This window comes from Halobacillus sp. GSS1 (genome assembly GCF_017307035.1).
GTDB classification, from domain to species: Bacteria; Bacillota; Bacilli; order Bacillales; family Halobacillaceae; genus Halobacillus; species Halobacillus litoralis.
Genome location: NZ_JAFLHE010000001.1, coordinates 402,691 through 516,868, shown reverse-complemented (window position 1 = coordinate 516,868; position 114,178 = coordinate 402,691). Strand labels below are relative to the sequence as shown.

General features: G+C 42.9%; 124 protein-coding genes, 1 other RNA gene, 1 pseudogene and 1 riboswitch (2 of these 127 running past the window's edge). Of the genes and pseudogenes, 114 read left to right on the top strand and 12 right to left on the bottom strand.

Translation table 11 applies throughout. The features are described from left to right. From xerD to J0K78_RS02550, 20 genes are all read left to right on the top strand, one after another. Window positions 1-797, top strand: the 3' portion of a protein-coding gene (xerD, locus tag J0K78_RS02645; protein ID WP_206945258.1) for a site-specific tyrosine recombinase XerD. It extends 91 nt beyond the left edge of the window; the window shows 797 of its 888 coding nt (coding positions 92-888); its start codon lies off the left edge, out of view; the stop codon is at window positions 795-797. Between the two features lie 97 nt (window positions 798-894). Then, window positions 895-2,073, top strand: coding sequence for a phosphopentomutase (deoB, locus tag J0K78_RS02640; protein ID WP_206945257.1), 1,179 nt, complete (start codon window positions 895-897; stop codon window positions 2,071-2,073). A gap of 16 nt (window positions 2,074-2,089) precedes the next feature. Further along, window positions 2,090-2,911 carry a purine-nucleoside phosphorylase gene (locus J0K78_RS02635; protein WP_206945256.1) on the top strand — a complete coding sequence of 274 codons (822 nt, stop codon included), beginning with the start codon at window positions 2,090-2,092 and terminating at the stop codon, window positions 2,909-2,911. Between the two features lie 58 nt (window positions 2,912-2,969). Then, on the top strand, window positions 2,970-4,271 hold the full coding sequence (locus tag J0K78_RS02630; RefSeq protein ID WP_206945255.1) for a pyrimidine-nucleoside phosphorylase: 1,302 nt from the start codon (window positions 2,970-2,972) through the stop codon (window positions 4,269-4,271). A 172-nt stretch (window positions 4,272-4,443) separates the two neighbouring features. Then, window positions 4,444-4,680, top strand: a complete 237-nt coding sequence (locus tag J0K78_RS02625; RefSeq protein ID WP_206945254.1) for a hypothetical protein — start codon at window positions 4,444-4,446, stop codon at window positions 4,678-4,680. A 10-nt stretch (window positions 4,681-4,690) separates the two neighbouring features. Then, window positions 4,691-5,077, top strand: coding sequence for an HIT family protein (locus J0K78_RS02620; RefSeq protein ID WP_206945253.1), 387 nt, complete (start codon window positions 4,691-4,693; stop codon window positions 5,075-5,077). A gap of 267 nt (window positions 5,078-5,344) precedes the next feature. Then, complete coding sequence (locus J0K78_RS02615; protein WP_206945252.1) at window positions 5,345-6,520, top strand: D-alanyl-D-alanine carboxypeptidase family protein; 1,176 nt, start codon at window positions 5,345-5,347, stop codon at window positions 6,518-6,520. A gap of 94 nt (window positions 6,521-6,614) precedes the next feature. Beyond that, complete coding sequence (gene spoIIAA / locus J0K78_RS02610) at window positions 6,615-6,980, top strand: anti-sigma F factor antagonist (protein WP_206945251.1); 366 nt, start codon at window positions 6,615-6,617, stop codon at window positions 6,978-6,980. After that, a complete protein-coding gene (gene spoIIAB, locus J0K78_RS02605; protein ID WP_160911906.1) occupies window positions 6,965-7,405 on the top strand; it encodes an anti-sigma F factor in 441 nt (146 codons plus the stop codon). Before spoIIAA ends, spoIIAB begins: the two co-directional genes overlap by 16 nt. 10 nt (window positions 7,406-7,415) lie before the next feature. Then, a complete protein-coding gene (gene sigF, locus J0K78_RS02600; RefSeq protein WP_160913670.1) occupies window positions 7,416-8,162 on the top strand; it encodes an RNA polymerase sporulation sigma factor SigF in 747 nt (248 codons plus the stop codon). A 63-nt stretch (window positions 8,163-8,225) separates the two neighbouring features. Further along, window positions 8,226-8,960, top strand: coding sequence for a stage V sporulation protein AA (locus tag J0K78_RS02595; RefSeq protein WP_370550912.1), 735 nt, complete (start codon window positions 8,226-8,228; stop codon window positions 8,958-8,960). Then, window positions 8,947-9,357: a stage V sporulation protein AB gene (locus J0K78_RS02590; protein WP_160913667.1), complete on the top strand. Its 411-nt coding sequence runs from the start codon at window positions 8,947-8,949 to the stop codon at window positions 9,355-9,357. The genes J0K78_RS02595 and J0K78_RS02590 overlap by 14 nt, the downstream gene beginning before the upstream one ends. Before the next feature lie 26 nt (window positions 9,358-9,383). Next, window positions 9,384-9,842: a stage V sporulation protein AC gene (gene spoVAC / locus J0K78_RS02585; protein ID WP_146817817.1), complete on the top strand. Its 459-nt coding sequence runs from the start codon at window positions 9,384-9,386 to the stop codon at window positions 9,840-9,842. A gap of 12 nt (window positions 9,843-9,854) precedes the next feature. Continuing rightward, window positions 9,855-10,871 (top strand): stage V sporulation protein AD, encoded by a 1,017-nt coding sequence (gene spoVAD / locus J0K78_RS02580; RefSeq protein WP_206945249.1) that lies wholly within the window; start codon window positions 9,855-9,857, stop codon window positions 10,869-10,871. Next, window positions 10,868-11,218, top strand: coding sequence for a stage V sporulation protein AE (gene spoVAE, locus J0K78_RS02575; protein ID WP_206945248.1), 351 nt, complete (start codon window positions 10,868-10,870; stop codon window positions 11,216-11,218). Before spoVAD ends, spoVAE begins: the two co-directional genes overlap by 4 nt. 24 nt (window positions 11,219-11,242) lie before the next feature. Beyond that, complete coding sequence (locus J0K78_RS02570; RefSeq protein WP_206945247.1) at window positions 11,243-12,712, top strand: spore germination protein; 1,470 nt, start codon at window positions 11,243-11,245, stop codon at window positions 12,710-12,712. Between the two features lie 115 nt (window positions 12,713-12,827). Then, on the top strand, window positions 12,828-14,123 hold the full coding sequence (lysA, locus tag J0K78_RS02565) for a diaminopimelate decarboxylase (protein WP_206945246.1): 1,296 nt from the start codon (window positions 12,828-12,830) through the stop codon (window positions 14,121-14,123). 15 nt (window positions 14,124-14,138) lie between these two features. Continuing rightward, window positions 14,139-14,573, top strand: coding sequence for a peptidylprolyl isomerase (locus J0K78_RS02560; RefSeq protein ID WP_160913655.1), 435 nt, complete (start codon window positions 14,139-14,141; stop codon window positions 14,571-14,573). A gap of 18 nt (window positions 14,574-14,591) precedes the next feature. Continuing rightward, entirely contained in the window at window positions 14,592-15,056 is a 465-nt protein-coding gene (locus J0K78_RS02555; RefSeq protein ID WP_206945245.1) for a site-2 protease family protein, read from the top strand. 269 nt (window positions 15,057-15,325) lie between these two features. Further along, complete coding sequence (locus tag J0K78_RS02550) at window positions 15,326-15,691, top strand: GNAT family N-acetyltransferase (RefSeq protein ID WP_206945244.1); 366 nt, start codon at window positions 15,326-15,328, stop codon at window positions 15,689-15,691. Window positions 15,692-15,745: 54 nt separating this feature from the next. Here the strand turns inward: J0K78_RS02550 and J0K78_RS02545 are convergent, their stop codons facing one another. Then, window positions 15,746-16,219, bottom strand: a complete 474-nt coding sequence (locus J0K78_RS02545; protein WP_206945243.1) for a DUF309 domain-containing protein — start codon at window positions 16,217-16,219, stop codon at window positions 15,746-15,748. Between the two features lie 190 nt (window positions 16,220-16,409). On the opposite strand from J0K78_RS02545, the gene J0K78_RS02540 reads away from it, so the two are divergent. The 16 genes from J0K78_RS02540 (at window position 16,410) to J0K78_RS02465 (ending at window position 32,198) form a co-directional block, all read left to right on the top strand. Continuing rightward, window positions 16,410-17,165, top strand: coding sequence for a segregation/condensation protein A (locus J0K78_RS02540; protein ID WP_115823737.1), 756 nt, complete (start codon window positions 16,410-16,412; stop codon window positions 17,163-17,165). Beyond that, window positions 17,156-17,749 carry an SMC-Scp complex subunit ScpB gene (gene scpB, locus J0K78_RS02535; protein ID WP_206945242.1) on the top strand — a complete coding sequence of 198 codons (594 nt, stop codon included), beginning with the start codon at window positions 17,156-17,158 and terminating at the stop codon, window positions 17,747-17,749. The genes J0K78_RS02540 and scpB overlap by 10 nt, the downstream gene beginning before the upstream one ends. A gap of 599 nt (window positions 17,750-18,348) precedes the next feature. Then, window positions 18,349-19,410, top strand: a complete 1,062-nt coding sequence (locus J0K78_RS02530) for a D-alanyl-D-alanine carboxypeptidase family protein (RefSeq protein WP_206945888.1) — start codon at window positions 18,349-18,351, stop codon at window positions 19,408-19,410. Continuing rightward, a complete protein-coding gene (locus J0K78_RS02525; protein WP_206945241.1) occupies window positions 19,398-19,988 on the top strand; it encodes a nucleoside recognition domain-containing protein in 591 nt (196 codons plus the stop codon). The genes J0K78_RS02530 and J0K78_RS02525 overlap by 13 nt, the downstream gene beginning before the upstream one ends. Continuing rightward, on the top strand, window positions 19,985-20,500 hold the full coding sequence (locus tag J0K78_RS02520; protein ID WP_160913641.1) for a spore maturation protein: 516 nt from the start codon (window positions 19,985-19,987) through the stop codon (window positions 20,498-20,500). Before J0K78_RS02525 ends, J0K78_RS02520 begins: the two co-directional genes overlap by 4 nt. Before the next feature lie 136 nt (window positions 20,501-20,636). Beyond that, a complete protein-coding gene (locus J0K78_RS02515) occupies window positions 20,637-21,365 on the top strand; it encodes a pseudouridine synthase (RefSeq protein WP_206945887.1) in 729 nt (242 codons plus the stop codon). A gap of 54 nt (window positions 21,366-21,419) precedes the next feature. Continuing rightward, the gene (resA, locus tag J0K78_RS02510; RefSeq protein WP_206945240.1) at window positions 21,420-21,971 is read left to right on the top strand and encodes a thiol-disulfide oxidoreductase ResA; all 552 of its coding nucleotides are present in this window, start codon (window positions 21,420-21,422) and stop codon (window positions 21,969-21,971) included. A gap of 28 nt (window positions 21,972-21,999) precedes the next feature. Then, on the top strand, window positions 22,000-23,631 hold the full coding sequence (gene resB, locus J0K78_RS02505; RefSeq protein WP_206945239.1) for a cytochrome c biogenesis protein ResB: 1,632 nt from the start codon (window positions 22,000-22,002) through the stop codon (window positions 23,629-23,631). 18 nt (window positions 23,632-23,649) lie between these two features. Beyond that, the gene (gene ccsB, locus J0K78_RS02500; RefSeq protein WP_206945238.1) at window positions 23,650-24,840 is read left to right on the top strand and encodes a c-type cytochrome biogenesis protein CcsB; all 1,191 of its coding nucleotides are present in this window, start codon (window positions 23,650-23,652) and stop codon (window positions 24,838-24,840) included. A gap of 106 nt (window positions 24,841-24,946) precedes the next feature. Beyond that, window positions 24,947-25,663 carry a response regulator transcription factor gene (locus J0K78_RS02495; RefSeq protein ID WP_160913634.1) on the top strand — a complete coding sequence of 239 codons (717 nt, stop codon included), beginning with the start codon at window positions 24,947-24,949 and terminating at the stop codon, window positions 25,661-25,663. Then, window positions 25,663-27,447, top strand: coding sequence for an ATP-binding protein (locus J0K78_RS02490; RefSeq protein ID WP_206945237.1), 1,785 nt, complete (start codon window positions 25,663-25,665; stop codon window positions 27,445-27,447). Before J0K78_RS02495 ends, J0K78_RS02490 begins: the two co-directional genes overlap by 1 nt. Before the next feature lie 45 nt (window positions 27,448-27,492). Then, window positions 27,493-27,674: riboswitch (cobalamin riboswitch) on the top strand. Window positions 27,675-27,881: 207 nt separating this feature from the next. Then, window positions 27,882-28,283: a DUF4430 domain-containing protein gene (locus tag J0K78_RS02485; RefSeq protein WP_206945236.1), complete on the top strand. Its 402-nt coding sequence runs from the start codon at window positions 27,882-27,884 to the stop codon at window positions 28,281-28,283. Between the two features lie 6 nt (window positions 28,284-28,289). Beyond that, window positions 28,290-28,802, top strand: a complete 513-nt coding sequence (locus tag J0K78_RS02480) for an ECF transporter S component (protein ID WP_206945235.1) — start codon at window positions 28,290-28,292, stop codon at window positions 28,800-28,802. A gap of 980 nt (window positions 28,803-29,782) precedes the next feature. Beyond that, window positions 29,783-30,319, top strand: a complete 537-nt coding sequence (sigX, locus tag J0K78_RS02475; protein ID WP_206945234.1) for an RNA polymerase sigma factor SigX — start codon at window positions 29,783-29,785, stop codon at window positions 30,317-30,319. Then, window positions 30,306-31,535, top strand: a complete 1,230-nt coding sequence (locus J0K78_RS02470) for a hypothetical protein (RefSeq protein WP_206945233.1) — start codon at window positions 30,306-30,308, stop codon at window positions 31,533-31,535. Before sigX ends, J0K78_RS02470 begins: the two co-directional genes overlap by 14 nt. Window positions 31,536-31,748: 213 nt before the next feature. Further along, window positions 31,749-32,198 (top strand): helix-turn-helix transcriptional regulator, encoded by a 450-nt coding sequence (locus tag J0K78_RS02465; protein WP_206945232.1) that lies wholly within the window; start codon window positions 31,749-31,751, stop codon window positions 32,196-32,198. Between the two features lie 44 nt (window positions 32,199-32,242). Here J0K78_RS02465 and J0K78_RS02460 read toward each other — a convergent pair whose 3' ends face one another. After that, window positions 32,243-32,494 (bottom strand): ferredoxin, encoded by a 252-nt coding sequence (locus J0K78_RS02460; protein ID WP_206945231.1) that lies wholly within the window; start codon window positions 32,492-32,494, stop codon window positions 32,243-32,245. Between the two features lie 130 nt (window positions 32,495-32,624). Between J0K78_RS02460 and J0K78_RS02455 the strand changes: the two genes are divergently transcribed. From J0K78_RS02455 to J0K78_RS02440, 4 genes are read left to right on the top strand one after another with little or no spacing between them, the layout of a single operon-like run. Continuing rightward, window positions 32,625-33,695, top strand: a complete 1,071-nt coding sequence (locus tag J0K78_RS02455; protein ID WP_206945230.1) for a YpbB family protein — start codon at window positions 32,625-32,627, stop codon at window positions 33,693-33,695. Further along, entirely contained in the window at window positions 33,685-35,196 is a 1,512-nt protein-coding gene (locus J0K78_RS02450; protein ID WP_206945229.1) for a RecQ family ATP-dependent DNA helicase, read from the top strand. Before J0K78_RS02455 ends, J0K78_RS02450 begins: the two co-directional genes overlap by 11 nt. Beyond that, the gene (locus J0K78_RS02445; RefSeq protein WP_206945228.1) at window positions 35,193-35,789 is read left to right on the top strand and encodes a CPBP family intramembrane glutamic endopeptidase; all 597 of its coding nucleotides are present in this window, start codon (window positions 35,193-35,195) and stop codon (window positions 35,787-35,789) included. Before J0K78_RS02450 ends, J0K78_RS02445 begins: the two co-directional genes overlap by 4 nt. After that, window positions 35,782-36,093: a hypothetical protein gene (locus J0K78_RS02440; protein WP_206945227.1), complete on the top strand. Its 312-nt coding sequence runs from the start codon at window positions 35,782-35,784 to the stop codon at window positions 36,091-36,093. The genes J0K78_RS02445 and J0K78_RS02440 overlap by 8 nt, the downstream gene beginning before the upstream one ends. Window positions 36,094-36,096: 3 nt before the next feature. Here the strand turns inward: J0K78_RS02440 and J0K78_RS02435 are convergent, their stop codons facing one another. From J0K78_RS02435 to J0K78_RS02425, 3 genes are read right to left on the bottom strand one after another with little or no spacing between them, the layout of a single operon-like run. Beyond that, complete coding sequence (locus tag J0K78_RS02435) at window positions 36,097-36,666, bottom strand: manganese catalase family protein (protein ID WP_146815984.1); 570 nt, start codon at window positions 36,664-36,666, stop codon at window positions 36,097-36,099. A gap of 33 nt (window positions 36,667-36,699) precedes the next feature. Then, the gene (locus J0K78_RS02430; protein ID WP_206945226.1) at window positions 36,700-36,969 is read right to left on the bottom strand and encodes a spore coat protein CotJB; all 270 of its coding nucleotides are present in this window, start codon (window positions 36,967-36,969) and stop codon (window positions 36,700-36,702) included. Next, complete coding sequence (locus tag J0K78_RS02425; RefSeq protein WP_206945225.1) at window positions 36,966-37,187, bottom strand: spore coat associated protein CotJA; 222 nt, start codon at window positions 37,185-37,187, stop codon at window positions 36,966-36,968. The genes J0K78_RS02430 and J0K78_RS02425 overlap by 4 nt, the downstream gene beginning before the upstream one ends. Window positions 37,188-37,312: 125 nt before the next feature. On the opposite strand from J0K78_RS02425, the gene J0K78_RS02420 reads away from it, so the two are divergent. The 7 genes from J0K78_RS02420 to J0K78_RS02390 all read left to right on the top strand — a co-directional run bounded on the left by J0K78_RS02420 (window position 37,313) and on the right by J0K78_RS02390 (window position 44,768). After that, a complete protein-coding gene (locus J0K78_RS02420) occupies window positions 37,313-37,951 on the top strand; it encodes a CBS domain-containing protein (protein ID WP_206945224.1) in 639 nt (212 codons plus the stop codon). A 227-nt stretch (window positions 37,952-38,178) separates the two neighbouring features. Next, the gene (locus J0K78_RS02415; protein WP_206945223.1) at window positions 38,179-38,946 is read left to right on the top strand and encodes a metallophosphoesterase; all 768 of its coding nucleotides are present in this window, start codon (window positions 38,179-38,181) and stop codon (window positions 38,944-38,946) included. A gap of 96 nt (window positions 38,947-39,042) precedes the next feature. Further along, window positions 39,043-39,945, top strand: coding sequence for a MerR family transcriptional regulator (locus tag J0K78_RS02410; protein ID WP_206945222.1), 903 nt, complete (start codon window positions 39,043-39,045; stop codon window positions 39,943-39,945). Between the two features lie 337 nt (window positions 39,946-40,282). Next, on the top strand, window positions 40,283-40,864 hold the full coding sequence (locus tag J0K78_RS02405; RefSeq protein WP_160913603.1) for a genetic competence negative regulator: 582 nt from the start codon (window positions 40,283-40,285) through the stop codon (window positions 40,862-40,864). A gap of 339 nt (window positions 40,865-41,203) precedes the next feature. After that, complete coding sequence (locus J0K78_RS02400; RefSeq protein WP_206945221.1) at window positions 41,204-42,124, top strand: D-alanine--D-alanine ligase; 921 nt, start codon at window positions 41,204-41,206, stop codon at window positions 42,122-42,124. Window positions 42,125-42,277: 153 nt separating this feature from the next. Beyond that, window positions 42,278-43,558: a Glu/Leu/Phe/Val family dehydrogenase gene (locus tag J0K78_RS02395; protein WP_206945220.1), complete on the top strand. Its 1,281-nt coding sequence runs from the start codon at window positions 42,278-42,280 to the stop codon at window positions 43,556-43,558. A gap of 235 nt (window positions 43,559-43,793) precedes the next feature. Continuing rightward, window positions 43,794-44,768, top strand: coding sequence for a YpdA family putative bacillithiol disulfide reductase (locus tag J0K78_RS02390; protein WP_206945219.1), 975 nt, complete (start codon window positions 43,794-43,796; stop codon window positions 44,766-44,768). A 74-nt stretch (window positions 44,769-44,842) separates the two neighbouring features. On the opposite strand, the gene J0K78_RS02385 is transcribed toward J0K78_RS02390, so the two are convergent. Continuing rightward, window positions 44,843-45,811 carry an asparaginase gene (locus J0K78_RS02385; protein ID WP_206945218.1) on the bottom strand — a complete coding sequence of 323 codons (969 nt, stop codon included), beginning with the start codon at window positions 45,809-45,811 and terminating at the stop codon, window positions 44,843-44,845. 91 nt (window positions 45,812-45,902) lie between these two features. On the opposite strand from J0K78_RS02385, the gene prsW reads away from it, so the two are divergent. The 40 genes and pseudogenes from prsW to J0K78_RS02185 all read left to right on the top strand — a co-directional run bounded on the left by prsW (window position 45,903) and on the right by J0K78_RS02185 (window position 81,467). Then, the gene (gene prsW / locus J0K78_RS02380; RefSeq protein ID WP_206945217.1) at window positions 45,903-46,562 is read left to right on the top strand and encodes a glutamic-type intramembrane protease PrsW; all 660 of its coding nucleotides are present in this window, start codon (window positions 45,903-45,905) and stop codon (window positions 46,560-46,562) included. A gap of 154 nt (window positions 46,563-46,716) precedes the next feature. Then, window positions 46,717-47,568 carry a spore cortex-lytic enzyme gene (gene sleB / locus J0K78_RS02375; protein ID WP_206945216.1) on the top strand — a complete coding sequence of 284 codons (852 nt, stop codon included), beginning with the start codon at window positions 46,717-46,719 and terminating at the stop codon, window positions 47,566-47,568. An 11-nt stretch (window positions 47,569-47,579) separates the two neighbouring features. Then, window positions 47,580-48,920 carry a germination protein YpeB gene (gene ypeB, locus J0K78_RS02370; protein ID WP_206945215.1) on the top strand — a complete coding sequence of 447 codons (1,341 nt, stop codon included), beginning with the start codon at window positions 47,580-47,582 and terminating at the stop codon, window positions 48,918-48,920. Window positions 48,921-49,027: 107 nt separating this feature from the next. Further along, window positions 49,028-49,690 (top strand): flagellar brake protein, encoded by a 663-nt coding sequence (locus J0K78_RS02365; RefSeq protein ID WP_206945214.1) that lies wholly within the window; start codon window positions 49,028-49,030, stop codon window positions 49,688-49,690. A 122-nt stretch (window positions 49,691-49,812) separates the two neighbouring features. Then, a complete protein-coding gene (gene cmk / locus J0K78_RS02360) occupies window positions 49,813-50,499 on the top strand; it encodes a (d)CMP kinase (RefSeq protein ID WP_206945213.1) in 687 nt (228 codons plus the stop codon). Next, window positions 50,496-51,077, top strand: coding sequence for a lysophospholipid acyltransferase family protein (locus tag J0K78_RS02355; RefSeq protein WP_206945212.1), 582 nt, complete (start codon window positions 50,496-50,498; stop codon window positions 51,075-51,077). Before cmk ends, J0K78_RS02355 begins: the two co-directional genes overlap by 4 nt. 103 nt (window positions 51,078-51,180) lie before the next feature. Continuing rightward, window positions 51,181-52,323, top strand: a complete 1,143-nt coding sequence (gene rpsA / locus J0K78_RS02350; RefSeq protein WP_089652592.1) for a 30S ribosomal protein S1 — start codon at window positions 51,181-51,183, stop codon at window positions 52,321-52,323. A 75-nt stretch (window positions 52,324-52,398) separates the two neighbouring features. Next, on the top strand, window positions 52,399-53,421 hold the full coding sequence (fni, locus tag J0K78_RS02345; protein WP_206945211.1) for a type 2 isopentenyl-diphosphate Delta-isomerase: 1,023 nt from the start codon (window positions 52,399-52,401) through the stop codon (window positions 53,419-53,421). 587 nt (window positions 53,422-54,008) lie between these two features. Next, window positions 54,009-54,602 carry a YphA family membrane protein gene (locus J0K78_RS02340; RefSeq protein ID WP_206945210.1) on the top strand — a complete coding sequence of 198 codons (594 nt, stop codon included), beginning with the start codon at window positions 54,009-54,011 and terminating at the stop codon, window positions 54,600-54,602. Continuing rightward, on the top strand, window positions 54,599-55,483 hold the full coding sequence (locus J0K78_RS02335) for a YIEGIA family protein (RefSeq protein ID WP_160913583.1): 885 nt from the start codon (window positions 54,599-54,601) through the stop codon (window positions 55,481-55,483). The genes J0K78_RS02340 and J0K78_RS02335 overlap by 4 nt, the downstream gene beginning before the upstream one ends. Then, entirely contained in the window at window positions 55,480-55,665 is a 186-nt protein-coding gene (locus tag J0K78_RS02330) for a capping complex subunit for YIEGIA (RefSeq protein WP_206945209.1), read from the top strand. The genes J0K78_RS02335 and J0K78_RS02330 overlap by 4 nt, the downstream gene beginning before the upstream one ends. Before the next feature lie 177 nt (window positions 55,666-55,842). Then, window positions 55,843-57,153 (top strand): ribosome biogenesis GTPase Der, encoded by a 1,311-nt coding sequence (gene der, locus J0K78_RS02325; protein ID WP_160913582.1) that lies wholly within the window; start codon window positions 55,843-55,845, stop codon window positions 57,151-57,153. 25 nt (window positions 57,154-57,178) lie between these two features. Next, window positions 57,179-58,219 (top strand): NAD(P)H-dependent glycerol-3-phosphate dehydrogenase, encoded by a 1,041-nt coding sequence (locus J0K78_RS02320; protein WP_206945208.1) that lies wholly within the window; start codon window positions 57,179-57,181, stop codon window positions 58,217-58,219. 61 nt (window positions 58,220-58,280) lie between these two features. Further along, window positions 58,281-58,538 (top strand): stage VI sporulation protein F, encoded by a 258-nt coding sequence (locus J0K78_RS02315; RefSeq protein ID WP_089652586.1) that lies wholly within the window; start codon window positions 58,281-58,283, stop codon window positions 58,536-58,538. Window positions 58,539-59,222: 684 nt separating this feature from the next. After that, a complete protein-coding gene (locus J0K78_RS02310) occupies window positions 59,223-59,420 on the top strand; it encodes a DUF2768 family protein (protein WP_160913580.1) in 198 nt (65 codons plus the stop codon). Between the two features lie 17 nt (window positions 59,421-59,437). Further along, window positions 59,438-60,166: a YajG family lipoprotein gene (locus J0K78_RS02305; RefSeq protein ID WP_206945207.1), complete on the top strand. Its 729-nt coding sequence runs from the start codon at window positions 59,438-59,440 to the stop codon at window positions 60,164-60,166. 244 nt (window positions 60,167-60,410) lie between these two features. Beyond that, window positions 60,411-61,889, top strand: coding sequence for a stage IV sporulation protein A (gene spoIVA, locus J0K78_RS02300; protein WP_206945206.1), 1,479 nt, complete (start codon window positions 60,411-60,413; stop codon window positions 61,887-61,889). Between the two features lie 527 nt (window positions 61,890-62,416). Next, on the top strand, window positions 62,417-62,689 hold the full coding sequence (locus J0K78_RS02295) for an HU family DNA-binding protein (protein ID WP_008638574.1): 273 nt from the start codon (window positions 62,417-62,419) through the stop codon (window positions 62,687-62,689). A 184-nt stretch (window positions 62,690-62,873) separates the two neighbouring features. Continuing rightward, window positions 62,874-63,098 carry a trp RNA-binding attenuation protein MtrB gene (gene mtrB, locus J0K78_RS02290; protein WP_160913574.1) on the top strand — a complete coding sequence of 75 codons (225 nt, stop codon included), beginning with the start codon at window positions 62,874-62,876 and terminating at the stop codon, window positions 63,096-63,098. Window positions 63,099-63,188: 90 nt separating this feature from the next. Next, the gene (locus J0K78_RS02285) at window positions 63,189-63,992 is read left to right on the top strand and encodes a heptaprenyl diphosphate synthase component 1 (RefSeq protein WP_160913572.1); all 804 of its coding nucleotides are present in this window, start codon (window positions 63,189-63,191) and stop codon (window positions 63,990-63,992) included. A gap of 2 nt (window positions 63,993-63,994) precedes the next feature. After that, on the top strand, window positions 63,995-64,702 hold the full coding sequence (gene menG / locus J0K78_RS02280; protein ID WP_206945205.1) for a demethylmenaquinone methyltransferase: 708 nt from the start codon (window positions 63,995-63,997) through the stop codon (window positions 64,700-64,702). Window positions 64,703-64,718: 16 nt separating this feature from the next. Continuing rightward, the gene (gene hepT / locus J0K78_RS02275; protein WP_206945204.1) at window positions 64,719-65,690 is read left to right on the top strand and encodes a heptaprenyl diphosphate synthase component II; all 972 of its coding nucleotides are present in this window, start codon (window positions 64,719-64,721) and stop codon (window positions 65,688-65,690) included. A 91-nt stretch (window positions 65,691-65,781) separates the two neighbouring features. Continuing rightward, window positions 65,782-66,228 carry a nucleoside-diphosphate kinase gene (gene ndk, locus J0K78_RS02270; protein ID WP_206945203.1) on the top strand — a complete coding sequence of 149 codons (447 nt, stop codon included), beginning with the start codon at window positions 65,782-65,784 and terminating at the stop codon, window positions 66,226-66,228. Between the two features lie 328 nt (window positions 66,229-66,556). Next, window positions 66,557-67,336, top strand: a complete 780-nt coding sequence (locus J0K78_RS02265) for a CheR family methyltransferase (protein WP_206945202.1) — start codon at window positions 66,557-66,559, stop codon at window positions 67,334-67,336. Between the two features lie 137 nt (window positions 67,337-67,473). After that, window positions 67,474-68,643 (top strand): chorismate synthase, encoded by a 1,170-nt coding sequence (aroC, locus tag J0K78_RS02260; RefSeq protein ID WP_206945201.1) that lies wholly within the window; start codon window positions 67,474-67,476, stop codon window positions 68,641-68,643. Further along, complete coding sequence (aroB, locus tag J0K78_RS02255) at window positions 68,643-69,722, top strand: 3-dehydroquinate synthase (protein ID WP_206945200.1); 1,080 nt, start codon at window positions 68,643-68,645, stop codon at window positions 69,720-69,722. Before aroC ends, aroB begins: the two co-directional genes overlap by 1 nt. Next, window positions 69,722-70,084, top strand: coding sequence for a chorismate mutase (gene aroH, locus J0K78_RS02250; RefSeq protein WP_206945886.1), 363 nt, complete (start codon window positions 69,722-69,724; stop codon window positions 70,082-70,084). Before aroB ends, aroH begins: the two co-directional genes overlap by 1 nt. A gap of 13 nt (window positions 70,085-70,097) precedes the next feature. Then, entirely contained in the window at window positions 70,098-71,195 is a 1,098-nt protein-coding gene (hisC, locus tag J0K78_RS02245; protein WP_206945199.1) for a histidinol-phosphate transaminase, read from the top strand. Beyond that, window positions 71,192-72,292, top strand: a complete 1,101-nt coding sequence (locus J0K78_RS02240; RefSeq protein WP_206945198.1) for a prephenate dehydrogenase — start codon at window positions 71,192-71,194, stop codon at window positions 72,290-72,292. The genes hisC and J0K78_RS02240 overlap by 4 nt, the downstream gene beginning before the upstream one ends. Window positions 72,293-72,304: 12 nt before the next feature. Beyond that, window positions 72,305-73,594, top strand: a complete 1,290-nt coding sequence (aroA, locus tag J0K78_RS02235) for a 3-phosphoshikimate 1-carboxyvinyltransferase (protein WP_206945197.1) — start codon at window positions 72,305-72,307, stop codon at window positions 73,592-73,594. A gap of 65 nt (window positions 73,595-73,659) precedes the next feature. Next, window positions 73,660-74,532 carry a hypothetical protein gene (locus J0K78_RS02230; protein WP_206945196.1) on the top strand — a complete coding sequence of 291 codons (873 nt, stop codon included), beginning with the start codon at window positions 73,660-73,662 and terminating at the stop codon, window positions 74,530-74,532. A gap of 17 nt (window positions 74,533-74,549) precedes the next feature. Then, complete coding sequence (locus J0K78_RS02225) at window positions 74,550-75,803, top strand: tetratricopeptide repeat protein (protein ID WP_160913552.1); 1,254 nt, start codon at window positions 74,550-74,552, stop codon at window positions 75,801-75,803. A 32-nt stretch (window positions 75,804-75,835) separates the two neighbouring features. Further along, complete coding sequence (locus J0K78_RS02220) at window positions 75,836-76,396, top strand: ReoY family proteolytic degradation factor (RefSeq protein WP_160913550.1); 561 nt, start codon at window positions 75,836-75,838, stop codon at window positions 76,394-76,396. A 105-nt stretch (window positions 76,397-76,501) separates the two neighbouring features. After that, window positions 76,502-76,957 (top strand): YpiF family protein, encoded by a 456-nt coding sequence (locus J0K78_RS02215; protein ID WP_206945195.1) that lies wholly within the window; start codon window positions 76,502-76,504, stop codon window positions 76,955-76,957. Window positions 76,958-77,090: 133 nt separating this feature from the next. Then, window positions 77,091-77,600, top strand: coding sequence for a QcrA and Rieske domain-containing protein (locus J0K78_RS02210; RefSeq protein ID WP_206945194.1), 510 nt, complete (start codon window positions 77,091-77,093; stop codon window positions 77,598-77,600). A 3-nt stretch (window positions 77,601-77,603) separates the two neighbouring features. Further along, window positions 77,604-78,278, top strand: coding sequence for a menaquinol-cytochrome c reductase cytochrome b subunit (qcrB, locus tag J0K78_RS02205; protein WP_206945193.1), 675 nt, complete (start codon window positions 77,604-77,606; stop codon window positions 78,276-78,278). 28 nt (window positions 78,279-78,306) lie between these two features. Continuing rightward, window positions 78,307-79,077: pseudogene (locus tag J0K78_RS02200) on the top strand (c-type cytochrome); the annotation flags it as partial. Window positions 79,078-79,397: 320 nt separating this feature from the next. Next, a complete protein-coding gene (gene lhaT, locus J0K78_RS02195; protein WP_206945885.1) occupies window positions 79,398-79,973 on the top strand; it encodes a lipoprotein heptaprenylglyceryl N-acetyltransferase LhaT in 576 nt (191 codons plus the stop codon). A gap of 54 nt (window positions 79,974-80,027) precedes the next feature. After that, window positions 80,028-80,729, top strand: coding sequence for a hypothetical protein (locus tag J0K78_RS02190; RefSeq protein WP_206945191.1), 702 nt, complete (start codon window positions 80,028-80,030; stop codon window positions 80,727-80,729). 63 nt (window positions 80,730-80,792) lie between these two features. Beyond that, entirely contained in the window at window positions 80,793-81,467 is a 675-nt protein-coding gene (locus tag J0K78_RS02185) for a zinc metallopeptidase (RefSeq protein ID WP_160913537.1), read from the top strand. Between the two features lie 49 nt (window positions 81,468-81,516). Here J0K78_RS02185 and J0K78_RS02180 read toward each other — a convergent pair whose 3' ends face one another. Further along, window positions 81,517-82,389: a YitT family protein gene (locus J0K78_RS02180; protein ID WP_206945190.1), complete on the bottom strand. Its 873-nt coding sequence runs from the start codon at window positions 82,387-82,389 to the stop codon at window positions 81,517-81,519. 784 nt (window positions 82,390-83,173) lie between these two features. Between J0K78_RS02180 and J0K78_RS02175 the strand changes: the two genes are divergently transcribed. The 16 genes from J0K78_RS02175 (at window position 83,174) to nth (ending at window position 97,719) form a co-directional block, all read left to right on the top strand. Further along, window positions 83,174-83,515, top strand: coding sequence for a nucleotide pyrophosphohydrolase (locus J0K78_RS02175; protein ID WP_160913533.1), 342 nt, complete (start codon window positions 83,174-83,176; stop codon window positions 83,513-83,515). Beyond that, window positions 83,508-84,308: a 4-hydroxy-tetrahydrodipicolinate reductase gene (gene dapB / locus J0K78_RS02170; RefSeq protein WP_206945189.1), complete on the top strand. Its 801-nt coding sequence runs from the start codon at window positions 83,508-83,510 to the stop codon at window positions 84,306-84,308. The genes J0K78_RS02175 and dapB overlap by 8 nt, the downstream gene beginning before the upstream one ends. Window positions 84,309-84,323: 15 nt before the next feature. After that, window positions 84,324-84,728 carry a methylglyoxal synthase gene (locus J0K78_RS02165; RefSeq protein WP_160913530.1) on the top strand — a complete coding sequence of 135 codons (405 nt, stop codon included), beginning with the start codon at window positions 84,324-84,326 and terminating at the stop codon, window positions 84,726-84,728. Window positions 84,729-84,743: 15 nt separating this feature from the next. After that, entirely contained in the window at window positions 84,744-85,871 is a 1,128-nt protein-coding gene (bshA, locus tag J0K78_RS02160) for an N-acetyl-alpha-D-glucosaminyl L-malate synthase BshA (protein WP_206945188.1), read from the top strand. Further along, a complete protein-coding gene (locus J0K78_RS02155) occupies window positions 85,864-87,066 on the top strand; it encodes a CCA tRNA nucleotidyltransferase (protein WP_206945187.1) in 1,203 nt (400 codons plus the stop codon). The genes bshA and J0K78_RS02155 overlap by 8 nt, the downstream gene beginning before the upstream one ends. After that, the gene (locus J0K78_RS02150; RefSeq protein ID WP_206945186.1) at window positions 87,042-88,034 is read left to right on the top strand and encodes a biotin--[acetyl-CoA-carboxylase] ligase; all 993 of its coding nucleotides are present in this window, start codon (window positions 87,042-87,044) and stop codon (window positions 88,032-88,034) included. The genes J0K78_RS02155 and J0K78_RS02150 overlap by 25 nt, the downstream gene beginning before the upstream one ends. Next, on the top strand, window positions 88,027-88,848 hold the full coding sequence (panB, locus tag J0K78_RS02145; protein ID WP_206945185.1) for a 3-methyl-2-oxobutanoate hydroxymethyltransferase: 822 nt from the start codon (window positions 88,027-88,029) through the stop codon (window positions 88,846-88,848). Before J0K78_RS02150 ends, panB begins: the two co-directional genes overlap by 8 nt. Before the next feature lie 8 nt (window positions 88,849-88,856). Next, on the top strand, window positions 88,857-89,723 hold the full coding sequence (gene panC / locus J0K78_RS02140; protein ID WP_206945184.1) for a pantoate--beta-alanine ligase: 867 nt from the start codon (window positions 88,857-88,859) through the stop codon (window positions 89,721-89,723). A 21-nt stretch (window positions 89,724-89,744) separates the two neighbouring features. Further along, window positions 89,745-90,134 (top strand): aspartate 1-decarboxylase, encoded by a 390-nt coding sequence (gene panD, locus J0K78_RS02135; RefSeq protein ID WP_206945183.1) that lies wholly within the window; start codon window positions 89,745-89,747, stop codon window positions 90,132-90,134. An 83-nt stretch (window positions 90,135-90,217) separates the two neighbouring features. Then, window positions 90,218-93,019 carry an ATP-dependent DNA helicase DinG gene (dinG, locus tag J0K78_RS02130; protein WP_206945182.1) on the top strand — a complete coding sequence of 934 codons (2,802 nt, stop codon included), beginning with the start codon at window positions 90,218-90,220 and terminating at the stop codon, window positions 93,017-93,019. A gap of 71 nt (window positions 93,020-93,090) precedes the next feature. After that, window positions 93,091-93,261 carry a YpmA family protein gene (locus J0K78_RS02125; RefSeq protein WP_089652552.1) on the top strand — a complete coding sequence of 57 codons (171 nt, stop codon included), beginning with the start codon at window positions 93,091-93,093 and terminating at the stop codon, window positions 93,259-93,261. Then, window positions 93,215-93,751: a cell wall elongation regulator TseB-like domain-containing protein gene (locus J0K78_RS02120; RefSeq protein WP_206945181.1), complete on the top strand. Its 537-nt coding sequence runs from the start codon at window positions 93,215-93,217 to the stop codon at window positions 93,749-93,751. The genes J0K78_RS02125 and J0K78_RS02120 overlap by 47 nt, the downstream gene beginning before the upstream one ends. 15 nt (window positions 93,752-93,766) lie before the next feature. After that, on the top strand, window positions 93,767-94,951 hold the full coding sequence (locus tag J0K78_RS02115; RefSeq protein ID WP_206945180.1) for a pyridoxal phosphate-dependent aminotransferase: 1,185 nt from the start codon (window positions 93,767-93,769) through the stop codon (window positions 94,949-94,951). A gap of 19 nt (window positions 94,952-94,970) precedes the next feature. Continuing rightward, on the top strand, window positions 94,971-96,263 hold the full coding sequence (gene asnS / locus J0K78_RS02110; RefSeq protein WP_160913513.1) for an asparagine--tRNA ligase: 1,293 nt from the start codon (window positions 94,971-94,973) through the stop codon (window positions 96,261-96,263). A gap of 92 nt (window positions 96,264-96,355) precedes the next feature. Next, window positions 96,356-97,051 (top strand): DnaD domain-containing protein, encoded by a 696-nt coding sequence (locus tag J0K78_RS02105; protein WP_160913511.1) that lies wholly within the window; start codon window positions 96,356-96,358, stop codon window positions 97,049-97,051. An 8-nt stretch (window positions 97,052-97,059) separates the two neighbouring features. Then, the gene (gene nth / locus J0K78_RS02100) at window positions 97,060-97,719 is read left to right on the top strand and encodes an endonuclease III (RefSeq protein ID WP_206945179.1); all 660 of its coding nucleotides are present in this window, start codon (window positions 97,060-97,062) and stop codon (window positions 97,717-97,719) included. 34 nt (window positions 97,720-97,753) lie between these two features. Here the strand turns inward: nth and J0K78_RS02095 are convergent, their stop codons facing one another. Next, complete coding sequence (locus J0K78_RS02095; protein ID WP_206945178.1) at window positions 97,754-100,408, bottom strand: PBP1A family penicillin-binding protein; 2,655 nt, start codon at window positions 100,406-100,408, stop codon at window positions 97,754-97,756. 16 nt (window positions 100,409-100,424) lie between these two features. Then, entirely contained in the window at window positions 100,425-101,015 is a 591-nt protein-coding gene (gene recU / locus J0K78_RS02090) for a Holliday junction resolvase RecU (RefSeq protein WP_370550882.1), read from the bottom strand. Between the two features lie 556 nt (window positions 101,016-101,571). Between recU and J0K78_RS02085 the strand changes: the two genes are divergently transcribed. Together J0K78_RS02085 and J0K78_RS02080 are read left to right on the top strand one after the other, a co-directional pair. Continuing rightward, window positions 101,572-101,838, top strand: a complete 267-nt coding sequence (locus tag J0K78_RS02085; protein WP_206945176.1) for a hypothetical protein — start codon at window positions 101,572-101,574, stop codon at window positions 101,836-101,838. Window positions 101,839-101,894: 56 nt separating this feature from the next. Further along, the gene (locus J0K78_RS02080) at window positions 101,895-102,266 is read left to right on the top strand and encodes a YppE family protein (RefSeq protein ID WP_206945175.1); all 372 of its coding nucleotides are present in this window, start codon (window positions 101,895-101,897) and stop codon (window positions 102,264-102,266) included. A gap of 48 nt (window positions 102,267-102,314) precedes the next feature. Here the strand turns inward: J0K78_RS02080 and J0K78_RS02075 are convergent, their stop codons facing one another. After that, entirely contained in the window at window positions 102,315-105,362 is a 3,048-nt protein-coding gene (locus J0K78_RS02075) for an efflux RND transporter permease subunit (protein ID WP_206945174.1), read from the bottom strand. 174 nt (window positions 105,363-105,536) lie between these two features. Here J0K78_RS02075 and J0K78_RS02070 point away from each other — a divergent pair, with 174 nt between their 5' ends. From J0K78_RS02070 to J0K78_RS02040, 7 genes are all read left to right on the top strand, one after another. Continuing rightward, window positions 105,537-105,947, top strand: coding sequence for a cytidine deaminase (locus J0K78_RS02070; RefSeq protein WP_206945173.1), 411 nt, complete (start codon window positions 105,537-105,539; stop codon window positions 105,945-105,947). Window positions 105,948-106,241: 294 nt separating this feature from the next. Next, on the top strand, window positions 106,242-106,811 hold the full coding sequence (locus J0K78_RS02065; RefSeq protein ID WP_206945172.1) for a CotD family spore coat protein: 570 nt from the start codon (window positions 106,242-106,244) through the stop codon (window positions 106,809-106,811). Between the two features lie 82 nt (window positions 106,812-106,893). After that, entirely contained in the window at window positions 106,894-107,457 is a 564-nt protein-coding gene (locus tag J0K78_RS02060; RefSeq protein ID WP_206945171.1) for an SLOG family protein, read from the top strand. 77 nt (window positions 107,458-107,534) lie between these two features. Then, window positions 107,535-107,843: a cell division regulator GpsB gene (gene gpsB / locus J0K78_RS02055; RefSeq protein WP_089652604.1), complete on the top strand. Its 309-nt coding sequence runs from the start codon at window positions 107,535-107,537 to the stop codon at window positions 107,841-107,843. Window positions 107,844-107,938: 95 nt separating this feature from the next. Continuing rightward, an RNA gene (gene rnpB, locus J0K78_RS02050) (RNase P RNA component class B) lies at window positions 107,939-108,313 on the top strand. Window positions 108,314-108,454: 141 nt separating this feature from the next. After that, a complete protein-coding gene (locus tag J0K78_RS02045; protein ID WP_206945170.1) occupies window positions 108,455-109,624 on the top strand; it encodes a THUMP domain-containing class I SAM-dependent RNA methyltransferase in 1,170 nt (389 codons plus the stop codon). 72 nt (window positions 109,625-109,696) lie between these two features. Beyond that, window positions 109,697-111,163 (top strand): carboxypeptidase M32, encoded by a 1,467-nt coding sequence (locus J0K78_RS02040; RefSeq protein ID WP_206945884.1) that lies wholly within the window; start codon window positions 109,697-109,699, stop codon window positions 111,161-111,163. Window positions 111,164-111,204: 41 nt separating this feature from the next. Here J0K78_RS02040 and J0K78_RS02035 read toward each other — a convergent pair whose 3' ends face one another. Continuing rightward, window positions 111,205-111,759: a hypothetical protein gene (locus J0K78_RS02035; protein WP_206945169.1), complete on the bottom strand. Its 555-nt coding sequence runs from the start codon at window positions 111,757-111,759 to the stop codon at window positions 111,205-111,207. A gap of 123 nt (window positions 111,760-111,882) precedes the next feature. Here J0K78_RS02035 and J0K78_RS02030 point away from each other — a divergent pair, with 123 nt between their 5' ends. Next, window positions 111,883-112,650, top strand: coding sequence for an SDR family NAD(P)-dependent oxidoreductase (locus J0K78_RS02030; RefSeq protein ID WP_206945168.1), 768 nt, complete (start codon window positions 111,883-111,885; stop codon window positions 112,648-112,650). A 171-nt stretch (window positions 112,651-112,821) separates the two neighbouring features. On the opposite strand, the gene J0K78_RS02025 is transcribed toward J0K78_RS02030, so the two are convergent. After that, window positions 112,822-113,061, bottom strand: a complete 240-nt coding sequence (locus J0K78_RS02025) for a hypothetical protein (RefSeq protein WP_206945167.1) — start codon at window positions 113,059-113,061, stop codon at window positions 112,822-112,824. 251 nt (window positions 113,062-113,312) lie between these two features. Between J0K78_RS02025 and J0K78_RS02020 the strand changes: the two genes are divergently transcribed. Beyond that, a protein-coding gene (locus tag J0K78_RS02020) for a type III polyketide synthase (RefSeq protein WP_206945166.1) crosses the window boundary here: on the top strand, window positions 113,313-114,178 show its 5' portion. Its footprint extends 217 nt past the window's final position; the window shows 866 of its 1,083 coding nt (coding positions 1-866); its start codon is at window positions 113,313-113,315; its stop codon lies beyond the right edge, outside the window.

The following is a 114,178-nucleotide window of genomic DNA, read 5'->3' as shown; positions in this document are numbered from 1 at the left end:
CTCAGTACGATCGCTTCCTACAGCAGGAATTAGGCGTGAAAAGTTGGGATGAAATGACTCGTTCGCATATTATGAAGTATTTGCATCACCTCAATGACCAGGGGCGTTCATCAGCAACCATTGCCCGGTTATTGTCATCCATTCGTCTTTTTCACCAGTTCCTGATCCGGGAGAAGGTGACAGAGCAGGATCCGAGCTTACATATCGAGACTCCGAAGAAAGAAAGAAAGCTTCCGAAAGTGCTCTCTTCAGACGATGTGGACAAGCTTTTGAACATTCATGCCAAAGACCCGCTTTCAGCGAGGAATAAAGCGATGTTTGAAATGCTGTATGCCACCGGCCTGAGGGTAACGGAGCTTGTCTCTCTTAAAGTGACGGATCTGCATTTGACGATGGGCTTTGTCCGTTGTCTGGGAAAAGGGTCAAAAGAGAGGATCATTCCTCTTGGTGACATGGCCAAAGATGCGGTTGAAAATTATTTACAAGTCGGTCGCGAGGCACTCGTCAAGCAAAAGCAGACCGAAGAGCTTTTCGTTAATCATCACGGGAATGCCCTATCACGGCAGGGTTTTTGGAAGATATTGAAAGCGGTTGCTCGGGACATGGGTGTCAATAAAGAACTGACCCCTCATACCCTGCGCCATTCATTTGCTACACATCTTCTTGAAAATGGAGCCGATCTCAGGGCTGTCCAGGAAATGCTTGGACATGCAGACATCTCAACAACTCAAATTTATACCCATGTCTCGAAGACAAGGTTGAAAGACGTTTATCGCTCGTATCATCCACGGGCATAAACTCTTTTGTGTTTTTAGTTGTCTGACATCCTACATCTTAAGAATGTAGGGTAGTTTTTCACGAATTTGGGAAATTAAACATTAGGAGGGATCTTTGATGAATTCATTCAAACGTGTATTTTTAGTAGTTATGGACTCTGTAGGAATAGGTGAAGCTCCAGATGCGGAAAAATTCGATGACAAAGGGGCTGACACCCTGGGGCACATTGCCGAACATATGAACGGTTTGGACATGCCTCATATGGGATCGCTAGGACTCAGCAATATTCGTCAGATTCAGGGCATTGATAAAGCTGACAATCCGAAAGCGCACTACACAACGATGGTGGAAGCTTCGAACGGAAAAGATACGATGACCGGCCACTGGGAAATCATGGGTCTTTATATCGACCAGCCTTTCCGTACATTCCCGGACGGTTTTCCCGATGAGCTGCTGGATCAGATTAAAGAAAAGACCGGCCGCGGCATTGTCGGAAATAAGCCGGCATCAGGGACGGAAATCCTGAAGGAACTTGGAGAGCATCATATGGAAACGGGGGACTTGATCATTTACACGTCTGCCGATTCTGTTCTGCAGATTGCTGCCCATGAAGATGTGATTCCACCAGAAGAGCTTTATGAAATCTGTGAGTTCTGCCGTGAAATCACGAAGGATGAGAAATATATGGTCGGACGTGTCATTGCCCGCCCATTCATCGGGGAGCCGGGAGCTTTTGAACGCACATCCAATCGTCATGATTATGCGTTGAAGCCATTCGGACGCACAGTCATGAACGAGATGGCGGATGAAGGACTCGATGTGGTCGCCATCGGTAAAATTTCTGATATCTATGACGGAGAAGGCGTGACAGAAGCCATCCGTACGAAAGACAACATGGATGGGATGGACCAATTGGTGAACTCATTGGATAAAGACTTTACCGGTATGAGCTTCTTGAACCTTGTCGATTTCGATGCGAAATTCGGTCACCGACGTGACCCTCAAGGGTATGGGGAAGCCTTACAGGAATACGACGCGCGTCTGCCAGAAGTGTTGGAAAAAATGAACGATGACGATTTATTGATCATCACAGCAGACCACGGTAATGATCCTGTGCATCACGGGACCGATCACACACGGGAACTCGTTCCATTGATTGTCTATCATAATGGCATAAAAGAAGGACAGGAGTTGGATCAGCGCCAAACGTTTGCGGATATCGGTGCGACCGTTTCTGAAAACTTCTCAATTCAAATGCCTGAACACGGCAAAAGCTTTTTAAAAGATATTCGATAAGGGAGGAGAAACAATCATGAACCAAACTCAAGTGAAAGAAGCAGCTCAATTTATCCAAGGAAAATTAACGCATGAACCAAGTGTTGGACTAATTCTAGGATCAGGTCTCGGAGTACTTGCTGAGGAGATTCAAAATCCGACAACCATTCCATATACGGAAATTCCTCACTTCCCTGAATCAACGGTTTCCGGCCATAAAGGGCAGCTGGTCGTTGGTGAATTAGAGGGGCGGCAAGTGATCGCGATGCAAGGGCGTTTCCACTATTATGAAGGCTATGATATGAAACAGGTGACTTTCCCGGTCCGCGTCATGAAAGCGCTGGGTGTAGAAACCCTATTCGTTACAAACGCTGCGGGCGGCATCAATGAAACCTTCAAGCCAGGCAACTTGATGATCATTACCGACCATATCAACAATATGGGAGACAGCCCGCTGATTGGCCCGAATGATGAGGACCTTGGACCACGCTTCCCGGACATGTCTGAAGCGTATGATCGAGCTTTGATTGATCACGCGAAACAGTCTGCCGAGCGTTTGGACCTTCAGGTGCAAGAAGGGGTTTATGTAGGAAACACAGGACCTGCCTATGAGACAGGTGCAGAAGTACGTATGCTTCGTACACTCGGTGGAGATGCTGTCGGAATGTCCACAGTCCCAGAGGTGATGGTAGCGAACCATGCAGGCATCCGAGTACTTGGGATTTCTTGTATTTCCAATATGGCCGCAGGAATTCTAGACCAGCCGCTTACGCATGATGAAGTCATCGAAACGACTGCTCAAGTGCGTGAAGATTTCCTAGGATTTGTTAAAGAGCTACTAAAAACATTACCAGCATAAATAAGGGAGCGTCTCGTGGGACGCTTTCTCTCTTAAACTTAAGTAAAGGGTGATCGAGATGAGAATGTATGACATTATTGTAAAAAAACGTGATGGCGGGGAATTGACGAAGGAAGAAATCGAATTCTTCGTTGAAGGTTACACAAAAGGTGAGATTCCTGACTACCAGGCCTCTGCTTTTACGATGGCGATTTATTTTCAGGGCATGACAGCTGAAGAAACAGCGACGTTGACTCAAGCGATGGTTGACTCTGGTGAAACCATCGACCTCTCAGCGATTGAAGGGAAGAAAGTCGATAAGCACTCCACAGGCGGTGTCGGCGATAAAGTAACATTCATCGTAGGACCATTGGTCGCTTCTGTCGGCATCCCTGTCGCGAAAATGTCAGGACGTGGACTTGGACATACAGGCGGAACGCTTGATAAATTAGAGTCCATCAAAGGTCTTGAAATCGAGATGACGAAAGAAAAATTCATCGAGAATGTCAATACTCATAAACTTGCGGTTGCAGGCCAAACCGGAAACCTTGCACCTGCAGATAAAAAGCTTTACGCACTTAGAGACGTTACGGGTACCGTGAACTCCTTGCCATTGATCGCTGGTTCCATTATGAGTAAAAAGATTGCATCCGGAGCAGACAGTATTGTCCTTGATGTGAAAACAGGTTCTGGTGCCTTTATGAAAACGCTTGAAGACTCTGAAGCACTTGCTCGTGAGATGGTGAACATCGGAAACAACCTGGGACGTAACACCGTGGCTGTCATTAGTGACATGAATCAGCCGCTTGGTTACGAGGTCGGAAATGCCAATGAAATTAAAGAAGCAGCGGAAATCCTTCAAGGAAAGAACGTCGAAGACCTGCGTTTGCTTTCTCTTGAAATCGCTTCACATATGGCTGTTCTAGCTGAGAAGTTCTCTTCTTATGAAGAAGCGTACAAAGCCATTGAAGCGAATATCGAAAACGGAAAAGCCTTCCAGTCCCTGCGCACGTTGATTGAAGCACAAGGTGGAGACGTTTCTATGATTGATGACCTTGATCGTCTACCTAGAGCGGCTCATGAGATTGAAGTCACGGCGGATCAGGATGGCTATGTATCTGCGATCGACGCAGAATCCATCGGCATAGCGGCCATGTATCTTGGAGCCGGCCGTGCGACGAAAGAGGATGAAATCAACCACGGCGTAGGAATCAGTCTGAAGAAGAAAATCGGTGATCCTGTCAAAGCAGGTGAAGCTCTAGTCGTATTGATCAGTGATGACGAGCAGCCGAACGACTCTATCCTGAAAGTGAAAGAAGCGTACACGATTTCTGGTGAAAAAGTCGAAAAACCAACATTGATCCACAACATCATTAAATAAAGTTTTCTATTTAGGTTAAAAAGCGAACCGACCACATTCCGTGGACGGTTCGCTTTTTTATTTCAAATCAGCGAGTTATGTTGAGGGGATCAGAGGAAATTAAGGGTGTTTTAGATTGGATATTCATATGAGAATTGGTTCATGGTATCATTCTTGTAGAAGGAGGAAAAGGATGTTCTGGATTATAGAAATCATGGTCGCGTCAGTTGCTCTTATTCTTTTATTTTCCCATTGGATTTTCTCTTTCCATGTAAACTTTGATCTCATAGCACTCGTGTCTGCTTTTTTGTATGTATTCATAGGCGTTCGTTTTTTAAAAGAGGATCGCGTTATCAGAGGAACGATCATTCTTGTGCTCTCCTCCATGATGGCGTTTATCTTTATTGAAAGTTTCATTCCGATTACATAGGAGGGAAAGCATGGACCCATGCATTTTGTGCTCACCAGAAACGGATGAAGAACAGAAAATCATTTTTGAGAACGGCTCCTGCTACTTTGTTCAGAAAGACCAGCGGATCTTAAAAGGATCGGGCTTAATCGTTCCCAAATCGCACCGGACAACGGTGTTCGACCTTTCCAAGGAGGAATGGATCGATACACAGGAAATGATTCAGCAAGTTAAAAGCTGGCTCGATGAAACGCTTCAACCGGATGGATACAATATCGGATACAATTGTTACGAAGCCGGTGGGCAGCATATCTTTCACGCTCACATGCACATCATCCCCCGCTTCCAAGACGAACCCCACGCAGGAAAAGGCATCCGCCACTGGCTCAAACAAGAAGAAAACAAACGCCACATCTAAAACACGACCTACCCAGGTCGTGTTTTTTGTTGTTCTCCTACACCCGTTTTCTACCACGTTTCTATATACCGGCCTTCATTTGCCATATTGAGATTCAGGGGTAGTTGGGAAGCCGTTCGCTTTCCCGCAGCTCCTAGAATCACATAAACATCTCGAAATCCAGTCTTCCACTATTATCTTTTTACTTTGTATGGCTATGTGGATTATGTATAGAAGATGATGGTAAGGGAAAGATAGGGTCACTTAAAGCAATGGGAGGTTTAGGTTATGAAAAAAATGATGGGTGTGTGTCTCGCTCTTTGTTTAGTTGTCTCACTACTTCCGTTAAACATGACTTTTGCAGAAGAAAGGGAGTCAACAGAGGTCATCAATTCCGCGAAATCAGCGATATTGATGGAAAAGAACAGCGGGGTGACGCTTTATGATAAGGATTCAAATAAAAAGCTGCCCCCTGCGAGTATGACGAAGGTCATGACGCTGTTGTTGATCATGGAAGAGCTCGATAAAGGCGGCATCAAACTCGATGAAAAAGTCCGTATCAGTGAACATGCTGCTTCTATGGGCGGTTCTCAAATTTTCCTTGAAGCTGGAGAAGAAATGACCGTTGAAGATTTGCTCAAAGGAATAGCTGTGGCATCTGGAAATGATGCGAGTGTCGCTATGGCTGAACGGATTGCCGGAAGTGAAAAAGAGTTTGTCGCTCAAATGAACGAGAAAGCAAAAGATCTGGGTTTGAAGAATACTCAGTTCCAAAACCCGACAGGTCTGCCGGCTGAAGGACATTTCAGTACAGCTCATGATATGGCCGTCATGGCGAGGGAACTGCTCCTTCACGATGAAGTGACGAAGTACACGAGAATTTATGAGGATTATTTGCGTAAGGGACAGGATAATGAATTCTGGTTAGTCAATACGAATAAATTGATCAAAAATTATCCGGGAATGGATGGATTGAAAACCGGTTACACAAGTGAGGCGAAATACTGTCTTACGGCTTCTGCTAAACGGAATGATATGCATATGATTGCGGTTGTTATGGGTGCGGAAAATCCGAAAATGAGGAACTCGGATGTGACGAGTCTCTTGGATTATGGGTTTAGTCAGTATGAGGGTGTAAAGCTTTATTCTAAAGATGACACCATGAAAACGATGAAAATGACAAGAGGGAACCCATTAGAGTTGAAGCTGTCCCCGGAAAAAGACGTCGTTGTTCTTAAAAAGAAAAATGACAAGAAGAGCGAATATGAAACGGAACTGAAGATTGCGAAGAAATCAAACCTTCCATTGGAAAAAGGGGCCCATATGGGATGGGTGATCGTGAAGAATGGTGATCAGGAAGTCGCTAAAGTGCGTCTTGAAACGTCGGAGAATGTGGAGAAGGCGGGATTCCCTGCTCTATGGCAGCGGTCATGGAAGAATTTGACGAGCTTTCAGAGGTTTTAGCATTTTCTCACTAGTTATGTTTTTGAGCAGGAAATGACAGCGAAAAGTACGAAAAGACATAGTGACTCTTATAAAGTCAGAGGAGGTAATTCACTTGAGTCTTCAAGTTAATTTTGCTGTCAGAGAGAATGTTTTGCTCGTCCGATTAATCGGAGAGCTGGATCACCATGAAGCCACAACGCTTCGGGAAGCTTGGCAGAAGGAGCTCGCGAACAACGGTGTCGAACATGTGATTGTCAATTTACAAAAATTGTCCTTCATGGATAGTTCAGGCCTTGGTGTGATGCTCGGTCGTTATAAAGAGGTACAAGCAAAAGGGAACGAAATGGTGCTTTGTTCGATTTCGCCTGAGGTTCGGAGATTGTTTGATATGTCGGGAATGTTCAAAATCATGAAACTCGTGGATGATGAGGCATCCGCGCTTGAGATGTTGGGGGTGGCATCATGCGAAATGAAATGACGCTGGAGTTTACGAGTGTGAGTGAAAATGAATCTCTTGCCCGTGTATCGGTGGCTGCTTTTGTCAGTCAAATCAATCCGACGATGGAAGAATTGACGGACATTAAAACCGTCGTCTCAGAAGCCGTTACGAATGCCATCATTCATGGTTACGAAGAGAAAAGTGATGAAAAAGTGATGCTTACGTGTGCGATTGATGACGGAGAAATCGAATTGATCATCCAGGATCGTGGTCAGGGTATTGAGAACATTGATATTGCCAAAGAACCACTGTACACATCAAAACCGGAATGGGAACGCTCGGGAATGGGTTTTACCATCATGGAGAATTTCATGGATCGCGTAGACATTACATCAGAGCCCGGGGTCGGAACGACGATCCGAATGACGAAGCAGTTGACGTCAACCCGCGCTTTGTGTAATTGAGGCGCCGCCTATGAGCGATACGACAAAAGAACGTCTGTCCGACAAAGATGTCAAAGAGCTGATCAAAAAGAGTCAGGCGGGCGATCAAGAGGCGAGGGACTACCTGGTGGAAAAAAACACTCGTCTCGTATGGTCGGTCGTCCAGCGATATCTCAGACGTGGATACGATCAGGATGATCTGTATCAGATCGGCTGTATCGGTCTGCTTAAATCGATCGACAAGTTCGATTTGAGTTATGATGTCCGCTTTTCAACATATGCCGTCCCCATGATCATTGGTGAAATCCAGCGTTTCATTCGTGATGATGGCAGTGTGAAAGTGAGCCGCAGCTTGAAAGAATTGAATCATAAAGTTCGAGCCAAAAAAGAAGAGCTGTTAAAAGAATATGGACGCTCTCCCACAGTGAACGAGCTCGCAGACGCTTTAGGGCTTACGAGGGAGGAAATCGTCCAGGCGGAGGAAGTTGGACGAACCCCTCAGTCCATTTATGAAACGGTTTATGAGAACGAAGGCGATCCTATCACACTCGTCGATCAGATTGCTGAAGAGGAGAGCAACTGGTTCGATCATCTCACCCTCCAGGATGTGATGAGTAAACTGGACAAGAGGGAACGGCTCATTATTTACTTGCGATATTACAAAGATCAAACGCAGACCGAAGTCGCGGAGCGTTTAGGGATTTCGCAGGTACAAGTCTCACGGTTGGAAAAGAAAATCCTTGCTGATATGAAAGAAACCATGAATGATACAAGCTGATCGCTGTACCTAAAAAGGTACAGCTTTTTTTATGTTCAGCGAAAAGTCGTAGGATGCTTGCTCGTGCACCTTTGGTTAGACTATTTCTTCCTGATCTCAATATCCGAGGACTCTTCGTATGATATTTCTGATCTCACACATAATAAGTCTAAGAAAATTTACACAGGGGAGGCGGTAGGGTTGGCGACTCCTGTCTACATTCGTACAAAACAATCGATTTATGTTCCACCTTTGTCAAAAATCCGTTTGCAGGATGTGGCTCGTGTGACAGGGCAAAAGCGTCATAAGCCTGTCTTGGAACAGATGGTGTTACATCAAGTGACCGAAGAGGATCAAAATATCGTGGTCATCGACTCTTTCATGATCATTGAACAAGTGATTGAGAAGTTTCCGGAGCTTGAGGTCGAACTGATCGGACCGAATCAATGTGTGGTTCATGTGGAGAAACACCAAAAGCAGCCGTCCCCTCTTTTAATCAGCGGCATATGGGTCTTGCTTTTTATAGGAGCGGCGATGGCCATTATGAATTTTCACTACGATGTGAGCATGCAGGCCGTTCAACAGAAGTTACATTTCATGTTGACGGGGAAGGAAGAGGAACATCCTTTATGGATTCAGATCCCTTATTCCATCGGCCTTGGAATTGGAATGATATTATTTTTTAACCATTGGTTTCAGAAACGATTCAATGAAGAACCGAGTCCGATGGAGGTAGAGATATTCAATTACCAGGAAGACCTGGACCATTACGTGGCCATTAAAGAGAATAAGGTGGAAAAACAGGATGTGGATCGTTGAAGTACTCATAGGGCTTGCAGCTGGCATTGCTGTCGGAACCGGTTTCGTCGCATTTTTGACAGTCCTTGGAATTGTCCCCAGGCTCATGCAGTTGAGCCATTCGGAATCAAAACTCCGGAGTTATGAAATGGCCGTGATCTTAGGTGTCTTTGCCGGAATTTATCTTTCCTTTGGGGACGGACCAGTGAAGATGACGTTGATCGGTCTTGTTATATGGGGCCTTTTCCATGGGATTTTTGTAGGCATGTTAGCGGCTGCTCTTACAGAGGTCCTCAATGTTTTTCCGCTCTTATTTAAACGGATCGGGGTGGATGGTTTTCTATTCACACTCTTAATGGCACTTGTGCTTGGTAAGATTGCGGGTTCTTTGTTTCAATGGATTATTTTTGTCAGGTGAATGATATGGGATTAGGAGGAAACAGTGTGGATAAACAACCACTGAACGAAAAGAATTTTGATAAAGCGAGAAAATCGTACCAGCCGAAACCGCCTTATGTGATGAATTGTATCAAAGCATTTATCGTGGGTGGTTTGATTTGCGTGTTTGGTGAACTACTCACACAAATGTATATCCACTGGTTCGATTATAGCGAAAAGAACGCCATCAATCCGACGGTCGCAACATTGATTCTTCTATCTGCGCTCGCTACGGGGTTTGGTGTTTATGATAAACTCGGACAGTTTGCCGGAGCTGGATCTGCGGTTCCTGTCACTGGATTTGCCAATTCAATTACCTCAGCTGCCCTAGAGCATAAATCCGAAGGTCTTGTGCTGGGGGTTGCGACCAATCTGTTCAAGCTAGCTGGCTCGGTCATTGTATTTGGTGTCGTTGCTGCTTATGTACTCGGAATCATTCGCTACGTGTGGTCGCTTATTTTTTAGGAGGAAAAGCATATGGGTAAAACGGGAACACAATCATGGACATTTACGGAACCTGTTTATTTACAATCCACGGGTACGGCTGTCGGACCAATGGAAGGCGAAGGTCCGCTGAAGGAAACGTTCGACGTCATTCATGAAGAACTTCATTGTGGAGAATCCAACTGGGAGCTTGCCGAACGCAGATTGATGACAGATGCGGTGTACACGTGTTTGCAAAAAGCAGGGATCGACCAGTCCAATATCGATTTGTTTTTAGCGGGGGATCTGTTGAACCAAAACGTTACAGGTAACTATGTGGCAAGACAATTAGGCATTCCTGTTTTGGGGATGTTCGGAGCGTGTTCGACGAGTATGGAAACACTTGCAACAGGAGCTGCGCTTGTTTCTTCTGGATACGCCAAACAAGCATTGGTGGCTGTTAGTTCTCACAACTGTACAGCTGAGCGCCAGTTCCGTTACCCAACGGAGTACGGAGGGCAAAAGCCGAAAACCGCAACATATACTGTGACAGGAAGCGGGGCAGCCATTCTTTCGAAAACGCCTTCGAAAATCCAGGTGGAAGCGGCGACCATAGGGAAGGTCATGGATTACAGCGTCAAGGATCCGTTTGATATGGGGTCAGCGATGGCCCCAGCCGCATGGGACACGATTAAAACGCATCTGGAAGATATGGGCCGTGTTCCGGGTGATTATGATGTGATCGCAACCGGTGACTTGTCTGCAGTAGGGACGCCTATTCTTAAAGATTTGATGAAACAGGATGGCTATGACATCAGTGACGTGCACAAAGACTGTGGACTGCTTGTCTATCACAGTGATCAACCTGTCTTCGCAGGTGGAAGCGGGTGCGCATGCTCGGCGGTCGTCACTTATGGGAAAATTGTGCAGGACCTGATTGGTGGAAAATACAAGCGAGTGTTAATTGTTGCGACAGGTGCACTCATGAGTCCGATGATGCTCCAACAAAAGGAATCGATTCCTGGGATCGCTCATGCCGTTGTTCTTACCAGAGGGGAGGGGGAAGCATGACCTTTTTATGGGCGTTTATCGTCGGAGGAAGCATTTGTGTGATTGGACAGATTTTATTGGATGTTTTCAAATTGACTCCTGCCCATGTGATGTCTTCCTTTGTTGTCGCTGGTGCGGTTCTGGACGCGTTCGACCTCTATGACAACCTGATTGAATTTGCCGGGGCAGGAGCGACTGTTCCGATTACAAGTTTCGGGCATTCTCTTTTGCATGGAGCAATGGAACAGGCGGATGAACATGGTTTTATTGGAGTAGCTGTGGGCATTTTTGAATTAACATCTGCAGGTATTGCATCGGCGATATTGTTTGGCTTTATTGTGGCTGTGATTTTCAAGCCTAAAGGATAAATCGAGATCAAGGAGTGGAGGTTTATGCCTGAGAAGAAAAAAGAAACACCCATCGTCATGAAACTCGAGCAAAACCGGAAGACGATGAATGAACGCATTGGCGTAGACCAATCATTTGATGCCGGTTTCCGTACGCTGACCTTGTTGGGTGTTGAAGTGAACTTCTATTATGTCACAGGGTTGGTAGAGACACCCATCGTTGTAGAAGTGATGCGACAATTGATGGAAATGAATGATACGGAGGACCACGTCGATTCTGTATTTAAATCCATAAAAGATGAGATCCCTCATCAACAAGTAGAGACGACTTCCGACCTTGATAAGTGTATCACCCAGATGCTTTCCGGGTTGATGGTCATTTTCGTCGATGGAGAAACAGAGGCTTTCATCGTCGATGTGCGGACCTATCCCGGAAGGACTCCGGAGGAACCGGATACCGAAAAAGTCATTCGTGGTTCGAGGGACGGTTATACAGAAAATATCATAGAGAATACGGCACTCACACGACGCCGTATCAGAGATGAACGTTTGAGAAATGAAATCATGCAGGTTGGTAATCGTTCAAAAACAGATGTTTGTATTACTTACATTAAAGACGTTGCTGATCCAGGTCTCGTGCAGTTATTAAAAGAAGAAATCCAAAAAATCGATATCGACGGCTTGTCAATGGCGGATAAAAGTCTGGAAGAGTACATTGTCAAGCAGGGAAGGAACCCATTTCCTCTTGTAAGATATACGGAACGGCCGGATGTCGTCGCTTCCCATTTGTTTGAAGGCCATGTGGTCATCATGACTGACACGTCCCCGAGTACGATCATTACGCCTACCACTTATTTTCATCATGTTCAGCATGCGGAGGAATTCCGACAATCTCCTCCAGTCGGGACTTTTGTACGATGGGTGCGTTTCTTCGGGATCTTTGCCTCTGTATTTGTCCTGCCACTATGGATGTTGTTCGTCATGCAGCCGGATCTGCTACCAGAACCCTTTGCTTTTATTGGACCCAATGAGGAGAGCACGATTCCTATCATCTATCAAATTTTAATTGCTGATTTAGGCCTGGAAATGCTGAGGATCGCAGCCATCCATACACCGACGCCATTATCGACGGCTATGGGACTTATTGCCGCTGTGCTTATAGGACAAATCGCCATTGATGTAGGAATGTTTGTACCTGAAGTCATCCTTTACGTAGCTGTTGCAGCCATCGGATCTTATTCCACACCAAGTTATGAATTATCCGTGGCCAATAAAATGGCACGTATTTTGTTTGTGATTTTAGTTGCCTTATTCGGAATTAAAGGGTTGATGTGCGGATTTTTGGCTTATGTTCTGCTTTTAGCAAATACAAAGTCATTGAATACGCCTTATTTGTGGCCGTTCCTTCCGTTCAACGGAAAAGCGGCGGTCCAAATCATCCTCCGTCTCAGTATGCCATCGTTGAAAGTGCGGCCGAGTGTTGTTCATCCTCAAAACAATAAACGTCAGAAATAATCGTATTGCCCGTTCTTTAGCAATGTGATAAATTAAAATAAATCTTAATGTCCTTTGACTTCCAAGGGGCATTTTCTTTTTATCATTTCTCCGTTTGAAGAAAAGGTGGGTTACGATGAATCATGATGTTAATGAAAGTGGGCAATTGTTGATCGGACAAGTTCCCGCACAGGAACTTGCCGAACAATATGGCACCCCTCTTTATGTATATGATGTAGGTGAAATCAGACAAAAGGCTCGGGCATTCGTGCAGACCTTCAAAGAAAATCAGGTGGCGGCTCAAGTCGCGTATGCCAGTAAAGCTTTTTCTTCTGTCGCTATGCTCCAGGTTGCGAACCAGGAGGGTCTTAGTTTAGACGTCGTTTCGGAAGGAGAGTTACATACAGCTCTTGAAGCGGGTTTTCCAGTAGAGAAGATCCATATGCACGGAAACAACAAAAGTATCCGTGAATTGGAAATGGCCGTAGAACATGGAATCGGATGTGTCGTTGTCGATAACTTCTATGAAATCGAACTTCTTCATGTGATTCTTCAAGAACAGAAGAAAGAGATGGATGTATTATTGAGGGTGACACCGGGGATTGAAGCCCATACGCACGATTATATATTGACCGGGCAGGAAGACTCCAAATTCGGCTTCGATTTGGCCAGTGGCCAGGCTGAGGAGGCATTCATGAAAATCCGGGAAGATGCCAATATCCGCTTAATCGGACTTCACTGCCACATCGGCTCACAAATCTTCGAGACGAGTGGTTTCGAGATGGCGACAAGAAAGCTCTTTACTACTTTGATCGATTGGCGGGACCGCTACGGATATGAAGCGACCGTACTGAATTTAGGTGGCGGTTTTGGGATTCAATATACGAAAGAAGACGAACCGCTTGATCTGGATCAATATGCCCACGCCCTCATCCGTGAAGTGAAAACTCTCTCTTCTCAGTACAATTATCCTATGCCCGAGATTTGGATCGAGCCGGGCCGTGCGATTGTTGGGGAAGCAGGTACAACGATCTACACCATCGGTTCCATCAAAGAAGTGCCTGATGTAAGGACCTATGTATCTGTCGATGGTGGGATGACTGATAATATCCGTCCCGCCCTTTACCAGGCGAAATACGAAGCAGCGCTGGTAGAAAAAATGGATCAAGATCCGGAAAAAGAGTACTCCATAGCTGGAAAGTGCTGTGAATCCGGAGATATGCTAATATGGGACGTGGCGCTTCCGAGAGTTGAACATGGAGACAGACTTGCAGTTTTCAGCACAGGAGCGTATGGTTATGCTATGGCTAATAATTATAACCGCTTTCAAAAAGCGGCCGTCGTGTTTGTCGAAGACGGAAAGCATCAGCTTGTCGTCAGAAGAGAGAGCTATCAGGAGATGACACGACTTGATTTATCTTATGAAAAATGAAAAGGGGTATGAGAAATGAAACAAGCAACGATTGAATTTGAAAATGGAGAAAAAATGCTGATTGAACTATACGAGGAAGCAGCACCCAATACAGTAGCGAATTTCGAGAAACTTGCCAATGATGAGTTTTACGATGGTTTGACTTTCCACCGTGTCATCCCTGACTTCGTCATTCAGGGCGGATGTCCGAATGGAACAGGCGCAGGTGGTCCAGGCTATACAATCAAATGCGAAACAGAAGGCAATCCTCATAAACATGAACGGGGAACCCTTTCTATGGCCCACGCTGGTAAAGATACAGGAGGAAGCCAATTCTTCGTGTGTCATTCCCCTCAGCCGCACTTAGACGGCCGTCACACCGTATTTGGAAAAGTGGTCGAAGGTGTGGACACGGTTGATCGTGTTCGTGTCGGAGATGTGATGCAGAAGGTCCGCGTCGAGGACAAATAATCACTAGAAGAGCCCTTCATGATTGTCACATTACTGTTATTGATTTTTCTAGTGGCACCTATAAGTCTATTCATCCATGAGCTTGGTCACCTTTTTCCCGGTCGGTACTTTCGGGCAGATCAAAGTGTTCTTCACCTTGGCCGGGGGAAAGTGATTGGGCGGTGGAGGAAAAGCGGGATCCATGTATATATTCACCTTTTTTTCTTCCACGGAGCTTACTCGTTGAACGAACGGAGACCTCCGTTCAAGGATAGGGAGAAAGCTTGGATCAGTGTGGGCGGTCCTTTATTCAATGCCATTACAGCTTTGATTTTTTTCCTATGGTTCAAGGACCATGGCGGTGACCTGCTCCGTATCGCTTTTCTTTTCAATACTTACCTTGCCATCATGAATCTTATTCCCTTTTCTATCAAAGGAAAAGGTTCTGACGGATATCGGCTTTGGTCAATTGTGAAACGCCGGTTTTTAAACAGGCTTGAATAATCACAGGCTTTGCTATATTCTATGTAGCGGGGCAAATCACAAAAAACCGGGGGCCGCGTATAATGAAAATGAAAAATTGGATGCTGTTTACGTTTTTAACGGTGTTCAGCATCGGTTGGGGTTTATACTACTGGTTCGTTATTGTCATGTAAGCTTGACATATCAGGAGAATTGGACAATGATTGAAAGTAACCATTTTCTTTTTTTTCGATCCAACGGTCGAACATCTGGAACTCTAGGAAAGTTATTTTCATAATTGAGGGGTTAATATGTTAATTCGATATAAAAAATCATTTGAAAAGATAGCGATGGGTTTGCTTTCTTTCATGCCTGAAGTTTCAGACGTGAAGACACTTCAGGAAATTATAAAGGAATACGATTCCAACCCGGATTGGAATCTATTTTTGTGGAAAGAGGAAGATATCCTCGGAGCGGTCGGAGTCCGTTTGGAAGATGGCAGGGCCGTCATCCAGCACGTATCCGTCAACCCTTCCCACCGTAATACGGGGATTGGAAGACAGATGATTCATCGTGTCCGTGATCACTTTAAAGATGTATGTGACGTGTGTGCTGATGTGGCAACAGAATCATTCATCGAGAAATGTGATGAAGAAAGTGCCTCTTCACAGTTATAAATAATAAGGAGGTGTCGATTCACGACACCTCCTTTGTTTCGTTTTATTATTGAATTATAATGACTTTCTTCTTTTTTGGTGTTTGAGTACAAGGTTTTCGTCAGACATGTCACTTGGAGACCCATAAGCAACGCCCCACTGTTGGCACAACAGATGGACCTCTTTCAGAAGTTCCATATCAATGATGGGCATATTCCAGCTGCGATAGGGAATCTCTTCGTCCAAACGCGCATTGAATTCTTCCAGCTGTTTTTCGAGGCGTTCTCCATCCAGGCCGAGGAGCGGGAGGTCTTTTTCGTGTTCTGTTTTGTTTCTTAAACAGCGGTTAACTAGAGTCCTTGCCCCATTTTGATTGCCTCGGCGATCATGATACATAGCTACAGCGATTTGGATCAGCCATACCCAGATGGAAGACCGGTTTCGAGGATCTACTTCTTTCCAGTACTCTTCGAGGACTTCATGACACTCAAAATAATCTCTTGTACCGTGGAAGTGAGCAAGGAATTCAATATAAGCTTTCGGATACATATAATCCATCCATTCCTTTGAGTCAACCATGGGAATCATGGTTGTTTATTAAAATAGTTCCTGACTTATAACTATAGTATAACGTAACGGAACACTAAAGGCATGCATCGTCATGAAATACATGCTGTCACAGCAGTATATTTTTTGATACCATTATAAAAAGGACATTGGAACGTAAAGGAAGAATGATATGAAAAAAAGCTACCAAGTGAAAGTGGAAGGTTTTGAAGGACCTCTTGATCTTCTTTTACACCTGATCAATCGATACGAAATCGACATCTATAATATACCCGTTTCTCAAATTACGGATCAATACATGAACTATATCCATACGATGCAGGAGCTTGAACTGGACCTGGCAAGTGAATACCTGGTGATGGCAGCTACTTTACTGGCCATGAAAAGTCAGATGCTTCTTCCCAATCAAAACATGGAAGATGAATTCGAAGATGGAGAGCTTGAGGATGACCCTCGCGAAGATTTGATGCGGCGGTTGATTGAATACCGTAAATACAAACAGGCGGCAGAGGAACTCAAGGAAAAAGAACTCGATGCCAACCGGATCTATACCCGACCTCCTTTGAATATGGAAGGCTGGGAAGAAGAGATGCCGGAAGTCCGCCCTGGCGAAGCTTCTGTTTACGATATGATTCAAGCGATGGGCAACCTATTAAAACGGGCCAAAACAGAAAAACCACAGGAAGCGAAAGTCCGGAGAGATGAGATTCCTATCCAAATGAGAATGGAAGAAATACTCGGTAAAATTGATGTGCAAGCAGGTGGTACTCCTTTTCATCAATTATTTGAAAAAAGAACCCGACCGCATATCGTCGTAACCTTCATTGCTTTGCTGGAATTGATGAAGAGTAACGACATCGTGTGTGTCCAACAACAACACTTTGATGAACTAATCGTATATAAGATGGAGGATGCACCATGGAGTTAGAAGAATACAAAGCCATAACCGAAGGCTTGCTTTTTGCTGCCGGAGAAGAAGGAATCACCAAAAAGAAACTGACGAACCTGCTGGAATTGGATACGAAAACGTTTCAGTCATTGTTGGAAGAAATGATAAAAGACTATCAATCCAAGAATAGAGGTCTCACCATCATGGATTCACAAGGAACCTTGCATTTGACCACGAAACCGGAGCATGCTTCCTATTACAAGCGTCTTCTGGATTCACCAGGTTCGACAAGGCTTTCCCAGGCGGCGCTTGAAACGCTCGCTATCATAGCCTATCAACAACCTATTACAAGAATAGAAGTTGATGATTTAAGAGGTGTCAAAAGTGACCGTGCGATCCAGACCCTGGTCAATCGCAGTTTGATTGAAGAAAAAGGCCGGAAAGATGCCATCGGAAGACCGATCCTATATGGAACGACCAAGAATTTTCTTATCTATTTCGGTTTGACGTCAATTGAAGAGCTACCGCCACTTTCTGAACTCAAGCAAGGCGAGGGCGAAGAAGAAGGCGAATCCGATCTCTTTTTCGAAAAATTTAACGAAGACCCCTTCGGTGACGACTAAAAAGCTGTTCCCCACCAGGAACAGCTTTTTTTCTATATAAGCTTTCGAATGTGGAAGACTTGATTTATAGATAATAGGAGCTCCATTTCCCATATTAGGAGTCCACCCATATAAAGCAATGAAGAACGCCCCCTTTCCCTCAATTGAGTATCTACTACCATCCTTCCTACAATAAAGAGCTCACTAGCTGGTTTTATTGGAGAATATACATGCTTTGTGTGTAACTCACGAAAGGGGAAGCTCCACTATTTTTTGAAGTTGTTTCAAGATACTTTTATGGTAAGGGTCGGAGGGGAATGGCGAGACTCCTACCTTAAGTGTGGAGGCGCCGGAACCGGATATCTAGGAGGAAAAAAGTGCATGGTGAGACCCCACAGGACGCAGTCCGAGGAGGCTCACCGCGCTCCCACGGAAAGCGAGTCATTCCCCGCAGCCCCATCCACTCATCAAACACATCTCTAACTTAGTTTTCTTCCGCAATCCTCTTGTATTGGGATTTTTCTATCATTCATAAGCTTGTACGCTTTTGCATAAGTTGAAGCAAATGATGTGAATAGGAGGAAGTCCTCTTGAGAAGGTTCTTTTATGTAGCTGTGGTAATGACTTTACTACTCCCAATCTTTATGGTGGAGAAGGTAAAAGCGAATCCTAATATATCGGTATCTGCTGAGCGTGCTGTTCTGATGGATGCAGAATCGGGACGGGTCTTATACGAAAAGAATGCCTATGATCCTACACTGATTGCCAGCACCACAAAGATCATGACTGCGATCATAGCGATAGAATCAGGAATGATGGAAGAAAAAGTAAAAGTAAGTAAAAGGGCCGTTTATACAGAAGGGTCCTCCATTTATTTGACAGAGAAAGAAAAAATTCCTCTGAAGGATTTGGTATATGGATTGATGCTTAGGTCTGGAAATGATTCAGCTGTAGCGATTGCTGAACATGTAGGCGGAAGCGTCGAAGGTTTTGTACAGATGATGAACGAAAAAGCGGCTTGGCTTGGAATGAATAACAGCCATTTTGAGAACCCTCATGGCCTGGATGGAGAAACCCATTATTCAAGTGCGTATGATTTGGGGCTGCTCATGGCTTACTCCATGAAAAACGATACGTTCCGTGAAGTGACAGGCAGTGAAATGTATCGTTCTGAGAATCGGGAATACTCCTGGAAGAATAAAAATAAAATGCTGACCCAATATTATGAGCCTACAAACGGTGGGAAAACGGGATTCACTAAAGCCGCTGGACGAACGTTGGTGACAAGTGCTAAAAAGAATGGCATGGAGCTGATCGCTGTAACTTTAAATGCTCCTGATGATTGGAATGATCATACGAGGATGTTTGAGTGGGGATTCGATAATTTTGAAACGGTAAAACTTCAAAGTGAAGGTACCGTGGAAGTGAACGGTCAATCTTTATATATTCCGAGAGATATCTATTATCCTCTTACTTTATCTGAAAAAGATGATCTTCAAGCGACGTTTTATCGCTATGATCAAGAAGGAGATTCGAATTTAGCTGGTGTGACGTACTTCATGGTCGGAAAAACACCAGTAGTAGAAGCGCCTGTGTGGAATGAGCGTCCTTCTCAATCCTTCTTTTCAGAAGTGAAGAACTTTCTGAACAGGATGATGGGGGTTGCGCCATGGTCAACTTGATTTGGGCGTTTCTTGCGGTAACGGGCATCATCTTTGCCATGTTTAATGGTACGATGGACGAAGTGAACAAGGCGATTTTTTCTACTTTGGATGAAGCGATTATGATTACGCTGAGTCTTGCAGGGGTTCTTATCTTTTGGTTGGGACTGATGAAAATCGCTGAAGAGGCAGGACTCCTTGCCGGCCTTGCGAAAATCTTCCGGCCCTTTGTCAAACGGATCTTTCCTGAAATTCCGGATGACCACTCGGCGCTCGGTTACATCCTGTCTAATATGACGGCAAACATGTTCGGTCTTGGAAATGCTGCCACACCAATGGGATTAAAAGCGATGAAAGAATTGAAAGAGTTGTCAGGTTCCGATAAAGCGAGCCGGTCGATGATTACACTGCTTGCCATCAACACTTCCTCCCTGACGCTCGTCCCGACCACCGTCATTGCGATTCGGATGAAGTATGATTCGCAGGATCCGACTTCCATCGTTGGAGCTACCATTCTGGCAACTATTATTTCTACCATTGCCGCTTTATTGATCGACCGTTATTTCCACTATAAAAGGGAGAGGGCGATGCGCTTATGATCAGCATATGGCTCATCCCATCCATCATCCTGCTTGTATTGGTGACGGCAACCCTCAAAAAGGTTCCTTCGTATGAAGTTTTCGTGGAAGGAAGTAAAGAAGGGATCCAAATAGCGATCAGTCTGCTTCCTTTTTTGCTGGGTATGATGGTGTCGATTGCTGTGTTCCAAGCCTCAGGTGCCATGGGTGCGATTGTAAAACTGTTCGAACCTCTCATGTCTTTGTTTGGAGCCCCGGCTGAAATTCTCCCTTTGGCCTTCATACGACCCATTTCAGGCACGGCCGCCCTCAGTATGACGACGGAGCTGATCCGTACGTTCGGTCCTGACTCATTCATAGGCCAGCTCGCCTCTGTAATGCAGGGAAGTACAGATACGACGCTGTATATTATCACCGTCTATTTTGGTGCTGTAGGTATTAAAAGAATGGGAGATGCTTTGAAAGTTGGACTCCTGGCCGATCTGGTTGGTATAATAGCATCAATTATCATTGTCATCATCCTATTTAGTTAATAGGATGATTTTTTGTTCAAAACTTTATAGAATGTGTATAATGTAGATGAACGGACGAGCCGCGCTTTGTGAGCGTGGCTCCGTTTCATGAAAAAAAGTGATTTCAAAGAAAGTTGGTGACGGTCGTATGGCAGATATGGAACGACTACAAAAGGTGATCGCCCACGCAGGTGTCGCATCACGAAGAAAAGCAGAAAAGTTGATTGTGGACGGCAAGGTTACGGTCAATGGAGAAGTTGTAACAGAATTAGGAACAAAGGTTGGTAAAAACGATGATATAGAAGTAGAAGGAGTACCGATTGATAAAGAAGCGCCTGTCTACTATTTGCTATATAAACCACGCGGAGTCATCTCAAGCGTCAGTGATGATAAGGGACGTAAAGTAGTCACAGACTTTTTACCTGAAGTTCAAGAGCGGATATTCCCAATCGGCAGACTGGACTATGATACATCTGGATTGATTTTGTTAACAAATGACGGGGAGTTTGCGAATTTACTTATGCATCCAAGTCATGAAGTGGACAAAGTGTACATCGCAAAGACGAAAGGCATTCCTACCAAAGATCAATTGAAGCAGTTGAAGAAAGGGATGACCGTAGACGGGGAATACTTGAAAGCCGTTCATGCGAAAGTCACGTCCACCGATTCGAAGAAGAATACGGCGATTGTACAAATCGTTCTTCATGAAGGAAAGAACCGTCAAGTGCGCCGGATGTTTGAGTCCCTTGGCTACCCTGTCGACAAATTGAAGCGTGAGCGTTACGGGACACTGGACTTACATGGAATGAATGCCGGTGATTCTCGACCTTTGAAACCGTTTGAAGTGAAACAGCTCCGTGCACTGGCTGAAAAAACTGTTGAATAACGTTCAAATTTACAGCCTTCAATCAATGTTATAATGGGTTGGGAGTGAGTCAAAATGAAGGAATCAACCATTAGAAAAAAAAGAAAGCGCCTTATTTTCAGAACAGCCATGCTTGCCGTCATGGTCGGACTTGTCGTTTTCGCTCTCGTCGCTAACGGCAAGGATGAACAGGCGGTGATCGCCAAAGGGGAGCAAGCCCCCGATTTTCAATTGAAAAAGTTCGGTACAGATGAGACGGTTCAATTGAGTGATTTGCGAGGAAAAGGCGTCATGGTCAATTTTTGGGCGACGTATTGTAAGCCATGTAAAGATGAAATGCCTTATATGGAAGAGTTGTATCCCGAGTATAAAGACAAAGGTGTCGAAATTCTAGCTGTCAATTTGGATTCAACCGAACTTGTGGTGAAGAATTTCGTGGACGAATACAATCTGACCTTTCCAATTCTCCAGGACAAAAATGGAGAAGTGATGGATCTTTATAACATCGGTCCGATTCCTTCTACGCTGTTCATCAATCCTGAAGGTGAAATTGAAGAGCAAGTCATCGGCCCTCTAACCTTGGACAAACTCGAAGGCCACTTGCAAAAGATTGCACCGGCGGAATAGAGTCTACTTGACATTGTGAGGTTTTACTATGAAAGAGATTACCTGTGAATGTGGTCATGTGAATCCTGAAGGCACGGTTCTTTGTGAAGCTTGCGGAAAACCTGTCGAGCAGAACCAGCATATTGATGGGAATGAGGATAAAAAACTCCTCAACATGCGTTACGATGGAAGTGCCCGTCGTTCCCAAACGTATAATCGTACGATCGTTGATAAAATATGGAACTTCTTTTCTTCCGTGAAGGTCGGGGTCACCCTGATCTTTATCACCGTCGTGGCATCTGCGATCGGAACGATCTTCCCTCAATCCGTGTTTATTGGCGGGGCAGATCCTGCCACCCACTACAAGGATCAATACGGGATAGCCGGACAGATTTATTATCAACTCGGATTTCATGACCTTTTCAGTTCGTGGTGGTACATGCTGTTAATCGCGATGATTGGCATATCCATTGTCATTGCATCCATCGATCGTTTCTTCCCGCTTTATAAAACTTTGAAAAGGCAGAAGCCGAAGCGTCATGAACTGTTCATGAAAAAACAGCGGGTGTTCGGAGAGACGAAATCGGATTCTATCGATTATGAAACATTCAAAAGCAACTTAAAGAAAAGACGCTTCAACGTTTATGAACAAGATGGACATATACTGGCAGAGAAGAACCGTTTTGCGAGATGGGGACCCTATGTCAATCATATCGGTCTTATTATTTTCCTATTAGGTGCAATTCTCCGGTTTATCCCTGCTTTTTATGTCGATGAACACGTCTGGGTGAGAGAAGGAGAAACTACACTGATCCCTGGTACAGAAGGCGAGTACTATATCAAAAATGAGGCCTTCACTCTAGAAACCTATGATAAAGACAATCCTGAGGATGCGAAGTTTAAGGAAGCCATTGAAAATCAGGATGGAGCGATTCCGAAAACCTTCCGGACAGATGCTGTTATTTATGAGCGGACAAATCAGGGAGTCGCCGGCGCAGATCCTGAGCTTGAGACGATCAAGGAAGGCGCTGCTACGTTAAACAATCCATTAAAGTTTGAGGACTTTGCCCTTTATCAGGCGAGTTATCAATTGGATGAGTTCAGTGAAATGTCTTTCAAAATCCATGACAAGGATGATGAAGAGACCAACTACGGCGAATTTACAGTCGATTTGACGGACCCCCAATCTACATATGAGCTGGACGGAGGGTTCCGGGTAGAGGTCGTAAACTATTTTCCAGAGTATGAAATGCAGGATGGCCAGCCGGCTTCCGTATCCAAGTATCCGAAGAACCCAGCTTTCGTATTCAATTTGTATGCACCAGATAAAGAAACGCCTGAAACTAGTTTCCTAGGGATAGGCGCGAATATCGATGCCGGAGAGAATAACCAATATAAACTAGGCCTTACAGGTTTCGATACACGGGACGTCACAGGCTTGACTGTGAAAAAGGACCATACACTAGGAATCATTTCTCTTGGAGGCGCGATTTTCATGATCGGTGTGATCCAGGGGATGTATTGGAACCATCGTCGAATCTGGCTGCAACCTAGGTCAGACGGAGTATGGATTGCAGGACATACGAATAAAAACTGGTATGCCTTGAGAATGGAGATTGAGAAATCCATTGAAGGCACTCACATCGAGGCCCCTCAGGACCAGTATGAAATGAAATCATAGAGTCAGGAGGATGAAACAATGGGAGATTGGACAACCATAAGCGGCAATCTGCTCTATGCTGCTTTTTTCATCTATTTAATAGCGACCTTTTTCTTCGGAGGCACGATCCGCGATAAAAAGAGAGGGAAGAGCCGCATTGCAGGGAATATTGGAATTTCGCTTGCGATCATCGGTTTTCTCACTCAAGTCGGGTATTTTATTACGAGGTGGTTCGCCAGTGGTCATGCCCCGATCAGTAACTTGTTTGAGTACACGACATTTTTTGGAATGATGCTTGTATTCGCATTCATCGTTCTCTACTTTATTTACAGAGTGGATCTCTTAGGATTATTCGCTTTGCCGATTGCATTATTGCTCATTGCTTTCGCAAGCATGTTTCCAACGGAAATATCACCACTTGTACCATCTTTGCAGTCGCACTGGTTGTACATCCACGTAACGACAGCATCCCTTGGCCAAGGGATTTTATCGGTTAGTTTTGTGGCGGGATTGATTTTCCTGATCAGCCAGGTGGACCAGAGCAAACGTTCCAAACATACGGTTTGGCTCGAGTTTGTCATCTATATCATTGCCGTGACACTCGCTTTCATTATCGTTTCTACATCATTCAGTGCGATGAATTACGAAGCGACTTTTGAAGCTCCGATTGAAGGACAACAAGCAGAGATCACCTATAACATGCCGGCCATTACAGGACCTTATAATGGGGAATTGATAAATGATGAAGCCATGTCTCCATTGTTCCAGGCACCAGAATGGATGCGCGGGGAGGATGCGGCTAAGAAACTCAACACCTTCCTATGGGCTCTTCTAGGCGGTGTAATCCTGTACTGGGGGACAAGACTTATTTTAAGAAAGCGGATAGCTGCGGCTATTCAACCACTTCTTAACAAAAAAGTGAACCCTGAACTTGTAGATGAGGTATCTTACCGCGCCGTTGCCATCGGGTTCCCAGTATTTACTTTGGGAGCGCTCATTTTTGCGATGATATGGGCACAGCAAGCGTGGGATAGGTTCTGGGGTTGGGACCCGAAAGAAGTTTGGGCCCTGATCACTTTCTTCTTCTATGCAGCCTACCTTCATTTACGACTGTCCAGAGGTTGGCAGGGAATGAAATCCGCGTGGCTTGCCGTTGGTGGTTTCGGAATTATCATGTTCAATTTAATTGCGGTCAACTTAATTATTTCAGGCTTACATTCTTATGCATAAAAACAAAAGGCAGGCGAGAATTTTTAAAACTCCGCCTGCCCTTTGTGTAAAGGATACGATGTAATGAAACCATAGGATTAGAATTCTATGATTTGGAGGTTTTTAAATGGATCAAGAAGCCAAAGTGTTAGTAGTAGATGATGAAGAACGCATTCGACGACTGATTCGTATGTATTTGGAAAGGGAAGATTATGTCATTGATGAAGCAGAAGACGGGGAAGAAGCTTTGCAAAAAGCGCTTCATAATGAATATGATGTGATTCTGCTTGATTTGATGCTCCCTGGAAAAGACGGAATTGAAGTGTGTAAAGAGTTGCGTGAGAAGAAAGCCACTCCTGTGATCATGCTTACAGCAAAAGGGGAAGAAGCTAATCGCGTGCAAGGGTTTGAAGTAGGCACGGACGACTATATCGTGAAACCCTTCAGTCCAAGGGAAGTTGTTTTGCGTGTAAAGGCACTCCTGCGCCGCTCTTCTTCAACGAAGTTTTTAGAAACGGAAACATCTGCCCGTAACGTCCTTGTTTTTCCTCATATGACAATTGACAATGACGCTCACCGTGTAACGGCGGCTGGGAAAGAAGTAGCATTGACACCAAAAGAGTACGAGCTTCTTCACTATATGGCTCAGTCTCCGGATAAAGTTTTTGACAGGGAACAACTGCTTAAGGAAGTCTGGCAGTATGAATTCTTCGGCGATCTTCGGACGGTGGATACGCATGTCAAACGACTCCGCGAAAAATTAAGCAAAGTTTCTGCAGAAGCAGCAGGGATGATTGTGACGGTTTGGGGCATCGGCTATAAATTCGAGGTCTCTGGTGACTGATGTTCTGGCGTAGTGTAGTCGGGAAGTTATGGTTTACCATCTTACTATTGGTTTGCTTTGTCCTCTTTATTTTGACTGTTCTTCTTCTTGAGTTTTTTCAAAACTATCACGTAGTGGAAGCAGAACGGCATTTGCTGCAAACGGCGGACCGGATTTCAGATGTCGTGGACCGCTATGAACAAGAGGAAGACCTCTTACTTTCAACAACAGCCCTTGTCAAAGATCCGGCCAGTCGTGCGGTCATCGTATTGAGTGAAGATGAGCAGTTGGTTTCTGAGAGTGATTCCGTTTCTCTGCCCGTGCTGGATTATGACTGGTTTGAAAATGATGAAGATACCGCAACCGTTTTGAATGAAAGGGCAGATGTCAAAAAGGTTGCGGATCTCGGAAATGGCGAGACAGGAGTAATGGTTGTCGGCACCCCGCTTGATAACCGGGACGGAGCTGTCTTTGTCTATCAATCACTGGATACGATTGAAGAAACGTCCGAGCAGACAACGAAAATCATCTTCCTTGGTGCTGGAATTGCCATCGTACTGACAACCATTTTCGCTTTCTTCCTGTCCACTCGAATCACAGCTCCTTTAATTAAAATGAGAGAAGGAGCATTGGAACTTGCTAAAGGCGAGTTCAACACGAAAATCCCCATACGTACCCATGACGAAATCGGAGAATTAGCGATGGCGTTTAATCGGATGGGACGGGAGTTGAAGTTTCATATTAACGCTTTAAATCAGGAGAAAGAACAGCTTTCAGGCATTTTGAGGTCGATGGCAGATGGTGTTATTACGTTTAACCGTGAAGGGGATGTGCTCATTTCCAATCCTCCGGCCCAACAATATTTAGAGGCCTACGAGTTTGAAAAGAATGCTGCCTCTGCTTCTGCTGATCAATCGTCCCTTCCAGAACCACTGATGGATTTGTTTAACGATGTCATTACAGATGAGAATGAATCCATGATTGAGATGACGCTTCAAGGTAGATCCTGGGTCATCATTATGACACCTTTGTATGACAAAGAAAAAGTACGGGGGGCTGTCGCTGTCCTTCGGGATATGACAGAGGAAAGAAGACTGAATAAGCTCCGCAAAGACTTTATCGCGAATGTGTCCCATGAACTGCGAACCCCCATTTCCATGCTTCAAGGGTATAGTGAAGCCATCGTAGATGATATTGCGGAATCAAAAGAAGACAAAAATGAACTCGCTCAAATCATCCATGATGAATCTCTCAGAATTGGCCGGCTTGTCAACGAGCTGCTGGATATCGCGCGCATGGAAGCGGGGCATATTCAATTGAACGAAGAATCTGTTGAAATGGAGCCTTTTTTGAACAGAATCATTCGGAAGTTCAGTGGAATCGCCAATGAAAAATCTGTAGATCTTAACTTGAAGGTAGAGGGAGAGTTCGGGCTTCTCGATTTTGACCCTGATCGGATTGAACAAGTGTTTACGAATCTGATTGATAATGCGATTCGGCATTCCGAGCCAGCTAGTGAGGTACAGGTGATTCTAGAAAAAGATGAGAAAGAATGGATTGCAAGTGTCAAAGACTCCGGTTACGGAATCGCCGAGGAAGACCTTCCTTTTGTATTTGAGCGTTTTTATAAAGCCGACAAATCAAGAAAACGTGAGAATAAAAATTATAAAAAAGGCACGGGTCTCGGACTAGCCATCGCGAAAAACATTGTAGAAGCTCACGAAGGGACCATCAGTGTTCATAGCAAGTTGAGAGAAGGAACAACGTTCACTTTCAAAATCCCTTTTTCCCATAAGGAAAAATAAAGTTGCTATATTCTAAAAATTGATGTAATCTTGATTATGGAAACTTCATATGAAGAGGATTCAGGTGTCTGAAAAGACTTGATAGGGAATCTGGTGCGAAACCAGAACTGTCCTCGCAACTGTAAGTGTAGACGAAAGGGAAATTCCACTGTACCGGTTGGGTATGGGAAGGATCCTGATTAGGATGACGCACGAGTCAGTAGACCTGCCTGATCCAATGTTTCAAAGCTTCGGGGATTGAGCATTTGAGACAACCGATCGGTATGACGTGTAACGTAAATCTTATCCTTTCGTTTGTCTTAAGCTTACCCTTGTAGAAGGGTAAGCTTTTTTGGTAGGAAAGATTATTGGATTTCTACAGACATGTCACTTGGTTGTCTTTGCTTTTCTCTCCTCCTGGCCGTGAAATAATAAGAAAAAAGGGAGAGATTGTCATGAAAAAGTGGAGCACGTTTTTTACAGCCATGATTCTTGCTGTTGCCGTACTGGCAGGGTGTGGGACACAAGAGGAAAAGGAAACATCAGCGACTCAGGAAGAACAAGTCCAGGAAGTCACTGTACAGGTACAGGTTTCTAAAAACAATGGCGAAGAAATGATGGCTGAAGATGAATTAACGGTAGAAGAAGGAACCACCCTTATGGAAGTCATGGAAGAGAACTATGAAGTTGAACAATCAGAAGGGTTTATCAACAGCATAGAAGGAATTGCTGGTAACCAAGAGGAAAAAATGGCTTGGATGTACACCATAAATGGTGACGAAGCAATGGTTGGAGCCAATGAGTACGAAGTAGAGGATGGAGACGAAATCGTTTTTGATTATCAATCTTGGGAATGATGAATGATGAACACATATAAGCTTACACTGATTGCCATGCTCGCATCTTTAGCCATAGCAGGAAGAATGGCATTAGCTCATTTACCGAACATCCAGCCGGTAACTGCTATCATCATTATTGCTGGTTTCTGGCTTGGACCTAGTGCCGGCATTCTCATTGCTCTGCTCACGACTTTTGTATCGAATGTGCTGCTGGGCATGGGCATATGGACCATCTGGCAGGTCATCGCCTGGTCAATCATAGGAATCGTTGCTGGTCTACTAGGGAAGTATTGGTCGAACATGCCATCCTGGGGTCTTTCCATCTATGGATTCATCAGTGGGCTTTTGTTCGGTGTCATTCTATCATTGACCATGCGGGCAACGGGACAACCCTTTTGGGCCTATTATTTAGCCGGCCTCCCGATGGATCTCAATCATGCAGTATCTAATACTGTGTTCATATTGGCTCTTTCTCCAATACTTGGAACACTTTTCCAACGCTACGAAAAAAGAAACGCCATATCAAAAGTATCTTAGCTACCCGAACCAAGGGTAGCTTTTTTTGTTACCGCTACCTCTATATTTTATTAAAGATAATGGCAGGATTATGGAAGACTCAGTTTCGATGCTTTCCGGGGTTCGTTGCCTGGGTTGCGCGTCAGGGGTGGCTGGGAAGCTACTCGTCTAGCTCCATCGCCCAGACACTCGCGTCATAAGCAGAACAGCAAAGGAATGAAAAGCACATTCCGTTGCTGTTCTGCTTATGCCAGTCGTGTCTACCAGGGCGATTCCGCATTTGGACACTTTCCTGTGGGGGAGTGGAGAGCTTCCTCGGGCTACGCCCTGCGGGAGTCTCCCAGCTTCCCAACCACCCCATACGATTATTGTGAGAAACGAACCCCTTTGCCCAGTATGAGTGTCTTTCACAAATCCTGAATCTATAGTGGTAAAGCGCTCTATAACAGGCTTTATCATTCAAAATGCGGTTGGAGAATCCATGTTACTTCACTCTCCTTAGAAGTAAAGCTTCCCTTTCCTGGAAGTGGTTTCGAGATACTTATATGGTAAAGGGGCGTAGGGGAATGGCGAGACTCCTATCTTAAGTGTGGAGGCGCCTTGATCAGCGGCGTATGGACTGGACTGAGCTGGCGGAGATAAAGGAAACACGAAGAACGAAGTGATTCGATGTTGACTTATCGTATAGAAGCGAGGGAAGTCTTACTAGCCGCTAGGCGTCGGAACCGGATATCTATGAGAAAAAAAGTGCATGGTGAGACCCCACAGGACGCAGTCCGAGGAGGCTCACCGCGCTCCCGCGGAAAGCGTGCTATTCCCCGCAGTCCCCATCCACACAACAAAAGTCTCGAAACTTAGTCTTTAACTAAAGGCAGCATTAGTTAAAGGTGGGATGGAGTTTGGAAAATGAGGTTCCTTTTTCTTTTTTTGCATATTAAGATAGATAGTGTAACTTTTTCATACATAAGACGACTATTAAAGTGACCCAGGAGGTACCACCATTGCGAACGTTCTTTGATGAACTATATGATAACTATCACCATGACCTGTTTCAGTTCCTGGTCTATATGGTCAAGGACAGAAGTCTTGCCGAGGACCTGGTTCAGGATGTTTATGTAAGGGTCATGAAATCCTATGATTCATTTAATGGTAAAAGCACAGAGAAAACATGGTTGTTTTCAATAGCCAGGCACGTAGCCATTGATTATTTCCGTAAACAAAAAAGAAACCGCTTCATGGAATTCTTTGATTGGACGGAAAAAGGGGAGCAAATCAAAGATCAGAATAAAATGCCGGAAGAGATAGCGGTGCAGAATGATGAAATTCAACGAGTATATCAAGCATTGGATCAATGTACGGTCGATCAGCGAAGTGTGTTGATTTTCCGTTTTATTCAAGGGATGTCCATAAAAGAAACAGCAGAAATCTTAAGCTGGAGTGAGAGTAAAGTGAAGACGACTCAACATCGAGCTATGAAAGCTCTGAAGATGGTACTTGAAGACATGGAAGAGGGGAGGGGAAACAGTGAAGAAGCATAGTGATGAAGATATCAAAAAAGCATTAAGTAAACTCCCTGCAATGGAAGATCGCCAATCGAAAGAAATGCTCTATCAAAAGGTTTCTTCACGCGTAAATAAACCACAAAGAAAAGTAGCTCCATGGCTGTTTCCTGGATTGGCTACGGTTGCTGTTTTACTCGTCCTTGCCGTGTTCCTGCCTGTCTTCTTCAGTAACAATGGAATGCTTACCGTAGAAGAGTCCGCTGATCGGGCAGATCAAAGTGCAGAGTCTTCTACTGCAAATGAAGAAACGTCGCCTTCACTCGATTCATCACCTTCAGAAACTGGAGAGGAAAGCTCTGAAACCAAGGAAGCTGAACCTTCCAGTGAGGAGGAAAGTCTTCCTGCAGAAGAAAATGAAGAGGAAGAACCCCAAGCAGATGAAACAAAGGTCGAAGAGGACAGGGAAGATCCGGAAACCGAGCTTGATTCACTGATTTTAAGCAGTGACGAAAGCGGCCTTCGTACACTTTCTTATCCAGGGAAAAATGCCGAAATCATCCTGCCTACGGTACAGAAACAGCCGGAGTCCGAAGAATTTTCCCCAGAAAGATATGGGTTAGCTGACAGAGTTGTAGACGAATTGAAATATGAGATCAATGAAACAGAAGGGGCAGCTGTCGTTACGTTTCCTGATGGTTTCAGCGTTAGTGGCGCAGCATGGGCGAACGCAATCATCGAAAGCATTCGCTGGGACTTGGAGAACTTTCAACTACAGGAAATTTCTGTGCAGACCGAATCTGGTGGCCCTGTCAATCTGGGAAGTTACGGTGAAATTTCTGAAATTCCTGTCATTCAACAAGGAGAGTACATTTTTCAATTGTATCAGTATGAAGATTCTTCTGAACGATTTCTTGCTCCCATATCTGTGGAAGGTTCTCCGACGTTCCGTGAAGCGCTTTCTTTGATGCAAGAAAAGGGAAAAGGTCTCTATATAAGCCCTGCCGTGCCGGAACATGTTCAGTTTACTTCAACAACAATAGATCAAGGAATCATGAATATACAGGTGCAGCATGAATCATGGGCGAGTGAGCAGCAGCTTTTGACGATGGTTGAAGCCATTCTTGTAACAGCTGGCCAGTTTGGTTTTGAAAGGGTCAAGTTCAATGGTATGAATGTAAGCGAATTTTCCACCTATGATCTTGAAGAACCGATTGATGTACCTGGAAGAATCAATCCTGTCATGGACCAATGACTGAGAATCCTCTGCGATATTTGCAGGGGGTTCTTTTTACTCGTTGAGGAAAGACGGTCCATCAGCACCCTTCTTGCTCGAAACTATGAAACCGCCCTTACTGGTTGACTTAGACGTTTTTGTGTTTATCAGAAAGCGTTAAAGTCTTTGTTCTAGGATTGGCCCTTCCGCTCATGTTAAAATAAAGGAACGTAGAAAAGGGGACGATGAGTCATGGATAAACACGATGTGCGGAAACAGGTTTCTGAAAAAATAAAATTGATCCGTGTCGAGCATGGATATACCCAGGACAGGATGGCAGAAATCCTCGGATTATCCAAAAAGACGCTTGTCCAAATTGAAAAACAAAGAACGTTGGCAGGCTGGACGACGGTCGTGGCCGTATGTGCTCTTTTTCAAGAGAGCGATGTTCTCAAAGGCGTATTAGGGGATGCTCCTGTAGAAATCGTGGAAACTATAGCTCATGAACATGTGGAGCCTCAAGGGAAGAAAACGCTTGGTGGGAAAGTATGGTGGCAAACCATTGCAGAAGGTGAAAACTACATCCTGCAGCAAAACCTGATCAGTCACCATTATAGAATCATTGATTCTGAGGATTTTCGTATGTTCTCTACCATTGATCGGACGGAGGCGGAAATCCGTTTTGAAGAATTAGTCAAATAAAAAAGCCCCTTGAAAAAGGGGCTTTGGTCACGAAAAGAGGTACATCACTCTTCGTATTTCAGAGGGTCTCCGTGAAATGGAGCTGAGGAGATCTTTATAGAATCTGTCGGACACCCTTCCCATGCATCTTCCATATCCTCTTCGTAAAGCTCCGGCACTTCATCAGTACCCTCGTTATCATCAAGGACGACATAAGCAATTCCTTCATCGTCGTAGTCATATAAATCAGGGGCAGCAGCACCGCAGGCCCCGCAGGCAATGCAGGTCTCTTTATCTACGATTGTATATTTGGCCATAGAACGACCTCCTTCATGAAACTTCTCTATGATCGAGGTATTGATTACATAAGTACAACGTTTATTGTAAATCGCATGGGAATGGTTTTCAACTAAACCATGCTGAACAAGGAGGAAAAGGGGGGAGAAGATGTTCGGTCATTTGGTTTTAACTTGTGTGGATCGACTCAGGGGAGAGCGTACAGTCTCGGGCATTTATCATTTACTGACAGGGAAACGTTCTTCACAAACACTACAGGATGCGAAAGGGTACGAGCTTGATCCACTGTTCGGTATCTATCCATCATTGAAGCGTGAGTCATTGGAGACACAGATTAACACACTGGTTCGTAACGGGTTTATCCAGTTAAATGAACAATCTTTTCCTTCCATAACTTCTGAAGGGACTCGGCAATTGTCATCTTTCCCGGTTCATGAGCTTCAATACTTTGAAGGAATGGTCTGGCATGACGTGGTTCCTACTTTTGTCAAAAGAGTCTATCTTCTGCTGCAAGCGATGGCGAACTCCAATGCCGGCATTCACCACTATGTACCCATCGTTGATGACTTTGGCACACAAAATTGGGTGCGGAAAGTCCATCAGCAATTTCAAGATAAACTACCAAAGATGGGGGAATCGTTGTATGAAGAAATTCATCATCTCCTAAAAAAGCACCCGTCTCTTCAAGCAGAATTGTTCGTCCATCGTTTGACGGGCGGGGGAGTGATTGGCATGACGATCGAACAACTCACAAGGGAGTTTGAATTATATAGAGAAGATGTTGAGATCATGCTGCAACATACCTATTATTATCTGTTTCTTGAATCTAAAAGGGACAAGGCTCGCTATCCTGTGCTGCACCTCTGTACAAAAGGACTCGATGCGACCCACCTGATTACAAGATCGGCTAGGAAGACATACCAGTATATTCAACAAGGGTTGAGCATGCAGGAAATTATGAATATACGGCGATTGAAAAAGAGCACGATCCAGGACCATATTGTAGAATCCGCTTTAATTATCCCCGATTTTTCGATTGCTTCTTTTTTGAGTGAGGTTGACGTACGTGAGATAAATAAAATGGGGAGTCAATTAGATACAAAAAAGCTGAAGCAAATACATGAAGCGTTGGATGGAAAATATGATTATTTCGAATTGCGCCTCGCATTAGCAAAAGGCCAGCACGCAATAAGGGAAGGTATGACAAAGGATGAGTCATGATCTAGGTTTGATACTAAAAGAGAATTTTGGCTTTGACGAATTCAGGGAAGGTCAGAAAGAAGTCATTACAGATGTTCTGGAGGGGGAAGATGTATTAGGAATCCTACCGACGGGAACAGGCAAATCGCTATGTTATCAACTTCCTGCCAAGGTCCTAGGTGGCACTACCCTTGTCGTATCTCCCCTGATATCACTGATGGTGGATCAGGTGAAGCAGTTGAAGGCTTCTGGATATAAAGCCGTGACCGCTGTGAACAGTTTCATGGATCAGCCTGAAAGAAATGCTGTATTGAAGAACCTTCATAAATACTCGCTTGTCTACATTTCACCAGAAATGCTGCAGAATGATTGGCTGCAGCAACGTTTAAACCGGATGCATGTCCCTCTTTTTGTTATTGACGAAGCCCACTGTATATCTCAGTGGGGACATGAATTCAGAACGGATTATCTCAAGCTTCATCAGGCCATTGAAAACCTCGGCCACCCAACCGTGATGGCCTTAAGTGCAACCGCGACCCCTGATGTGCAGCAGGATATCATGGAAAAGCTGAGACTTCCCCATATGAAAAAGAGAATCTATCCGATGGATAAACAAAACATTAGTTTTGCTGTGGAAGAATGCACGAGTCCAGAAGAAAAAACGGAACGAATCGTTGAAGTGCTCAAGCAAAACCAAGCTCCTACCATGATCTATTTTTCAAGCCGCCAGTGGGCAGAAAAAGTCAGTTTTGAACTGAGGGAGCGTTTGGACCAGAGAGTCGCCTTTTACCATGGTGGAATGGAACAAACAGATCGTATGCTGGTGCAGCAGCAATTCATGAATCATCAATTGGATGTCATTTGCTGTACAAGTGCCTTCGGTATGGGAGTAGACAAAAAAGACATACGCATGGTGATACATTTCCATCTGCCCCCTCAACTGGAATCCTTTATCCAGGAGGTCGGCAGGGCAGGACGGGACGGTGAAGCGGCGGTCAGTCTACTGCTTTTCACACGTCAGGACCATTATCTTCCTCAGAGACTTATACAGAGTGAACTTCCTGAGAAAAATGATCTTCATCGAGTCTTCTCTTTTTTAATGAAAAAGCAGGGAGAAGAAGTGCCTTCAGATGATATCATGATTGAACGCTTTGAGTTATCCGAATCCCAATGGAATTTTATCAAGTTTCAGTTAGAAGAAGAGGGTGCTTTACAAAACGGAAAACTAGTAGGGGTGACCTCTAACCTCTTTCAGGAAATTCACCGCTTTTTAGAGGAGAGGTGGATGTATAAACACAACAAACTGAATGAAATGTTGAAATGGATTCACTCATCTGATTGTCGCAGAGAAGCGTTATATAAACCGTTTCAGGACATGGTCAAAAAGCCAACCGTTCCATGCTGTGACCAATGTGATTTCAGCATGGATGATCTATCTTTCCAGGAGGAGCGTCGTACGTATGATACGTTCAGCTGGGAGGATCGTTTAAAGTTTATTTTCAAACAAGGAGCCGGTTTATGAAACGAAAGAGTCAATCAGATCTGATTATGGAAATGAACGACCGGGAAATTACACTACAATTGGTTCTTACTCAGTTGAGTATACTGATTCTCGCAATTATTGGCAGCGTATTCCTTTTTGATGCTTTTTGGGCTGATTGGAGCAGTCAAGTGGATTTCCATTTGAACGAGCTGTTGCTTTACGGATTGATACCAGGACTTATGGTGCTTCTCATCGACCTTTTTCTCGTGTATCGTTTACCACAAAGGATGTACGATGATGGCGGCATTAATGTCAAAGTTTTCAAGAATCGTTCAAGTTTAAGTATTATTGGCATTACTTTGCTGGTTGCGGTTAGTGAAGAAATGCTATTCCGCGGAGTCCTGCATGCGGAGTTTGGGTATGTGGTTGCAAGTGTACTCTTTGCCGTTATGCATATTCGTTATTTAACAAAAATCGTGTTATTGATTTCAGTATTATTCGTCAGTTTCTTTATCGGGTATATGTATGAGATGACGGGTAATTTACTTGTGACCATCCTGGCGCATTTTCTTATTGATGTTGTATTAGCCTTTTGGATCCGTTTCGGAAAATGGGGGGAAGCCGATGAGTGAACAGCATTCATCAAAAGATCAAACAGAGCAGATGAGGAACTACAGAGAAGATGAAGGGTTTGAAAAGGAAGAGTTTGACATTCTGGATCTGCCACCAAGAAAAGATGTTCATGAAGGCAGGAAAGAAAAAACAAGGTGGAAGGTAAATGCGATTTGGATGCGCTTCCTCTTCGTCATTCTTCTAATCTTGATTATTGTGATGCTTTCGTTTCCTTATTGGGATGCATGGTTTGGGCAAACCTTTCCTAAGCCAGGCTTCATAGAAGAATCGCCCTACCATGAACAAATCACGGTAGAGCGTTGATCTTTAGAAAAATTGCTTACGATCCCTTTCAAACTTAAGTATTTCAACCGCTTCTCTGAATCTTTGGGAATGAACCACTTCTCGTTCACGCAAAAATTTCAAACTGTCATTCAAGCATGGGTCATCCGACATATTAATGATCCACTGATAGGTGGCTCTTGCTTTCTCCTCAGCAGCTATATCCTCATATAGATCAGCAATCGGATCTCCTTTCGCCTGAATGTAAGTGGCGGTCCACGGGCTTCCTGCTGCGTTATTGTAATACAAAGCGTGATCATGGTTTGCGTAATGGGCACCAAGTCCCGCCGCTTTCATTTGTTCCGGTGTCGCATCTTTCGTGAGTTTATAGATCATCGTGGCGATCATCTCTAAATGAGCGAATTCCTCTGTCCCGATATCCGTCAAAAGACCAATCACTTTATCCGGAATACTGTAACGCTGGTTCAAGTAACGAAGGGCTGCGGATAATTCGCCGTCCGCTCCGCCATACTGTTCAATTAAATATTTTGCAAGCCTCGGGTTGCATTCCGTTACTTTTACAGGATATTGTAACTTCTTTTCGTAATACCACATAAGCGCCCTCCTATGTCCTTCATCATTGAAGGTTTATAACTGCCATGGCCACGGACTATCTCCCCAATTCCATGGATAACCTGAAAAACTGCCACCATACTGCCTTAAAGGTCCAAACTGCTGCTCATAGGCAGATTTCAGATCTCTGCTTTCAACCGCAAGCTGATTGAACTGCTGGATTGCCTGGGTGTCCTGCGGATGGGTATCCAGGTAAAGAGTAAGTTCTACCAAAGCGAAATCCACCATTTGAATCTTTTCCATTAAAGCATATCGCTCTTTAGCAGGATTAGCCCCTTGCTTCATCGTTTTGCTCCTTTCTCTGAAGGTGTAGGGTAGGGATCATACAAAGCCGGCCAAAGAGTTCCTTTATACAACGCGTCTTGTATCGGGAATTGCTGCAAGTTTGGGGGCTGAAATCCAAGATAGAGATTAGGCGGTGTCTGGTAACAAGCCGTCCCTCGTGGCGGACATGGATCAAAAGGGCCGTGGTAAGGCTGGTAGCATTTAATTGGTGTGTACATCCTACATCACATCCTTTTCCTAGGAATTTTATGTGGGCCCTTCTTGTCCTATGCGATGCAGGCAGGATATTCGCAGGTGGATGGCGAAATTATTACCGTGCAAATTAAAAAGAAGAGGTGAGTGTATGTTTGTTAAAGGAATTATGAAACCCGCCCACAAATCCTTCACGGCGGAATCATCCGCTTCACTTTCAGAAGTTCTGAAAGTGCTTGATGATAAAGATATTGAAGCCATGCCTGTTTTGAGATCAGGTCAATTCAAAGGAATGATCTCTAAAGAGATTATCTTTCGGGCTTATTTTAATTTAGAAGAAGAAATAGATCGGAAAACGTTTCTTCGTGAAACCACTGCTGGTGATGTTTCCATGTATGAGGGTTTTTATATTCATGACGAAGAGGTTTTTGAACATACGCTGCCGTTGTTCAAAGGTTTTTCCGTGCTGGCTGTCGTCAACGATTCCAAGAAATTTCTCGGCCTCGTGACAAGATTTGATGTCATCGAACAGTTCGAAAGTGCGTTCGGGGTCAACAAAAAAGGAGTCAGAATTGCTTTCACTTCCGAAGAATCATCAGGAAGAATTGAAAGACTCGGGGATATTATTAAAAGTTACCACGAAAACGTGATTTCACTTGCTACGTTTGATGAAACCGATAAGCTTGCCAGAAGAATTGTCTTGAAGATTGAGGACAACGATAATATTGAGGCATTTACGAAGAAGCTGGAAAAGACAGGTTTTAGAATTCTAAGCGTAAAGAATGTGTGAGGAAGTTCTTTCATTTTTCTTGGGTTTATAATGGTGATTAACTGTAGAAAAAACCGCTCAGGATGTGTAATCTTGAGCGGTTTTTTCTGGTTTTTATGATTCATGTTGTATCACATTCTCTATATATTTGAGGGATCAGGTGAAATCTTCCATACACGTTCGTTTTATCAGGCTTACACGTTTGTGATAATATAAGAGTTCTATAAATGTAGTGTGGGGGTGTTCAAATGGTATGGATCCTGCTAATCGCCCTTCTTGTCGGCGTTATGCTGTTGGGGTGTATGTATGCTTTGTCAGAGAACGATCACTTGCAAGAAAAACAATTGGAGTGTAAAGGTCTGGATGCTGATCAGAGGATTCAACTGCTGTTCATTAGTGACATACATAATCGAAAATTAAATGAGGCAACGTTCACAAAAATAAGCACTGTCGATCTTGTCATCATCGGTGGTGATTTCGTAGATAAAAGGACATCTTATGAGCGTTTTATGCACAACCTATCCCTATTAAAGCAATGGGGAGCTCCTGTTTATTTCATTCCCGGGAATAATGATCATGAGTGGAGGTACGGGTCATTTTTGGATGAATTGATGAAAGAAGAAGTCATCCCCCTATCAAACGAGGATGAGTTTGTTGAGTTACCAAACGGAACCCCGGTCGTATTGAGTGCCTTAGATCCATATTTTATGAAACCTAACCGAAATGCTTCCTATTTAGAAGATAAAAAAGGCCTGCAGATTCTTTGTGTACATGATCCTTATGTATTCAATCGGATGAATCAAGGGGCCAAGGATAGGTTTGATATGGTCCTAAGTGGACATACCCATGGGGGACAGATCAGGATTTTTGGCTTCGGGCCTTATGAGCGGGGCGGATGGCAAATCAGTGAAAACCAGGCTTTTCTTGTAAGTGAGGGATATGGTACATCCTTATTGCCTCTACGTCTAGGTACCAAAGCGGAATGTCACTGGATAGAATTAACATCCGAAAATTAAATCAACCTCTAAAACATATAGGGAGAATATTGAAATTTTACACACATTCTTGACATCTTATATAATAAAGGAAAATGGACGGGTGGAGGCAGACTTATGGCAACAACGAAAGCAAAATACAATATAAAAGCTGTGTCACAGTTATTAGGAATTCAGCCGGGTACGCTCCGTGCCTGGGAAAGAAGATATAAAATGATTCGCCCTTCAAGAAATGAGGCTGGCCATCGTCTGTACACCGATGAGCATGTGCGAATTCTAAAATGGTTGATGGAAAAAGTGAACAAGGGATTCACCATATCGCAAGCGGTTTCCTTGTTAGAAAGTAATGAAGAAGCGGTGACGAGCACTAATCATGAATCTGAACATAAAACCGAACTGGATAAAATTGGTGATGAGTTGTTGAACAGCCTTCTATCCTTTAATGAAAACGATGCGCAGCGCCATCTTGATCACGCGTTCAGTTTATTCACGCCAGAAACGGTGGCAATTGATATTATTGGACCTATCCTTGTGAAAGTCGGTGACTTGTGGGAGGAAAACCGGATTACGAGTGCCCATGAGCATTTCGCGAGTCACTTCATCCGTTCAAGGATCGGCATGATGCTTCTGTCTATTCCAGTCGATGGAATGCTTCCGAAAGCCCTGCTTGTCTGTGGTCCTAACGAAAGGCATGAATTAGGGCTGTTGATCTTTGCTCTGTTTTTGAAACGGAAAGGATACGATGTCATTTATCTCGGTCAGAGTATTGCAGGCGGAGATATTGATATTGTCATTGATGAAATTGAACCCACGTATATGTTCATGTCCTGTACGCTTAAAAAGAATATCCCCATAACGGTAAGGCTGGCAGAATCATTGCAAAAACAATACCCTGACCTGAAAATTGGTCTTGGTGGATATGCTTATGATCGCCTTTCTGAACTGGACAAAAAACGAATCCAGCCGTTTATTGTAGGAAACTCTAAAAAAGCATGGGAACGTTGGTTGCAGGCGACATAATGTTCAGTACCAACAACAGAAGCTGAATGAACGCTTAATAATGGAACGGTACCTTGTTAAAAGGGGCCGTTCCATTATTAACGTGGGAAAATGCGTGCCCTGATGTCTTTCTAAGTCTACCCTCATAACAGAAGAAGCCTTTAAGCTTGTATTTAAAAGCGTTTGGTGATCAATTATATGGACCTTTTGAGGGGAGAGTTTATTACATAATGATTGATTTGGCGGCGGAAAATGTTTGCCCACGCCCAAATCGTTAGATATAATTTGAAAAAAGGTGCCATAATCGCATCAGTCATCATAAGATATAGATAACACATCGTGACAGGGGGGCGATCATGTGCGAGTGGAAAGAATGACGAATGAGAAATTTAAGATCTTCCTTACGTTTGATGATCTGATGGATCGGGGGTTGTCTCGTGAGGAGCTTTGGAGTGATTTACCCAGAGTGCATCGTATTTTCAGTGATATGATGTATGATGCAGGAATCGAACTGGGTGTCGAACTGTCAGGTGTCCTGTTGGTGCAGGTATATCTCCTGCAAGCGCAAGGCATGTTAGTCGTCGTAACGAAAACAGAGCCCGCCGATATAGAAGACGATGAAGATTACATTGAAATGAAGGTCACTTTGGATGAAAGTAAAGAAATGATGTTCTCCTTTGAAGACTTCGAACATGTCATCCGGGCAGGGCACCAGCTGTATCAGCTTGATGTAACCGGGGGCAGTGTTTTCTTCTATCATGATTCTTATTATATGCTTCTTGAGGATGAAGATATCTTCCATTTAGATCAAGATCAAGTGATTGCACTTTTATCTGAGTTCGCTTCCGCTACAGCAGCGACATCTCACCGCTTGATTGAATATGGAAAACAAATCATGGACAAAGATGCATGTCGAACCATCTATAAACATTTTTCATAAACTGCAAGAGCGACGCTTCATAAGAGTCGTTCTTTTTTTATGACATAACGATGTCACTGGTACGTTTTTTTCGCTATCCGGATCCTCCGTTTCCAGATGTTGCGTGGATCTAGGGACTTCGGAAAACAGTTCACTTTCCAACCACCCCTGACGCTAACTTTAGCAACGAAACTCGAGACGTCTCTACTTTCATTGAAGTGAATGTTGGAGTTGGAGGCTTAGGAATATAAAATAATCCAGTGCTTTATTTTTAAATAGAAGCTTGTAAGGGAACATGTTAAGATAAGAGTTGGTGTAAGTTAATTATTATTTAGTGGTCTATGAAATGGAGTGTAACAAATGAAGATTGCGGTTTTATATGGTGGTACATCAGGGGAACGAGAAGTTTCTCTCTCAACTGGAAAGGGAATCATTAAAGCGTTAGAGAACAAGGGACACGAGGTTACGCCGATCGACTTTTCTCCTGAAAAAATGGAAGAAGTACTGAAGTTGGATGTGGACTTGGTTTTCATCGGGCTGCATGGACGTTTTGGTGAAGACGGAAAGATTCAGGGGCTTTTAGATATGCTCGGCATACCTTATGTCGGTTCAGGAGTTTTAGCTTCAGCCCTGGCCATGGACAAAGCTAAATCCAAGCAAATCTTTTCCTTGAATGGTTTACACACAGCGAAAAGTGAAGTGTTTGATGTTACAGACCACGGTCAATTCTCCGTGATTGAAGATGAAATCAAACGGACGTTCACTCTCCCATTCGTCATAAAACCGAATCAAGAAGGTTCTACTTTAGGTTTAACTATCGTCAAAAAGGAACAGGATATACGCCAGGCGATCGAAATGGCTGCACATTCTGACTCTATGATTCTAGTTGAAGATTACGTTAAAGGCAGAGAAGTAACCGTACCTGTAATGGGGTATAAAGGAAAAGAACAGGCTCTTCCTGTAATAGAGATCATTCCTAAGAATGATTATTATGATTTTGATTCAAAATATAAACCAGGAGGCAGTGAACATATCGTACCGGCCCAAGTGAGTGAAAAGTTGACAGCTCAACTGCAACAAGACGCCGTCTTGGCTCATCAGCTGCTTGGTTGTGATGTTTATTCGCGTGTTGACTTCATTATTAATGAGAATGAAGAACCGGTCATTTTAGAAGTGAATACCTTGCCGGGAATGACACCAACGAGCCTTTTCCCTGATTCTGCTCAGGCAATCGGCTTAAGTTATGACGACCTTATCCAAAAATTCGTAGAGATATCGTAATAGAATAAAGCCACACAAGTGTAAACGTTTACAATTTTTCTTTGAAAACGGTTAGAAAAAGCCGCATTCAGCTTTCCTAATTAGTAGTGAACGTGTATACTAATCACTGAAGAACGAGCCCTAATCGAATGGATTGATATAGGAGGTAAATGGATGGTAGCCGATAAGCCAACAGATTCTGCAAACCAAAATAACGATAAACTTGATGTGTTAAAGTCCACTCAGACGGTGGTTAAAAAAGCACTAGATAAATTAGGTTATCCTAATGAAGTATATGAGTTGATGAAAGAACCTGTAAGAATGATGACGGTAAGAATTCCTGTTCGTATGGATAATGATCAGATTAAGATCTTCACAGGCTATCGTGCCCAGCATAATGATGCGGTTGGTCCAACTAAAGGAGGCGTCCGTTTCCACCCGAACGTTTCTGAAAAAGAAGTAAAAGCGCTCTCTATTTGGATGAGTCTCAAAGCAGGAATCGTTGACCTTCCCTATGGAGGAGGTAAAGGGGGAATCGTATGTGATCCGCGCGAAATGTCCTTCCGTGAACTTGAAGGAGTCAGTCGTGGGTATGTGCGTGCCATCAGTCAGATTGTAGGCCCTACAAAAGACATTCCTGCACCAGACGTGTTTACTAACTCTCAAATTATGGCCTGGATGATGGATGAATACAGCCGGATTGACGAATTCAACAATCCTGGATTCATCACAGGGAAGCCCCTGGTTCTTGGTGGTTCACATGGCCGTGAAACAGCCACAGCCAAAGGTGTGACCATATGTATTGAAGAAGCGGCCAAGAAAAAAGGAATCAACGTAGAAGGGGCAAGAGTCGTGGTCCAGGGCTTCGGTAATGCAGGAAGTTTCCTGGCGAAATTCATGCATGACCGCGGGGCGAAAGTGATAGGGATTTCAGACGCCTACGGTGGACTTCACGATCCAGATGGACTTGATATTGACTACTTATTAGATCGCCGTGACAGCTTTGGAACAGTCACAAATCTATTCAAAAATACCATTTCAAATGAACAGTTATTGGAGCTTGATTGTGACATTCTCGTACCCGCAGCGATCGAGAATCAGATTACGGAAGATAATGCCCATAACATAAAAGCAACCATCGTTGTAGAAGCAGCCAATGGTCCTACGACATTGGATGCCACAAGAATCCTTTCTGAACGTGGAATTCTACTTGTCCCTGACGTGTTAGCTTCCTCAGGCGGAGTGACTGTATCCTATTTCGAATGGGTCCAAAACAACCAGGGTTATTATTGGACAGAAGAAGAAGTGGAAGAAAAGCTTCATAAAGTCATTGTTAAAGGCTTTGATAACGTTTATCGTACGGCTGAGACGCGTCGTGTAGATATGCGACTTGCCGCTTATATGGTCGGAGTTAGAAAAATGGCGGAAGCCTCAAGGTTCCGTGGATGGATCTAACTTGATTCTAAGAATGCAATCTCCTATCATGGTTATGATAGGAGATTCATTTTTTATGAAAAAACTAGGTGCCGTAAAAGGACTAGGTGAGAATATGAGCATACCCTATGATTGTAATCTTTGCTTGAAAGCTTACGTTGTATAGTGGGGAATTGTATGTGGAAACCATACCAGATGGATAAAAGAAGGTATTAAAGGATTGACCTGTATCGGGAATGAAAGAGGAGTGTTGGTCGTGCAAGAAGAAAAAGTCATCATTATCGGTGGTGGGCCATGTGGAATGAGTGCAGCCATCGAATTGCAAAAAGAAGGAATAGAGCCGCTTATTATTGAAAAAGGAAACATCGTCAATTCGATTTATCATTACCCTACACATCAGACGTTTTTCAGTTCCAGTGAAAAGCTTGAGATCGGGAACATCCCATTCATTACAGAGCGTCAAAAGCCCGTCCGCAATGAAGCATTGGCTTATTACCGAGCGGTCGCAGGAAGAGAAGATTTACGAGTGAATACGTATGAAAAAGTAACCAAAGTGGAACGGAACGACCACGGTTTTATCGTTCACTCAGAGAGAGTAGAAGGCGAAGTCAAGAATTACAGTGCGAGTCAAATCGTCATCGCTACTGGATATTATGATCAACCGAATTATATGAATATTAAAGGTGAAGATCTACCAAAAGTGAAGCACTATTTCAAAGAGGGACATCCTTATTATAAGAAGAACGTCGTCATCATTGGTGGCAAAAATTCCGCGGCCGATGCTGCGCTGGAATTAGAAAAATCTGGAGCGTACATTACCGTTCTTTACCGTGGAGAAGATTATTCGAAAAGTATCAAGCCGTGGATTCTTCCACAATTCGAAGCATTGGTCAATAAAGGCATCATTGATATGGAGTTCTGTGCGAATGTCAAAGAAATTACTACGGATGAAGTTGTCTATGAATGTCAGGGTCAGGAAAAACGAATTGAAAATGATTTCGTTTTTGCTATGACTGGGTACCGCCCGGACCATGCTTTCCTCACAAAAATGGGAGTAGAGATGGATGAAGAAACGGGAAGGCCTGCGTTTGATGAAGATACGATGGAGACGAACATCCAGGGCATCTATATTGCAGGTGTCATCGCAGCCGGATATAACAACAATGAAATCTTCATTGAAAATGGCCGTCACCATGGTGGAAAAATAGCCCAAGCACTTTCTGCTAAATAAATGTAAAGAGAAAGCCTGGAGTCCTTTTTTGACTTCAGGCTTTCTTGTATAATCAAGTGACTTTTCATCGGTTATTAGCTGAACATATGTTCCAGTTCCGTCATATTTGTGGTCATTTCAAGTGCAACCATAAGTTTGATACGGGCTTTTGGTCCAGTAAGTCCATTAGCAAAGATGATTCCCATTTCCTTCAGTTGACGGCCCCCACCTGGATAACCATATGTATCCTGCACAATTCCTTGATAGCAGCGGGAGACCAGAACAATGGGAATGCCATCATGAAGGGTCCGTTTTAAAGCATCTACTGTTTCTGGTGGTAAATTCCCTTGCCCTAAAGCCTCGATGACAAGGCCATCTACCTTGCTTTCCCGAACGGCGTCAATTAAAGTGCCGTCCATACCTGCGTAAGCTTTGATCAGGGCCACTTGCTTTCCAATGTCTTGAATGGGATAAGAATCACGGCGTGTCATTTTATGGTGGAAAAACACTTCCGTTTTAGTTGTAATTCCGATTGGACCATACTGAGGGCTTTGAAATGTTGCTACATTACTCGTACTGGTTTTAGTCACGTTTTTAGCCGTATGAATTTCATCGTTCATGACAACGAGCACACCCTTGTCCTGTGCTTCATCACAATTGGCTACCCTGATTGCACTGAGAAGGTTATACAGACCATCGGATCCGATTTCATTACTGGAACGCATAGCGCCGGTAACGACTACAGGTTTCCTCGTCTGCAAAAACAAGTCTAGAAAATAAGCGGTTTCTTCCAATGTATCTGTACCATGAGTGATAACAATGCCATCATAGTTTTTTCTGGACATTTTTTCATGGATGGATCGACCCAGTTTCAACATGTGATCCGGCCGGATATGTGGGGAAGGGAGGTAAAACAAAATCTCATCTTCAATGACCGTGTTCCCTTTTAACATGGTGGAGATCTCATCCAAAGGATGTTTGGACGAAGTGTTCACTTCTCCTGTTTCTTTGTTTTCCTTCATAGATATTGTGCCACCTGTGTGAATGACTAGTATACGCTTCATATTTACACCATCTTCCATTCAAATGTTCCTTTTCTCATACCTTCATGATACGATGAAACTTAGGTGAATGAAAGAGAGAGGGTTGAGAAACATGGCCATATTGACTGCCGCTATATCTCCTGCCGTGGCCATCATGACATTTATATACTTAAGTAAACGGATTGAATTAGAGCCCCTTCCTTTAATTATCCGTATGTTCATCATAGGCGTAATTATGGTTTTTCCTATCATGTTCATTCAGTATGCTTTCGAAGTTGAAAATGTATTTCACTCGTCATTTATGAAATCCTTTTTTCTTGCTGGTTTACTGGAAGAATTCTTTAAATGGTTCTTTATGTTATTTGTAGCCTATCGTCATTCTGATTTTGATCATCATTACGATGGGATCATTTACGGGGTGGCTGTCAGTTTAGGGTTTGCAACGATCGAGAACATCATCTATATTTTTCAAAACGGTATTGAAATCGCCATTCTGCGTGCTGTTTTTCCCGTTTCCTCACATGCTCTTTTTGGCGTCATTATGGGATATTACATGGGGAAAGCTAAGTTCAGGACAAATCGTTCAAACTGGTGTTTAACGATAGGGTTGGTCATTCCTGTAGGATTGCACGTGATTTATGACTATATTATTACTGTGAAAGAAATGACATGGATGTATTGGATTACTCCTTTTATGATTATTTTATGGCTTATCGGGCTTCGTAAGATTAAAATAGCGAATCAGCATCATGAAAAATTATTGAAAACATGAACAGCCGCATGGCTGTTCTTTTTTATGCGTTGGAGACAAGAATCAGAAAGCCTATGATACGTAGCTGGGTGCAGATATGAAAATATGCATAATCTTTTGGTTCTGTTAAAAACTACCCTTATAACTAAACTATTGGGTCAGGGGTGGATATTGGATGGTATGGAAGAAGACGATGGTCGTTTTTATGGGTCTAGCCTTGTTGCTTTTCCCTTTATCAGAGTTGACCTATGTCAAACCTGTCCTAGGTTTTTCAAATCAGGTCATTCAGCAAGGGGCCACAGGTGATGATGTCATTGAACTTCAATCCAGGTTGCAATACTTAGGTTTTTACAACGGAGAAATCGATGGAGTTTTCGGTTGGGGAACCTACTGGGCGGTTCGTAATTTTCAGTATGAATTTGGTCTGGAAATTGATGGACTCGTAGGTCAGGAAGTAAAGAATAAGCTGAATAAAGCCAGCAACTATGATGAAGGTTACGTAAAAGAACAGATCAGAAAAGGCAATGATTTTACACATTACGGGGGAACTCCTAAATCCCAGCAAACCAAACAAGGAAATCAAAAGAATCAGCAAAATCAGAAGCAACAACAAAATCAACAGCAACAACAGCAGCCAAAGGAACCGACAGCTGTCAATGTTCCAAGCGGCTATTCACAAAATGACATTCAATTAATGGCAAATGCTGTTTACGGCGAAGCCCGCGGAGAGCCTTATGTCGGGCAGGTGGCAGTAGCAGCTGTCATTTTAAACAGGATCCAGAGTGCTTCATTCCCTAACAATGCATCTGGTGTCATTTTCGAACCTCGTGCTTTTACTGCCGTGGCTGATGGTCAAATCTGGCTGGAGCCTAATGATCAGGCGAAAGAGGCCGTCATGGATGCAATTAATGGGTGGGACCCTTCAGGTCAGGCGCTGTACTATTTCAATCCAAGCACAGCTACGTCCGATTGGATCTGGTCAAGGCCGCAAATCAAGCAAATCGGCAAACATATTTTCTGTAAATAGGAGGTGGGCGTATGGGTAAATGGATCGCCATCATATTACTAAGTATAACTACGGTTGGTGCAGGTATTTGGGGCTATAAAGAAAATCAGGACAAAAATGCTGTCTTGATCCAGGCTGAAAACAGTTATCAAAGGGCATTTCATGAACTGACTTACAATGTCGATCTTCTCCATGACAAAATCGGTTCAAGCTTAGCGATGAACTCTCGAAACCGGTTATCCCCTCAACTCGCTGAAATATGGAAGATTTCTTCTGATGCAAGTTCAGATGTTGGCCAGCTTCCACTGACACTTCTTCCTTTTAATAAGACGGAAGAATTCTTACATGACATTGGTGAGTTTACTTATCGGACGGCTGTTCGAGACCTTGAAAAGAAACCCCTCAGTGAAGAAGAGATCCAAATGCTTGAGGAGCTTCACAAAAAGTCGGGTGAAATTGAAGGGGAACTAAGAAAAGTACAAAATGTCGTAATGAAAGATAATCTAAGGTGGATGGATGTTGAACTTGCTTTAGCCACCAATGACGAAGTTGGAGATAATACCATTGTCAATGGATTCAAGACCGTAGAGAAATCTGTGGATGGTTTCGAAGGGTCAGTAACGAATACAAGCCTTGGTTCCTCAGGTCCGCAGAAAAGCTTCCGACACCTTGAAGGTGAAAAGATTGATGAAAAGCAAGCGAAGAAAATCGCCAGTCAATGGCTCGAAAAAGTACCAACAGATAAACTCACAGTTACAAAATCAGGAAAAGGTGCGGATGTACCAATGTACACGGCCTCCTTTCAAAACGGCGATAAAAATGGGTACATCGATTTGACGGAAAAAGGAGGACATCCTTTGACGATCATGATCAGCCGTAAAGTCGCTGAGCCGAAAATATCACTTTATGAAGCATCTGAAAAAGCGAAAAAATATGCCAAACGCTTGGAAATATCTAACTTAGAGCTCGTTGAAAGTAATCAATATGACAACATGGGTGTTTTCCGTTTTCTTTACACTCAGAATGACGTCAGATTTTTCCCAGATTCTGTAGTAGTAAAAGTGGCGCTTGATAATGGAGAAGTGCTCGGGATGAGTTCGCGTGATTACTATAATTTCCATAGTGAACGAGATCTCAACGAACCTGAAATCTCATTGGAAGAAGCGAGATCAAAAGTGAATCCAAATGTCGAGGTACAGGAGAATCATCTTTCTGTGATAGAAAATGATGTTAACGAGCAAGTGCTATGTTATGAATTCCTTGCTACGATGGAAAATACGACTTATCGTATCTTTATTAATGCGACCAATGGACAGGAAGAGAAAGTGGAAACGTTGAAAAAAGCAGAGATGAAGTTCAACCAGGAAGTTTAAAAAAAGAACCCTGATCAGGGTTCTTTTTCTCTGTCTTTATACCTATTATCTTCCTTTTTTTAGAGAGACATGAGATAATGTAATCATGTATATAGAGGGGGAGCATGATGCAGAATTTGAAGGTGGGGACACCTCTTACGCTAGAGTTAAGAAAACCAGAGGTGGATGAAGTCGATCAATACAAGTGTAAATTGGTGGACTTTGAAGATAGTAAAATTTACATTGATTATCCTGTACATACAAAGACTGGCCGGACCGGATTTTTTCTGGACGGCACACAATTTCAAGCAAGTTTTGTTGGCCAAGACGAATCTGTTTATTGGTTTAAGACAGAGGTGATGGCACGGGAAAAAAGAAACATTCCAGTTATCGGCTTGTTTTTTCCCGGCATGGAAGAATTGAATAGGGTTCAGAGACGCAAATATGTACGTGTTGATGCCTCTGTGGATGTAGCTGTAGAAAGCAACACTCATTCTTTTCCTACGATTACGAGTGATATTAGTGGTGGAGGGGTCATGTTAAGACAGTCGCCCTCCCATAAATTAGAAGAAGAGGAAAAGATCAGCTTGACGCTTGTTCTTCCCATGAATACAGGTGAAATCCATTATGTGATTGCCGACGGTAAAGTAATCCGGGTTATACCTGCGAAAGATTCCCAGCATGAAAGGGTTTCTATTGAATTTATTGATATTCATGAAAAGGACAGACAGTTGATTATCAAATATTGTTTTGAACAACAGATGCAATCACGAGTGAGAGCACTCAAATAAAATGGATTTTCATAGTAGATTTATGTTATTCTTGATTGTGATCATTAAGCGAAAATTTTAGAGAAAACGCGCTGTACCGGTGCGTTTTCTCTTTGATAAGACAGATGGAGGATACGGATCGTATGAACACAATGACAATTGCCATTGACGGCCCAGCGGCAGCCGGAAAAAGTACTGTAGCAAAAAAAGTCGCAGAAAAGCTATCTTTTATTTATGTGGATACAGGTGCAATGTATCGAGCATTGACATGGAAGGCGTTAAAACAAGGCGTTTCACTCGAAGATGAGGATGGTCTGGCTCAGCTCCTGAGTCAATCTGATTTGAACCTCATTCAAAGTGATTCCGGTCAGAGAGTTATCCTCGACCAACAAGATGTGTCAGATGAAATCAGGACAGCAGAAGTTACCAATCAAGTGTCGATTGTAGCTAAACACAAAAACGTCCGCGAAGAAATGGTGCAAAGACAGCAGGAACTCGTCAAGGACAAGGGTGTGGTCATGGATGGTCGTGACATTGGAACCCATGTGCTTCCAGACGCCGAAGTGAAGATCTTTATGATTGCTTCTGTCGAAGAAAGAGCGGAGAGGCGTCATAAAGAAAATCTTGAAAAGGGTTTTTCTTCTGATTTGCAACAATTGAAAGAGGAGATTAGAAAAAGAGATGAAATCGACTCTAATCGGGAAATTGCCCCGTTGGTTAAAGCAGAGGATGCCATTGAGATCGATACAACATCCATGAATATTGACCAAGTGGTCGAGGGCATTTTAAACATCGTAAATGATAAAAGGAAGAAAGGGGACCAGGGATGAACTTATATAAATTAGGAAAAGCTTTGTGCAGCATCATCTTATATCCGATGTACAGAATAAAGATTGTCGGAAAGAAGAACATTCCTGCAGAAGGCCCCGTCATTATTTGTTCCAATCACATTTCCAACATGGACCCACCAGTTGTAGGTATAACAAGCAGCCGGAATATTTACTTCCTAGCGAAAGAAGAGTTGTTTAAAAACCCAGTAATTGGGGGTATATTGAAAAAAGTCCATGCTTTTCCGATCAAACGTGGCATGAGGGACAGAAACGCCTTACGAAAAGGTCTGGATATTTTGAAAGAAGGGCACGCGCTTGGACTATTTCCTGAAGGCACAAGGCAGAAAAACGGCGAAATCGGCAAAGGTCTTGCCGGGGCTGGTTTCTTTGCATTGAGGTCCGAAGCTGCGATTGTTCCCTGCGCCATCATCGGCCCATATAAGAGGTTTAAGAGATTGAAAGTGGTTTATGGTGAACCGATTGATATGACGGAATATCGTGAACAGAAAGCTTCTGCCCAGGTTGTTACGGATCGGATTATGGAAGAAATCAGACAATTGCATAAAATTCATCAATGATGAGGCGTAATCACTTGACAAAATGCTCTAAATATTAGAAGTTAGACAAAAGGGCATTTCTGTATTATTAGGTTGTGTCGGAATTTGAAGGAGGTAGCTTGGTATGGATGAAATGAATCAAGAAGTATCTGGAATGAAAGAATTCTCTGCAGGGGACATCGTGACTGGTAAAGTCGTGAAGATTGAAGAAAAACAGGTCCTCGTAGATGTTGGATATAAAGTCGAAGGTATTGTACCTATCAGTGAATTATCCAGCCTTCATGTAGAAAAAGCTTCAGATGCAGTGAGTGAAGGAGACGAGCTCACCCTGCAAGTGAAGAAAGTGGAAGATGATGAAATCGTACTTTCTAAACGTGCCGTTGATGCAGATCAGGCATGGGAAGATTTGGAAGCTAAGTTCGAGAGCGGAGAAATCTTTGAAGCTGAAGTTAAAGATGTAGTTAAAGGCGGGCTTGTTGTAGATATCGGTCTGCGTGGATTCATTCCAGCTTCTTTGGTTGAAACGTATTACGTTGAAGATTTTGAAGACTACAAAGGAAAAACACTTTCCTTAAAAGTCGTGGAATTGGATCGTGAGCAAAATCGTGTAATCCTTTCCCACCGTGCAGTCGTTGAGCAAGAAGAATCAGCGAAGAAGCATGAAGTGCTACAATCTCTAGAAGAAGGACAAGTCATCGAAGGTACTGTACAACGTTTGACAGACTTTGGTGCTTTCGTAAATCTTGGAGGTATTGACGGACTAGTACATATCTCCCAGTTATCTCATCAGCATGTGGAAAAAGCATCTGATGTTGTAGAAGAAGGCCAAGAAGTCAAAGTCAAAGTGCTTTCTGTCGATCGTGACAATGAAAGAATTTCTCTTTCTCTGAAAGCTACACAGCCAGGACCATGGCATGACATCACTTCAAAAGTGAACCCTGGTGAAACTCTTGAAGGAACGGTTCGTCGTCTCGTAAGCTTCGGTGCTTTCGTCGAAGTGTTCCCTGGAGTAGAAGGTCTTGTCCACATTTCTCAAATTTCCAACCGCCATATCGGTACACCTGATGAAGTCTTAGAAGAAGGACAAACGGTGGAAGTGAAAGTTCTGGATGTTGACGAGGACGCTAAACGTCTTTCATTAAGCATGAAAGAGTTGGAGCGTGACGAGACTCGTGCTGAAATTCAACAGTATGAGAAAGAAGATGACAATTCCGGATTCTCTTTAAGTGATATGATTGGCGACAAGCTTGATAAATACAAAAAATAAGCTCCTGAACCACTAAGTGTTGGATTTTGCAACCATCACTTAATGGTGATGTGCTTAAAAGAAGTAGGGATGGATATGAGCAGATCTGAAAGAAAGATTGACCATATCCGCCACGCCATCAGTCACGAACGGGAGATTCATAATCATTTTGATGACATCGAAATTGTTCATCAAAGTCTTGCCCGTCTCAATTTCGAGGAAATACAGATGAATATACAAGTAGGGGAACTTTATTTAAGTTCCCCTCTTTTTGTTAATGCGATGACTGGCGGTGGCGGAGAAGAGACTATGGCTATCAACCGTGACTTGGCTATAGCTGCAAAAGAAACGGGAATTGGGATGGCTGTCGGTTCTCAAATGTCGGCATTGAAAAATGTCGAAGAGCGAAGAACATATGAAATTGTCAGAGAAGCGAATCCTGAAGGTGTGATTTTTGCTAATGTTGGTAGTGAAGCAACGTTAGAGCAGGCAAGGGAAGCGGTTCGTATGCTAGATGCCAATGCTCTGCAAATTCATATCAATACTCTTCAAGAAATGATCATGCCTGAAGGAGATCGTGATTTTTCACATTGTATGCACAGAATTCAGGGCATCATTGACCACATGGACGTTCCAGTGATTGTAAAAGAAGTGGGTTACGGGATGTCGAAAGAAACTGCCGATATTCTCTATCAAATGGGAGTTCGTCACCTGGACGTTGGTGGAAGAGGGGGGACAAACTTCTCTAAAGTCGAGAACATGCGGCGGGAGCGTGCATATACTTCCTTTAACAATTGGGGCATTCCCACTCCGGTTTCTGTACTTGAAGCGGCAATTCAGGATGATTTGCATGTTTTCGCATCAGGAGGCGTTCGTCATGGCCTTGATGGAGCAAAAGCAATGGTTCTTGGTGCAAAAGGGTTCGGAATGGCCGGATCATTGTTAAAGATATTAGTGAATGAAGGAAGGGAAGAGTTAATTCAGGAGATCCATCATATTCTACATGAATTTAAAATAGCTATGATGCTTCAGAATGCTCTCCACCCTAAGGAACTGAATGGAAAAGCACATGTTAAGTTCGGTTATACGAAACAATGGTATGACCAAAGAATGAAATAAGCCTATGGCAAATTTGTCATAGGTTTTTTTATGCTTCTTAAACATAAGCTCCCTTTTCTTGAAGACTCAGTTTCGAGATGTTTCCAGGGTTCGTTGCCTGGTTAAGCGCTAGGGGTGACTGGGAAGCCACTCGCTTTCCTGTGGGGGAGCGCCGAGCTTCCTCGGACTGCGTCCTGCGGGATCTCGCCTATCTCCTTCTCCCACGGGAGTCTCGCAGCTTCCCAACCACCCTATTTCATATGAGGGAGAAACGAACCCCCTATACCCAGATGGAGTGTCCACCACTCTCCCATCTAGAGTGGGTATAAGCTTCTGTATCAAGCTTTCACTTTCTGAATGCCCACTGGGCAGAATTAATATTATCCTTTTCCCAAAACCATACAAGCTGATTTTTAAGTAGTGGTTTCGAAAATCTTCCCCGCAGCCCCATCCACTCAACAAAAGTCTCGAAACTGAGTCTACAACAATCCTGCCATATTGTTTAATAACTAATAATCACAAACCGTTATCCCTCTTTCTTTATAGATAATGTTTAAAGCTTTCATGAACCACACATAATAATTGGTGAAGCTTGGGAGGTGTGAGTCTTGGAGGCAACGTTTTATTGGTTTGCGTGGTCAATAACGGTTATAGCCATTTTTTTCATTCATAGAAGGAAATTCAAACGCGATTTGTTACTGGTTTTGGGTGTCTTTATGTGTACATATGACATGCTTTCCTGGAGTCAAAAATGGCAATTTTACTTTCATATTATTACCCTCGTCGTTCTCGGAACCTACCTATATATATCGATAAGAAGGTCATTGTTTGATTATTTCTGGCCGTTCATTCTTAGTATTGGTTACGCAGCTGTTTGGATGTTTCTTATTGTCCACCCAATATGGGTGAACCTTCCGGGTATTTCTCTGTTCACCCTTGTGATTGCGGGCCTCCTTCGTATTTTTATTAAGGATGTAGGTGGCCAGATCGGTCTATGGATGTTAACGAATGCCGGGGGTACCTTATTCTCTTTCCTTATCTTCGCCCTTTATCTAAATGAAGGGCTGATTAACACTCACGTGATGCTCTCTTTTTGGATCAAAGGGGTGTTTGTCCTGCTCCTTTTTCATGGCATGGATCAATTGAAGAGATCGATACGTAAAAAAAGAAAATCCATATCAAAAGGAGCTGCTTTTGTGTGAATGAATACACTTATCCCATTATTTTAGGAATCCTTGTCGGTACAGCACTTCGAGTCTTTATGCTGCGTACGGATTACAGGCAATATCCTACTTATCTTCATGGGAAAATCATCCATTTATCTTTAGGGTTTATTGCAGCTGCACTGGGAACCATAGCCATTCCTTCTATTATGGAAAAAGAATTCACAGCCGTGACTTTTTTGACGTTAGCGGCTTCGCAATTCCGGGAAGTGCGTAATATGGAGAGAAATACATTAACGGAAATGGACTCTTATGAACTTGTCCCACGAGGCAATACGTATATTGAAGGAATAGCAGTGGCTTTCGAAAGCAGGAATTACCTTGTTATCTTCACTTCCTTTGTCGTGACTCTTTGTTATTTAGCGCTTAATGTTTGGGTAGCTTTAGGTGCTGCTATCGTATGTTTCCTTCTATCTGGAATGTTGATGAGCGGGTCCAAGCTATCGGATATCGTCACGGTAGAAGAGAAGGCCATTTCCTTCGACGGAGCTGGGTTATATGTGGATAACATTTACATTATGAACATTGGTTTACCTGAGCGTCAGGAAGAGATTATGAAATATGGAATGGGCTTCGTTTTGACCCCTAAAGAATTCAGTGTGCGTTCCACCATTGCTAACCTCGGTCAAAGACAGGCTATTTTGCATGACGTTTCTGTAACCCTTGGAGTTTTCAGGGATTCAGGTACTCCCGCTCTCGTGCCATTGATCAAGAGAGACTTGAATGATGGAAGGATTGGTGTGTTCATTCTTCCTCAAGAGAAGGATTCTAAACGAGCGAAGGAAATTATTGAACACGTACCCGTCCTTGAAAATGCAATACAAATGCCTTCGAGAAAAGGTAGGAGGAATCATTCATGAAAATGGAGAAGGCCATTTTGGCAGCCGTGACTACGGAGGATGATCGGGTCCATGGAAGTGCAGCTGTGTTTAAATGCGATACGAAGGAAGAGATGGAAGCTGTTGCAGCAAACTTAGAAGCTATTTTAGATGGAATCGCTCATGCATTAAGTGATCAACTCTATATTATCGTCAAGCACTGAGAAAGAATTGTTTCTTTTTCTAAAGTTTGCTAAGATAATAAAGTTAATGGCTTCCTGCTGTTCTTCGGAAGATGGGCTATTAAACCATCGCCCGGGGAAGAGCAGTATTTTTTTGCTTTTCACTACTGAGGAAACATGGAATAATGAAAATAGAAATAAAGAAAGGATGATCCTTTCATGAGAAAATCAGTAATTGCTATTGTAGGACGACCGAATGTTGGGAAATCAACGATATTTAACCGACTGGTCGGAGAGAGAATCTCAATTGTAGAAGATACACCCGGTGTTACAAGGGACCGGATTTATGCAGAAGCGGAATGGCTGACCACTCGTTTCAATGTCATTGATACAGGTGGAATTGAACTTGGGGACGAGCCGTTGCTTGTGCAAATGAGAGCACAGGCCCAAGTAGCGATCGATGAAGCGGATGTCATCGTTTTCATGGTTAACGGCCGTGATGGAATTACAGGGGCTGACGAAGAAGTAGCCAAGCTACTATTCAAATCGAATAAACCGGTGGTACTTGCAGTGAACAAGGTAGATAATCCTGAAATGAGGGAAAACATATATGAATTCTATTCCCTCGGTTTTGGTGAACCATTCCCGATCTCGGGTACACATGGTCTGGGACTCGGGGATATGCTGGATGAAGTAGTGAGTCACTTCCCGGAAAAAATTCAGGAAGAGATCGATGATGATACCATTCGTTTCAGCTTGATCGGCCGACCGAATGTAGGAAAATCGTCGCTCGTAAACAGTCTTCTTGGTCAGGAACGCGTGATTGTCAGTGATATCGCAGGTACGACAAGAGATGCCATTGATACTCCTTTCACAAAAGACGATCGAGATTATGTGATCATTGATACAGCCGGCATGAGAAAACGAGGCAAAGTTTATGAAACGACCGAAAAGTACAGCATCATGAGGGCTTTGAAAGCAATTGAACGCTCGGATGTTGTTTTGGCTTTAATTGATGCAGATGATGGTATTCAAGAACAGGACAAAAAGATTGCGGGCTATGCCCATGAAGCTGGGAAAGCTGTCATTATTGTGGTCAACAAATGGGATACTGTGGAGACAGATGAAAAAACGATGAAAGAGTTTGAGGATAAGGTTCGGGATCAATTCCGTTTCCTGGACTATGCTCCAGTCGTCTTTTTATCTGCCAAAACAAAAAAACGGATTCATACACTGATTCCGAAAGTCTTGGAAGCAAGCGAGAATCATGCGAAACGTGTGCAGACGAATCTGCTTAACGAAGTGATTATGGACGCCCTTGCTATGAATCCATCTCCATCCATTAAAGGTCAGAAGCTGAAGATCTTTTATGCCACTCAAGTTTCTGTCAAACCGCCAAGCTTTGTGGTTTTTGTCAATGAACCTGAATTGATGCACTTCACATATGAGCGATTTTTAGAAAACAGGATTCGTGAAGCCTTCGGTTTCGAAGGAACGCCAATTAAGATATTCGCTAGAAGACGTAGCTGATTCATTCACGAAGGGAGCAGGTATCATGGAGAAAGTAGCTGTACTTGGTGCGGGGAGCTGGGGAACAGCTCTTGCCCTCGTTCTTGCTGATAACGGGCATGAGGTTCATCTCTGGACACACAGGGAGAGCCTTGCTGAAGAAATTAACCAAACGCATCGAAATGAAAAATATTTGAAAGATGTTGATCTTCCTCATTCGATTACCGCAAGCCATGATCTAGGAGCAACTGTAGAAAATGCAAGACATGTCATTTTAGTTGTTCCTACAAAGGCTATGAGAGAAGTCTGCGGTCAATTGAAGCAAGTCCTAAACGAAAAAGTGATTATTACACACGCTTCAAAGGGGATAGAGCCTGGCTCTTACAAGCGTGTTTCTGAAGTGATTTCCGAAGAAATTCCTAAAGAAAAATATGAAGATATCGTCGTCCTCTCCGGTCCAAGTCATGCGGAAGAAGTGAGTCTTAGGCAGCCGACGACTGTAACGGTTTCTTCAGAAGAATTAGAAGTCGCGGAAAAAGTGCAGGACCTCTTCATTAATCGACAGTTCCGTGTGTACACATCTCCTGATCTGGTTGGTGTGGAACTTGGGGGCGCCTTGAAAAATATTATCGCCCTTGGTGCTGGTATTTCTGATGGGCTTGGTTACGGAGATAATGCTAAAGCAGCTCTAATTACTAGAGGGCTTGCTGAAATTGCCCGTCTTGGAACCTCGATGGGAGCGAATCCGCTCACCTTCTCCGGCTTGACAGGTATCGGAGATCTTATCGTAACTTGTACGAGCTCTCACAGCCGAAATTGGAGGGCTGGGAATAAACTTGGACAAGGGTACCCATTGGATGAGGTATTGGATCAAATGGGGATGGTCGTTGAAGGTGTGAGGACGACGAAAGCCGCTTTCCAACTTGCGCAGGAGCAAGGAGTGGAAATGCCGATCACTTCAGGAATCTACAGAATTTTATTTGAATCGGCTGATCCAAGAGATGTCGTCGACGAATTGATGACAAGGATTCGACGTCATGAAATGGAGGATTTGACAAATATTCTTGATGAAAAGATGAATGACTGACACATATCGACTCTCGTGCATATACTACACAGAACCTAACGCACGAGGAGGTCAATTGTTCATGAACGATTTTCAGAAGAATATTTTTGATCATCTGAAGAAAAAGGCAAACATCGACCCAGAAGATGTCTTCAAAGTGGCGAATTCTGTACAAAATGCTGATTTCAGTGATGAAAAGACGGTCAGACGTCTTGTTCGCCAGCTCGCAAAGGTTGCTAATAAGAACGTGTCTAAATCTAAGGAAGATAAAATCGTTGAAGCAATCACCAAACAAAACATGCCTCTGGATATGAATACCTTAGGCAAGTTTTTAAAATGATTACGAACCAATAGGCGCCTGAGGAGGCGGTCCTTCATTCGTATGCATAAGATATTACGCAGCAATCATTACACATGAGCTGGTCAGGGAATTGTTTAGTCAACCGGAGCAAACCATTTGCTCCGGATTTTTTTATGCTTTTTTCATTTGAAAGACTCAGTAATCCGAAATATTCATTTCATAAAAGCCCCCTTATCTTGAAGAATCAGTTTCGATACGTTTGTGAGACGCTAGGGGCTCCGGGAAAAGGTTCGTCTTGCTCCATCGTCCAGACACACGCGTTATAAGCAGAACAGCAACGGAATGAAAAACACATTCCGTTGCTGTTCTGCTAATGCCAGTCGTGTCTACCAGGACGATGGAGCATTTGAATACTTCATGGGGCGGGCGGTGAGCCTCCTCAGTCTACGCCTTCCGGGGTCTCAGCTGTCCCCCACACCCCATTGGAGTCTCGCCGTTCCCTGCAGCCCCATCCACTCAACAAAAGTCTCGAAATTGAGTCTTCAAGAAAATCGCTATATTCTACAATAACCATTCATCAACAAAATATAGGCGAGAGACATTTGAAGAAAAGGTTGTAAGAACGGCTATACAAGACTGATAGACTCTGTTTTCTCATCTGTCCGTTTATTGATACTTATGGTATAATACCATCAGCAAAGTGTGCTTGAAGGAGGAAGAACTGTGTCTGAATCAATGCTCAAAATGTACATATCCTTCGCAGGGATTATTTCATTGTTCCTGGCTGTTGGTTTGATTTACTTAAGCAGGTATAAATTAAAAGGCTTTCTATCAGTAATGATTGCAGTATTTGCCTATTTGTTTATGATTTTCGGGGGTATCATCATTTTTTATATCGTCCTGAGCGGACCTACAGCCTAACAGGAGGGAGACACCACATGAAACGCTTTATATTCATATTATTGCCCTTGACGGCATTCTTGCTTTCCGGATGTCTATATCCGCAGAACAAGTTGGCAAAGAACCAGGTGCCGAATGACCAGCAGCTTGAGATGGTTCAAAATGCTGTAGATACTTATCAAGAGAAGAAAAACGGTCTTCTGCCTATCAAAACAAAAGATCAAGATACGCCAATCTTCCAGAAGTATCCGATTGAATTCAGTAAGTTGAAAGAAATGAATCTTCTCTCTGAATTACCGGGTACCTCGTTTGAAAACGGCGGCCATTATCAGTATGTCATCATCCATCCTGAAACAGATCCGACTGTGAAAGTACTGGACCTTAGAACGACAGAGGAGGTTCGGTCTTTGCAGGTTAAAGTGAAGTTCTACCGGGATAATAATAAATATCCACCTTTTGGTGATTTCGTAGCTCCAGGGGTGTATGAACTTGATCATGAGAAAATTGGAATGGACGAGCCTCCGATGGTCGACAGTCCCTATTCTGATCAAAAACTTCCCGTTTATCTGGATGAACAGGGAAGAGTGTATATTGATTATCGAAAAGACTTGTACACATACTTAAGAAATGAAGATCACAGTTACGAACATGGAGAAGACATCCGTTACTTGCTGACGGATCATACCCCATTCGTCCCTGCCTATTCCACCACATACACAATAGAAGATGGAGAGCCGGTGTTTTCCAAAGCTCAGCCATCGACATGATTGTTAACCGTTCCTGCATAGAGGGGCGGTTTTTTTCATAGATTTTTAGTGAGCATAAACTAAACTTGATATTACCTTATCTATCCAGCGTTTCTCTTCTCCTGTTTATGCGAATCATCTATGATTGTTTGTCCACTAGAAGTGTCTGTACTTATAATTTCTTGCATATTTCACTAGGACAACGTCATAGAATTAGATTGTCTAGGCTTGTATGAAGGTGAAATTTTATTTGGGAGGGGATCCTTTGGAAAAGGTTGATATCTTCAGTGATATTTCCAAACGGACAAATGGAGATATTTATTTAGGAGTCGTTGGGGCTGTTCGTACTGGAAAATCCACATTCATAAAAAAATTCATGGAGCTCGTAGTATTACCAAATATGGAGGAAGAATCAGAGCGTGAGCGCGCGTTGGATGAGCTGCCTCAAAGCGCAGCCGGGAAGACGATTATGACGACAGAACCTAAGTTTGTCCCTAATCAAGCGGCAAACATCAATATTGATGATCACCTCGACATTCGCGTCCGCATGGTTGACTGCGTAGGCTATGCTGTGAATGGAGCAGTCGGGTATGAAGATGAGCACGGACCAAGAATGATTCATACTCCCTGGTATGAAGAGGCGATCCCTTTTCATGAAGCAGCAGAAATCGGTACTCAAAAAGTAATCCAGGAGCATTCGACCATTGGAATCGTTGTGACAACAGACGGTACCATTGGTGAAATCGCCCGGGCTGATTATGTGGAAGCGGAAGAGAAAATCGTAGAAGAATTAAGGGAAGTCGGAAAACCTTTCATCATGATTGTGAACTCCGCGCAGCCTCATCATCCGAATACGGAGAAATTGAGGGCGAACCTATCTAATAAATATGATATTCCCGTCCTTGCGCTATCCGTAGAGAGCATGCGGGAGAACGATGTTCAAAATGTCCTGCGGGAAGCATTATTTGAATTCCCTGTGCTTGAGGTGAATGTGAACTTACCAAGCTGGGTGATGGTTCTTGATTCCCGTCACTGGTTGAGAAACAACCTTCAAGCAGCGATTGAAGATACAGTTAAGGATATTAAACGATTACGGGATGTGGATACGGTCGTAGGAAACTTCGATCAATACGAGTACATTACGGGTGCTCATATCTCAGGGATGGACCTTGGCGAAGGGATTGCTGAAATCGATCTTCAAGCGCCGGAGCATTTGTACGATCATGTCCTGAAAGAAATTGTCGGAGAAGAAATCCGAGGAAAAGATCATTTACTTGAGATCATGCAGGATTTCTCACATGCGAAGAGAGAGTATGACCAAGTGGCTGATGCCTTACAAATGGTCAAACAGACCGGCTATGGCATCGCTGCACCGACCTTAGAAGATATGACACTTGATGAACCTGAAATCATCAGGCAGGGCTCAAGATTCGGGGTGCGTTTGAAAGCAGTCGCTCCTTCAATCCATATGGTCAAAGTGGATGTCCAATCCGAATTTTCACCAATTATCGGTACAGAAAAACAGAGCGAAGAACTTGTGCGGTACCTGATGCAGGACTTTGAGGAAGATCCACTATCCATTTGGAATTCCGATATTTTCGGAAGATCCTTAAGTTCAATTGTACGTGAAGGCATTCAGGCTAAACTGGCCCTCATGCCGGAAAATGCAAGATACAAATTACAAGAAACGCTCGAGCGTATTATCAATGAAGGATCTGGTGGTATGATCGCAATTATTTTATAACGGCTCCGTGTGAGCCGTTTTTAATTTTTTTTAAGGTATTTAAACAAGGTCAAGCCATAGAGCATCTGGGTGTCTTTTTGACCTACAAAAGTGAGGGAGCCCTGTATAGAATACCTGAGTTTGCTTTCACAATAGAAGACTACAGGAACTTCTTTTTTATTCAAAAAAACACGATAAATGCTTTCTTTTCAGTGTTTTTTTGAAAAAAATTACGAAGTTAAAAGGATTTTTTGAGTTAGATGTCGTAATTACCTATGTGAAGATCAATAAAGTTGTCTAATCCCCGCCATATCAATGTTTTAGTGGGTTTGCCACTTGAAGAAGATTATGGCAGGCGGTACCCAAAATGAAGCGAGATTCAGCTCTGAAGTCGCATTGTTACGCGTTTTTTACATGATTGTCTATTGAATTTCGCTACAAACTCGTTTATTATAAGGCTTGTCATCAAAAGATGGCACCTAAATAAACATTTGAAGTGGATGAAACCACTTGAATGAGTTAAACCTTCTTGGGAGGAGGTGAATGGCATGAATAAAACAGATCTAATCAACGCTGTATCTGAAAAAGCTGATCTTTCTAAGAAAGATGCTACACAAGCTGTAGATTCTGTATTCGAATCTATCATGGATTCACTTAAAGACGGTGATAAAGTCCAATTAATTGGATTCGGTAACTTCGAAGTACGTGAGCGCGCGGCACGTAAAGGCCGTAACCCGCAAACTGGAGAAGAAATCGAAATCTCCGCGAGTAAAGTACCAGCTTTCAAACCTGGTAAAGCCCTTAAAGATGCGGTTAAATAATAGCTACATAGGGCTTCGAAAAAGGGTGCATGTGCACCCTTTTTCTTTTTATTTTTATTAAAAAACCTGTTTTGAGGCCATAATGATGATGAGGCCGTTCTTATGCAGGAGTGAACAAGGTGGATGTTTTGACAACAGTCCCCTTTTTAAGAGATAGTAATGATACTAGAAGGAGGCGGTCCTTATGACTACATCTAACAACGATTTCTTCGTGATAAAAGCTCTTGAAGATGGTGTGAATGTCATCGGTTTGACCCGCGGTACGGATACACGTTTCCATCACTCTGAAAAGCTTGATCGTGGGGAAGTCATGATTGCTCAGTTTACAGAGCATACTTCTGCCGTGAAAGTACGTGGGAAAGCGGTCATTCAAACGAGCCACGGAGAAATGACGAACGAGGCAGAGTGACATTCGCTCTGCGAACGTATACATAGTAAACAGTAAAAGGTCAAATATGCTATAATAGGAATGGTTTAATAGTGTTCAGGAAGGGACAAGGTGATCAAGTTGAATTCTTCAGATAACGACATCAAACAACTCAAACGAAAAATTGCATCGAAAGTTCGCCACCCTTATTTGGTACGTTTTATCCCTGAGCCGACGATCGATGAAGACAAACTTGTCATTTTGTCTTCTATCATGGATCACACGAATTTGTCTGAGGTGAAAAAAGAACAATACATCATTACAACAATGCTTGTTCAGATTGCTCTTGATACACACGATCTCGTTACTTTATCGGATGAAGAAGATGATCGTGACATCATCCGCAGTCGTCAATTGACGGTCCTTGCCGGCGATTATTATAGCGGCCTGTATTATTATCTGCTTTCTCAACTTGACGACATTCCTATGATTCATACGCTTGCTGGGGCAATTAAGGAAATCAATGAATTGAAGATGGAACTTTATTATAAAGATGTGGAGTCATTCCAAGAATTTTTAGAAGGTTTGAAAAAAATTGAGTCTCTGCTTATTCAAAGGGTTGCTTCGTATGTCCAAAAAACAGCCATTAATGATATGGCGGGGGAATGGCTGTTAGCTAAAAAGTTGATGGAAGCAAAGCGCAGCTATCAGGAAGGGAATTTCTCCCCTCTTATTGATGCCCTGATCAAACGCCCGGCTTTACTTGGGAATAGTGGCCAAGTAGTGGTGAACATTGAACAAATGCTGCAAAATCACATGCACCGGCTGGAAACGACGATCACCCAGCTACCCGTCCATTTCAACTGGCTGAAATCTTACATGCACGCGGCTATTCATCATCAATTCAACCATAGAAAGATAGCGGAAGAAGGGTGAATATGGAACCACAATCAAAAGAAGAAAGAGTACATCATGTATTCGAAAAAATTTATGAACGTTATGATAGTATGAATTCAATTATTTCCTTTCAACAACACCGATTATGGCGTAACGATGTCATGAAACGTATGAATGTAAAAAAGGGAGACCATGCTCTTGATGTCTGCTGCGGTACAGGGGATTGGACGATGGCACTGGCAAATGAAGTCGGTACAGAGGGGAAAGTGATCGGCCTTGACTTCAGTGAAAATATGTTGTCTGTAGGCATTAAGAAAAAGCTTGCCGGCAGGGTAAGGCAAGTGGAATTTCAGCATGGTAATGCCATGAGTCTGCCTTACGAAGACCACCAGTTCGATTTTGTCACGATCGGCTTTGGTTTAAGGAATGTTCCTGATTATCAACAAGTTCTAAAAGAGTTGCATCGTGTTGTGAAACCCGGGGGCAAAGTCGTCTGTTTAGAAACTTCACAACCGACCAACCCTGTCTTCAGAAAGCTCTATTATTTTTATTTCGGAAAAATCATGCCTGTATTTGGTAAGCTTTTTGCCAAAAGTTATCAAGAATACAGCTGGCTTCACGAATCAGCGAAAGACTTTCCAGGGAAAAAGGAACTGAAAGAGATGTTTGAAGAAGTCGGGTTCAAAAATGTAACTGTAAAATCCTATACGGGCGGCGTTGCAGCCATGCATATGGGGGAAAAGCAATAACTAAGGATGAAATGCCATGAAACTAGCAATGATTTACTCTTTTCTTAAAAATGACCTTGCGGTAATCGAAGAGGCTGTAAATGATACAATAAAATCCGACAATCCAGTACTGAGAGAAGCTTCCAGCCAATTGTTACAAGCAGGAGGAAAACGGATCCGTCCTGTCTTTGTATTGCTTGGTGGTAAATTCGGTGACTATGATATCGAGCGCATGAAGGCTGTCGCTGTTTCTTTAGAGCTCATACATACCGCTTCCCTTGTTCATGATGATGTCATTGATGAAGCTGAACTGAGACGTGGGGAGCCCACAATTAAATCACGCTGGGATAACAGGATTGCTATGTACACTGGAGACTATATTTTTGCCAGGTCGCTTGAAAATCTATCTGTACTTGAAAATCCCCGGGCTCATCAGATCCTGGCCGGGACAATGGTTGAATTATGTCTAGGGGAAATTGAACAAATCAGAGATAAATACAATATTGAACAAAATCTTCGTACATATTTACGGAGGGTTAAAAGGAAAACCGCATTGCTTATCGCAGCTAGCTGCAGACTTGGTGCTATAGCAGCAAATGCAGAGCCAGCTCATGAGCGTGCTCTTTATCAGTATGGATACTATGTTGGGATGTCCTACCAAATCATTGATGATGTTCTGGATTTCACGGCATCTGAGAAAGAATTAGGTAAACCTGCAGGCAGTGATCTTCTCCAAGGGAATATTACTCTACCTGTTCTTTTTTCTATGGAAGATCATGAGTTCAAAAAGGAACTGGAACATGTTTTTCAGCAGAAGGAAGATCTGACAGCGGCTCAACTTCAATCCTTGATAGAGAAAGTTCAGTCCAATGGTTCGATTGAACGGTCACTGGAACTGAGCGATCGTTATTTGAAAAAAGCTTATCAAGCCCTGAACAAATTACCAGCAAATCGTGCAAAACAGACACTCAAAGGAATTGCAAAGTATATTGGTAAAAGAAGGGCATAAATCTATTGCCTTTCTTGCCTTTGTTTGATAGACTTTTTTATGGCACTTATTAAAAGCGCTTTCACACTATACATAAGATGAGGTGTTTGTCATGGAAAAGACTTTTTTGATGGTTAAACCAGATGGTGTACAACGCAATTTGATTGGTGACATTACAGCAAGATTTGAACGCAAAGGGTTTAAACTGGCAGGGGCCAAGTTGATGGCTATCCCTACAGAACTTGCAGAAGAGCATTATGGTGAACATAAAGAAAGACCATTCTTCGGTGAGCTCGTAGACTTCATCACTTCAGGTCCTGTCTTCGCAATGGTTTGGGAAGGCGAAGATGTAATTGCAACTGCACGTACAATGATGGGAGCTACAAAGCCTTCTGAAGCTGCTCCTGGAACCATCCGTGGTGATCTTGGAGTAACAGTAGGGAAAAACGTCATCCATGGCTCTGATTCAAAAGAAAGTGCTGAAAGAGAAATCGGTTTGTTTTTTGATGAAAAAGAACTTGTCGATTACGAAAAAGATTCACTCAACTGGATTTACTAATGAAAAAGCCACCTTTGAAAGGTGGCTTTTTTCATTTCATAAACATATGAAATGTTATTCCACGATTTTACAGGGTTGTGGAAGACTCAGTTGAAAGATGTTCCCGAGGTCCGTTGCCTGGATTGATCGTCCAGATAGGCTGGGAAGCTACTCGTCTAGTTCCGTCATTCTGACACTCGCGTTATGAGCAGAACAGCAAAGGAATGAAAAGCACCAAGTTGGAAGGTCTCCCTTTATCCCGATTGTTGTCTACTAGCCGTGATTGTTCGTTTACAACCCGACGATGCTGGAGTACGCTTATATGGAATAAGCAGAGGGAGTTTTGGGAATGAGTCAGGATTACTTACAATTCATAGAGAGAGTGCATACAAAAACAGGAATCGATTTATCGCAGTACAAGGAAGCACAAATGAAGCGAAGGCTGACTTCCTTAAGGGAGAAGCGTGGCCACGATGATTTCAGAAGCTATTTCGATGCTCTGGAAAACGATTCACTGTTGTTGAATGAATTATTAGATCGTATGACCATCAATGTATCTGAATTTTACCGGAATAGAAAGAGGTTTGAAGTACTCGAACAAAAGGTCATTCCCTATTTGCTTCAAAGAAAGAAGAAGTTACGGATATGGAGCGCCGCATGTTCTACGGGTGAAGAACCATATACGTTGGCTATGATCTTGAATCGACACATACCTCTTCAACAAGTGGAGATCCTTGCTACAGATCTCGATGGTCATGCCTTAGGGAAGGCTCAAGCAGGCCTGTATCATGAGAGATCATTGAAGGAAGTACCGCCAGAGATTCTTAAGAAATACTTTAGAAAAGAAGGAAGCACCTATCGTGTGATTGATGAGGTCAGAAAGAGTGTCACCTTCAAGAAACACAATCTTTTAGCCGATCGTTATCAAAAAGATTTTGATCTTATTGTCTGTCGCAATGTGATGATTTATTTTACTGAAGAAGCGAAGAAGACCATCTACAAAAATTTCAGTCATTCACTCATTGATGGAGGGATCTTCTTCGTAGGTAGCACGGAGCAGATTTTCTCTCCGCAAACCCATGGATTTGAAGTATATGACACGTTTTTTTATAGAAAATGGCAAAAATAAGTGATCGGAAGCGCTTTCTAATCTTATTTTATAAAAATTCCGATATTTTGACGACACAAATTTACATCCATATGATATAGTAGTATCTAAAATTTAGAACACCCCTACTAGGGGATGAATACATAGGAGGTACGTTTATGCGCTACTTGACCGCTGGTGAATCACACGGAAAGCAATTAACAACAATTATTGAAGGAATTCCTTCTCATCTTCCTTTATTGAGAGAGCAAATAAATGAATCATTGATCAGACGCCAAGGCGGATATGGGCGTGGGAAACGTATGCAAATCGAAAAAGACTTAGTAGAAGTAACAAGCGGGGTTCGCCATGGTTATACTCTTGGTTCTCCCATTACTTTGGTCGTCAATAATGATGACTTTAAACACTGGACAGACATTATGGGGGAAGATCCCCTGCCTGAGGATACACAAAAGATTCGTCGTACCGTAACAAAACCCCGTCCAGGTCATGCAGATTTGAATGGTGGTATGAAATACGGTCATAGAGACATGAGGAATGTCCTCGAACGTTCATCAGCAAGGGAAACGGCAGCACGTGTCGGGGCAGGAGCCGTAGCCAAGGTTCTTTTGAAAGAACTAGGGATTGAGGTGACAGGCTATGTGCGTGAGATTGCAGGCATTGTGTCACATGTCGATGAAAACCTGACCCTGCAGCAGCGTAGAGAAATTTCCGAGGCCTCTCCTGTTCGTACGTTTGACGAAAAGGCGGCAGAGAAGATGATGCAAGCAATTGATGAAGCGAAGAAAGAAGGAGACTCCATCGGCGGGGTAACTGAGGTATACGTAGAAGGAATGCCTCCTGGTATTGGTTCATATGTTCAATATGATCGAAAGCTGGATGCGAAAATCGCTGGATCAGTGATGAGTATTAATGCCTACAAAGGTGTTGAATTCGGCATTGGTTTTGAAGCTGCTCGTAGAAACGGGAGCGAGGTCCATGATGAGATCTTATGGAGCGAGGAAAGAGGGTATTACCGTCGAACCAACCGTCTGGGTGGATTTGAAGGTGGGATGACGACTGGCATGCCGATTGTCGTAAAAGGGGTTATGAAGCCTATCCCTACCTTGTACAAACCGTTACAAAGTGTGGATATAGAGACCAAAGAACCGTTTAACGCAAGCATCGAGCGATCTGATTCCTGTGCTGTCCCAGCAGCTTCTGTTGTGATGGAGCATATTGTTGCTTTTGAGCTCGCTAAAGCCATTACAGATGAGTTTCCAGCTGACTACTTCCCTCGTCTCAAGCGTGCTGTCGATGATTACCGTAAGGAAGTACGTGAATTTTAATGGCATCGGTTACGGTCCGGTCAAGTAGTCATGACTACGATGTTTTGATTGGTAAAGGTTTAAGGCATCAGTTGGATGCCTATCTTTCATCTGAATACACGTCTATATTAGTTATTACAGATAGTACGGTTAAGGAACTTTACTTACAAGAGGTGAAAGAAAGCTTATCAGAAGCAGCTCCTGTATTTACCGCCGTCGTTCCTGCGGGAGAGTCTTCGAAATGTATGACCAGGTACGAAGAGCTCCTAGACCGTTGTGTGGATGTGAACTTGGATCGGAAATCTCTCATTGTCGCCCTTGGTGGAGGGATGATCGGTGATTTGGCAGGGTTTGTAGCATCGACTTATTTACGCGGGATTGATTACATCCAGATGCCTACTACTATTTTAGCTCATGACAGCAGTGTAGGTGGAAAAGTAGCCATCAATCACCCGAAAGGAAAAAACCTGATTGGTTCTTTTTATCATCCAGTGAAGGTAATCTATGACATTGAAACGATAGAAACCCTGCCGGAAAGTGAAATTCGTTCGGGGTATGGGGAAGTAATCAAACATGCATTTCTCAGTGACAAAGACTGGGCGAATCGACTGTTGAAAGGAAAGCTTTCCGAACTGACAGTAGAACAGTTAGAGAGCGATTTAATGAAAGGGATCCAGGTGAAGGCTTCGATCGTAGAAGAGGACGAAAGAGAAGCTGGAATCCGTAAGTACTTGAATTTAGGTCACACCCTTGCTCATGCGATTGAAGCGGAGCTTGGCTATGGTGAAATCACTCATGGGGAGGCTGTTGCCGTAGGGCTTCTATTTATGATGAGATTGAGTAACGAATGTAAAGAGGCGCAGCTCCCGATTGAAGCCTATAAGGAGTGGCTGGATAAAAATAATTATCCAGTTTCCGTATTAACTAAGATTCGTCCCGATCGAATGCTTGAGAAAATGAAGTTGGACAAGAAAACCCTCCGGCAGAAAATCAACTTTGTCCTACTCCATGAACTGAGTGACCCTTATGTTGTGCAAATCGAAGAGGAGCAACTACTAGAACAGATGTTTCTTTTAATAAATGAGGTGAGTGGAGAATGATGGTTCGAGGTGTAAGAGGAGCGACAACGGTTGAAAAAAATGAACATGATGAAATTGTAGAACAATCCTATCAACTGCTTCGAGATGTCATAGTTTCCAATCATATTGAAGCAACAGATGTTGTTTCCGTCTATTTTACAGTGACAGAGGATCTGAATGATGCCTTCCCTGCAAAGTCCCTGAGAAAAATAGATGGATGGACGTATGTCCCGGTCATGTGCATGCGGGAAATCCCGGTGCCTGGCAGTCTTGAGAAATGTATCAGGGTTATGGTGACCGTACAGACGGAAATCGCACAAAAAGATATTCAGCATATCTATCATAATCATGCAAAACAACTGAGACCAGATTTAAAGAGTTGAGAGGAGTATCCCTATGAAAGCCAAAGACATTCTAAAAAATATGAAACCATATAAGCCCGGGAAAGGGATTGAGGAAGTAAAAAAAGAATTCGGTTTGGATCGAATCGTTAAGCTTGCTTCCAATGAAAATCCATTTGGTTTTTCTCCTGTGGTGGAGAAGGAACTGCCGAAACTGATCTCCAATTTAGAAATCTACCCTGATGGATATGGCGCAGAAATCAGAAAGAAAGTCGCCCGTTTCATAGGTGTGGAAGAGAATCAATTGATTTTCGGAAATGGTTCTGATGAAGTGGTGCAAATCATTTGCCGTACCTTCCTTGAGCCAGGTGCCAATACAGTTATGGCGACACCAACATTCCCGCAGTATCGGCACAATGCTTTAATTGAAGGTGCGGAAGTCAGAGAAGTCCCACTCATCGATGGTCACCATGATTTAGAAGGCATGCTTGAAAATATTGATGAACAAACCCGTGTCTTATGGATATGTACGCCGAACAATCCGACAGGCGTCCATATCGACCAAACGACACTGCAGTCGGTCCTGGAACGTACGCCTGATCACGTTCTTGTTGTCATTGATGAAGCTTATTATGAATATTTGGAAGCGGAAGATGCCTTTGACTCCATAGAAGCATTGAATCACTATCCAAACCTGATGGTACTCCGTACTTTCTCTAAAGCTTACGGTTTAGCAGGATTACGAATCGGCTATGGTGTCGGTCATCCAGAAGTCATACAGATTCTTGAACCGTCCCGCGAGCCATTCAACACATCAACGGTTGCACAAGCCGCCGCTCTTTTAGCCTTAGATGACCAGAAGTTTATTGAAGAGACGGTTAAAGAAAACTGGAAAAACAAGAAATCATTGATGCAATTCTGTGAAAATCATGGATTGAATTATTTTGATACCCAGGCTAATTTCCTTTTGATCCATCTGCCTTGCAGTGGTGATGAAATGTTTGAATACTTGTTAACGAAAGGGTTTATCGTACGTTCCGGCGAAGCGCTGGGTCTGCCGAATACCATACGGTTGACCATTGGGAAGAAAGAGGACATGCAGGAGATCCAGGAAGCGATGAAGGAAAAGCTTGCTGCTGTTCGTGAACAATGAAGCAGAACATACTCATCGTTGGTTTAGGACTTATCGGTGGTTCCATAGCGATGAATGTCGCTAAAAAAGAGGATGTCTTCATCATTGGTATGGATGGGGATGAAGAAACCCTTAACATGGCGTTAAAGCAAGGGGTGATCGATCAGGCCTCTTTCAATTTTGAAGAATCCGCCCTTGAAGCGGATGTCTGCATTTTAGCCACACCTATTTCTATTACCATTGATTACATCCATAAACTCGGATCCATGGATTTAAAAAAGCCTTTGCTGGTAACAGACGTGTCTTCTGTGAAAAACCAAGTGCTTGAAGCGGCGAACCGTTTATCCCACCCCTTGCTTTCTTTCGTAGGCGGGCACCCGATGGCTGGTTCACACAAACATGGCTATACAGCTGCAAAACCCCACCTGTTTGAGAATGCGATATACGTGTTGACCCCTTCTGTGCATGCTGATGAGAAGGAAGCAGATGTAATTAAGGACCTTCTATCAAAAACGAAGGCCCGTTTTGTAACATTTACAACGCAGGAACATGATGAGATGACGGCGGTCATCTCTCATTTCCCGCACCTGATCGCTTCTTCTCTCGTTCATCAGGCGAAAGAATGGGAAGGTACACATCCGTATATTAAGCAGATGGCTGCAGGAGGGTTCAAAGACATTACTAGAATCGCCTCCAGTAATCCGAAGTTATGGCAGGATATTTTCTTTCAAAATAAAAAGCTCCTTATTTCCATGCTCGATGATTGGATTGGAGAAATGGAGAGGATAAAAGACTACCTTTCCCAAGGAGAAAAAGAGAAAACTTACAAGTATCTATCTGATGCTAAATTGTACAGAGACGGTCTGCCAACAAAAGATAAAGGGGCCATCCCCTCTTTCTATGACATCTACGTCGATATCCACGACCAACCAGGTGCGATTCGCGATGTGATTGGAATCCTGGCTGAAGAAGCCATCAGCATTAAAAATATCCAAATCCTTGAAATTCGAGAAGGGATCACCGGGGTGCTTAGAATCAGCTTTGCTACAAGTGAAGAACAATGGAAGAGTAAAGAAATATTAGATCATTACCAATATGAAGTGATGATCCAACAGTAGAGGAGGGTTCCTATGTCTAGCATTGAGTTGAAACCTACAGATAAACGGCTAAAAGGAGACTTATCTGTACCTGGAGATAAATCCATCTCCCACCGATCTGTCATCTTCTCGGCATTAGCGGAAGGAACTTCTGTTATTACGAATTTCCTTACCGGTGAAGATTGCTTGAGAACCGTCGAAGCTTTCCGACTCATGGGCGTGAATATAGAGCAAGAGGGTAATAAGATTACGGTTCATGGCAAAGGGATTTCTCACCTAAGCGAACCTTCCCAACCAATCAATTTTGGTAATTCAGGAACAACGGCCCGTTTGATGAGCGGGGTGCTTGCAGGGCTTCCTTTATTTACGACAGCATTCGGAGACGAGTCATTGTCCAAGCGTCCGATGGACCGGGTCACCCAACCGCTTCGTGTCATGGGAGCGGACATTCAAGGGCGTGAAAATGATTCCTTGCTGCCACTTGCCTTCCGAGGTAAAAAGCTTACAGGGACACGTCACGAATTGATAGTGAAAAGTGCTCAAGTGAAGTCTGCTTTACTTTTAGCCGGGATGCTTGCAGAGGGTGAAACAGAAGTGATAGAGCTTGGGGAAACCAGAAATCATACAGAAATGCTTCTTCCTGAATTCGGTGTGGACGTACATGTTGAAGGGAGATCCATCAAAATTAGGGGTGGACAAAAGCCTTCTGCATCAAATATCAAGGTCCCTGGGGATATTTCTTCGGCAGCCTTTTTCCTAGTGGCCGCATCCATTGTCCCTGGTAGTGAGTTGGTGATTCGGGATGTCGGGCTTAATCCGACGCGTGACGGAATTGTAAAAGCTCTAAAAGATATGGGAGCCAATATAGAAGTCCAGGTACATACGCATATTGGAAGTGAACCCGTTGGTGACATCGTCGTTCGTCACAGCCGACTAAAAGGAATGACTTTAGAAGGGGAGCTTATCCCAAATGTGATTGATGAAATTCCGATCCTTGCTCTGGCAGCGACGCAAGCAGAAGGGGAAACAATCATAAAAGATGCAGAAGAACTGCGTTATAAGGAAACAGATCGAATTGCAGCTGTTGTTGAAACGCTCTCCAAATTAGGAGCAGATATTCAAGCACGGGAAGATGGGATGGTTATCCAGGGGGGTACAGCTCTAAATGGTGGAACCATCGATTCATATGGCGATCACCGCATAGGTATGATGGGTGCGATTGCTTCCTTAATTTGCGAGAAAGAAGTTATCGTCAAAAACAAAGAGTGCATTAACATCTCTTACCCATCATTTTTCGAAGATTTAAATCAAGTCTTGAACTAAATTAACTTCATAGTTTATGTAAAGCTCTCATACGATATAAAAAGCCTACTTGGAGGTTTCGTCGTATGGGAGCTTATTGGTTTCAAGGATATGTTGAAAATGACAAAGGTCCCTGTTTTAGTGAATGCACGGTAAAGGAAGAGAAGTTCGTCAGAGATCGTACTGGAAAAGAAGCTTTCAAGTTAATGGTAGTGGATGGATTTCACGTCAGTCCAGGGCATGTGATGCTGGATCATAATGAGCCGCTTGCTTTATCACCCTCCGTAACCGACACAGGCAATCGCTACATAAAAAGAGGGTGTACCTTGTTACTCACACAACACCTAGTGACTAGTTTACGTCACTACCGGAATCAATATGACCATTTTTTAAATCGATGTCAATCTCTGCCTCTCGATTATATGGTCATACCTGTTGTGCCGGCAAAGATGCTGCGGCCTGAAATGGTCCGTTTTTTTGCCAGAAAAGGAAGCCCCTTTTTATGTGTGGAAGTGCAGTCCGCGGGGGAACTGATGGATGTTTGTTGGGAATGGATAGCACAGGCGCAGGCTTACAAACGAATGCCGTTGACATTGTTCGTCAAAGATACAGAGAATACGTCGAACAACTATGCAGAATTGTGGTCTTCACTTTGCGAACAGTATGGTATCATAAAGCTAACAGATGTACAGGATGATGAAATGCTCTCTTTGAAAAATTTAAAAGACAGCGGAATCTATCCTCATAAAGGCGGAATCGTCCCTGGAGGGCATGCGGATTATAATCTCTATCGCTTTTCAGAAGACCGATCGTTTGAAGAGGCGGAGGATTTTAGATATCATAATTCTGTTCCGAATGTAACGGTTATGAATGGACAGGTGAAACAGGTGAACCAAAAGGTCATCGATGAAACGCCTGGCTCCCACATAAAAGTGAAGATTCACAAGCATTTTGTATAAGCGGAAAGGATGTCATCATGGAGGAAATTCAAAAAGCCATTCGTCAAATGGAAGCTCATAAGACGGAAGATGCTATAAAAACCCTAACACAATATTTGCCAGAAGCAGACGAGGAAGAGAAGTTCACAATTGCTGAATTATACATGCAATGGGGGATGCTTGAAGAAGCGAAGATGGTGTTACACGAGCTGATTCAACGCTATCCTAAAGAGCAGGAACTGAAAGTCATGATGGCAGAGATTCACATTGATCTTGATGAAGATGACGAAGCGATTGAACTGCTGAACCAATTTGGTCCGGAAGATGAAGACTATTTGCAGGCACTCGTGCAGCTAGCGGATCTTTATCAGTCTCAAGGACTTTACGAAGTAGCTGAACAAAAATTACTCATGGCAAAAGAAGTCGAGCCGAATTCAGCGATTATCGATTTTGCATTAGGCGAGCTTGCATTCTCAAATGGGGAATATTCAAAGAGTATACCTTATTATGAAAATGCCATGCATCATCAGCCGGTCATCGGAGATATTGAAGTGGCCACTAGACTAGCGGAAGCATATGCAGCCAATGGAGAATTTGAACAAGCACTTGAGTTCTTCCAAAAGGTAGAAGAAGATAATCCTGACGTAATGTTCCGCTATGGTTTTGTAGCTTATCAGGCAAACCGTAACGACATCGCCATCCATGTTTGGGAAGAGTTGATTGAAAAGGACCCTTATTTCCAGTCAGTCTATCCACACTTAGCTCAAGCTTATGATTCAGAAGGTATGCCCAATGAAGCATTGGAAATGGCTAAAAAAGGCCTTGCGAAAGATGAATTCAATAAAGAGCTCTATCATCTTGCCGGTACGTTATCTCATAGACAGGGGAATAAAGAAGAAGGGTACAAGTGGATGAGAGAAGCCGTTGCTCTGGATCCAGGATATAAAGAAGCGATCCTTTTCCTTATTGAAAATTATAAGTCGGACGATATGAATGAAAAGATCATCGATCTGATCAACGAGTTAATTTCTCTTGGTGAGGAAGACCCGAATTACTTGTGGGAACTTGCTCAAGCTTATGAAGAGGAAGAAAGGTTTAAGGAAGCTTATGAACAATATCAACAAGCGTATCCTTCCTTGAAAGAGGATACTGATTTCTTGAAATCCTACGGTTACTTTCTTGTAGAAGAAGGAAGAATGTCTGAAGCACGGCAGATTTTTGAAGAATACCTGGCTATTGACCCTACAGATACAGAAATTGAGGACTTCGTCGAGCGGCTGAAAGAACAATGAGCTGATTAATAAAGCGCAGGAGGGGCGCCCATATGCAAACACCAATCTCTGTGGATGAGAAAAAAGACTTTGTCCGCTGGTTTTTGAATCACTTTCAGTTGAAAAAGCGAGAGAGTGTTTGGATTCTGAATTATTTAATGAACCATGAATCTCTTTTGTCAAGTGTCCATTTTGTCCAGGAAGTGAAGTTTTGTCCGCGCGGCATGGAAATTAGTGCCCAGGGTGTTTCTGACCCACCTTTCCGTTTTTATAAAGGCCAGGTTATGACGAATGATGCCGAGAAGTCGTTTCATGATTTAAGGATGAATCAAGGAGAACCTGTCTATATCCAAATGAATTTTGAGAATGCCCAGCAATGCTCGAAGTATGCCCTTGTCCTTGAAGAAAATCCTTATCTTCCAAAAGACTATTACTTAAATGACAGAGATAAGAATGAAGCGGAACGCCTTCTGTCTGTCAGTCTTTTGCAGCATAGACAGAAAAGCCTGGAGGATCGAATTGACGAAGCTCTCATCAATGGAGCGCGTGATGAGTTCAAAACCTTATGTGGAAAACTTGAAAAAGTCAAACAGGATTTGAATACATTTTTATAAACTAGGGAAGCCGGTACCTTCAAAAGAAGAGTCCCGGCTTTCATTTTTGTTTAAATATAGTAAAATAAAGATAAAATGATACATAGATAAAGGATGAAATGAATTATGAGATGGACTAAAGCAGATACTACGCAATATATACCGGAAAAACAGTATATTGATACCGTAATCATTCCCTTGATACCGTTTGATCCCGGGAACGATCAACACATGGTGAAGCAGGCCTTCCAAAAGGAGCTAAACCAAGTGTTTACGAACCTGATCGAAAAAGAATACAAGGGAAGGATATTCCTAGCACCGGATTATCATTACCTTGAAGGATCACAAGCTGACGAAAAAGAGAGGATCAATCGTTGGATTCATAAGTTCAAAGAACAGCCTTTCCATCACATTTTCCTTTTCACTTTCGACAGTAAATGGAAAAAACACGAAGCAGATCTTGAGGGACACGTTCTATGGGTGCCTGGCATGGGATCAGGTGATATCCAGTCAACAGAAACTCAATCGTACGTTCGTGAACAGGCCCATCAGATTAGTGAATTAATCCAGGCGTATTGGTAACTGGATAAAAGTTCCGACAAGGTTTGATAATTTATTGACCGCGCCTTGAGATTGCGCTATCATGGTAATGTCCTAGTAAACTGTGTGTAATCAATCCATGTCGCATGGATTACAGCATAGAGGGGGGAAAAGTATGAGCGATAAAAAACGAGTATCCCGGCGTCAATTTCTGAACTACACGCTCACTGGTGTAGGCGGTTTCATGGCAGCGGGAATGCTTGCACCGATGGTTCGTTTCGCAATCGATCCTGTATTGAAAACAAAAGAGAGTGGAGATTTCGTCTCCGTAGCTTCCGTTGATGAAATCACGAATGAACCACAGCGTTTTGAATGGACGATCGATCAAGTGGATGCTTGGTATGAATCAGAAGTTCAGAAAACAGCTTGGGTGTACAGAAACGAGAATGATGAAATTGTAGCACTATCACCGATTTGTACTCACTTGGGATGTACGGTTGACTGGGCTTCCAACCAGGAATACCCTAACCAATTCTTCTGTCCTTGTCACGGCGGTCGTTACACGAAAGACGGAACGAACGTGCCAGGAACTCCACCGACGGCACCACTGCCTCACTTTGAGTTCAAAGTAGAAGAAGGTATGCTTTACCTAGGTGAAACGAAAGAATCAGGAGGGGGGGCATAATACATGCTTCAGAAAATTTACGACTGGGTGGACGAGCGTGTAGATATTACCCCGCTTTGGCGTGATATCGCAGATCACGAAGTGCCTGAACACGTTAACCCAGCACACCATTTTTCAGCATTCGTTTATTGTTTTGGTGGATTGACTTTCTTTATTACAGTCATCCAAATCCTGTCTGGTATGTTCCTGACCATGTACTATGTGCCAGACATTGAAAACGCTTGGAAATCTGTGTATTACTTGCAGCGTGAGGTTGCTTACGGTCAAATCGTCCGCGGTATGCACCACTGGGGAGCGAGTCTCGTTATCGTCATGTTATTCTTACATACGCTACGGGTATTCTTCCAAGGGGCTTATAAAAAACCACGTGAGTTGAACTGGGTTATTGGTGTACTTTTGTTCTTCGTCATGTTGGGATTAGGCTTCACAGGATACCTGTTACCTTGGGATAACAAGGCATATTTCGCGACTCAGGTTGGTCTAGAAATAGCAGCAGCCACACCATTTATCGGTGACGGGATTCGGACGTTACTAGCCGGAGATCCATCGATTGTTGGTGCACAAACGCTTACACGCTTCTTTGCTATTCACGTATTCTTCTTGCCGGCTGCACTTTTCGGATTAATGGCGTTCCACTTCATTTTAATCCGTAAACAAGGAATTTCCGGACCACTATAAAATGTATCGTTAAAAAGGAGGGAAAGCTGTGCATAGGGGAAAAGGGATGAAGTTCGTCGGTGATTCACGAATCACGGCTGAACGAAAAGCCAACTTACCAAAAGACTATTCGGAATACCCAGGCCGTACAGAAGCTTTCTGGCCTAACTTCTTGTTGAAGGAGTGGCTTGTAGGATCTGTCTTCTTGATCGGATTTCTTATTTTGACTGCTGCTCACCCATCACCACTTGAGCAACAGGCAGATCCAAACAACGCAGGTTATATTCCATTGCCTGACTGGTATTTCTTATTCTTGTATCAATTTCTTAAATATCAATTCGCAGGTGGAGATTACATCGTACTCGGTGCCATCGTTATGCCTGGACTAGCTTTCGGTGCTTTGCTGCTTGCGCCATTCCTGGATCGTGGTCCAGAACGACGCCCTCAAAAGCGTCCGATTGCTGTAGGATTAATGCTTATCGGTTTTATCGCAACTTTTTGGTTGACTTATGAATCTGTTTCTCATGCCGATTATGAAATGCGTGCAGAGAAATACGGAGTCAACGTGGAAGCGGTTGAATCAACGATTGATAAAGAGCATCCTGGTTATGCGGTTTACGAAGCAAACTGTTTAAGCTGTCACGGGGATGCTTTGCAAGGACAAGGAAACTATCCATCCTTGATTGAAGCAGATGTGACTGTAGAACAAGTCAAAGATATTGCAGTCAATGGTGTCGGTGAGATGCCTGCTGGTATTTTTGGCGGTAGTGATGAAGAGCTTCAACAACTTGCTGAATTCGTCGTCCAAGCTGGCGGTGGTGAAGCCGGTGGAGAAGGCGAAGGAGGATCTGAGGAAGGTTCTTCTGGCGAAGGATCTGAAGGTGAATCTGAAGGTGAATCTGAAGAAGGTTCTTCTGGTGAAGGGTCTGAAGGTGAATCTGAGGAGGGTTCCTCTGGTGAAGAGTCCGAAGGAGGATCCGAGGAAGGTTCATCCGGAGAAGGATCTGAAGAAGGATCTGAGGAAGGTTCATCTGAAGACGGTTCCGGATCTGAAGAATAATTAGATACTTAATTCACTGTAGCCGCGCTTTTAAAAGCGCGGCTATATTTGTATTGGAGGTATGAGGCAACATGAAGCAAATGATCATCTATCTACTGACGAGCCGATCGTTTTTAATTATGCTTTTCTTCATAAATTTATTTGGAACTATTTACGGGTATATATGGTACGAACCTCAGCTTTCTGTGACTGAACCTGTCTTTCTGCTGTTTGTTCCTGATAGTCCGACAGCGAGTTTGTTCTTCACTATATTTCTGGGGTTTTATATTTTTGGAAAAAATGTTCCTTACATAGAAGCACTGGCCATCATCACTCTTTTAAAATATGGAGTTTGGGCAGTCATAATGAATGGTTTGACTTTATTGGAATATGGGTCACTTCCATGGACTGGTTATATGTTGGTTGTTTCACATGGAGCTATGGCTGTTCAAGGGCTTTTGTATGCTCCTTTTTATAAAATAGAAATGAGACATATTGTTGTTGCTGCCATATGGACGCTTCACAATGATGTCATTGATTATGTTTTCGGACAAATGCCGGTCTATCCCGCTATTATTGAGTATATGGATGAAATCGGGTATTTTACGTTTTGGCTGAGTGTCGCATGTATCCTTTGTGCTTATGCCTTAACTGTTCGCGGAAAATCCACGGTCTAAATTTCTTTTCTTTCTCATAAGATGAAATAATACTTGTGAGAGGGGAGAAGTGAAATGGGACGTGTTATGTTGTTGTTCATTTGTTCCCTTATTTTCACAATTGTACCATCCGGCCTTGTACATTCATGGTCGGAGGGATCTCCTGATTGGGAAGCTTTTGCGTCACAATATCGTCGGTTGGCTGCAGATGAAAAGTTTGACCTTGCTGAGCGGCTTTGGAATAGTAAATATGCAGAAATGGAACAATATGTCCAAACCCTTCCGGATCAACATAAGGAAGCATGGACCCGCCTGGATATGTACGGTTCAACAAAAAATCTTGAAGAAACCAGGTGGGAAGAGGGTCTCCTTACTTTCCTGGAAGTTACATCCTCTGATAACCCTTATCCTGTTATAACAGAAAAGCTTGAGCATTTTTCAGACCGTTCTTTATCTTCTGTTCCTCTTGATGACATTGAGAAGGAATGGAATATGATACGTCCAGTTGTTATGAATTTTGTTGATAAGGCAAAAGTCCAAGAAGCCGATCAAGCACTGCAAGAATTATCAATTGTGGATACGGTGACCGGTCGGGAACATTTCAGCGGGAAAATCATAGAGCTCGTTCAAGTAAAGTCACAGGAAGACTGGAATGCTTTTCTATTGACAGTCCTTTTCATAGGTGGCGCGATTTTAGTGACATTGTTGTATGTAGGAGCGATTAATTATAGAGAAAGTTCGAAAAATAGACACACAATGAAGAGTAGTCATAGTTGATTTTTCATGCATTTTTGACTAAAATTGACCTATATACTCACATCCAAGATGGAGGAATGAAAGATGAGTTTTATCATTTACTTTGCGCTGATATTGATTATTCCACTCTGGGCGCAATCAAAGGTGAAAAGCACCTACAAAAAGTATTCAAAAGTTACGACATCCTCAGCCATGTCAGGAGCAGAGGTAGCTAGAAAAATCCTTGATGACAATGGTTTATACAATGTTGCTGTAGAAGAAGTCCGCGGCCATTTAACCGATCACTATGACCCTCGTTCGAAAGTGATTCGTCTTTCAACAGATATTTACCATGGCCGTTCAACAGCCGGAGCTGCTGTAGCTGCGCACGAAGTTGGTCACGCCATTCAGGATGCACAGGATTATGCATTTTTACGCTTCAGAAGTGCTCTTGTTCCCGTGGCAAGTTTTGGTTCTAACATTTCCATCTTTCTTATTATCGGTGGATTTCTACTTGGAATGTCCGGACTTGCCCTGGCAGGAATTGTTTTCTTCGCCGCTGCTGTGTTGTTCCAATTGATCACATTGCCTGTTGAATTCGATGCCTCAAACCGTGCGATGAGTCAATTGGTATCAACTGGAGTCATCCGTAATGATGAAGAGCGTAAAACGAAAAAAGTGTTGAATGCTGCAGCGATGACATACGTTGCGGGTGCTCTGGTTGCACTTGCTGAACTGCTGCGCTTCGTGTTTATGTTCGTAGGTATGAATGAAGAATAACTTAAAAACCGATCCTTATAAAAAGGATCGGTTTTTTGTGTGTAAAGAATCAATCTATTGGATTTTTGTTCTCATCCAGAGTGAAGCCTTCGCCCATCACATCATGTACATGACTGACAGCTACAAATGCGTGAGGATCAATATGGTCAATAATGGACTTGAGTCTAACAATTTCATTTTTACCGATGACACAATAAAGCACATCCCTCTTGGAACCGGAAAAGGACCCTCTTCCTTCGAGTACAGTTACTCCTCTATCCATTTCTTGCATTACGCGCCTTGATATCTCTTCACTTTTTTCAGAAATAATGGTTGTACCTCTCGCAGCGTATGCCCCTTCTTGTATAAAGTCTATAACTCTTGCTCCGACAAAAACAGCTACCAGTGTGTACATCCCTCTTGTGTACTCGAGGTATGTGATAATGGAAACAAAAATAACGAGGGCATCAAAGAGAAACATGGCTCTTCCCATACTCCATCCGAGATATTTATTCACAAGACGTGCGATAATATCGACTCCGCCTGTTGTCCCTCCGTACCGGAAAATAATGCCCAGTCCTACTCCTATGAAAACACCTGCGAACAAAGCAGCCAATGTAAGATCATCGGACAAGTTGAATTCAATCATATAGGTTTGAGAAACCGAAATGAAAACAGAAACAGCTAGGATGCCGATTAGAGAATAAAAGAATGTAGTACGACCAAGAATCTTCCATCCGATGATGAGGACCGGAATATTGAGCACAATATTCATAATGGCAGGGTCCCATTCGAACAAGTATAAAAGTAATAAAGTAATTCCCGTAAATCCGCCTTCTCCTAATTCATTTTGAATGTTGAAATGAACGAGTCCGAAAGAGAAGATGGCGGATCCGATTAAAATCCATATGATATTTTTTAAGCGCAATCCGAAGATTTTCATATGTACACCTCCAATAGTTGTCACACGACTTCAATTATAGATAATTCAACTGAATGCGGCAATAACATCTTTTATATATTGGCTTTTATTACTCCTGGTATTAATTATTGAAAAGGAAATTATTGAAGTATATAGCAACATTGTTGAAGACTCAGTTTCGTGGTATTTCCGTGGTGCGTTACGTGTACTGCTTATACCAATCGTGTCCACCAGGGCAATTCCGCATTTGAACACTTTCCTGTGGGGGAGTGGCAAGCTTTCTCGGGCTATGGCCTGGGGGATCTCGCAGGTCTCCTTTCTCCCAAGGGAGTCTCGCAGCTTCCCAACCACCCCATACAATTATGGTGAGAAACGAACCTCTGTACCAAGTTGTACGGTCTTCCTCTATCCGAATGTTAGATGTATAAAGACCTTTGATCAAACTTTTAAGTGCTATGAAGGCGTTCTATAATACACTTTCCATAATCATACGAACCGACCTTATAGTAGTGGTATCGAGTACCTTGCATGGTAAAGGGGCGGAGGGGAATGGCGAGACTCCTGCGGGAAAAAAGTGCATGGTGAGACCCCGCAGGACGCAGTCGGAGGAGGCTCACCGCGCTCCCGCGGAAAGCGAGCTATTCCCGGAGCCCCCATCCGCCCAACAAAAGTCTCGACACTGCCATCTAACGGGAGCTTATATAAAATAAAGAATTATTTTTATTTGCTCAAACTAAAAAATTTGTCAAATGGCGGGCTTTTGGCTACCATTTAGGGAGAGTCCTTAAAGAAGCGAGGGTTTTTAATGAACTATACGACAAAAGATATCCAAAAAAGAGTAGATGATTACATATCGCAATTTAAAGAAGGTTATTTTTCTCCTCTCAGTCTTCAGGCACGCTTGACAGAAGAAGTGGGGGAGATGGCAAGAGAAATCAACCATAGATACGGGGAGAAACCAAAAAAGAGTACAGAAGAAGATAAAGCTCTTGAAGAGGAACTGGGCGATGTTATTTTCGTCCTTACATGTTTCGCAAATTCACTGGACATTGACCTCTCTGATGCTTTTGAACAATCCATGAGTAAAATTGAGACGAGAGATAAAGACCGCTGGACACGTAAAGAAGGAGGAACAAAAGGTGAATAATATTAAAGTGATTGTTGCAGGCCCTCGTGGTAAAATGGGCAAAGAAGCATTAAAAATGATTCACAATCAACCCACTTTTACTCTTGTGGCTTGTATTGATCGAAAGCACGATGGAATGAGTGTAAAAGAGCTGGATGGCCTTCCTGATATGGAAGCAAATATTTATACGGATGCAGCCACCTGCCTCAGTGAAGTGGAAGCTGACGTACTAATCGATCTGACTACACCAGAGAATGGGTACAAACATACAAAGCTTGCTATTGAAAACGGGGTCAGACCTGTCGTCGGTACAACAGGGTTTTCAGAAGATGAGCTAGCTGAATTGACGACACTCGCCTCGGAAAGAGGGGTTGGGACCATTATTGCTCCTAACTTTGCTATTGGTGCTGTACTCATGATGCAATTTTCAAAGTGGGCAGCCAAGCATTTTCCGGATGTCGAAATCATCGAAAAGCATCATGACCAAAAGCTTGATGCACCTTCAGGGACCGCTCTTAAAACTGCTGAGTTAATTAAAGAAGTGCGCGATCCTCATAAACAAGGACATGAATCAGAGGCTGAGACACTTCAAGGTGCACGTGGGGCGGATGTTGATGGAATGAAAATTCACAGCATGAGGCTTCCGGGGCTTGTCGCTCACCAGGAAGTGATTTTTGGTGGACAAGGAGAAACCCTGACTGTAAAACATGACTCCATTCATCGTGAATCATTCATGAGTGGGGTGAAACTTGCTGCCGAGCGTGTGATGGAACTTGATGTCCTCGTCTATGGTCTTGAACACATACTTGACTAACAGGGAGAGGTTATAATGAATATTGCATTAATTGCCCACGATAAAAAGAAGGAAGATATTATCCGTTTTGCGAAAAAGTACCATTCTATTCTATCCAAGCATCAACTGTATGCTACAGGTACAACAGGTATGCGGATTGCAGATGAAGCAGATTTGAAAGTGACAAGATTTCAATCGGGGCCACTCGGAGGAGATCAACAAATTGGTGCTAAAATTGCCAGTGAGGAAATGCATATGGTTGTCTTTTTCCGTGATCCACTTACAGCACAGCCGCATGAACCCGATATTAGTGCATTGCTGAGGTTATGTGATGTTCACCAAATCCCGGTAGCTACTAACCAGGCTATGGCAGATATTATGATTCATGCTTTGGATCATGAAGATTTTGATTGGAAAGGCATCATTGAAATGAACAGATAACAGGAGTGATCGATTATGGCTAAAATAGGTATCACTTGTTACCCGACCGTCGGGGGATCAGGTGTCATTGCTACAGAGCTTGGGAAGTTGCTGGCAGAGAAGGGGCATGAAATCCATTTTGTTGCCTCTCAAGTTCCCTTCCGCCTGAACCGTGTGTACCCGAATATTTATTATCATGAAGTGGAAGTGAGCAATTATCCAGTTTTTCAACACCCTCCTTATGACTTAGCTCTCGCAGCTAAGATGGCAGATGTCATCAATAGAGAGGAGTTGGATATTCTTCATGTCCATTATGCGATGCCGCATGCCATTTGTGCGATTTTAGCCAAGCAAATGTGTGAACGTGATGTAAAAATTATTACGACCCTTCACGGTACAGATATAACCGTCCTGGGCATCGATTCAAGCCTTAAACAAATGATTCGCTTCGGAATCGAACAGTCGGATAGAGTCACAGCTGTCTCCCAAAGTCTTGTGGATCAGACGAAAGAAATGTTACATACGGACCGGAATATCGACGTCATCTATAATTTTGTAGATGAAAGAGAGTATTATCGGAGGGATGATCAACGTCTGAAAGAACATTATGGGATCGATGAGGAAGATGCCGTACTTATCCATATCTCTAATTTTAGAAGAGTAAAGAGAGTAACAGATGTCATCAAAACCTTTGCCACTGTTGCAGAACAAATGCCGGCAAAGTTATTGCTCGTTGGAGATGGCCCGGAATATTCCGAATGTCATCAACTTGTTCAACAGCTGGGGTTAGAAGAAGATGTCCTATTTCTAGGGAAACAGGAAAACGTAAGTGAACTGCTTTCGATTTCAGATTTGAAATTATTGTTATCTGAAAAAGAGAGTTTTGGACTTGTACTTCTTGAAGCCATGGCTTGCGGCGTGCCTTGTATCGGAACAAATATTGGCGGAATCCCAGAAGTCATCGATCATGGGGAGACTGGTTTTATTGCGGAACTTGGAAATGTTGAACAAATTTCTTACTTTGCCACAAAAGTATTAGAGGATAAAGGTTTGCATCAAATGATGGCTGAACAATCCAAAAGAGTGGTGCGTGACAAATTTGCAACGAACACAATCTTAAGACAGTATGAAACTTTATACGAACAGGTTTTGAACCATGGATAAATACGAAGTTTTCAAACCAGCCTTTGAAGTGATTCAAAAGATTGAAGAAGCTGGAGGTGAAGCTTACATCGTCGGTGGGGCCGTTCGTGACTTTTTAAGTGGCAGGCCTGTCAATGATATCGATATAGCTACATCTGAAAAGCCTGAACGGATTCAGGAAATATTTGAAAAAGTCATCCCGGTAGGAATTGAACATGGGACAGTAATCGTACGCCATCGTTCCGTTTCCTATGAAGTTACCACATATCGAGTAGAAGAAGGTTATGAAGATTACCGTCATCCAGATGAGGTGACATTCGTTCGGGATATTACCCTTGATCTGGCCCGCAGAGACTTTACGACTAATGCAATTGCTATGAGCAGGGACGGCAGGCTTATTGATCCCTACAACGGGCATGAGGCCATAAAAAATAAGAGGATTGAAGCAGTTGGACAGCCGTCTGAGCGTTTTCAGGAAGATCCGTTACGAATGATGAGGGCTGTAAGATTTGCAAGCCAACTATCTTTTCAGATTGAAAAGAAGACCATGGAAGCATTGAACCACATGTCGCATTTACTTCAATACATTTCCATTGAAAGAATGGCAGTGGAAGTCGAGAAGATATTTAAAGGTTCGAATTATGCCTTAGGCTTACAGTTACTGCATACGACAGGATTGAAAAAACATCTGCCAATTCTAAAAGATTTGTACATTCACACGAATGTACCTTGTTCACCTTTATTTGGATGGCATGAAATCATCGCCTTTTATGTGATCCAATATCCTCAGTTATCTTCAGGGAATTTCATGAAGTCATGGAAACTTTCAAAAGATACCATGAAAAAGACAGACCAATTGCTGCACGCTTATAAAAAGTATGTAGATGACAAGAAGGTGACACCATGGCTTGTCTATCAATTGGATGAAGAACTCTTTTCTTCCTTTACAAGGTTGTCCCTGGCTTTACATTCCCAGGAAAAGAATTTGGGAAATGAGTTGAAGAAAAGGAAAGCACACCTTCCTATTCAGGACAAAAGAGAGCTGACTTTTCAGGCTAGAGACCTTCTGCAATTGTTTTCAGAACTACCAAAAGGCCCATGGATATCCGAATGGATGGATATGATTGAACACCATGTGGTTACAGGAGAAATAGAAAATGAATATGAAAAGATAAAGGAGTGGGTGAGGGAATGGAATCCACCCGCAAGGAATTAATTGAGCTACTTAATCATCTTGAAGGCCATATATCAGGGCAGGAACTTTCTGACCGGTTGGGAATATCAAGAACAGCTGTTTGGAAGCATATGAACGAATTAAAAAAAGACGGCTATGAAATTGAAGCCGTTCAACGCAAAGGGTACAAAATTTTGTCTTCCCCCGATAAGATCAGTGAAAACACTCTTAGATGGGGGCTGGGGACAAAATGGCTCGGTCATGAATTGCATCATTACGACCAGGTTGAATCTACTCAGGAAATTGTGCATCAGCTTGCCAAACAGGGCAAACCACATGGCACCGTGGTCATTGCTGATGAACAGGTAAAAGGGAAAGGCCGAATGTCGAGAAATTGGGATTCACCAAAAGGAAAGGGAATATGGATGACTATCCTCTTACGCCCGAATCTGCCTCCTGTGCAAGCACCTCAAATCACCCTCCTGGCAGCAACCGTATTAGCAAGGATGATTGCAGAAAGGTCTACGCTGGTCCCACAAATCAAATGGCCGAATGATTTATTGATTAACCATAAGAAAGTTTCTGGAATTCTTACCGAAATGCAGGCAGAACAGGACACGATCCAATATATTGTGCTGGGTATGGGAATGAACGTAAACCAAGAAGATCGCGAAATTCCTTCTGATATCAAATACAAAGCATCTTCACTTAAAATCGAATCCAGCGAGCACTGGAATATACAACAAACCGTCCAGCATATCCTCCGTCTATTTGAAGAGACATATGAGCGGTTTGAGTCCCATGGGTTCGCATCGATTAAAAAAGATTGGGAGCACTTCGGCTACAAAATCGGTGAAGAAGTGACCATATCTACGATGAGGAAAACTTGGCAGGCGACCCTGATAGGGATTGAGCCTGATGGAGCTTTACGTGCGAGAAGCATAGATGGAGAAGAAGAGAAACTATATTCAGCGGAAATTCATTGGGGAGAGGGAGGATATCATGCGTAATAAGGGACAGTTCCTGCGTATGAAGCAAGAGAAAGATAAAATCGTCATGATTACAAGTTATGATTATCCGTCAGCTAAAATGTCAGAAGAAGCGAATGTCGACATGATTTTGATCGGCGACAGCTTAGGAATGACAGTACTTGGTTATGATTCAACGATTCCGGTGACTATGGAAGATATGATCCATCACGGAAAAGCTGTTCAGCGTGGTGCTCCTGACACATTCAAGGTGATTGATATGCCGTTTATGTCCTATCATATTTCCACAGAGGATACCTTGAAAAACGCACGCAGACTCTATCAGGAAACAGGAGCTCAGGCTTTAAAGCTTGAAGGAAGCGGCGATGTCTCTGTAATGATGAAAAAGCTTGTTCATGCTGGTATTCCTGTGGTTGGCCACATTGGCTTAACTCCTCAATCAGTCAATGTGCTCGGGGGTTACAAAGTTCAAGGAAAAGACCAGGGTTCAGCAGAAAGACTCATTGAGGAAGCCCTTGAAATAGAAGCGGCAGGTGCCATGGCGATTGTTCTTGAGTGCGTTCCGAGGCAATTAGCAGAGAAAATCACAAACCGATTATCCATCCCTACGATAGGAATTGGTGCCGGGGCAGAGTGTGATGGTCAGGTTCTTGTCTATCACGATATTCTAAAATATGGAGTAGATCGATTACCGAAGTTCGTAAAACCATATATTGATAGCAACCATCTTCTGGGAGAGGCGGTTCAATCCTATGTAAAAGAAGTGAAGACGAAGACATTTCCGGAAGAATCCCACACATTTACTATGAACCTTAATGAACTGCCGGAGGAGTAAAGTGAAAAATGAAAGTACTAAGAGAAATAGATCAAGTGAACACATTGATTTCCGAGTGGAAGAAGAACGGCCACACCATTGGTTTTGTACCTACGATGGGCTACCTTCATGAGGGGCACATCCGCCTTATTGAAGAAGCGAAGAAGGAAAATGACAAGGTAATTCTCAGCATTTTTGTTAATCCACTTCAGTTCGGGGAAGGGGAAGATCTGGATACATACCCTCGTGATGAGGGCCGGGATCGTAAGGCAGCGGAAGAAAACGGCGTGGATCTTGTATTTCTTCCTACCCCTGGGACGATGTATCCGCAGCCATTGTCCGTACTTATGACGGTGACCAGCCGGACGAATGTATTGTGCGGAAAAAGCCGTCCTGGTCACTTTGATGGTGTCGTTACCGTCCTTTCAAAGTTATTTAACATTACAAGGCCTGACAACGTCTACTTCGGTATGAAGGATGCCCAGCAAGTAGCTGTCGTTGATGCCTTAATCAAAGACTATAATATTCCTGTTCATCTCATTCCTGTTCCTACGGTTAGGGAAGAGGACGGCCTTGCGAAGAGTAGTAGAAATGTCCGACTGTCTGATGAGGAACGAAACGAGGCTCCAGCCATACAGGAATCGCTGCAGTACGGAAGGAAACTTGTTAAAGAAGGGCAAAAGTCCAAAGAATTGATCATTGAGGCGACTGAGAAGTTTCTTGAACAGAAAACTCGTGGTAAGATAGATTATATTGAATTATTATCTTATCCTGAGTTAGAATCTATAGAGAACATCGATCGTCCTGTGATTCTCGCTGCGGCTGTATTTTATGACCATGTGAGATTGATTGACAATGTCGTTTTTAATCATGATGGACATGTCATTTATGGGTGATCGACAAGGAGGTCATATCATATGTTTCGTACAATGATGAAAGCAAAAATACACCGGGCTCGCGTAACGGAAGCGAATTTGAATTATGTGGGAAGTGTGACTATCGATCAGGATCTGCTTGATCAAGTCGGTATACTCCCCCATGAAAAAGTGCAGATTGTTAACAATAATAATGGCGAACGTCTTGAGACTTATGTTATTGCTGGTGAGCGCGGAAGCGGTGTGGTCTGCCTGAATGGTGCAGCAGCCCGACGCGTACAACCGGATGATATTGTCATTATTGTTTCCTATGCGATGCTTCATGAAGAGGAACTTGAAGAATTTCGTCCAAAGATTGCTCTGATGGATGAGAACAATAAAGTCGAGCAGATCATCGAAGAAGAGCCGCCTTTACAAGCATTGCCATTATAAGAAGTGACTAGCGAGTGAAGAAAGGATCTATGCCACGTTCTTAGGCAAGGTCCTTCCTTTTTGTTGTGAAAGTAGGGATGAACATGAAGAGATTTGCAATTGTGGATTTAGAGACAACAGGAAATGCGGCTTCAAAAGGGGATCGCATCATAGAAATCGGTGTCGTCGTTATGGAGGAAAATGGGACAGTTGTGGAAGAGTTTTCTTCCCTTGTTTATCCTGAAAAAGAGATTCCTCCGTTTATTCGATCACTAACTGGTATAGAAGATGACGATGTTTTGGATGCACCGCTTTTTTCTGAAATTGTAGAGGATGTTTATCCTCTGTTTCACCATGCTTATATTGTGGCGCATAACATCGAATTCGATCTTGGGTTCCTAAATGATGAATTGGCACGGTGCGGATATCAACCTTTACATAATCCGATTATTGATACCGTCGAATTCGCACGCATTCTTATGCCGACTTCGCCTACTTTCAAACTGGGACAGCTGGCAGAGCGTTTGGATATGGGTCACGATCGACCACATCGCGCATTGTCAGATGCTCAAGTCACAGCTGATTTGCTTCTTTATTTATTGAAAGAACTTCAGCGTTTACCAGAGCGTACAATCCACCATTTGCTAAAGATCGAAGGAAAATTGAAAAGTGATTTCAGGGATTTCTTCCTAAAATACTTGGAAGAGAAGCGGTATGGAAACACGAGTGAATCTGATGTGATGCTGAAGCATGGAATCGCTGTACGGAAACAAGTGCCTGAACATGCATCTAAAGCCGTTCAACTCCCTCCATTCGACACTTGGAAAACGCAGGTGTTTGAAGGAGAAAATGGCCTTGGAAGCCTACTTCCTGATTATGAGATCCGAAAAGGACAGCAGGAGATGACGGCAAGTGTCAAGCAAGCTCTTACAGAAAATAAACATGCGATATTAGAAGCAGGTGCTGGAACAGGAAAGTCCATCGCTTACCTTCTTTCCGCTGCTTACCAAGCGATGGAGAGTGGTAAACGCGTCGTCATTTCCACTCATACAACGAGTCTGCAAAAACAATTGCTCGAAGAAGAACTCCCTAAAGTAGAGCGGATGTTTCCTCGCCCGATTAAAGCGGTTCTTTATAAAGGGAAGGCTCATTATATTAGTTTGATCCACTTTCAATATGAGCTGGAGAGATCATATCAAGATAATTACGATATTACACTGACAAAAGCGATGATTCTCGTTTGGTTAACCAGGACGCGTACGGGAGATGTGGACGAAATCCAACTACCTTCGAATGGAAGGCAGTTTTGGCATAAAGTTTCATCAGAGCAGTCCAGCAAAACCGTCAGGCTAGGTTTCACAGACGACAGCTTTTTCCAATGGGCCCAGGAGAAAGCAGCACAAGCGGATCTTGTGATTACGAATCATGCTCTATTATGTATGGATATTATGAAAGAGGAATCGATCCTGCCAGAATATGAACATGTGATTATTGATGAAGCACATCATTTAGAAGCAGTAGCTAGTCGGTATTTTGGTGTGCGGATGAATTATCGTGAACTTCAAAGGCACTTGACCCAATTTGGGGAAATATTCCACAAGAGTCTTTATAAAGAGTGGTCTTTGCAGAACGACTTTTATATGAACCTGATCAAGGGGCAGCAATCCATCGATGAGGCCAAGGAAGAACTGAGCCACCTTTCCCGTTATATTTATCAGAGTGTGAAAAAGCAGAAGAGGTTGGGGAAAGGGAAGAGTGACATTGGACGTACCCAACTTCTATTGAAGCCGGGGGAGATGCCGTCATTTATTGACACAGCCAAAGAAATGTCTCATCGTTTCTTAGCGATCATTAAAAAACTGATTGTCCATATGGGAAAAATGGAAGAACAGTTGAGAATGCAGCTTGCTGTCAGAGAAGATTACATTATACCCATTCTTCTCTCCCGGTTGAACAATCAAATGGATGTATGCCACCAGATTCGCTCCCAGCTGATTCATTACTTTGATTTTACTAGAGAAGAAGAAGTAAAATGGGTGGAAATAGAAGGGGAAGGGGCCGTCAATGCCATTTACTTATTCAGTGAACCTTATGATGTCGCTCACCTTCTCGAACAACGGCTTTTCAGAAAGAAGTGCAGCTCGATCCTGACGAGCGCAACCTTATCCACAGGTGGTTCTTTCGAATATATTCGAAAATCACTAGGCTTAGAGGACGTTGCCAACACAATCGAATCGATCATCCCGTCTCCTTATAAGTTCCAGGAGCAGGTCCAGCTTATGGTCCCGAATGATTTCCCGAACATAAAGAATGACCCCGATTCGTTTGTTGAAGCGTTGAGTGAAGCGATTTATTCTGTTGCTGAAGTGACAAAAGGAAGAATGCTTGTTTTATTTACATCTTATGAAATGCTTCGTCAAACCTACACCCTTCTGAAAGAGTTTATTGACCCAGAGGAATTTATGGTGTTTGCTCAAGGTGTATCAAGCGGGAGTAGAGATCGATTGAAAAAAAACTTTCAAGCATTCGATCAGGCGATACTTCTAGGGACAAGTTCTTTTTGGGAAGGTGTGGACATACCTGGAGAGGATCTCTCTTGTCTCATGATGGTTCGTTTGCCTTTTCAACCGCCTGATCAGCCTATACAATCGGTGAGAAACGAAAGAATGCAAAAAGAAGGCAGAAATTCATTTATGGAGAAATCCCTGCCTCATGCAATCATTCGGTTTAAACAGGGTTTTGGCAGGTTAATTCGGAGCAGCTCCGATCGAGGAGTCGTCTTTATTTGTGATCAACGGTTGATGGAAGCTCGATACGGGAAATACTTCCTGAGTTCTCTTCCGGAAGTCCCTGTTTCTTATGAGTCCACTCGTCAATTGATCAATAAGATTGAAAAATGGCTTTAACTCTAGCGCATGAGTCTAGACGAACCTGTTATAATAAAAAGCGGACCCCGCATAATGGAGGTTTTTAACTGATGGAAAATAAGATTGAAACGTTATCGACGGTCAGAATTCAAAAGTCTGATGATCTTTATAAAATTGTCGATACATTAAACCGAACGCTGAAAGAAAATAATCTTATGTTTGGGTTGGCACTGGATGATGACGATGCTGAGACCGCAGTCTTCACCATTTACCGTACCTAGTTGGTTGAAGTGGACCCTTGCGATAACAGGTACCCTCTTTATTATCGCTATTATCCTTTTCCTGTGGCTCTATATCGATGTGAATCATGACCGCAAACAAGGTCACCCTCAAGCAGAAGAAATCGCTCGGGATAAGGGGAGCCTTGCAAGGATTGACCATGTATCTACATACCATGGCGAAAAAGAGTTTCATATCGTCCAGGGAATAAATAAATCCAAAGAAGCGTCTATTATATTTATGGATATCAAGGAAAAAAAGATCCTTGAAGAGGTTTCTAAAGATGAAACACTGCCATTAGAAGAGATGCGCTCCCGCTGGGAGAATACTTGCTCTAATTGTACATTCAAAGATATACAATATGGCTTTGAGGAAGACGAACCTGTTTTTCAATTGACTTATATCGATGAACAAAACCGCTACGTATTAGACTATTTTACACTGCAGGGTGAAGCGTTTGATCAGCGTTTTGCTTTCAGGCAGAATGAATAAAAGGAGTGAACGTTTATGGAATTAGCACAACGTGTGCAAGCTTTAACACCATCAACAACATTAGCGATTACAGCCAAAGCGAAAGCACTGAAGGCAGAAGGCCACGATGTCATTGGATTGGGAGCGGGCGAACCTGACTTCAATACTCCATCTTATATCCTGGAGGCTGCTAAGCGTGCGATGGATGAAGGAATGACGAAGTACACCCCGGCTGGTGGAGTTCCTGAGCTGAAAAACAGCATTACAGCAAAATTAAAACGCGACCAGGACCTCACCTATACAAATGAGCAAGTGATCGTCACAACAGGTGCGAAACATGCGTTGTTCACATTATTCCAAGTCCTTCTGAACAAGGGGGATGAAGTCATTGTTCCTGCCCCATACTGGGTCAGTTATCCTGAACAGATTAAACTCGCTGAAGGTACGCCTGTAATTGTATCAGCAGAGGAATCTAATGATTTTAAACTTACACCAGAGCAGCTGGAAGAAGCCATCACACCTAATACGAAAGCCGTCATTATTAATTCACCAAGTAACCCAACGGGTATGATGTATTCCGAATCTGAATTAAAGGCGCTCGGAGAGGTGTGCCTTGAGCATGATGTCCTTATTGTATCGGATGAGATTTACGAAAAATTGATCTATACAGAGGAGAAACATGTTTCTATAGCTCAACTGTCAGAAGAACTTTATGAGCAAACCATCATCATCAACGGGGTTTCGAAATCCCATTCGATGACAGGGTGGAGAATCGGCTTTGCTGCGGGAAACAAAACCGTCATTAAAGCGATGACCAACATGGCTTCCCATTCGACATCAAATCCAACGACAATAGCCCAGTACGCGGCACTCGCTGCCTATACAGCTTCTGAAGAAAAAGTAGAAGAAATGAAGGAAGCATTCAAAGAGCGGCTGGATGTTCTTCACAAACGCCTGATTCAAATTCCTGGAGTGCATTGTGCGAAACCATCCGGCGCTTTTTACCTTTTTCCTAATGTGAAGGAAGCGGTTGAGCAAGGTGGCTTTCAAGACGTGGATGCGTGGGTGAAAGCTTTATTAGACGAAGAAAAAGTAGCGCTCGTCCCAGGATCCGGCTTCGGCAGCCCTGATAATGTACGCCTGTCCTATGCAACATCTCTTGATCAGCTCGAAAAAGCGGCTGATCGAATCGAACGTTTTGTAAACAAATATCAATCTTAAGCTTTTGGAGGTTTTTAGTGTGAAAACAACTATTTCTGAAGTATCGAAATATGTAGGAGAAGAAGTTACGTTAGGAGCTTGGCTTAGTAACAAACGCTCCAGTGGTAAAATTGCATTCTTGCAGCTTCGTGATGGAACAGGATTTATGCAAGGGATCGTTGTGAAAGCAGAAATCGGTGAAGATAAGTTTCAGGATGCGAAAGCTTTAACACAGGAGTCATCCCTTTACGTGACAGGAGTGATCGTGGAAGATACTCGTTCGCCTCTTGGATATGAAATGCAGGTGAAAGACTTTGAAGTCATTCACGAAGCGGTCGATTATCCGATTACACCAAAAGAACACGGCCCGGAATTCCTGATGGATCATCGCCATTTGTGGTTACGTTCTAAGCGTCAACATGCTGTAATGAAAGTGCGAAACGAAATTATTCGTTCCACTTACGAGTTTTTCAATGACAATGGTTACGTCAAAATTGACCCTCCAATCCTTACAGGGTCATCAGCGGAAGGAACGACAGAACTTTTCCATACAAAATATTTTGAAGAAGATGCCTACTTGTCTCAAAGTGGTCAGCTGTACATGGAGGCTGCTGCTATGGCGTTTGGTCGCGTATTCAGTTTTGGACCAACGTTCCGTGCTGAGAAATCAAAAACCCGACGCCACTTGATTGAATTCTGGATGATTGAACCAGAAATGGCCTTCATGGACCATGAAGACAGTCTTCAAGTACAGGAACAGTATGTTTCCCATGTGGTACAATCAGTTCTTAAAAATTGTAAGATTGAACTTGATGCTCTTGGTCGCGACACAGAGAAACTTGAAAAGATTCAAGCTCCATTCCCGCGCATAAGTTATGACGATGCCATTCAACTATTGAAAGATAAAGGGTTTGATGATATTGAATGGGGAGAAGATTTCGGAGCCCCACATGAAACAGCGATTGCAGAAAGTTATGACAAGCCTGTTTTCATCACTAATTATCCTGCTGAAATCAAAGCATTCTATATGAAGCCAGATCCTGAGCGCCCTGAAGTGGTTCTGTGTGCGGATTTGATCGCTCCGGAAGGATATGGTGAAATCATTGGTGGATCTCAACGGATTGATGATCTTGAGCTAATGAAGCAAAGGTATGAAGAACATGATCTCACAGGGGATGCGTACAAATGGTATTTACAGTTACGCGAATACGGAAGTGTCCCGCACTCAGGCTTCGGACTAGGTCTTGAACGTACGGTAGCTTGGATCTCAGGGGTCGAGCACGTTCGTGAGACGATTCCATTCCCTCGTCTATTAAATCGACTGTACCCGTGATCATTAATCATGAGGATGAACGAACACCGATCTAACGCCCGTGGCGTATCGGTGTTTTTCATTCCATGAAGATTAAGAATGGAGGGATTGATTTGGCTAAATACCAAAGCTTTCAAAACATCATGGATAACCAAATGGTCGTTCCAACCAAACTTCTTGAAAATTTCCATCAGCTGAAGTTGAATGAAACCGAATTGGTCGTTCTTTTACAAATTCACCGTTTTCGCACAGAAGGCAATGGTTTTCCTACGCCTGAACAACTGGCGACTCATCTTTCTATTTCTGCTCAAGAATGTTCACGAGTGCTTAGGAGTTTGATCCAAAAAAGAATGATGACCATTGAACAGAACCAAAATGAAGATCGTGTCCTCAATGAGCATTATTCATTAGAGCCTTTGTGGGAAAAACTGTTCGCCGTATCTCAGAAGCCTCAAATTAATGACCGCTCGTATGATGAAAATATCTTTCCGTTGTTCGAGCAGGAATTCGGAAGACCACTGTCTCCATTTGAAATTGAGACTATTAACATATGGCTTGATGAAGAAGAACAATCTCCTGCATTGATCAAGGCTGCGTTAAGAGAAGCTGTATTAATGAGTAAATTGAATTTTAAATATATTGACCGGATTCTTAGAGAGTGGAAGAGGAAAGGTGTCAAAACGGTGGAACAGGCCCGGGAACAGGGAAAGCAGTTCCGCCAAGGGCAACAGGCGCCTAAAACCCAGAAACAGGAAAATAAGAAGCGGGATATCTCCCTTTACTATAATTGGTTGGAGGAGGATTCATAAAAATCACAATGTTGAACAAACAGCAAATCCGTCATTGTTTAGATACGTTTGAGGAAATGTTTCCGGAAGCTGAGTGTGAATTGACCCACAGCAATCCTTTTGAACTTCTGGTTGCGGTTGTTCTATCTGCACAAGCGACTGATGCATTAGTGAACAAAGTAACCCCTCAACTTTTTGAAAAATATAAAAAACCTGAGGATTATATCGCTGTTCCTTTGGAAGAGCTCCAGGGTGATATTAAACGGATCGGTCTATACAGGAACAAGGCTAAGAATATTAAGAAGCTATCCCAAACACTCGTTGAAAAATTCAATGGGGAAGTCCCCCCGACAAAAAAAGAGCTGGAAAGTTTAGCTGGAGTAGGGAGGAAAACGGCAAACGTCGTAGCTTCCGTTGCTTTTGATGAACCTGCCATAGCGGTGGATACACACGTGGAACGTGTTTCCAAACGTCTTGCGTTTTGTCGATGGAAAGATTCTGTCTTGGAAGTGGAAAAGACACTGATGAGAAAAATACCGGAAGCTGAGTGGAGTGTTACCCACCACCGGATGATATTTTTTGGTCGCTATCACTGTAAAGCGCAACGTCCGAATTGCGAAGAATGTCCTTTGTTATTTTTGTGCAGGGAAGGCCAAAAAAGGATGAAGAAGATAGAGAAGACCACATAGGAAAACCCTCTCGAGCATTCGAGAGGGTTTTTGTTTAGGCTGCATCATCTTGTTGGTTTTCCTGCTGGTCTTCAGCTGGTGGTTGTTCTTCATTATCAGAACCACTGTCGCCACCTGAACCAGATCCATCTCCTTGATTTTGGTCATTGCTTTCACTGTCGTCATTATTTTGAGGTTCATCTTCTTGGTCAGAGCCTTGACCATCACCCTGATCATTTCCTTGCCCATCTCCGTTATTGTTTCCATTACCGTTTCCGGCGTTATTTCCTTGTCCGTTTCCTTCGTTGTTATCTTCAGAAGGCGTTTCTTCCTCTGTGTTCTCGCCATCATCTTCCTGATTTTCTTCGTCTTCTTCAGGAGTTTCCTGGTCAAGAGAACCTGGAGCTTGAACCTTGACGGTAGCCGGATCACTATTTGCTGTATTATCGTCATCACTGATGACTACAACAGCAAATTCGTAGGTAGCACCAGGATCAACGTTCGTAATCTCAACACTCGTTTCCTTCGTAGTTGTCAATTCTCTCATTTCACCACCATCAATGGAGGCAGCGATACGGAAACTGATGCCGTCTGTATTACCGTATGACCAAGAAAGATCAATACTGGAAGTTTCTTCATTAAACTTTCCGGCCAGGGACTGAACGGGATCCAATTTCTGATAAGCTTCTGATACCTTGGATGGTTGATTGTCTACATGGAATAGTTCTGTAACAATACGGTCCGAAGGTGTATATTCACTAGGTAAACGTGCAGGTCTTGACCCTTTTTCTACATCCACCCATGTAACAGAATCCGGTTTAGTAAAGTCAGCCGTTTCTATTCCTTGCGATAATTGAGTCATCAAAGGCTTGTAAATCTGTTTGGGTATATTTTTTGCGGCCTGAGACATGGGATCTTCCTCATCGTACCCGGCCCAAACGGAGATAGAATAGTTTGTAGTGTATCCATTGAACCAGGAGTCTGATGCATAATCTCCACGGTTTGTCGTTCCAGTTTTACCTGCGTCATTAATACCCGGCACATTGGCAGCTGTTCCTGTACCTTCACTCATGGTTGTTTTCAGCATATCAGAGATCATGAAGGCCGTGTAACTGTTCATGGCAGACTTAGGTTCAGGAGTCAGCTCAATGGTACCTTCTCCCGGTACTTCTACTTTTGTTACGGTATGTGGTTCATTATATACGCCTTCATTACCAAAAGCAGCGTAGGCGGCTGCCATTTCTTTAGGATTCGTTCCCACTCCGCCTCCAATGGCATCTGAAAGCATGAAACCTTTATCAGGGACTTTAAAACCGAGTCCACTTGCAAACTCTTCAGCTTTATCAATCCCTACTTCTTCCATTAATTTAATGGTCGGGATATTTAATGAACGGCTTAATGCGTATCTTGCAGACACCCATCCTCTGAACTGATTATCGAAGTTGCTAGGTGTCCATCCGTCATTGACGTCAAATTCAGTCTTTTCATCTTTTATCTGATGATAGGTGGACATTTTATTATATTGTATGGCTGGCCCATAGGCTGTGATTGGTTTGAATGTTGAGCCTGGTTGACGTTTGATTTGAGTCGCTGTATTGAATTGCCCTTTTTGGTAGTTCCGGCCTCCGCCAATTGCTCGGATGGCGCCTGTCTGTGTATCGGTTACAGTCACTCCTGCCATTAATTTTTCATCCGGCCATGGAGTAGGGCCATCATTGCTTAAGAGTTGTTGAACTTGTTCCTGAGCTTTAGGGTCCAGTGTGGTATAAATCTTCAGTCCATCTTTGTAAATATCTGAACCGTCCATTTTTTCTTTAATTTCACGTTCTACTTCATCTAAAAACGCTTGGAATGGCGCTTCTTTTTCAGGTTGTCTTTCAATCAACATATCTTCGATCTTCACTTGACGTGCCTCTTCTGCTTCAGCCTCTGTTATTTTCCCGTGCTGCACCATCAAACTAAGAACCGTGTTCATTCGATCCTTTGCTAAATCCGGGTTTTCAAATGGCATGTAGCCGCTTGGTCTTTGTGGCAGACCTGCCAATAAGGCTGCTTCAGGTAGTGTAAGTTCACTGAGGTCTTTCTTACCAAAATAAGTTTCCGCAGCTTCAGCTACCCCATAAGCCCCTGCACCGTAATAAATTTTATTCAGGTACATTTCTAAAATCTTTTCTTTGGAATATTCCTGGTCTAACTTAACAGCTAAATACTGTTCCTGTACTTTACGTTTGATCGTCTTATCCTTCGTCAAAAACGATTCTTTGACAACTTGTTGTGTAATTGTACTGGCTCCTTCAGCACCGAATCCACCTGTAATGTTAGCCAGTACAGCACCACCGATTCTGCGAAAATCAATTCCGATATGATTGAAGAAACGGACATCTTCTGTAGCTAATACGGCATCCTCCAGAACGGGAGGGATGTCATTGTATGTGATTTTCGTCCGTCGTTCGTCTCCGGCTAAGTCAGCAAACAAGTCTCCATTTTTGTCGTAAACCTTGGAAGAGAAAGGATCGGATAATTTCGATTCATCTAAACTTGGAGCGGTAGCGACATAATAGGCAAATAATGCTCCAACCCCTAACATCAGAACAACTCCAATGGTTAAAAGGGTCATGAAAATCTTTTTGAATTTTGACGTGCTTTTTCCTTTTTTCGACGATTGTATCTGTTTTCTTCTTGCTGTACGTGACTGGCTATCGTTGGCCATTTACATTTCCTCCATTTCAGAAATAAAGCTTATCGATGGCTGTGGCATAGTGAACCCTAGCCTGATAATGAAAAGGGATTTTGATTCCTTCTTTTGTAATAAAAGCATAAGGAATCGATTTCCTTCCCCCGTTCCACTGATTTTCCCAAAAGGAAAAGATCGATGAGGAGGGAAGGAGGTACGTCTCTTCTAAAGGTGTGAACTTTATGATCATAAAGCTGATCCCACCATGTTCCTGCACAGCCCTCATGTGATCAATCTGGTGCTGATGGACATTACTTAACGGAAAAGAAGTTTTGTTCTTCGTTTCTTTTGCCTCAAAATCGATGTACTTTCCACGATAAACCCCGTTAAAGTCTGTAGTAGAAGCTTGTTTGAAATAGGCTTCTTTAATAACAGCGGCGCTTCGCTTGGGGTAATCTACTTGTACAATTTGAACAGGCGTAGGTTTTTTATGGACCACCGCAACTCCTGCTTGCAAATAATATTCGTTGGTTACATTAATGTCTTCTTCCAGTGACATTCCCCTGTTACTGAAATCAGGTTTTGTTTTTCCTTTGGGAGCTAAATTCGCCTTGGAACCACGTCTCCCATTGGGATAATTCACAACCAATCCCTCCCTATAGCCATGAGAGTATCATACCAAATTTTCGTGTCCAAGAATATATACATGAGACTCATTTTATTTAGACGTATAAAAGAAAGGAAAGTTTCACCTGTCACACGATTGACACATGTAAGGAAACCGCCATGACTATCTTCCCTCCCACATTCCATTCAAAACCCTAATCATATTCTTTCGTTATTAGATAGTTTTTTTTGTCTCGTAAAGACATAGAAGGTGAGAAGGGTGAAGCTTATGTCATATCCCGGTTTTATAGGGTTTATAAAAAAAGCTGCTGCTATAAAAAATAGCAACAGCTTCTGTCCGGTCACGTAGAAGGGCGGTTCTCTCCAGCTAATTTAGGATTGTCAGTTCTGGCCGGTGTCGGCTTCTTATTTTTCTTATCTTTTTTCTTAGCCATATGCTTTTCTCCTTTTATGTCGAAGATTAAAGTCAGGTTTGACTTGTTTTGTTGCTTTAGTTCTAGTCTTGTCATCCGTAAAGGAGTTATGCATGCAATAGCGAATTTATAACACACCAATAAAAGGGGGAGTAATGTATGAAGAAAAATAGTGTCATCACGCCGAATGAATTTGAGGAGCAGCTTTCGCACTTACAGGAAAAATTCTCCTTACTTGAGCGTAGGTTGTCAATCAAAACCGATGAAATCGTGTTCAATATGGCCGTCTCCCACCGTAAAGACATAGATGAATTGAAAAATGAGGTCTTCAGTCTTCGTGATGAATTAAGGAAGATAAAAAGGGAACGTCGGTATGAATATATGGGTAAGGTGGCTCAACAGGCTAGACGTCGTTCCGTAGGTTGATTTTGATGCCTTTTGTTCCCTCATGATATTATGAAGGAGGAAAGGTGTGGAATGTTATGAATTTAAAAGCCAATACGAGTGAATTAAAGCGTCTCATTGATGAACGACATCAACGCTTTTTAAATACGGAGGGTCCTGTAGAAAAAAAGAGCTATGATTTTTTTAATCAGGTTAAAAAGGAAACAGAGCCGATGTTCCAATTGGTCAATGAATGGCTAAAGGAAGCGGAGGAATTTGTAAAAGACCGAAAGACAAATGTACATCCAAACCAAGTGAAATCAACGCATGAGAATATTGAGATGATTATTCTCCATAGTTACTACCTGGATGTACACCGCAAGAGGTTCAAAGAATTGTATCAGTCCTCTCATTATGTATTGGATATGATCCTTGATGATCTGGAACAACATGAAAAAAGCTCCCAATAATGGGAGCTTTTTTTTCATTCAAACGTTTCTGATAAATCGTCAACTGATTTATTTTCTGGATATTAATAAATAAAAAGATGGGACAAGAAGCAATGTGAGTACTGTTGAAAAAGCAAGCCCGGATACGATCGATACCGCCAATGGCTTAAATAACACATCTCCTGTATAAATGATAGGAGCCAAGGCTGCAATCGATGTTAATGAAGTAAGGACTATAGGACGGATTCTTGCCCTGCCTGCTTCAATGACAGCTTCGACGTTACTGCTGTAACGTTCACGGTTCTGCTCAATAAATTCGACAAGAATGACAGAGTTCCTCACAACGATACCTGAAAGAGATACAATGCCCAATACAGCTAAGAAACTGAGGGGTTCCCCTGATACAAAAAGCCCTATAATAGCCCCTGTCACCGCTAAAAATACGGTTCCTGTTATCAATAAAGGCATAAGCAGGGAGTTGAATTGAATAGCAATTGTCAAATAAATCAAGAACAAGACGATAACAAAGAGTTTTGTTACTTCTACAAAGAACTCGGAACGAGCATCGGATTCGCCGCTTTCAACAAGCGTATAACCCTCTGGAAGATCATTCTTAATTTCATTTACAACATCCGTTGATTCCTGGGAGAATGTACTTTCCATTCCTTCTTCAGGATATGCTTCAACCGTAATGGTGCGGTCTCCATCCAAGTGTGGAATCACACCGATCCGCTCGCTTGATTCTGTTGTGATAATTTCATCAAGCGTAAGAATTTCTGGCGGCCCGCCGCCCTGATTCGACTGCTGGCTGACTACATTCAGCTCAGATAGGTCTACACCATCTTCTACACCGTCATCAACCATAACTTCAATAGGTAAACGCTCCACACCATTGTCAAAGGTACCTAGTGGCACGCCGATATTTGCCAATTGGAGTTGAGAAGTGATTTGGTTGATCGGGATGTTATTTTCCGCAAGCAAAGAACGGTCCGCATTGTATTCCGTGAAAGGCTGCGTCTCTGCGTTAAGTGTAGTTATTTCAGCACCTTCCAGCTCACTTAATCGTTTTTCTGCATTCTTCGCTTCAGCAATTAACGTTTCAATCTCAGGACCTTGAATTTTGATCTGGACAGGTGGTGAAGGTGGTGGACCAGAAACAATAGTTTCAAGGAAAATTTCACTATCCGGGAATTTCTCCCTTAAAGGCTCTTCCCATTCTTCTATAAAGTCACTGGCGCTCGTTTGGTCTCTGTCGACTCGAACGAGAACCTGGCCTGTGTTTTCACCTGACCGTTGCAACCCTGAACTAAATAAATTAGGAAGTCCACTTCCTGAATAAATGGCTGTTTCAGTGATGTTTTCTTCAGAATTCTCCAGGTAATCCGTTAATTCCTGTAACTTTTGTTCTGTTTCCTGAATCGTTGTCCCTTGTGGGTTCTCGACAGAAATGGTTACTTCTGGACGATCAGCAGCAGGGAAGAATTCAAACGGAATCTTAATCGCTAAAGTGGCTAAAAGGGCACAAACGATCAGACCAATCAGCGAAGTGACTAATGGCTTCTTCGTAGTAGCAGGAAGAATCCTGTCAGCGTAGGTACGTTCTAACCAGTCAAACAAACCACCAAGAAGTCCAGACTTTGCTTTTCTGGATTTTTGCTTCCGCCTTCTCCTGACATATTGAACGGTAGGAATAAACGTCAGTGCAATGATTGTGGATGCGAGCACCGTGAAAATCAGGACAGATGGTAAGGCTCTGATAAAATCCCCATTGGTTCCAGATAAGAACGTTAAAGGGAGGAAACTGAAAATAATCATGAGTGTTGAAGTAATGATAGACTTGCCAACTTCTTTCACACCCCGGATGGTTCCTTCCATCGGACCATCTCCAAGTTGGAATCTTCTTTGAATGTTGTCATTGACGACAATCGCATCATCAACCAATATCCCGATAGCTATAATCATCCCAATAATTGATATCTGGTTTAAATCGACTCCGACATATGGAAGAGGAATTAAACCGATGAGAATGGATATTGGAATTGATAAAGCGACGAGAATCGCTGACGAAATGGGCAGACCCAGTACCATAATGATAATGACAGCAAGAAATGAAATGGCAAAGGAAGTGATCAGGTTTGAAAATACTTCATCTATAATTGTACTTTGGGTATAAAAACGATCGACCTCGATTTCTTCAGGCAACTGTTCTGACAAAACGTTAATCTTGTCTGTCAACTCTTCCTGAAGGGCACTAATGTTTACTCCTTCTTCAGTAAGTACGGTAACGGATAGAGCCGCTTTGTCTTTATAAGTAATTAGGTCTTCGACTTCTTTGTTGGCAATCTCAATAGAGCCGATTTCAGACAGTTTCACTGGCTCTCCGTCAGAGTTATTTCCGACAAATAAGCCTTCCAATTCTTCAATGTCTGAATATTTTTCGAAGATCAATTGATGAATGGTGCCATCTCTTTGTTCTGTACCAATTGGTGAAGGTCCTAGTTCGTCACTTAAGGAACGAATGACAGATGAAGGTGAGAGTTGCAACTCATTCAATTGATCATTATCCAAACTGACGGCTACTTTTTGGTCAGGCAGACCTTTAACTAAAACGGAATCGACCCCGGGAGTCTTTGTCAATTCTGCCTTCCATTCTTCCAAATCTTCTCTTAAATTAAATAGTTCTGTTCGTTCATCACTGTATAGATGATAGGAAGCCACAGCGGACATAGTCATATCTGTGTTTACATTAGGAGCCTGGACTTCTTCAGGAAAAGACCTGGATACTTCTGATACGGCCTGCCGGATCTTTGCATTCGTCGTATCTGTATCCTGTCCTCCGGATAGTGTAGCGGTCACTGTACCGAATCCGGTTGTGGACGCAGAAGTGACTTCATCAATCCCTTCTGTACTAAGAAGCTCTTCTTCTAAAGGATTGATGATTGTCCGTTCCACTTCTTGAGGTGTTGCCCCAGGATACACGGTTGAAATGGATGAGACATTTACATTAATTTCTGGGATTTCCCTTTTCGGTAGTTGCAGATAGGTGAAAATCCCTGTGGAAATCAATAACAAAATAAAAATCCAAATGATTTTGTTGTAATTTAAAATTGACTTCATTTCGTTCCTCCTAAACCAATATGATTTTCATGCTCTTTCAGTATAAACTTTTTTCCGACACATGTGTCAATTAAATACTCTCTGGATGTGCTGTCGAACAGTTAACATGAAACCGCTTTACATTTTGGCTGTATTCATATATAATGACCTTCCCATGAGTAGGGAGGGATATCAATGGAAACGAAACAACTAATTAATGAAGCTAAAAAAATAAGGGAAAGAGCTTATGTACCTTATTCTAAATTTCCTGTCGGGGCTGCACTAGTCACGGAAGATGGAACCCTTTATACAGGATGTAATATAGAAAATGCCGCTTACCCTGTAACGTGTTGTGCTGAAAGAGTGGCGATTTTCAAGGCCGTTTCTGATGGGCATGCCAATTTCAAGGAGCTGGCCGTTGTTGCTGATACGAAAAGACCAGTTCCCCCATGTGGATCTTGTCGTCAAGTCATGAGTGAATTTTTCCAGTCTGATGTTAAAATTTATACAACAAACCTGCATGGCGATACGAAAACATTCACAATGGAAGAAATTTTACCATTTTCGTTTTCTTCAGCTGATTTATCTGAAGAGGAAGCGGAATAGGGAGGAAAAGGATGAGATTCTCATCCTTTTTTTATTTCTTTCTTTTACTGAATCTGGAGAAATAAATGGTTCGCAATATTAATTTCTGTAAAGGATTAAAGCGTGTTTATCTACTAACCGCTCAGTATGAACGATGGGGTAGATACCAAAGCTTGGGGGCTGTCTGCACATTTTTTTAGATATGTATGGGTACTTGTTTACCAGAAATTAAAGGATATGATGATATCGCCTAGTACATTCACGCTCTTTGTGACATACGCTGATAAGGAATAACAGAACAAGGAGTGAAAGCACATGCATCAACAGTCTATGCAGGACTCTTGCGGATGTGGACCTATGTCCCCGATGTCGCCAGCCGGAAACCGTAGACCGATCGTATGTCCGGTTCAAAACTGTGTGGTGGATAACTACTTCTGTGAAAATCAAGACTACATTCATCCTACCCACATTCTCGTACGAAACAATCATACGTTGAACAACAACCATTATTTCCCATACATGGTTTCTGAGCAGAACAATTTCCGAACTCAAGATTTCGCTTTTCCTCAAGGATCTTCACCAGATTATAACTGGATGGATTATATGAATCCTCAAGACATGGGTCAAATGCCAATGGGCCAAGGCCAAATGCCAATGATGAACGAAGAGGATATGGAAGAAATGGAAGGTATGATGGGCCAGGGGCAGATGCCGATGATGGGTAACGGCCAGATGCCAATGATGGGCCAGGGTCAAATGCCAATGATGGGTCAGGGCCAAATGCCGATGATGGGCGACGGCCAGATGCCAATGATGGGTCAGGGCCAAATGCCGATGATGGGTAACGGCCAGATGCCAATGATGGGCCCAGGATCAAATAGCTAATAGAGATAAGCCACAACCTGTGGCTTATTTTCTTTTTTTTACGAAACATAATAAAATGAATTAAGGGTAAGGAGGATGAACATTGAAAACCATAGTTGTAACGGGATATAAACCGATGGAAATGGGTATTTTTAAGAATAATGACCCAAAAGTCGATTTCGTAAAAGAGACCATAAAAAAGAGATTGCTTTCCTACATAGAAGAAGGTTTACAATGGGTGCTTGTTTCCGGGCAAATGGGAGTGGAGTTATGGACGGCTGAAGTTGTCCTCGATCTTAAAGAAGAGTATGAGGTGAAATTAGGGGTTCTCCCACCTTTTGAAAACCAGGAAGAGCGTTGGCCGGAAGATCTCAAGCTTGTTTATGAGGAGATAACAATGATCGCCGATTTCTACCAGCCGATTTATAATAAAGGATATGAAGGACCTTATCAATTCAGAGCAAAAGATCAATTTTTAATCGATCACTCGGAAGGATGTCTCGTGTTGTTTGATGAAGATACAGAAGGGAGCCCACAGTATTTCTTGAGACTAGCGAAAAAGGCTCAGGATCAAGGAAGCTATGAGATTGTTTATATTACTCCATTAGACCTTGAAGAGACTGTAGAAGAGCTTCGGATGGCGGATCCAGATTTCTGGAGTCAATAAATGTTCTGGATTTGAAATTGACATTTCCGTGACCTTTTGAAAAAATGAATATAATGTGTGAAACAGAGGTGAAAATTATGAACTTAGAAGAGTATCATTTAAGTGGAAAGGATATACTTGAAAAAGACTTTAAAACGTCTATGAGAGGGTATAACCAAGAAGAAGTAGATGAGTATCTGGACTTGATCATTCAGGATTATGACCGTTTTCAGCAGGAAATCGAACGTCTTCAGCAGGAAAATGACCGTTTGAAGAAAATGTCATCACGGGAAACCACACAGAGACAAAGGCAACCATCTACAAATAACCATCAAGTGAACTATGACATCTTAAAGCGTGTTTCAAACTTAGAGAAGGCTGTTTTTGGCAATAAGTACGCAGACTAACATCCGCATTTTTCCAATGACAAGCGTTCAAGTGTCTGTTATAATGGTTTAGCACGTCTTAAAAGACGTAATGACAAATGTTAATGCTCTTTTGAATACTCGGGTAATCGCTGTATAGGTTTCTATACAGAGGAAAGTCCATGCTCGCACAAGCTGCGATGCTTGTAGTGTTCGTGCTTGACGAAACCATAAGTCAAGGGAGTTCTTTGGAACTTACGGCAGGGAAAATTCCTAAGTCTTCGATATGGAATGACTACCTTGAAAGTGCCACAGTGACGGAGCCGGAGTAGAAATACTTCGGGTGGAACGAGGTAAACCCCACGAGCGAGCAACCCAAATATAGGTAGGGGCACTTTTCAATGGGAAATGAACCAGAGAAGAGGCCGTTTGACGGCAGATAGATGATTGCCACCGGAGTACGAGGTTGACCACCGTTTGCAGTACAATGGCACAGAACATGGCTTACAGAGTATTCAAAGGTCGCTAATGATACAGATGACACCCTTCTGGAAAGCCTTAAGCTTTTTGGAAGGGTTTTTTCTTTTTGTATAACAATATTAGTGAAGGAAACGGTTCACGTTTGTTCATGCTACATATGAAGGAGGTTCATCATGTCGAAAAAAGTTACGTTGATTGCAACAGCAGCTATGGGACTTGAAGCCATAGTAGGGAAAGAAGTTAAAGCGTTAGGATATGAAGACATACAGATCGAAAATGGAAGAGTTGTATTTGAAGCGGATGTATCAGCGATACCGAGAGCCAATCTTTGGCTTCGAACGGCTGATCGTGTCAAATTGTTGGTTGGAAGGTTCAAGGCCACATCGTTTGATGAACTGTTTGAAAACACGAAGGCATTGCCATGGGAAGCTTTTATAGAAGAAGACGGCGAGTTTCCAGTAGTCGGTAAATCGGTCAAATCGAAGTTGTATAGTGTTCCGGATTGTCAATCGATTGTGAAAAAAGCAATAGTGGAACGATTGAAAGTCAAACACGGCATAGATTCATGGTTGAAAGAAACTGGTGCCTTTTACAGAGTGGAAGTAGCGATTCATAAGGACGAAGCACTGCTTACCATCGATACCTCAGGAAGTGGACTGCATAAGCGAGGATATCGTGTAGGCCAGGGGGAAGCACCTTTAAAAGAGACGTTAGCTGCCGCACTCGTACAAATTACAAACTGGAGCCCTGACCAGCCGTTTGTGGATCCATTTTGTGGTTCAGGGACCATAGCTATCGAAGCCGCATTAATCGGTCAAAATATTGCACCTGGTTTCAACAGGGAATTCGCTTCCGAGAATTGGGGCTTTATTCCGCAAAAAGCGTGGGATGCTGCTTTTCAAGAAGCAGAAGATGCAGCGAATTATGACCAATCGCTACAAATTTTCGGTTCTGATATTGATCCCGACTTGATTGAAATTGCGAAAAAAAATGCAATGGAAGCAGGTCTTGGGGAATTGATTACTTGGAAACAAATGCAGATGAGTGATTTCAAACCGAAGCAGGAAAATGGTTACCTTGTGTCTAATCCTCCTTATGGGGAGCGTATGGGTGAGCGGGAAGAAGTGGAACAGATGTATCGCAACCTTGGTACGATCATGCGTGATCATCCATCCTGGAGTGTGTACATCCTCACTTCTCATGAAGGTTTTGAAAAACTTTACGGAAAACCTGCCACTAAAAAACGGAAGCTCTTCAATGGCTTTATCAAAACGGATTATTACCAGTATTTTGGGAGAAAACCAAAATCCAAGCCAGACAATGGCAAAGGGTTCGGTTTCTGATTCGTCAGATAAAGTGATTCATTTAGATGAAGGGGAGAGATAGATGTGAGTCAAACAACGGAACAGAAATTTATGGAGCTCTTAAAAGAACAATCATCGTATGGAGAAGCGATTGGGCTTATGGCTTGGGATATGAGAACAAAAGCGCCACGCAAAGGAATCGAAGGGCGTTCGGAAGTGATTGGGGTTATGTCCCAAAAAGTTCATGAAATTCAAACCTCGGATGAAATGCGCCAATATATTGATGAATTGAAGAAAAAAGATTTAGACCCCATTTTAAAAAGAGCGGTGGAAGAAGCGGAAGAAACGTATAATAAAACGGCCAAGATACCAGCGGATGAGTATAGAGCTTACGTAACCCTCCAAACCAAAGCTGAATCTATGTGGGGAGAAGCGAAAAATAACAACGACTTCGAAAGTTTCCGCCCATACTTGGAAGAGTTGGTCGAGTACAACCGTAAATTCGCAGATTACTGGGGTTATGAAAACCATCGGTATGATGCCTTGTTGCACAATTATGAACCAGGCGTAACGGTAGAAGTATTAGATGAAGTGTTTCCTAAAGTAAGAAAAGCTTTATCAGCTCTTCTTCAGCAAATCAAAGAAGCCCCAAATCAACCAGATCCATCAGTCCTTAAAGGACATTTCCCTAAAGATCGCCAGGCTGAGTTCAGTGAAGTGATCTTAGAGCGCATGGGATACGATTTTGAGGCCGGTCGTTTGGATGAGACGGTGCATCCTTTTGCTATCGGACTGAATACCAATGATGTCAGAGTGACAACGAAATACGACGAAAAAGATTTCCGTACCGCTGTCTTTGGAACGATTCATGAGGGAGGGCATGCCCTATATGAACAGAACATCGATCCGAAGCTTGCTTTTACACCCCTTGCGGATGGGACTAGTATGGGTATTCATGAATCACAATCTTTATTTTGGGAGAATTTTATTGCGCGTAGTGAAGGCTTTTGGAGAAATCATTATGAGTTGTTCAAAAACTATGCACCTGAGCATTTTCAACATTTAGCGTTGGAGAAGTTTTATCCGGCTGTCAATGAGGTAAAACCATCCCTTATTCGCATTGAAGCGGATGAACTGACGTATTGCCTGCACATTATGGTCCGCTATGAGTTGGAAAAAGCATTAATAGCTGGTGAAATTGAAGTGAAAGATCTCCCTGAACTGTGGAATCAAAAGATGAATGATTACCTTGGAATTACTCCAGAAAGTGATTCTGAAGGAGTGCTTCAAGATATTCACTGGTCAGGAGGGGATTTCGGCTATTTTCCATCCTATGCCTTAGGATACATGTATGCAGCCCAGATGAATGCCAAGATGAGAGATGAAATCGATGTGGATCGTTACATTGAAGAAGGCGATTTCCAAAAAATCAAGGAATGGTTGACGGAAAACGTTCATCAATATGGAAAAATGAAAAAACCATTACAAATCTTAAATGATGTGACTGGTGAAGGCCTGAATCCTGACTACATCATTTCTTATCTAACAAATAAATATAAGAAGATCTATCAGTTTTAAAATGAAAAAAGCCCGGCTGCATCAGCCGGGCTTTGTGTTATTTAAGACATTTCTTCCATCAAATCTGGAGTTGCCGGGAAACCAGCTTCCTTAACGATTTCATTGTATTGATCATTGAATTCTGAGAATTTCTCTTCAGCTGCTGTGAAATCCGCGTTCTCCATGTTTTCATTCAATGCTTTCTCTACACCTTCATAATAGGCTTGAAGGGATGGCAGTGTTTCTTCGAATTTTGTCATGACATCATCTGGAAGATCTGCTTCAATTGTATAGTCGTCAACCATGGAAGAAGCTTCGCTTGCTGCTGTTTTTGCTTCTTCAGCTGCAGATTTAATCGCTTCTGCATTCGGTTCTTCTGCTGTGACGGCAGCTTTGTAGGCAGAAATTTTCTGCTGATATGGTTTGAAAGTGTTCGTCAGAGCCATTTGGGCACTAAGCAATTCTTTCTTCACCTTTTGTTCATCATTCTCTTGATTTTCTGTCGTGTCTTCTGTCTGGTTTTCCGTGTCTGCGTTTGTGCCTTCTTCCGTGTCACTATTACATCCAGCTAAAACCAGTGCTCCGGAAAGACCTAAAGCTAACAACCATTTTTTCATACAGACAACCCCCTTTTTTCTATTCACGATTTACATTCTATGTCAGGCCTTCCCGTATGTAAAGAAATTGCAAAAATGTTATACTATACTGAAAATTCAACACTATTGATGGAGGCTATTGCGATGTATCTACCAGATTTCAGATTAGAAAGAAAACTAGCTGTGATCACAGGGGGAACGAAAGGTATTGGGAAAGCCATTACCCTTGCTTTTGCGGAATCGGGTGCAGATGTGATTGTGATTGCAAGAAGCGAGAAAGACCTGGAACAGACAAAAAAAGAAGTGGAAGAGCTTGGACAACAAGCTTCAATTATTTGTCATGACATTAATGATTATAAGGAAATTATTCAGGAGGTTGAGCGCGTTCGTGAAGGTCGGAAGCTTGATATATGGGTCAATAATGCGGGAATGAATATCAGAAGTGAAGCAGAAAGTGTAACAGAAGAAGAGTGGGACCAGATTATTTCGACGAATATGCGGAGTGCTTTCTTTCTTTCTCAATATGCAGGTCAAGTGATGAAATCCTCCAAAGAAGGGAAAATCATTAACATCTCTTCTGTCGGAGGCCACACTGCCTTACGTACTGGGGTTGTATATGCCATGACGAAGAGTGCACTTATTCAAATGACCAAAAACCTCGCCCTTGAATGGGGGAAATATAACATCAATGTCAATGCAATTGGTCCCTGGTATTTTCCAACCTCTCTTACAGAACAGCTCCTTCAGGATGAATCTTATGTCCAGGAGATTCTTGAAAGGACACCTCTGAACAGAATAGGTAAATTAGAGGAATTGAGTGGTGCCGCTGTCTTCTTAGCTTCAGACGCTGGAAACTATATGACAGGTCAGACCTTGTTTGTTGATGGAGGCATGACGATATATGGATTTTAATTGAATCTTCTGTTCATCTTTTGTCCAATCTTATACATCGTCACATAGCAAAAGCGCCAAATGAAAATGGCGCTTTTGCTATGTCATCCACCTTTATTTTAGATCATTAAATCCAATGAAAAATTGATGCTCCGGTGCAAGGCTCAAAGGAATATGAAATCCTTTACTGAACTATTCCACCTTTGTTTTGCCCTCCATGACCCTAAGCATGGTGATATCAGTGGAAACTTCCTGCTCAGATACATGGATGGCAAGATTCCCTGTAATCATATTTGCGAGCTCCCCTGTAAAAGAAGAAAGTATTTTCCCTTCCAAGGACAGCCCATACATCTTTTCTTCCACCAAGCTGAAACTTGCAACACTTCCCTCAACCAATAGATTCCCAGTAAGGTCACTCGTCATTCCGATCAATAATAGGATGTCCAAATTTAATGGCCGGTGATTGAGAAGGGAGGGTTGTCCTGTTGTTCATTCAAATGGCATAATTTGATGGACTGTATAAATACTAGCATTTGAACGGCACCAATGGACTGAGTTAAAAACAACTGTGGATCCCCCTTCAAAAAAACGTTTGACATAGGTCTATCATGCTACATGAATCTGCTTTCCAAAGACATAATTTCCTCCTTATTTGTACATAGTAAATAAAAAGGAGGATGAAAATGCCATACATACTTTCCTCAGGCGTCCAATGTGCCGACTATTCCTGTAATCAATCCGATGTCCAAAAGCTTGTTTATGAATTATTTCCTTTAAAAGAGCACGAGAAAAAGAGATTGATGCCGATTTTTGAACACGCCAATATTGAAAAACGGCAGTTCGCTGCTCCGTTAGAGTGGTTTAAAGAAAATCATGGATTAGAAGAAAGAAATCATTTGTACCATACCAAAGCTTTAGACTATAGTTTACACGCAATAAGATCTTGTTTGACGAATTCACCTGGGGGTGATGAATTTTCTACAGAAGATATCGATCACCTCATTTTTGTTTCTTCTACAGGGATCTCTACCCCAACTCTTGATGCTTATATTATGAATGAACTCGGTTTTAAAGAGGATACGAAACGGACACCTTTGTTTGGGCTGGGATGTGCAGGGGGAACAAGCGGTGTGGCCAAAGCTTATGAATGGCTTTTGGGACATCCCGATCAGAATGTTCTTGTCATTTGTGCAGAGCTTTGCAGCTTGACCTTTCAGGCGGAAGATGCCAGAGTAAGCAATTTCGTAGGCACAGCTCTCTTTGGTGACGGTGCTTCCGCTGTCTTAGTGGCAGGTGATCAATCCTCCTTGTTGAAGAAAAAGAAACACCCCCTTCCAAAAATTATTAATTCCAGTTCCAGAACAAAAGCTAATAGTACCGATGTAATGGGGTGGAGGGTCGTTGATACAGGTTTTGAAGTTATTTTCAATAAGAGCATCCCCCGGTTAGTCAAGGAATTTTGGAGTGTACATGCCGGGGAAATCGTACGCAACAATGGGTGGTCCGTCAATGAGCTGCCTTTCATTGTGGCTCATCCCGGTGGTAGAAA

What these genes read in the sequence shown, in the direction of transcription:
- deoB (WP_206945257.1), top strand. Translation starts at nt 895, where the DNA reads ATGAATTCATTCAAACGTGTATTTTTAGTAGTTATGGACTCTGTAGGA.
- J0K78_RS02635 (WP_206945256.1), top strand. Translation starts at nt 2,090, where the DNA reads ATGAACCAAACTCAAGTGAAAGAAGCAGCTCAATTTATCCAAGGAAAA.
- J0K78_RS02630 (WP_206945255.1), top strand. Translation starts at nt 2,970, where the DNA reads ATGAGAATGTATGACATTATTGTAAAAAAACGTGATGGCGGGGAATTG.
- J0K78_RS02625 (WP_206945254.1), top strand. Translation starts at nt 4,444, where the DNA reads ATGTTCTGGATTATAGAAATCATGGTCGCGTCAGTTGCTCTTATTCTT.
- J0K78_RS02620 (WP_206945253.1), top strand. Translation starts at nt 4,691, where the DNA reads ATGGACCCATGCATTTTGTGCTCACCAGAAACGGATGAAGAACAGAAA.
- J0K78_RS02615 (WP_206945252.1), top strand. Translation starts at nt 5,345, where the DNA reads ATGAAAAAAATGATGGGTGTGTGTCTCGCTCTTTGTTTAGTTGTCTCA.
- spoIIAB (WP_160911906.1), top strand. Translation starts at nt 6,965, where the DNA reads ATGCGAAATGAAATGACGCTGGAGTTTACGAGTGTGAGTGAAAATGAA.
- sigF (WP_160913670.1), top strand. Translation starts at nt 7,416, where the DNA reads ATGAGCGATACGACAAAAGAACGTCTGTCCGACAAAGATGTCAAAGAG.
- J0K78_RS02590 (WP_160913667.1), top strand. Translation starts at nt 8,947, where the DNA reads ATGTGGATCGTTGAAGTACTCATAGGGCTTGCAGCTGGCATTGCTGTC.
- spoVAD (WP_206945249.1), top strand. Translation starts at nt 9,855, where the DNA reads ATGGGTAAAACGGGAACACAATCATGGACATTTACGGAACCTGTTTAT.
- spoVAE (WP_206945248.1), top strand. Translation starts at nt 10,868, where the DNA reads ATGACCTTTTTATGGGCGTTTATCGTCGGAGGAAGCATTTGTGTGATT.
- J0K78_RS02570 (WP_206945247.1), top strand. Translation starts at nt 11,243, where the DNA reads ATGCCTGAGAAGAAAAAAGAAACACCCATCGTCATGAAACTCGAGCAA.
- lysA (WP_206945246.1), top strand. Translation starts at nt 12,828, where the DNA reads ATGAATCATGATGTTAATGAAAGTGGGCAATTGTTGATCGGACAAGTT.
- J0K78_RS02560 (WP_160913655.1), top strand. Translation starts at nt 14,139, where the DNA reads ATGAAACAAGCAACGATTGAATTTGAAAATGGAGAAAAAATGCTGATT.
- J0K78_RS02555 (WP_206945245.1), top strand. Translation starts at nt 14,592, where the DNA reads ATGATTGTCACATTACTGTTATTGATTTTTCTAGTGGCACCTATAAGT.
- J0K78_RS02550 (WP_206945244.1), top strand. Translation starts at nt 15,326, where the DNA reads ATGTTAATTCGATATAAAAAATCATTTGAAAAGATAGCGATGGGTTTG.
- J0K78_RS02545 (WP_206945243.1), bottom strand. Translation starts at nt 16,219, where the DNA reads ATGTATCCGAAAGCTTATATTGAATTCCTTGCTCACTTCCACGGTACA.
- J0K78_RS02540 (WP_115823737.1), top strand. Translation starts at nt 16,410, where the DNA reads ATGAAAAAAAGCTACCAAGTGAAAGTGGAAGGTTTTGAAGGACCTCTT.
- scpB (WP_206945242.1), top strand. Translation starts at nt 17,156, where the DNA reads ATGGAGTTAGAAGAATACAAAGCCATAACCGAAGGCTTGCTTTTTGCT.
- J0K78_RS02530 (WP_206945888.1), top strand. Translation starts at nt 18,349, where the DNA reads ATGACTTTACTACTCCCAATCTTTATGGTGGAGAAGGTAAAAGCGAAT.
- J0K78_RS02525 (WP_206945241.1), top strand. Translation starts at nt 19,398, where the DNA reads ATGGTCAACTTGATTTGGGCGTTTCTTGCGGTAACGGGCATCATCTTT.
- J0K78_RS02520 (WP_160913641.1), top strand. Translation starts at nt 19,985, where the DNA reads ATGATCAGCATATGGCTCATCCCATCCATCATCCTGCTTGTATTGGTG.
- J0K78_RS02515 (WP_206945887.1), top strand. Translation starts at nt 20,637, where the DNA reads ATGGAACGACTACAAAAGGTGATCGCCCACGCAGGTGTCGCATCACGA.
- resA (WP_206945240.1), top strand. Translation starts at nt 21,420, where the DNA reads ATGAAGGAATCAACCATTAGAAAAAAAAGAAAGCGCCTTATTTTCAGA.
- resB (WP_206945239.1), top strand. Translation starts at nt 22,000, where the DNA reads ATGAAAGAGATTACCTGTGAATGTGGTCATGTGAATCCTGAAGGCACG.
- ccsB (WP_206945238.1), top strand. Translation starts at nt 23,650, where the DNA reads ATGGGAGATTGGACAACCATAAGCGGCAATCTGCTCTATGCTGCTTTT.
- J0K78_RS02495 (WP_160913634.1), top strand. Translation starts at nt 24,947, where the DNA reads ATGGATCAAGAAGCCAAAGTGTTAGTAGTAGATGATGAAGAACGCATT.
- J0K78_RS02490 (WP_206945237.1), top strand. Translation starts at nt 25,663, where the DNA reads ATGTTCTGGCGTAGTGTAGTCGGGAAGTTATGGTTTACCATCTTACTA.
- J0K78_RS02485 (WP_206945236.1), top strand. Translation starts at nt 27,882, where the DNA reads ATGAAAAAGTGGAGCACGTTTTTTACAGCCATGATTCTTGCTGTTGCC.
- J0K78_RS02480 (WP_206945235.1), top strand. Translation starts at nt 28,290, where the DNA reads ATGAACACATATAAGCTTACACTGATTGCCATGCTCGCATCTTTAGCC.
- J0K78_RS02465 (WP_206945232.1), top strand. Translation starts at nt 31,749, where the DNA reads ATGGATAAACACGATGTGCGGAAACAGGTTTCTGAAAAAATAAAATTG.
- J0K78_RS02460 (WP_206945231.1), bottom strand. Translation starts at nt 32,494, where the DNA reads ATGGCCAAATATACAATCGTAGATAAAGAGACCTGCATTGCCTGCGGG.
- J0K78_RS02455 (WP_206945230.1), top strand. Translation starts at nt 32,625, where the DNA reads ATGTTCGGTCATTTGGTTTTAACTTGTGTGGATCGACTCAGGGGAGAG.
- J0K78_RS02450 (WP_206945229.1), top strand. Translation starts at nt 33,685, where the DNA reads ATGAGTCATGATCTAGGTTTGATACTAAAAGAGAATTTTGGCTTTGAC.
- J0K78_RS02445 (WP_206945228.1), top strand. Translation starts at nt 35,193, where the DNA reads ATGAAACGAAAGAGTCAATCAGATCTGATTATGGAAATGAACGACCGG.
- J0K78_RS02440 (WP_206945227.1), top strand. Translation starts at nt 35,782, where the DNA reads ATGAGTGAACAGCATTCATCAAAAGATCAAACAGAGCAGATGAGGAAC.
- J0K78_RS02435 (WP_146815984.1), bottom strand. Translation starts at nt 36,666, where the DNA reads ATGTGGTATTACGAAAAGAAGTTACAATATCCTGTAAAAGTAACGGAA.
- J0K78_RS02430 (WP_206945226.1), bottom strand. Translation starts at nt 36,969, where the DNA reads ATGAAGCAAGGGGCTAATCCTGCTAAAGAGCGATATGCTTTAATGGAA.
- J0K78_RS02425 (WP_206945225.1), bottom strand. Translation starts at nt 37,187, where the DNA reads ATGTACACACCAATTAAATGCTACCAGCCTTACCACGGCCCTTTTGAT.
- J0K78_RS02420 (WP_206945224.1), top strand. Translation starts at nt 37,313, where the DNA reads ATGTTTGTTAAAGGAATTATGAAACCCGCCCACAAATCCTTCACGGCG.
- J0K78_RS02415 (WP_206945223.1), top strand. Translation starts at nt 38,179, where the DNA reads ATGGTATGGATCCTGCTAATCGCCCTTCTTGTCGGCGTTATGCTGTTG.
- J0K78_RS02410 (WP_206945222.1), top strand. Translation starts at nt 39,043, where the DNA reads ATGGCAACAACGAAAGCAAAATACAATATAAAAGCTGTGTCACAGTTA.
- J0K78_RS02400 (WP_206945221.1), top strand. Translation starts at nt 41,204, where the DNA reads ATGAAGATTGCGGTTTTATATGGTGGTACATCAGGGGAACGAGAAGTT.
- J0K78_RS02395 (WP_206945220.1), top strand. Translation starts at nt 42,278, where the DNA reads ATGGTAGCCGATAAGCCAACAGATTCTGCAAACCAAAATAACGATAAA.
- J0K78_RS02385 (WP_206945218.1), bottom strand. Translation starts at nt 45,811, where the DNA reads ATGAAGCGTATACTAGTCATTCACACAGGTGGCACAATATCTATGAAG.
- prsW (WP_206945217.1), top strand. Translation starts at nt 45,903, where the DNA reads ATGGCCATATTGACTGCCGCTATATCTCCTGCCGTGGCCATCATGACA.
- sleB (WP_206945216.1), top strand. Translation starts at nt 46,717, where the DNA reads ATGGTATGGAAGAAGACGATGGTCGTTTTTATGGGTCTAGCCTTGTTG.
- ypeB (WP_206945215.1), top strand. Translation starts at nt 47,580, where the DNA reads ATGGGTAAATGGATCGCCATCATATTACTAAGTATAACTACGGTTGGT.
- J0K78_RS02365 (WP_206945214.1), top strand. Translation starts at nt 49,028, where the DNA reads ATGCAGAATTTGAAGGTGGGGACACCTCTTACGCTAGAGTTAAGAAAA.
- cmk (WP_206945213.1), top strand. Translation starts at nt 49,813, where the DNA reads ATGAACACAATGACAATTGCCATTGACGGCCCAGCGGCAGCCGGAAAA.
- J0K78_RS02355 (WP_206945212.1), top strand. Translation starts at nt 50,496, where the DNA reads ATGAACTTATATAAATTAGGAAAAGCTTTGTGCAGCATCATCTTATAT.
- rpsA (WP_089652592.1), top strand. Translation starts at nt 51,181, where the DNA reads ATGGATGAAATGAATCAAGAAGTATCTGGAATGAAAGAATTCTCTGCA.
- fni (WP_206945211.1), top strand. Translation starts at nt 52,399, where the DNA reads ATGAGCAGATCTGAAAGAAAGATTGACCATATCCGCCACGCCATCAGT.
- J0K78_RS02330 (WP_206945209.1), top strand. Translation starts at nt 55,480, where the DNA reads ATGAAAATGGAGAAGGCCATTTTGGCAGCCGTGACTACGGAGGATGAT.
- der (WP_160913582.1), top strand. Translation starts at nt 55,843, where the DNA reads ATGAGAAAATCAGTAATTGCTATTGTAGGACGACCGAATGTTGGGAAA.
- J0K78_RS02320 (WP_206945208.1), top strand. Translation starts at nt 57,179, where the DNA reads ATGGAGAAAGTAGCTGTACTTGGTGCGGGGAGCTGGGGAACAGCTCTT.
- J0K78_RS02315 (WP_089652586.1), top strand. Translation starts at nt 58,281, where the DNA reads ATGAACGATTTTCAGAAGAATATTTTTGATCATCTGAAGAAAAAGGCA.
- J0K78_RS02305 (WP_206945207.1), top strand. Translation starts at nt 59,438, where the DNA reads ATGAAACGCTTTATATTCATATTATTGCCCTTGACGGCATTCTTGCTT.
- J0K78_RS02295 (WP_008638574.1), top strand. Translation starts at nt 62,417, where the DNA reads ATGAATAAAACAGATCTAATCAACGCTGTATCTGAAAAAGCTGATCTT.
- mtrB (WP_160913574.1), top strand. Translation starts at nt 62,874, where the DNA reads ATGACTACATCTAACAACGATTTCTTCGTGATAAAAGCTCTTGAAGAT.
- menG (WP_206945205.1), top strand. Translation starts at nt 63,995, where the DNA reads ATGGAACCACAATCAAAAGAAGAAAGAGTACATCATGTATTCGAAAAA.
- hepT (WP_206945204.1), top strand. Translation starts at nt 64,719, where the DNA reads ATGAAACTAGCAATGATTTACTCTTTTCTTAAAAATGACCTTGCGGTA.
- ndk (WP_206945203.1), top strand. Translation starts at nt 65,782, where the DNA reads ATGGAAAAGACTTTTTTGATGGTTAAACCAGATGGTGTACAACGCAAT.
- J0K78_RS02265 (WP_206945202.1), top strand. Translation starts at nt 66,557, where the DNA reads ATGAGTCAGGATTACTTACAATTCATAGAGAGAGTGCATACAAAAACA.
- aroC (WP_206945201.1), top strand. Translation starts at nt 67,474, where the DNA reads ATGCGCTACTTGACCGCTGGTGAATCACACGGAAAGCAATTAACAACA.
- aroB (WP_206945200.1), top strand. Translation starts at nt 68,643, where the DNA reads ATGGCATCGGTTACGGTCCGGTCAAGTAGTCATGACTACGATGTTTTG.
- aroH (WP_206945886.1), top strand. Translation starts at nt 69,722, where the DNA reads ATGGTTCGAGGTGTAAGAGGAGCGACAACGGTTGAAAAAAATGAACAT.
- hisC (WP_206945199.1), top strand. Translation starts at nt 70,098, where the DNA reads ATGAAAGCCAAAGACATTCTAAAAAATATGAAACCATATAAGCCCGGG.
- J0K78_RS02240 (WP_206945198.1), top strand. Translation starts at nt 71,192, where the DNA reads ATGAAGCAGAACATACTCATCGTTGGTTTAGGACTTATCGGTGGTTCC.
- aroA (WP_206945197.1), top strand. Translation starts at nt 72,305, where the DNA reads ATGTCTAGCATTGAGTTGAAACCTACAGATAAACGGCTAAAAGGAGAC.
- J0K78_RS02230 (WP_206945196.1), top strand. Translation starts at nt 73,660, where the DNA reads ATGGGAGCTTATTGGTTTCAAGGATATGTTGAAAATGACAAAGGTCCC.
- J0K78_RS02225 (WP_160913552.1), top strand. Translation starts at nt 74,550, where the DNA reads ATGGAGGAAATTCAAAAAGCCATTCGTCAAATGGAAGCTCATAAGACG.
- J0K78_RS02220 (WP_160913550.1), top strand. Translation starts at nt 75,836, where the DNA reads ATGCAAACACCAATCTCTGTGGATGAGAAAAAAGACTTTGTCCGCTGG.
- J0K78_RS02215 (WP_206945195.1), top strand. Translation starts at nt 76,502, where the DNA reads ATGAGATGGACTAAAGCAGATACTACGCAATATATACCGGAAAAACAG.
- J0K78_RS02210 (WP_206945194.1), top strand. Translation starts at nt 77,091, where the DNA reads ATGAGCGATAAAAAACGAGTATCCCGGCGTCAATTTCTGAACTACACG.
- qcrB (WP_206945193.1), top strand. Translation starts at nt 77,604, where the DNA reads ATGCTTCAGAAAATTTACGACTGGGTGGACGAGCGTGTAGATATTACC.
- lhaT (WP_206945885.1), top strand. Translation starts at nt 79,398, where the DNA reads ATGATCATCTATCTACTGACGAGCCGATCGTTTTTAATTATGCTTTTC.
- J0K78_RS02190 (WP_206945191.1), top strand. Translation starts at nt 80,028, where the DNA reads ATGGGACGTGTTATGTTGTTGTTCATTTGTTCCCTTATTTTCACAATT.
- J0K78_RS02185 (WP_160913537.1), top strand. Translation starts at nt 80,793, where the DNA reads ATGAGTTTTATCATTTACTTTGCGCTGATATTGATTATTCCACTCTGG.
- J0K78_RS02180 (WP_206945190.1), bottom strand. Translation starts at nt 82,389, where the DNA reads ATGAAAATCTTCGGATTGCGCTTAAAAAATATCATATGGATTTTAATC.
- J0K78_RS02175 (WP_160913533.1), top strand. Translation starts at nt 83,174, where the DNA reads ATGAACTATACGACAAAAGATATCCAAAAAAGAGTAGATGATTACATA.
- J0K78_RS02165 (WP_160913530.1), top strand. Translation starts at nt 84,324, where the DNA reads ATGAATATTGCATTAATTGCCCACGATAAAAAGAAGGAAGATATTATC.
- bshA (WP_206945188.1), top strand. Translation starts at nt 84,744, where the DNA reads ATGGCTAAAATAGGTATCACTTGTTACCCGACCGTCGGGGGATCAGGT.
- J0K78_RS02155 (WP_206945187.1), top strand. Translation starts at nt 85,864, where the DNA reads ATGGATAAATACGAAGTTTTCAAACCAGCCTTTGAAGTGATTCAAAAG.
- J0K78_RS02150 (WP_206945186.1), top strand. Translation starts at nt 87,042, where the DNA reads ATGGAATCCACCCGCAAGGAATTAATTGAGCTACTTAATCATCTTGAA.
- panB (WP_206945185.1), top strand. Translation starts at nt 88,027, where the DNA reads ATGCGTAATAAGGGACAGTTCCTGCGTATGAAGCAAGAGAAAGATAAA.
- panC (WP_206945184.1), top strand. Translation starts at nt 88,857, where the DNA reads ATGAAAGTACTAAGAGAAATAGATCAAGTGAACACATTGATTTCCGAG.
- panD (WP_206945183.1), top strand. Translation starts at nt 89,745, where the DNA reads ATGTTTCGTACAATGATGAAAGCAAAAATACACCGGGCTCGCGTAACG.
- dinG (WP_206945182.1), top strand. Translation starts at nt 90,218, where the DNA reads ATGAAGAGATTTGCAATTGTGGATTTAGAGACAACAGGAAATGCGGCT.
- J0K78_RS02125 (WP_089652552.1), top strand. Translation starts at nt 93,091, where the DNA reads ATGGAAAATAAGATTGAAACGTTATCGACGGTCAGAATTCAAAAGTCT.
- J0K78_RS02120 (WP_206945181.1), top strand. Translation starts at nt 93,215, where the DNA reads ATGATGACGATGCTGAGACCGCAGTCTTCACCATTTACCGTACCTAGT.
- J0K78_RS02115 (WP_206945180.1), top strand. Translation starts at nt 93,767, where the DNA reads ATGGAATTAGCACAACGTGTGCAAGCTTTAACACCATCAACAACATTA.
- nth (WP_206945179.1), top strand. Translation starts at nt 97,060, where the DNA reads ATGTTGAACAAACAGCAAATCCGTCATTGTTTAGATACGTTTGAGGAA.
- J0K78_RS02095 (WP_206945178.1), bottom strand. Translation starts at nt 100,408, where the DNA reads ATGGCCAACGATAGCCAGTCACGTACAGCAAGAAGAAAACAGATACAA.
- J0K78_RS02085 (WP_206945176.1), top strand. Translation starts at nt 101,572, where the DNA reads ATGAAGAAAAATAGTGTCATCACGCCGAATGAATTTGAGGAGCAGCTT.
- J0K78_RS02080 (WP_206945175.1), top strand. Translation starts at nt 101,895, where the DNA reads ATGAATTTAAAAGCCAATACGAGTGAATTAAAGCGTCTCATTGATGAA.
- J0K78_RS02075 (WP_206945174.1), bottom strand. Translation starts at nt 105,362, where the DNA reads ATGAAGTCAATTTTAAATTACAACAAAATCATTTGGATTTTTATTTTG.
- J0K78_RS02070 (WP_206945173.1), top strand. Translation starts at nt 105,537, where the DNA reads ATGGAAACGAAACAACTAATTAATGAAGCTAAAAAAATAAGGGAAAGA.
- J0K78_RS02065 (WP_206945172.1), top strand. Translation starts at nt 106,242, where the DNA reads ATGCATCAACAGTCTATGCAGGACTCTTGCGGATGTGGACCTATGTCC.
- gpsB (WP_089652604.1), top strand. Translation starts at nt 107,535, where the DNA reads ATGAACTTAGAAGAGTATCATTTAAGTGGAAAGGATATACTTGAAAAA.
- J0K78_RS02045 (WP_206945170.1), top strand. Translation starts at nt 108,455, where the DNA reads ATGTCGAAAAAAGTTACGTTGATTGCAACAGCAGCTATGGGACTTGAA.
- J0K78_RS02040 (WP_206945884.1), top strand. Translation starts at nt 109,697, where the DNA reads ATGGAGCTCTTAAAAGAACAATCATCGTATGGAGAAGCGATTGGGCTT.
- J0K78_RS02035 (WP_206945169.1), bottom strand. Translation starts at nt 111,759, where the DNA reads ATGAAAAAATGGTTGTTAGCTTTAGGTCTTTCCGGAGCACTGGTTTTA.
- J0K78_RS02030 (WP_206945168.1), top strand. Translation starts at nt 111,883, where the DNA reads ATGTATCTACCAGATTTCAGATTAGAAAGAAAACTAGCTGTGATCACA.